Genomic DNA, 111,130 nt, shown 5'->3' with positions numbered 1-111,130 from the left:
GGCTCGCCAAACAGGGCAAGGTGGTGCTGCTGCCGCATATGGGCTCCGCCACCCACGAAGGCCGCGTGGCCATGGGCGAGAAGGTCATCGTCAACATCCGGGCCTTCGTCGACGGCCACAAGCCGCCGGACCGGGTCCTGCCCAGCATGCTCTGACGGGAGCCGGAAGGTTCTCCCGCGCGACCCAGGCGACGGTTCCAGCCTCTGTCCCGGATCGGATGATGTAGGCTCGGAACCGGTGCGACCAAAATCCACCGTGAGCATAAACATATGTGAGTGCGGCTGAGAAAGGAGATTGGCCAGAACAGGGATGTTCCTATCCGCATGGCCTTGATGACCAATCCCCTCATTCTGAAGCTCGAGACATACGACCGGCTCTCCGACGACGAGAAGAAAGTCCTCGAGAACGCCATTGCGCGCATTCGCGTGGTCGAGGCCGACGACGACGTCCTGCGGGAGGGCGACCGCCCGGCGGAAAGCTCGCTGCTCCTGGAGGGCTTCGCGGCCCGCTACAAGATCGTCTCGAACGGCCGCCGGCAGATTTCGGCGCTTCATGTCGCGGGCGACTTCATCGACCTGCACAGCTTCCTTCTGAAAACGATGGACCATGGGGTCGTGGCGCTCACCAATTGCCGCATCGCCCTCGTTCCTCATGCGACCCTCGAGAAAATCACCGACGAGCATCCGCATCTCACGAGGCTGCTCTGGCTCAATACGTTGATCGATGGCGCCATCCACCGGGAATGGCTGACCGCCATGGGGCGCCTCTCCGCCACCGCCCACATGGCGCATCTGATCTGCGAGCTGTACCTGCGCCTGAAGGTCATCGGCCGGGCCGACGGCGATACGATCCAGCTCCCCGTCACCCAGGCGGAACTCGGCGATACGCTCGGCCTTTCGACCGTTCACGTGAACCGCGTGCTGCAGGAATTGCGCAAGGAAGGCCTGATCCGTTTCCAGGGTGACGCGTTGACCATTCTCGATTGGGACCGGCTCAAGAAGGTCGGCGAGTTTACCTCGACCTATCTCAGCCTTCAGAACGAAGATCGATCATCCTGACCGGTGGGCGAACGATGAATGACATCACTCTCCAGCCGATGCCCGTCATGGCGGATGGCGGCAGTCACGAGGGACAGCTCGTCCTCGCGGACGGGCAACTGGTGGCGGTTTTCAGCTGGGTGACCCCGGAGGAGACCGTCGGCGGGAAGGAACGGGCCGGAGGTTGGTTTCTGGAGGCCGGCTTCGGCCCTTGCAGCGCTCTGCTCAGCGTGACGCCCCCGGTCCTGGCCTCTCTCGACGAGGCCGTGACCTGGGTGCGCACACGCCTGGATTCAGCATTGGCTGAGCCTTGACCCGGCTCAGCGCAGCTGCGCGATGACCTCCCCGGCCGCTCGCTCGCCCTCGTCCCAGGCTCCCCCGGCCGTGCCCCACTGGGCGCGCGAGAGCGCCTCGCCGGCGAACCAGATCCGGCCCCCGACGGGTGCCTTCAGGATGTCGCGGATGGCGTAGAGACCCGGCGGCACCACGGCCCAGGAGGCGCGCGACCAGGAATCGTGCCGCCAGGCCGTCACATGCACGGCGGCAAGATTCCGGATCGCCCGATGGCCGAAATGCTCGGCCAGCACCTCGCGCGCATAGCGGAACGGCCCATGGGGATCGCGCCGGTCGAAGGCGGCGGCCGTGGGCTGATCGAGCTCGAAGAAATGGAACGGCGTGCCGTCGATTCGGGTGAGGAGGCCCGGCGGCTGCCGACGGGTTCCCGTCAGGCTCGCCAGCCTGTCCGCACCGCGAAAGGGCGCATCGGGCCAATGCAGGATCACATGTTCGTAGACACCCTGCGTGAAGCCGTGGACGGCTTCCCGGACCCTGTCGGGAAGCGTCGGCGCGAACCGGATCGCGCCCTGCTGCAGCACCGCCATGGGTGCCGTGACGATGGCCGCCTTGGCCCGGAGCGTTCCCGCCGAACTGTCGATTCTCACTCCCTGTCCCGACCAGTCGATCGCATGGACGGCGGTGGCGAGCCGCACCGGGAGGTCGTGGCCGAGGCGGCGCAGATAGGCGCCCAGTCCGCCGGCAATGAACAGGTTGTCCGCATATTCCATGCTCGGGAAGTCGTGCAGGCTGACCTCGTCGAGGGGCCGGCCCGACACGAGGCCGTGGATGGCCGCCACTCGCCGGCCGTACGGTCCCAGGGGAGGCAGAGACATCGCCGCCGGCTGATCCTCGCGAGCTTTCGCCGCCTGGGTCATGGCCCGGTCGGCCCTGTCGAAGGCCCGGTCGAGAGCCGCGCGCTCGGCCCGGCCGCCCGGCCTGCCGCGCACGAAGACGTGCCCGTTGGCCGGCGCCCGGCGCAGGGGCTCTCCACGCAGGGATCCTAGCCGCACCAGCGGATTGATCGGTCCTGCGTGAAGCCAGTGGGCCCCGAGATCGACCGGGTGGCCCCTGAAGGGGCGCGTGACCGTGCGCCCGCCGGAGCGGTCGCGCGCCTCCAGGACCGTGACGGTCAGGCCCGCGGCCAGCAGGCGTCGGGCCGCGGCGATCCCGGCGCTACCCGCACCGACGATCGCCACATCCGGATCGGCCGGCATGCTCCCCGACGTTTCAGACGACACGATGGCCCCCACCTCTCGCTTTGCGGCGACGTCGTTCATAAGTAAGGTCCGCTGTCCCGATCAAGGGATGCCTTGTCAGGAGACGAACGACAGATGCTGATCCAATCGGTTTTCGCCGCGGCCCGCGAGGTTTTCTCGCCCGCGCTGCGCCGCATTCTCTGGAAGTCGATTGGATTGACGCTGGCGCTGCTCGTTCTGGTCTGGCTCGGTCTGACCAAGCTGTTCGACATCTTCCTCACGAACCACGACCTGAGCGCCAGCTATCCCATCATCGACAGCTTCGCATTCTTCCTGGCTGGATTCGGTCTCTTCGTCGCCCTGATCTATCTGCTGCCGGCGATCTCCGCCATCGTGGCGGGGTATTTCCTGGACGACGTGGCCGAGATCGTGGAGCGCAAGGATTATCCGGCCGATCCGCCCGGCCAGGCCCTGCCCTTCGGCACGTCCCTTCTCTACGGCATGCGCTTCGCCGGCCTGTCCCTGCTGGTGAACCTCGTCGCCCTGCTCCTGTTCTTCATCCCGGGCATCAATATCGGGGCGTTCTTCATCGCCAACGCCTATCTGCTGGGCCGGGAATATTTCGAGCTCGCCGCCGGCCGCTTCCGGCCGGCCGAGGACGTGGCGCGCCTGCGCACCGAGCACCGGGGCACCGTGCTGGCCGCCGGCGCCGTCGTGGCGGCCCTGGTGCTCGTGCCGGTGGTGAACCTGATCACGCCGATTTTCGGCGCGGTCCTGATGGTCCACCTGCACAAGAGGCTCACGCACGGGCGGGCGCTGTGGACTCAGGTCCGCCGGACGGACTCTGCCTCGATCGAGAACACCTGAAGGACCGGACCCCGTCCGATCCTTCGCTTCCTCGCATCGTTCGGCGCGGCTCCAGGAGGCTGCTCTAGCGCATCGTGTGGAAAAGTGGATCCGGTTTTCGCTGACGCGGCCCTTCGGGTCCACGGTGAACGATGCGCCGGCCAAGAGAGGGAGCATCGGATCCGATCCCGAAAGTGGGTCCACTCTTGGGTCCGATGCTTGTCTTATGATTTTCGCGTCCTGATCGAGCAAGATGAGGACACCGCCAGCGGGTCGCGAGCTCGCTGGCGGTGGGAGGGGACGGGTCGTTCCGACGCAGACCGGAGCGGGTCGAGCTAGAGTCAGACCGCCCCTCTCTTTTCCTCGTGGCCTGAACGGATACCCGGGCGTGATGGCCCGCATGACAAGCCAAGGACGCGGAAAAGATGGATCATCCTATACCACAGACCGCCGGCATCGACATTGCCAAAGATCAGCTCGATGTCTGTCTCTGCCCCGACGGGGCCACGCGCCACTTCCCCAACGACGCCAAAGGCCATCGCGCCCTCATCGCTTGGCTGGCCGCGTACGCCATTCAGCGCGTGGTCTTCGAGCCGACCGGCGCCTATCACCGCGGGCTGGAGCGCAGTCTTGCCAGTGCCGGCCTGCCGCTGGCGAAGATCAATCCCCGCCACGCCCGCCGCTTCGCGGAAGCCCTGGGACAGCTCGCCAAAACCGATCGGCTCGATGCGGCCCTGCTGGCGCGTTTTGGAGCCCTGCTCGAGCCTCCCACCCGGCCCGTGCTCAGTCCCACTCTGGATGCCATGAAGGAGCTGGTGGTGGCGCGGCAGGCGCTGATCAAGGACCGCACGGCCGCTCTCAACCGGCAGAAGGTGGTCCGCTCTCCCTTGTTGCGACGTCAGCTCGACCAGCGGCTGCGCCAGATAGTCCGCCACTTGGCTGCGGTCGACGCCCAACTTCTCAGCCTGTGTCAGGCGGATGCGGATCTCGCCCCGCGTCTGGCCATCCTCATGAGCATTCCCGGCATTGCTCAAGCCACGGCCGTGAGCCTGCTCGTCGAGATGCCTGAACTCGGCAGCCTCGATCAGAGCCAGGTGGCCAGCCTCGCCGGCTTGGCTCCGGTGGCGCGCGACAGCGGAACCTCGCGCGGTCGCCGCACGATCCGGGGCGGCCGCGCCCATCTGCGTCAGGCGCTGTACATGCCAGCGCTGGTGGCGGCCCGCTTCAATCCGGATCTGAAGGCCAAGTACCAGGCCCTGCTCGCGGCGGGCAAGCCGGCCAAGGTCGCCCTGACGGCCATCATGCGCAAGCTCATCATCCTGGCCAATGCGCTCTTGCGAGATCAGCGAAACTGGTCCCCAAAACCCGCTTGATCAATACGGATACTCTAGCGGCTCGACGCCTGGCCGACGGCCGGGCCCGAAGCCCGCTCCGGGTGGAAGTCGGACCCAGGCCCGCCCGAGCGGGGCGCGAGCAGGTCCGGGGTGGTCGTCGTGGCATTGCGCTTGAGGTCGAACTGGCCGGTCTTCCGGAAGCGCAGGAGATAGCTCGGCACGATCGCCTCGATGGTGGTGGGCGCAAGACCGAGGCCCTGGAGCGTGCGGCCCTCGCGGACGGCATCGTCCGAAACCACGTTGTCGGACTCGAGCAGGATCGCCTGGTCGCGGGTGGTCACGAGCTCGTTCGGGATCAGGCCGAGGGTCGCCCAGTCGAGCGTACCGAGGACGCTGCCCATAGTCCTGGCGAGGTTGCCCGGCAGGGCCACGATGGCGCGCTTGCGTTCGGTGACCTCGAAGACGAGTTCCATCATCTGGCGCATGGTGCGGATCTCGGGGCCGCCGAGCTCGTAGACGCGCCCGCCCGGCACGGCACCGTCCACGGCCCGCAGGACGGCCTCGGCCACGTCGCCGGCATAGACCGGCTGGAAGCGGGTCTCGGCCCCCGGCAGAGGCAGCACGGGGAGCATGCGGGCGAGCGTGGCGAAGCGGTTGAAGGAGCTGTCGCCGGGTCCGAACATCAGCGAGGGGCGCAGGATCACCGCATCCGGCCGCTCCGCCAGCAGGGCAGCCTCGCCCTCGGCCTTCGTGCGGGCATAGGCCGATTCGGAATTCGCCTCGGCTCCGATCGCCGACACATGGGTGAAGGACACGGCCTTGCGGGCGAGCCGCGCGATCATGGCGGGCGCCTGGGCCTGGAGCGCGTCGAAGCGCTGGCGGCCGGTTTCCTGCAGGATGCCCACCAGATTGACCACATGGTCCGCCCGCGCCACCGCGTGGGCCACCGAATTCTCGTTGCGCAGATTGGCGTGGATCGGATGGATCTGCCCTACCTTGCCCAGAGGCAGGAAGTTCGCGAGGTTCGGCTGGCGGGTCGGCACGAGGACGCGATAACCGCGCTCGGCCAGGCGGCTCACCACGTAGCGGCCGAGAAAGCCCGATCCGCCGAACACGGTGACGGTTTGCTGCTCAGGCGTGCGAAGGGCACCGATCATGAAACTCTCCTGCCCGGCGAAGGGCTTGCATGGAGCTTGGGTGTGGACGTCAGAATGTCTCTAGTCAAACGCCGCTTCCCTGTGAAGAGGTGCATGGGAAGAAAGCGCATCGGTCGCATTTTCAGTGATTGACGTGCCGCCAGAAGCACCGTAAACGAAGCCTCGCCGACGAGGCATGCCCAGGTGGCGGAATTGGTAGACGCACTGCTTTCAGGTAGCAGCGGGTAACACCGTGGAGGTTCGAGTCCTCTCCTGGGCACCATCCCTCTCTCGAGGGTTCGATCCGCGAAACGAGGCGGATTCATCTTCTCCGAAAAAGTAAATCGCCCCGACGGGCGCCCGCCGTGTCCAGGGCCCTTGTCTCTGTCCCGTCCGTCGGCTCACCTCACCGTTCCAGGATCGGCCGGATCTCCTGAAGGTTTTCGATCGTGTGCTCCAGGTGACGCCGGAGCATCTCCGAGGCGTCGGCGTTCCGGCCGCGTTCCAGGAGGTTGAGAATCTGAAGGTGCTCCTCGCATTGCCGGCGATAGCGCTTGCGGTCGATCATCGACCGGTAGGAGAGCAGGCGGCGGACGCGGTTGATGCGGCGCACGGCCTCCAGGAAGAACGGATTGCCGGAGGCTCCGATGATCGCCTCGTGAAACCTGACGCCGCGCTCGTGAAGGGCGTCCGCCGTGTCGGTCTCGATGGCGCCGTCGAGAAGCCGCAGCTCCGCCTCGCGGCAGCGGGCTGCGATCTCGGGATCGAGACGGTAGCCCGGCTCCAGCAGCGCGGCGGGTTCGAGGGCGAGGCGGACCCGGTAGGTCTGCTCCAGGCTCTCCGGCGTGGTCAGCATCGGCGAGAACGACCAGCCGTAGCCGGGGCGGCGCTCGGCCCAGCCTTCCTGGGCGATCCGGCTCAAGACCGCGTTCAGCTGCGCCTTCGTGGCCCCATAGGCGTCCTTGAGATAGGCCTCGGAGGCAGGATCGGGCAGGCGGCCGTGAAGGTGGTCCTCGGCGATCCTGAAATAGACGTCTGAGGCCTCGTCCCTGGGCGCCAGACCGAGGGTCTCCGGCGATGCATCCTTGGCGCTCGAGACGAAATATCCGCGGTTGCGTTCGTGGAGGAGGACCCCCTTCGCGGCCAGCAGCTGCAGGGCCTGGCCGACGGGGAAGCGGGAGACGTTGAACCGCTCCGCCAGCCCCTGGGCCGTGAGATGCGTCCCGACCGCCAGCCCGCCGTCCCGGATATGGTCGAGGATCTGAGCGGCGAGCCCCTCGGTCAATTCGCGCTTTCCGTTGACCGCACGCTCATCGGCTGCACTCATGACCACATCCTCGGACGCACTCGTTTCGATGGTTCGACCCTCGTTTACCCGAAGTGTCGCGGTCAGGGTACTCTCGCCATCGCTCCGTCATGCGCCGAAGGGCCGACTCTCGGCCGGGAAGGGGAGCCCTGCACGGGCTCCCCGGGGTCTTGGTGCTTACGACTTCACGAGACCGATCGACTTCAGGACGTCGCCGACGCGAGCCTGCTCTTCCTTGAGGAAAGTCTCGAAAGGCGCCCCCGCCAGGTAGAAATCCTCCCAGCCGCGGGCTTTCAGGATCTCGGCCCATTCCTTCGACTTGACGAGCTTGTCGATCCTCTCCGCATGGGCCTTCTTCTGGTCGGCCGTGATGGCGGGCGGCGCCATGATGGCGCGCCAGTTCACGACCTCCACGTCCATGCCCTGCTCCTTCAGGGTGGGAACGTCGGCGCCGGCGAGCCGCTTGCCGGACGAGATCGCGAGCGCCCGCAGCTTGCCGGCCTTGATCTGGCTCTCGAACTCGCCGTAGCCGGACACGCCGGCCGTCACCCGGCCGCCGAGCATGGCGGCCAGCGCCTCGCCGCCGCCCGAGAAGGCGATGTAGTTGACCTTCGAGGGCTCCGAGCCTGCCGCCTTCGTGAACAGCGCTGCGAGAATATGGTCCGCGCCGCCCGCCGATCCGCCGGCCCAGGTCACCTTGGCCGGATCCGCCTTCACGGCCTCGGCCAGCTCCTTGACCGACTTGATGGGCGAATTCGCCGGCACCACGATCACCAGCGGATCGCCCGTGAGGCGCGCGATCGGCGTGACCTGGTCCAGGTTCACCGGCGCCTTGTTGCTCAGGATCGCCCCGATCATGGTGATGCCGTTGACCATGAGCTGGCTCGGATCGCCCTTGGCGGTGTTGACGAACTGGGCAAGCCCGATGGTGCCGCCGGCGCCCGTCACGTTCGTGACCTGGACACTCTTGGCGAGGCCCGTCTGGGTGAGCACCTGCTGGATCGAGCGCGCGGCCGAGTCCCAGCCGCCGCCGGGTCCGGCCGGGGCCATGATCTTGAGTTCCTGCTGGGCGAAGGCCGATGACGCGACGAGCGTCAGGGCGGCGAATGCAACGCCGCGGATCGTCTTGGTGAAGTGGCTCACGAGTTCCTCCCTTTAAGGTTGCGTGAGGGGTGACCGCGAAGCGGGGTTGCCGCTCAGGGTCTGGTGGTCGGCGAAGCCTCTCGCCGGGTGTTTTCACCGGTGTCGGTGAAGTCGGGGGCGGGCGTCTCGCGGCTTGTGGCCTCCGCGTTGACGACCCGCTGCAGGATGAGCGGGATGATGCCGCCGCCGCGCAGGATCTCGACCTCGAGACCGGTCTCGATGGCGGCCGTGGCGATGAAGGTCTCGCTCGCGCCCGACGCGCGCCGGATCGTGACCGCCACGGAGCCGCGCGGGCTGAGCGTTGCTGCGTCGGCTTCGATGAGGATCCGGTCGTTCGGGCGCAGATGCAGGGTATTCGGATGCCGGTCCTCCGGGAGCCGCAGAGGGAGGACGCCCATGCCGATCAGGTTCGACCGGTGGATGCGCTCGAAGCTTGAGGCCAGCACCGCGCGGGCGCCGAGCAGCGCCACGCCCTTCGCTGCCCAGTCGCGGGACGAGCCCATGCCGTAACGCTCGCCGGCCACCACCACCACGGAGTCGCCCTCCCGAGCATAGCGCTCGGCCGCCCGATAGAGCGGCAGGTGATCGCCGGATCCGGCGTGGATCGTGAAGCCCGGGGCGATCTGTTCATCGAGCAGATTGCGCACGTTCTTGTTGGTGAACAGGCCGCGCACCATGGCTTCCCAATTGCCGCGGCGGGAGGCGAAGACGTTCAGGTCGCGGCGGTTCTCACCGCGCTCGACGAGATATTCCGCAGTCTCGCCCGTTGGTGGAATCTGACCGGCCGGGGAGATGTGGTCCGTGGTGATGTCATCGCCGAGCACGAGCAGCGGATGGGCCGCATAGGTGCCGAGCAGCGTGCCCTTGCCGAAGCCTGCGAAGGGCGGACGGCGGATATAGGTCGAGCCCTCGTTCCACGGGAAGAGGGGCGTGGCGGGCGCGTCGAGCACCCGCCACGCCTCGCTCGCCTCCGCCTCATCGTACGACATCTCGTAATCGGCGGCATCGATGGCTTTGCTGAGCGCCACATCGATCTCGTCGCCCGTCGGCCAGAGATCGGCGAGACGAATGTCCTCGCCCGCTGGCGAGCGGCCGATGGGATCGTTGAGGATGTCGCGGTTGACGTCGCCCGCGAGAGCGAAAGCGACGACCAATGGTGGCGAGGCCAGGAATCCGGCGTCGAGCTGAGGATGTACGCGGCCCGGGAAGTTGCGGTTGCCCGACAGAACCGCGACGGGGAGGATGCCGCGCTCCGCCATCGCCTGTTCGATGACCGCCGGCAGGGGACCGGAATTGCCGATGCAGGTGGTGCAGCCATAGCCGACGATGCCGAAGCCGATCGCCGCCAAATCGTCCAGGAGACCGGCGCGGCGCAGATAGCGCTCGGCGGTCGGCGAGCCCGGCGCCAGCGAAGTCTTCACCCAGGCCGGCGGCATGAGGCCGAAGGCGCGTGCCTTGCGGGCCACGAGGCCTGCGGCCACCAGGAGGCGCGGATCGGACGTGTTGGTGCAACTCGTGATCGCCGCAATCGCCAGGGAGCCGTCTCCAAGCTCGCCCTCCGCGACCGGACGGCCAGCAAGCATCGGGGCGAGGGCCCCGACCGTCGCGCCGGCCGGAATGCGGTCCTGGGGCCGGCGCGGTCCGGCGAGGCTGACCTCGACCTCGCCGAGATCGATATCGATGGTGTCGGTGAAGCGCGGCGACGCGTCGGGATCGAACCACAATCCCTGCCGCTTGGCATATTGCTCCACGAGGTGAACATGATCGGCGCTGCGGCCCGTCTCGCTCAGGTAGCGCAGCGTCTGGGCGTCGATGGGAAAGAAGCCGGAATTGGCGCCGAACTCCGGGGTCATGTTGGCCACGACCGCGCGGTCGCCGGCGGACAAGGTCGACACGCCCGGCCCGTAGAATTCGACGAAGCGGTCGGCCAGATCGATGCGCCGCAGGCGCTCGGTGACGGTCAGCGCGAGGTCGGTCGCGAGCACGCCCTGCTTGAGGCGGCCGGTGAGGCGCACGCCGACGATGTCCGGCACGCGGATCATCACGGGCATGCCGAAGAACACGCTCTCCGCCTCCAGGCCGCCCACGCCCCAGCCGAGCACGCCGATGCCGTTGATCATGGGCGTGTGGCTGTCGGTGCCGATCAGGGTGTCGGGGATGGCCCAGGCCACGCCGTCGCGCTCGGCCGTCGTGACCACGTTCGCCAGTCGCTCCAGGTTGAGCGTGTGCATGATGCCGGTGCCCGGCGGATGGACGCGGAAGCCGGTCAGGGTGCGGGCGGCCCATTTCATGAAGCGGTAGCGCTCGGCATTGCGCCCGTATTCGCGCTCCATGTTGCGCCGGAGGGCGTCGGGTGAGCCGAACACGTCGACGCCCAGCGAATGGTCGGTCGACACGTCCACCGGCAGCACGGGATTGAGCCGGCCCGGATCATGCCCGGCCTCGGCGAGCGAGGCGCGCATGCCGGCGATGTCCACGAGGGCCGGGCCGCAGGTGGTGTCGTGCATCATGACCCGGCCGGGCAGGAACGGGATCTCCGCCTCGCTGCGTCCGGTCCGGAGCCAGGTCAGGATCGCGTCCCTGGCCCGCGGAGCGTCCTCGCCCGCGTTGCGCAGGACGTTCTCCAGCAGGATGCGAAGTATGTGCGGCAGCCGTTCGAGTTGGCCTCCGGCGGCCTCGGGAAGGCCGACGATCCGATGCGGCCGTCCGTCGACGGCGAAGCTCGTGACGAGGGGTCCAAAGGGTCTTGGTGTCGGCTCATGGGACATGAACCGACAATTGCATAATGAATCCGATAAATGCAAATAAAATCTGCATTTCAAGACGCGATTATGCTATTGTCAAAAAGGCTCCTCAAGTGTCTGACATCCCGCTGCCCTATCGGAAGGGACAGCCGCATGAAGGCGCTTCTGCCATCCACCCGCGGCCATTCCGGCGTCCTGCCCGGCCTGTCATGGGCCATTCAAACGAAAGCCGCGGATCGCAGCGCGACCGCGGCTTTTGGAATTTCCTCACGAGCCTGGGTTCAGGTCCGCCGGCCGAGCACCATGTAGGCCGCCGCCGTCCACGAGAAGGTGTCGCCGCCCAGGCCTTCGCCCGTCGTCGGATCGAAATACTCGCAGAAACCCGCATTCTCGATCGCCCGGACGGTCGTCCGCTCGATCCGGCGGGCGAGATCCTCGGCCCCGTTCAGGCGCAGGCCGTCGCAGATGAGCCAGTTGACGACCGCCCAGACCGGACCGCGCCAGTAGCGCTTCGGTTCGAAGGCGGGCGAGAAGGCGGGCGTCGAGGGCACGCCGACCACCATGCCGTCGAGCCAGCGTTCGATCTCCGCCGTAGCGGCGTCCCGCTGAGCCGCATCGAGCTCGAGGGCCACGAGCGGGATGAAAGCGGCCTGGGTCGGCTCCTCGATGTCCCGCCCCGCAATCAGGTCGAGATCGACGAAGCGTGACAGTGCCGGACGCCACCGGCCGGCGAGGCCGTCGCACAGCCTGGCGTGCATGCGCGCGAGTTCCGCCTTCTCGTCGTCCGTTCCGAGGCTCTCGGCGAGATAGATCAGGTCGGCGGTCGCCCGCGCCAGGATCGCGGTCATCTGCACGTCCGCCACCTTGAAGGGAGCGGCCGCCCATTGCCGCGCCGGGTCCCAGCCGCAATCGCGGTAGGTGTCGACCAAGTGGATGAAGCGCTGATAATCCTCGTCGCGTGGCCGCATGGAGGCGTCCACATGGCCCGTGTCCTTGCGGCGGATCGCCGTCGTGGTGGTGGTCGGCACGCGGGCCAGCGCCTGATCCCAGGCCGGCGAGTTGTCGCTGCCGCTCTCCCAGGGATGCAGGATCGACACGAGGCCGAGGCCGTCCGGATCGCGCGCGGACAACCACCAGCGGTGCGAGCGCAGGGCGGCCTGGAACAGCACCGTCGTGCGCTCCGCCGCGCCGGCCGTGCCGCTCGCGAGAGCGGCCTCGTGCACATGGCGCAGGGCCATGCCGAAGACCGGCGGCTGCGTGATGCCCGACGTCGGGACGCGATGCCGCGTGCCCCACACGTCGGGGCCCGGGAAATAGGTGTCGCTCGGCGCATGGAAAACGATATGCGGGATCATGCCGTCGTCCCACTGGCCTTCGACCAGGCGCTCCAGCTCGCGATAGGCGCGGGCGACGTCGAAGACCGCAAATCCCATGGCGACGAAAGCGGAGTCCCAGTTCCACTGGAACGGATAGAGCCGGTCGGTCGGCACCGTGTAGCCGCCGCGATCGTTGCGCGCGAGAATGGCGCGCGCCGCCTCTTCCTTCGGAAGCGTGTTCATCTCAAATGTCCTTCAGGTCGGAAAGTCAGGTCCGGGCGAGGGCGCGTCCGGTGGTGCTGTCGATCCAGGTCACGCGGGCCGGATCGACGGTGAGGCCGACGCGCTCGCCCGCGTTCACTTTGGCCGTCGGCGGCGCGACGATGCGGGCGAGCTGGCCGTCGATGGCGCCGGTCAGGAGCAGGTGCGAGCCCATCGGCTCCACGACGCGCACGTCGAAGGGAAGGCCGGAACCGTTGGGGCTCAGGCTCGCATCCTCGCCGCGCAGGCCGAGCTCCAGGTTCTCGGCCGTGGTCGGGCAGGGCAGGGCCGCATCGCCGATCCGCGCCGTGCCCTGGCTGCACCGGACCTTGATGAAGTTCATGGGCGGCGAACCGATGAAGCCGCCGACGAAGCGAGTGGCCGGCGTGGCGTAGATCTCGAGCGGCGCGCCGATCTGGTCGATCTTGCCGCCGTACATCACGGCGATGCGGTCGGCGAGACCCATGGCCTCGGTTTGATCGTGCGTCACGTAGATCGTCGTGGTGCCGGCCTCGCGCAGGACCGCCTTCAATTCCGTGCGCATCTCGAGGCGCAGGAGCGCGTCGAGATTGGAGAGCGGCTCGTCCATGAGCAGCACGGCGGGCTCGACGGCGAGCGCCCGGGCCACCGCCACGCGCTGGCGCTGGCCGCCCGAGAGTTTTGCCGGATAGCGGTCGAGATAGTTCTCGATGTGGAGCAGGGCCGCCGCGCGCTCGACCTTGCGCTTCACGTCCGCCTGCGAGGCCTTCTGCGTGCGCAGCCCGAAGGCGACGTTCTCGAACACGGTCATGTGCGGGAAGACCGCGTAGTTCTGGAACACCATCGCGAGACCACGCTTGCGGGGGCTCAGGTTGCTCACGTCCTGGCCGCCGATGACGACGCGGCCGGAGGTCTGGGTCTCGAGACCGGCGATGATGCGGAGCAACGTGGTCTTGCCGCAGCCCGAGGGGCCGAGGAGCGCCACGAACTCGCCGTCGTTGACGGTGAGCGAGACCTCCTGCAGGGCGCGGAAGGAGCCGAATTCCTTGACGACGCGGTCGATGACGATGTCAGCCATGATGGGATCCGTTATTTGCTCGCAATGCCCCACACCGCGAAGAGGTATCGTCTCACGGCGAAGATGAAGAGCACGGAGGGGATGATGAGGATGAAGCCGCCGGCGAAGCGGTAGTGAAGCGGGCTCTCGGCGAGGATTCGCAGCAGATAGGCGGTCAGCGTCCGCTCGCGCACGGTGAGGATCGAGGCCGCGAACACCTCGTTCCACGAGATCACGAAGGCGAAGATCGCGGTCGCGGCGAGGCCCGGCAGGGCGAGCGGCAGCACCACCTTCATGAAGGCCTGGAAGCGCGTGCAACCGAACACCCAAGCGGCTTCCTCGTATTCGCGTGGAATGCCCATGAACAGGCTCTGCGTGACGAGCGCCGCGAAGGGCAGGGCCAGAACCGTGTGGATCAGCGACACGCCAAAGGGCGTGTCGTAGAGCCCGATCCGGATGAACGAGACGGTGAGCGGCAGCGCCAGGATGGCGAGCGGGAAGGCGCGGGTGAGGAGGACGAGCAGGCGATAGGCGTTCTGCCCGCGGAAGGTGTAGCGCGCCAGCGCGTAGCCGGCCGGGGCGCCGAGCGCGATGGAGAACACCACCGTCAGGCCGGCCGCGATGAGCGAGTTGACAAGGGCGTTGAACACGCCCTCGATGGCGAGAAACTGGCTCATGGCCGCGAAGGACAGGTCCGAGGGCCAGATCGATTTCGGCCAGCGGAACACGCCGAGCCGCCCCCCGAAGGCGCCGAGCGCCACCAGATAGATCGGCACCAGCACCCAGGCGATGAGCACCGCGAGGCCGGTCCACAGCAGCAGGCGCCGGGCGGAGGGAAGGGCCATGCCGCGGCTCGTCGCGGCGGGTTTCGTTTCGACGGCGCTGGCTGTCATGGGAGCTGCTCCGGACGCGTTCTCAGGGCGCGCAGGTAGACGGCGGTCGCGGCGAGCGAGATCGCCATGATGAGCACCGCATAGGCGGCCGCGACGCCGTAATTCTGGTTGTCGTTCTGCCAGACATAGGCTTCGCCGGCGAGAACCGGGAAATTGCGCCCGCCGAGCGCATAGACGACGGCGAAGACCTCGAAGGCGAGCACCGTGCGCAGGATCAGGGCCGATTGCAGGCTGGGCTTCAGGAGCGGCAGGGTGATCCGGGTGAAGCGCGTCCACGGCTTGGCGCCGAAGATCTCGGCGGCTTCCGCGAATTCTTTTGGGATCAGCTGCAGGCCGGCGATTAGAATCACCAGCACGATGGCGGTGGCGCGCCAGAGCTCCGCCAGCACGATGGCGAAGAACAGGGCGACCGGCGTCTCCTGCGAAAGCCATCCGGTGGGTCCCTGGATGAGGCCAAGCGCGTAGAGCGCGGAGTTCAGGTAGCCGGTGTTCTGCAGCAGGGCGAGCCAGGCAAGGCCCGCCGCGAGATCCGAGATGCCGAGCGGAATGGTGAGCACCCACAGGACCAGGTCGCGGCCCTTGTCGAGCTTCGTCACCATGGTGGCCATGCCGAGCGCCAGCACCACCTGGAGCGGCACGACCACGAGGGTGAGCAGGAAGGTGTTCTTGACGGCGAGCGCGAAGTTCAGGTCGCCCGCCATGCGCCGGTAGTTCTCCAGCGACAGGCCTTCGCCGGCGGAGAACGACAGCCAGATCGTCTGCACGAGCGGCACCAGGAACAGCGCCGCGAGAAAGACGACCGAGGGCGCGATCAGCGCATAGGGAATCCAGGATGGGCGCGCAGGCATGAAGCCGCTCCACGGGCAGAAGATGGGGCCCGGCGAAGCGTGCTCCGCCGGGCTCGATCGATGGGGTTACTGAACCGAGCAGGCACCCTGGCTCGGCTTGTCCGGGGCCCAGCACGGTGCGCCGGTGTCCTTCATGAGCGCGTCAAGCACTTTCGCCTGGGCTTCGAGCACATCCTTGACAGGCTCGTTGCGCAGCACGATGCGCTGGAAGGAATCCATGTAGACCTTGTTGAACTCCCCGCCCTTGGCGCCGAGGCCGACGGGCAGGAGCGACACGAGCGCGTCCTTCGCGTTCTGCGTGGCCGCGACCGCGCCGGCGAGCGCCTTGATGCCCGGCGCGAGATCGGTCGGAAGCTCCGCCTTCACGACCGGGAAGAAGCCCACTTCGGCGGCGGTCGCCAACTGGGTCTGCGGCTTGGTCAGATGCTCGATCACCGCTACGGCGCCGGCCCGGTTCGGGGCGTCCTTGGGGATGGCGAGGCCGGCGATCACCGGCATGTAGCCGCGCCCCTTCGGACCGGCCGGCGCCGGGAAGGCGACGAACTGGTCGGGCTGCAGGGTGAGGGCTTCCTTCACGCGGGCGATGTGATCCCAGGCGATCCATACCTCGCCGGAGAGCAGCGGCTCCTGCATGAAGTTGTAGTTGGTGGAATTGGGGTTCGACACCGCCCACAACTCCTTCAGGGCGTTCCAGCCGGCTTCGGCGTCGGCCGACTTGAAGGTCGTGACCACGCCGCCGGTGAAGGACGGGTAGAAATAGCCCTGGAAGAACCGCGGCAGCAGGCCGGTCGGGCCGGCCGGGAAGCCGAGGCGGCGCTGGCCGGTCTTGTCGGCGATGGTCTTGCCCCATTGCTGCAGCTGCGCATAGGTGAGGCTGTTCACGTCCGCGCCTGCTGGCAGGTATTGCAGCGCCTGCTTGTTGGCCACCATCACGTAGGTGGCCTGCATCCACGGGATGTATTGCTGCTGGCCGGTGCCGAGCTTGCCGAGATCCATCAGGCTTGCCGGAATGCCGCGGTCGGTCAGCTTCGCCGCGACGTCGTCGACGGGCTGGAGATCGGCCGGCACGTGCGGCTGCAATTCGCCGTGCAGCGCCCCGACGACGCTCGCGGTGCGCTTGCCGGCCTGCGTTTCCGCCTTCATGCGCACCGCGAAGGCCGGCGGCTCGTCGACCACGTAGGTGACCTTGCCGGGAATGCCCTTCAGCAGGACCTCGCGGACCTTCGTCGCCTCCTCGATGGGACGAAGCTGGGTCGAGTAAAAGATCGTTTCCTGCGCGTGAGCGACGGTCAGCCCTCCAAACAGGGCCGCCGCGGCGGCAATGGCGCGCAGCGATACCGGATGCGTCATGTCCTTCCTCCATCGGTCCCTTCTCGGTGCCGCTCGATCCGGGTCCGGAAGATCGAGGGCATCAAACTCAGTTCGCCGGTCCGTGGGTGGCCCTCGGAACCTGCCGAACCGGCAGAATGGTCTGCAACTCGCGGGCCTCGCGGCCGCCGAGCCTTGCAAGCAGCATCTCGGCCAGCTGCCGGCCCACGTCGGGCGCGGCGATCTCCATGCTCGAGAGCGGCGGATCGGTGAATGCCGCCGACGGCAGATTGTCGTGCCCGATCACGGCGATCTCGCGCCCGGCCGCGAGCCCGCGCTCCTTGAGAGCGCTCAGGGCGCCGATCGCCATGCTGTCGGTAGCGCACAGAAGCGCGGTGGGCGGCGCGCTCTGCTGGAGCAGCCATTGCGCGGCCTCGTAGCCGCCGGCCTCTGTCGGCTGGGCGGTGTATTCGAGCCGGTCCGCTGAGCCGATATCGGCGAGGACCGCGAGCCAACCCTGGCGGCGCAGATGGGCGAAGGTCAGATCCTGCGGGGCCGCGAGATGGGCGATCCGGCGATGACCCAGGGCGGCGAGCGCGCGGGCTGCGTCCCGGAAGCCGGCCTCGCCGTCGCCGTCGATGAAGGCATGCTCGTCGGGGCGGGCCGTGCGGCCATGGGTCACGAACGGGATGCCGCGTTCCTTCAGAAAGGCCACGCGCTCGTCCTCGAGCCGCGTACGCACCACGATCACCGCGTCGGCGCGGCGTCCGTCGAGAAGCCGCCGGTAGGTGTCCATCTCACCGGCGCGGCCGGCGGTCGGCAGCAGCATCAGGTCGAGCCCCTCCTCGGCGAGCCGCTGCCCGCAGGCCGCCAGCATGTTGAGGAAGATCGGAGGTCCGAACCGGCCCGGCTCCGTCGGCAGGGTCACGGCCACTGCCTCGGCCTTGCGGCGCCGCAGGCTGCGGGCGGCCGGATTCGGCCGGTAGTTCATCGCTCGCGCGGCCGCCTGGACGCGCTCGCGCGTCGCCGGCGCCACGTCGGCATAACCGTCGAGGGCTCGCGACACCGTCGTGATCGACAGGCCGAGCGATTGCGCGAGAAGCTTCAGATTGGACACGGGGTTCACAATCTCCTGATGCCTCTAACTAGATCTCCAAAACGTTTTGGGAAGTCAATAATCCCGGTCTCAGCCCTTGGTATAATGTTCGGAACGTAAGGGCAGCGTCCCGTCCGAAACTCCGGACGGGGCTGCTTCAACATCCATGGCGACAGCCCGATCGGCGGGCATCTCAGGCGGAATCGCCGCTTTCGTCGACCGGCCGTTCTTCGGCAAGGGCTCCTGCTCGGTGCAGTTCGTCAATGAGGACGGCGGCGCGATGTTCAAGGTCTTCGTCGGACGTAACGAGGATCGCAGCCTGAAGGGAGACCAATCCGCCCGATTCACAGGGCTTCGCGAGCGACATCGCCAGGGCGTCGGACCCCCTCAACCGGAGACGACGCCGAGCATCGGGATCGGACGTGGTGTTCACTTTTGGTTCCGATGCGCTAGGGTATGACCGGGATAGCGAGAACTGGAGGATGCGGGATGGCGAAGGATCCGATTCTGCCTGTCGACGACGAGGCCCGCACCCTCGCCAAGAAGCTCATGCGGACCGCCCGCTCCGGCGCGCTCGCCACCAACGATCCCGACACCGGCATGCCGTTCGCCAGCCTCGCCCAGGTGGGAACGGATCTGGACGGCGCGCCCGTCATTCTCACCTCGCAGCTCTCGCTGCATACGAGGCTGATGGAGGCCGATCCGCGCTGCTCCCTGCTCCTGTCCTCCATCGGCAAGGGTGACCCGCTGGCACATCCGCGCCTGACCCTGCAGGCGACGGCCGAGCGGCTCGACCGGGAGACGGACGAGGCGAAAAGCATCCGCCGCCGCTATCTGCTGCAGCATCCGAAGGCCGAACTCTACGTCGACTTCCCGGATTTCAGCTTCTGGCGCCTCAAGGTGGCGTCCGGCAGCCTCAATGGCGGCTTCGGCCGGGCCTACCGCATGACGGCCGAGGATCTCCTCACCGACATGGCCGAGTTCTTCGATTTCTACGACTTCGAAGCCGAGGCGGTCGCGCACATGAACGGGGAGCACGGCGATGCGGTCGCGCTCTACGCCACGCAGCTCTGCGGCGCCCGCGAGGGGGCCTGGCACCTGATCGGGATCGACCCGGAGGGCCTCCAGCTGGCCCTGGGCGACGAGATCCTGCGCCTGTCCTTCCCAAGGCCCCTGACGGGCCCGCACGAGGTCCGCCCCATGCTCATCCGCCTCGCGAACGAGGCCCGCAGCCGCATCGCCTAGGCCGCCTCGGCCCGGACCGGTGAGACACCGTGGGGCTTGCCATGCCCTGCCCGGGCCCGCATCAAGGAACGGGACCACGCATCATCGCCCGCACGGTCCACCGATCCACGATGCCCAGGCCGACGATGCGACCGATCCCCCTTCCGTCCCGCGCTCGATCCATCTTCGCCGCCACGGCCGATGCGGGGTCGCGCTTCGCGCGCAACGACGGCCTCGCCATGGCGAGCCATGTGGCGCTCTCCCTGGTCATAGCGCTGTTTCCGTTCCTGATTTGCGTCGCCGCGCTGGCAGCCTTCCTCGGGGCCGGGAGGATCTCGACCCACATCGTTCATCTGCTTTTCGACTTCTGGCCCGAAGGGGTCGCCGGACCCCTGGCCCGGGAGGCCGACAAGGTTCTGATCCCGCGCCGGAACGTCCTGACAATCAGCATCGTCCTGACCCTGCTCGTCGCCACCAACGGGGTCGAGAGCCTGCGGGTCGCCCTGTGCCGGGCCTACGGGGTCGAGCGGTTCCGGCCGTGGTGGCAGGCGCGCCTCATCGGGATCGGCTTCATCCTGATCGGCGCGGGCGCGCTCGTCGCCTCTTCGGTCCTGGTCGTCCTGTGGCCGTCGATCTGGCGGTGGGCCTTGTCCTACATGCCGGATCTCAGAGGGCTCGGCCCGACCTACGACCTGGTGCGCTACGGCCTGGCGTCGTTCATCCTGGTGGCGGGCCTCGCCGCGACCCATCTCTGGCTGCCCGACACCCGGCCGCAGTCGCGGGACGTGGTGCCGGGCATTGCGGCCACCCTGGTCCTGTGGCTCGTCGGAGCGAGCCTGTACGGCGAGTTTCTCGCCACCATGACCCATCTGAAAGCCACTTATGCGGGTCTGGCGGGCATCCTGACCGCGCTGATCTTCCTCCAGATCTCGGCGGCAATCTTCATCTTCGGGGCCGAGCTCAACGCGGCGCTGCGCCGCCGGAGGACATGCGGTGAGGGGGCGCGCAAACCGGTGTCCGCATCCCAGGACGGAGAGCCGCTGTCCGTCGCGCCGCTCTAAAGCCTCGGACCCGAAAGTGGACTTGCGCTTTTGGGATCCACCCGATGCTTTCGTCTTGAATGAGAGCATCGGTCAGAACGGACCCGAAGGGCCGCGTCAGCGAAAACCGGATCCACTTTCCGCTGACGCGGCTCTCTGGGTCCGTCCGATGCTTGTCTTATGATTTTCGCGTCCTGATCGAGCAAGATGAGGACACCGCCAGCGGGTCGCGAGCTCGCTGGCGGTGGGAGGGGACGGGTCGTTCCGACGCAGACCGGAGCGGGTCGAGCTAGAGTCAGACCGCCCCTCTCTTTTCCTCGTGGCCTGAACGGATACCCGGGCGTGATGGCCCGCATGACAAGCCAAGGACGCGGAAAAGATGGATCATCCTATACCACAGACCGCCGGCATCGACATTGCCAAAGATCAGCTCGATGTCTGTCTCTGCCCCGACGGGGCCACGCGCCACTTCCCCAACGACGCCAAAGGCCATCGCGCCCTCATCGCTTGGCTGGCCGCGTACGCCATTCAGCGCGTGGTCTTCGAGCCGACCGGCGCCTATCACCGCGGGCTGGAGCGCAGTCTTGCCAGTGCCGGCCTGCCGCTGGCGAAGATCAATCCCCGCCACGCCCGCCGCTTCGCGGAAGCCCTGGGACAGCTCGCCAAAACCGATCGGCTCGATGCGGCCCTGCTGGCGCGTTTTGGAGCCCTGCTCGAGCCTCCCACCCGGCCCGTGCTCAGTCCCACTCTGGATGCCATGAAGGAGCTGGTGGTGGCGCGGCAGGCGCTGATCAAGGACCGCACGGCCGCTCTCAACCGGCAGAAGGTGGTCCGCTCTCCCTTGTTGCGACGTCAGCTCGACCAGCGGCTGCGCCAGATAGTCCGCCACTTGGCTGCGGTCGACGCCCAACTTCTCAGCCTGTGTCAGGCGGATGCGGATCTCGCCCCGCGTCTGGCCATCCTCATGAGCATTCCCGGCATTGCTCAAGCCACGGCCGTGAGCCTGCTCGTCGAGATGCCTGAACTCGGCAGCCTCGATCAGAGCCAGGTGGCCAGCCTCGCCGGCTTGGCTCCGGTGGCGCGCGACAGCGGAACCTCGCGCGGTCGCCGCACGATCCGGGGCGGCCGCGCCCATCTGCGTCAGGCGCTGTACATGCCAGCGCTGGTGGCGGCCCGCTTCAATCCGGATCTGAAGGCCAAGTACCAGGCCCTGCTCGCGGCGGGCAAGCCGGCCAAGGTCGCCCTGACGGCCATCATGCGCAAGCTCATCATCCTGGCCAATGCGCTCTTGCGAGATCAGCGAAACTGGTCCCCAAAACCCGCTTGATCAATACGGATACTCTAGGAGCTCACGCCTTCATCCCGCTTTCGCTCGCAGTCCCGCTTCGGGGTCTGCTGAGGAGCCTGCTGCTGCTGGGCGATGGTCGTCTCGTCGCGGGAGATATCCGCCGCCGGGGACGGGGTGGCGAAGGCTGTCAGGACGGTAAGGGAGAGAATGCGGAGCATGGTCGGTCTGTCCTTGGTCGAAGCGACCCGATGCTAAGGGGATACGGCCCCGATGGCCAGCGGGTTTCAGGAGACGATGCGAGCGATGCCGCTCGGGCGTTCGGAGCCCTCTTGAAATCAGAAAAAAGCGTTCCTACCATCAATATTGCCGAGGCCTTTCAGAGGCTTGGCATTACGGGCGCCGGCGGGTGTCCGGCGCTCTCACGTCCATGTTGCTCAATGGAGGATATGGTGATGAGAACAGCCTTCGACTTCTCTCCCCTGTACCGTTCGACGGTCGGCTTCGACCGCCTGTTCGACATGCTCGATCAATCGTCCCAGATCGAGCCCATGACCAACTGGCCGCCCTACAACATCGAGAAGGTGGGCGAGGACCAGTATGTGATCACGATGGCCATCGCGGGCTTCGCTCCGGACGAGATCGAACTCACCCAGAAGGAGAGCCAGCTCCTGGTGGCCGGTCAGAAGAAGGGCTCCGAAGAAGGTCGGCAATATCTGCATCGCGGCATCGCGACCCGCGCCTTCAAGCAGACCTTCAACCTCGCCGACCATGTGAAGGTCACGGATGCGCACCTCGAGAACGGCCTGCTCACGGTCGATCTGAAGCGCGAAGTGCCCGAAGCGCTCAAACCGCGCCGGATCGAGATCAATGCCGGCGCCGACGCGGCACCGGCTGGCCGGCCGCCGCAGCAGATCGAGCACGGCAAGGCCGCCTGACAGGGGCCGTGCCACAGGCAGCGCCGGTTCAGCACTGGCGCTGCCGCACCATCTGAGCGAAAGGAGGATGACACCATGAACATGCGCGATCTCATTCCCTGGGGTCGCAACCAGCAGACGACCCCGAGCCGCTATCGCGACGAGGCCGATCCCTTCATGACCCTGCATCGCGAGATGAACCGGCTCTTCGACGACGTTTTCCGCGGCTTCGACATGGCGCCGCTCGGCAGCATGAACCGGATGGCGACCTGGCCACATGTGGAAGTCGTCGACAACGACAAGGATGTCCGCATCTCGGCGGAGCTTCCGGGCCTTGAGGACAAGGATGTGGAGGTCCTGATGGGCGACGGCGTCCTCACCATCCGGGGCGAGAAGAAATCCGCGATCGACGACAAGGAGCGCGCGTTCAGCGAGCGGCACTACGGCCGCTTCGAGCGCCGCATCCCGCTGGCCTGGGAGGTCGAGGAGGACAAGATCGACGCCAGCTTCAGGAACGGCGTTCTCACCGTCACTCTGCCCAAGGCGGCCGAGACTCGCCCGGAGGTGAAACGCATCGCGATCAACCGCGCGGGCGACGAAACCAAGCATTGATCACGGATTGGGAGCGCCCGGACGGGCCGGGCGCTCCCTGGTTCCGTCATACCGATCCGTCGCTCGGGTCAGAGCGACGCATGCATGAACAGCGCCGCCTTCACGAGATCGTCGGGGCCGAGATCGTCCTCGGCGTCGAATTTCAGCATCTCCACGAGGCGGTTGCGGGCGCGGTTGATCCGGCTCTTGATGGTTCCGATGTTGGTGCCGCAGATCCGCGCCGCCTCCTCGTAGGACAAACCCTCCGCGCCGACGAGCAGAAGCGCCTCGCGCTGGTCGACCGGGAGCTTGCCCAAGGCTTTCAGCATGTCGGTGAAATCGAGCCGCGCGCCCTGCTCGGGCATCACGGCGACCTTCTCGGCCCAGGATCCCTCCGGATCCTCCACCTCGCGCTTGTTCCGACGGGTCTGAGTGAGAAAATCGTTGCGCAGGATCGTGAAGAGCCAAGCCTGCATGCTGGTGCCGGGCTGGAACTTGTCGAGATTGCTCAGGCCCTTGAGAAGCGTGCTCTGGACCAGATCATCGGCCCTGTCGACGCTGCCGGACAGGGATATTGCGAAGGCCCGCAGATGGGGAGTGGCATTGAGCATCTGCTGCTTCAGGGAGTTTTCGACCGACACTCTTCCAACTCCTCAAATTCGGACCTGTAAGAAGACCCTCCCCGGCGGGCTGCCGCATTAACCTATGCGAAGCCTGCCGCTCTTTGTGATGTCTGCCTTCAAGCTTGGCTTTAGCACGGGCCAACGGGCAAGGGAGAATATTCCCGTCCTGTCGGTCTTCACGAAAGTGTGCGCGCCGCAGCACCGGCGGCTCATGGCGGCTCTTTGGTATAAGCTTGTCCTTGGAAAGCCGGTTCTGCAGCCAAGATTCACATGCATCAATGAAGCGGACTCCGGGCCATCGTAGACAAGGCGCAAGAGGGATGCGCTGCCGATCATTCGTCGCCCGGCTCCTCTGCCCATGCGATCGACGGAGCCTGCTCCCCGGCCCGAAACGGACAATGGACGCCATGACTCAGACGCGCTGCATGATTGTCGAAGACCAGGCGTTGATCGGTATGTCGCTCGAGGCCTTTCTCGAGGATGCCGGCTTCGCGGTCGCCGGGGTGTTCATGAGCAATGTCGACGCCCTGAAATGGCTCGAGAGCGACGCGCCGGACATCGCCATCCTGGACATCATGATCAAGGACGGCACCTCGCTTGAGATCGCCCGTGCCCTGAGGAACCGGGGCGTGCCCTTCACGGTCTATTCCGGCCTGCCGGCGAAAGCCGACTGCCCGCCGGAGCTGCGGAACGTGCCCTGGCTCGAAAAGCCCGTCAGCCGGGAAACCCTTATAGGCGTGCTGGGTCAGCTGATCGGCCCCGGCGACAACGAGATCATCGTGTCCTAGAGCATCGGACCCAAAAGTGGGCCCACTTTTGGGTCCGATGCTCCCACCTCTTTGACGAGCGCATCGTTCATGCGGAAAACCGGATCCACTTTTCGCTGACGCGGCCCTCTGGGTCCGCACGATGCGCTAGGACCTGTTTCCGAAGCGCGACGGACAGGGGTTCGAGGCTCCGCCCGCCGGACATCCGTTGAAGCCATCGTCGAGACGGGTTAGACGGATGGTCTGCGCAATACGGATGTTCCATGACAGTACGCTTCCATCGCGGCGACCTGCCGGCCGGCTACAAGCCCGGTCCGGCCATCGCCATCGACACCGAGACGCTCGGTCTCAATCCGCATCGCGACCGGCTCTGCGTGGTGCAGATCTCCACCGGCGACGGCACGGCCGACGTGGTGCAGATCCTCAAGGACGGACCTTTGCCGGAGAACCTGATCCGCGTCCTGTCCGACGAGAGCGTGCTGAAGATCTTCCATTACGCCCGCTTCGACCTGGCGGTGATCTTCCATGCCTTCGGCGTCATGCCGCGGCCGATCTACTGCACCAAGGTCGCCTCGCGGCTCGTGCGCACCTACACCGACCGCCACGGCCTCAAGGAGCTGGCGCGCGAGCAGCTCGGGGTCGAGCTGTCGAAGCAGCAGCAATCCTCCGATTGGGGCGCCGAGACCCTCACCCCGGCCCAGCTCGACTACGCGGCGTCCGACGTTCTGCATCTGCATGCCCTCAAGGACAAGCTCGATCGTCTGCTGGAGCGCGAGAACAGGCTCGGCATCGCCCACCAGTGCTTCAGCTTCCTGCCGACCCGGGCCCAGCTCGACCTGCTCGGCTGGCCGGAGACGGATATTTTCGCCCATTCTTGACGCGCGCTTAAACTTTCCCGCATAAACCCCATATCCGTCATAACATCGCCATGCCGCTCCGGCATGGCGCCGTGCCGATGGCCACGCGCCAGGGATCAGGACGGAAGGGGTTGACGACAGTGGCGGGAATTCAGGGCTCCTCCATGCGGGACGGCCCGGCCTCGAGGCCGGCCGTGCGATCGCGCGCCTTCACCAAGGCCCGTCGCCATTCCCACTGGGTCCGCTTCGCCAAGATCGCCATTCCGCTCGGCTCCCTGCTGGGCATGGCGGGTGTCGGCGTCGTGGCCTATTACAACCCGTTCCGGCAGATCGAGAACCTGAGCTTCGGCTCCATCGGGGTGAGCGGCACCCACGTCACCATGGAGAGCCCGAAGCTGAACGGCTTCAAGAACGACAACCGCCCCTACGAGGTGACGGCCAGCGCCGCCACCCAGGATGTACGCAAGCCCGATCTCGTCCAGCTCAAGGACCTCAAAGCCCGCATCGTGACCGACGAGCGCGGCAGTGTCGCAAGGCTTCAGGCCGATTCCGGCGTCCTCGACACCAAGAAGGAGCAGATGAGGCTGCGCGACAACATCGTGGTCACCACGGATGGCGGTCACGAGGTCAAGCTCCGGACGGCGTTCGTGCGGTTCAAGGCCGGCGCGGTGGTGTCCAACGATCCGGTCACCGTGGCCTTCGGCAGCGGCACCATCGAGGCCGAAGGCCTCGATGTTTCGGACAACGGCAAGGTCATGAGCTTCAAGGGCCGCGTCCGCACCGTCATTCAGCCCTCCACTGGCTCCACTCCATCCTCCCCGGAAGCCGCCGGCACAGGCTCCGCGGCGCCTGCACCCCAACAGACAAGTATCCGTCCATGATGAGTTTCACACGCGCCGCCCTGGCTCTCGGGCTCCTCTTTCCGGCTCCCCTTGACGTGGCCTTTGCCCAGGCCAGCAAGGAGCGGGCCGTCGGCTTCGGCAATTTCGGCTCCAGCAAGGAGCCGATCAAGATCGACGCCAACAAGCTCGACGTCTTCGACAAGGAGGGCCGCGCGGTCTTCACCGGGGACGTGGTGGCGGTTCAGGGCGAGAGCACCATGAAGTGCACGATCATGACCGTATTCTACGAGCAGCGGGACCAGAACGGCGGGCAGGCGGCTCCGTCCACGCAGACGGCGGACGACAGCGCGATCAAGAAGATCGACTGCAAGGGCCCGGTCACCATCGTGTCGCGCACCCAGGTGGCGACCGGCGAGAACGCCACCTTCGACCGGGGCTCCAACAAGATCATGCTGACCGGCAACGCGACCCTGAGCGACGGACCCAACGTCACCAAGGGCGAGCGGGTGCTCTACGACATCAATACCGGCGTGGCGAACATCGAAACGACGCCCGGCGGCCGCGTGAGGGCGCTGTTCGTGCCCGGCCAGGGCGGACCGGCTCCGACCGGTGCCGGCGGCGGAGCCTCTCCCGCACCCAAGCCGAAGCCCCAGCAGCGGCCGGCCACGAACTAGAGCGGGAGTTCAACTCCCGCTTTTTCCCTTTTCACGATCGACGATTGAGCCAGTGAAACCGCTTTCCAACCGATCTCAAACCGGTCCCTCCGACGTGAGCCTCCTGGAACCCCATTCGGCCGGGACGAGCCCGCATGTCTTCCACCGCGCCGACAGCGACGCCGTGTTCGGCGGCCCCGGGATCCTGGCGGTCAAGGGCCTGCAGAAGAGCTATCGCGGCCGGACCGTGGTGCAGGATGCGGGCCTGAACGTGCGCGCCGGCGAGGCCGTGGGCCTGCTCGGTCCCAACGGGGCCGGCAAGACCACCATCTTCTACATGATCACCGGGCTGGTGAGCGCCGACCGCGGCGTCATCAGCCTGGACGGCCACGACGTGACGGGCCTGCCCATGTACCGCCGGGCCCGCCTCGGCATCGGCTATCTCCCGCAGGAGGCGTCGATCTTCCGCGGCCTCAACGTGGAGGACAATATCCGCGCCGTGCTGGAGATCGTCGAGCCGAGCCGCAAGGAGCGCGAGCGCAAGCTCGATGCTCTGCTCGACGAGTTCAACATCACGCGCCTGCGCAAGTCGCCCTCCATCGCGCTCTCGGGCGGCGAGCGGCGGCGCTGCGAGATCGCCCGGGCGCTGGCCGGCGAGCCGACCTTCATGCTCCTCGACGAGCCTTTCGCCGGCATCGACCCCATTGCGGTGGGCGACATCCAGAACCTGGTGCGCCATCTCACCCGGCGCGGCATCGGCGTGCTCATCACCGACCACAACGTGCGCGAAACCCTCGGCCTCATCGACCGGGCCTACATCATCCATTCCGGCCGCGTCCTGACCGAGGGCACGCCGGACGCCATCGTGTCGAACGAGGAGGTGCGCCGCCTCTATCTGGGCGAGGACTTCCGTCTCTAGCCCGTCAAAACCCTCTTCGGTCATTACCGGCCCTGTGCCGGTGATCCCGATCGTCTGAGACGCAGAGCCCCACCCTATCGGGACGGCCGGGACAGGCCCGGCCATGACGTGGTGACGGTTATGGATCGTCTCTTCGAGCCTCGGACGATTGATCTTTTGACCTTAAGGGATGGACCGGAGTAGAACCGTCGAGGCATGCAAGAAGCATGCCCATACGGCTTCGGGTGCGTTCATGACGGCGATGCAGCGGCTGGAGCTGCGCCAGGGCCAGTCCCTGACGATGACGCCCCAGCTGGTTCAATCGATCAAGCTGCTGCAGCTCTCCCATGCGGAGCTCGCCGCCTATGTGGAGGCGGAGCTCGAGCGCAATCCGCTCCTGCAGGAGGGCGAAACCCCGGCCGGGGCATCCCTGCCGAGCCTTGCGGATTTCCTGCATGCCAAGCAGAAGGCGGAGGCAGCCGGTCCGAGGATGATCCCCGGGCCGCTTCCGCCGCGGCGGGAGGCCCTGCCGGCCTCGTCCGGGCACGCGGCCAGCACGGGCCACAGCGAACTCAGGCCCGAGATGGAGGACATGCTCGCCCGAGCGACGAGCCTGAGCGAGCATCTGGAGGCGCAGCTCGATTGGGCGACCGCCGACCCGACGCTGCGCCTGATCGGCCGGCACCTGATCCACAACCTCGACGAGGCCGGCTACGTCACCGAGGATCTCGCTGATCTTGCGGCACGCCTCCGGGTCGCGCCCGCTGACGCCGAGGCGGCCCTGAGGCTGATCCAGGGGTTCGATCCGCCCGGGGTCGGCGCACGCAATCTGGCCGAATGCCTGAGTATCCAGCTGCGGGAGCGCGATCGGCTCGATCCGGCCATGGAGACCCTGCTCGCTCATCTCCCTCTCGTCGCCCGCCAGGACTTTGCCGCCTTGAGGAAGGTCTGCGGAGTCGACGAGGAGGATCTCGCCGAAATGCTGGCCGAGATCCGCCGCCTCGAGCCCAAGCCTGGCCTTGCCTTCGCGCCTGCTCTCATGGCTGTGCTCGTGCCGGACGTCCTGGTGCGGGCTGCCCCGGACGGTGGCCTGCAGGTCGAACTCAACCCGGACACCCTTCCCCGAATCCTGCTCAACCGAACCTATTATGCGGAGGTCGCCAAGGTGGTGCGCAAGGATGAGGACAAGAGTTTTCTGTCCGATTGCCTTCAAGCCGCAAGCTGGCTGACCCGCAGCCTGGACCAGCGCGCCAAGACGATCCTCAAGGTTGCCGCCGAGATCGCCCGCCAGCAGGAGGGTTTCTTCCGTGAGGGGGTCGCGGCCCTGCGCCCCATGACCCTCAGGAGCGTCGCGGAGGCGATCAGGATGCACGAATCCACCGTCTCCAGGGTTGCGGCGAACAAGGCGATCGGCACCGAGCGCGGCACGCACCCGATGAAGTTCTTCTTCAGCGCCGCCACCGGGGAGGGCGAGCATTCGGCCAAGGCGGTCCGCCACCGAATCAGGCAGCTGATCGAGGCCGAGAGCCCCGCCGCTGTGCTCTCGGATGAGGCAATTGCCCAGAAATTGAAGGCGGACGGGATCCGGGTCGCCCGGCGCACGGTCGCGAAATACCGGGAGTCCCTGCGCATTCCTTCCTCCGCGGACCGCCGCCGCACGGGCAGGATGAAACCCTGACCCGGCAGGCCCCGCCCATTTCATGGCTTGCATTGGCCTCCATTCGGATCATCATCGACCTCAAGCGCCACCCCGAAGGATCGCCACGAAGCGACGGCGCATGAGGAGGAGATCACGATGACGTTGAGGGTGTCGGGGAAGAATCTCGATATCGGCGAAGCCCTTCGATCCCAGGTGCGGGATCGGATGGCCGGCGCCCTGTCGAAATATTTCGACGGCGGCTATTCGGGTCACGTGACCGTCACCCGCGACGGCACAGGCTATCGCACCGATTGCGTGCTTCACCTGACTTCGGGCATGACCCTGGAAGCCTCCGGGGCGGCTCAGGACGCCTATGCCAGCTTCGACCAGACGGCGGGCCGGATCGAGAACCGCCTGCGCCGCTACAAGCAGCGGCTGAAGGATCGTTCCGGCGCCGGGAACGGGCGCGCAGGCGGCCTCGAGATGGCCTATTCCGTCCTCGAGGCCCCCAGCGACGAGGCGAGCGAGGACGAGGCCTACCATCCGATGGTGATCGCCGAGACCACCAAGCCCCTCCACAGGCTCTCCGTCAGCGACGCTGTGATGCAGCTCGATCTCACCGGAGCTCCAGCCCTTGTGTTCATCCACGCTAGCACCGGCCGCGTGAACGTCGTATACCGCCGCGGCGACGGAGCGATCGGTTGGGTCGACCCGCCGCTCGCACAGCCTTGACGGGGGAGCTACCTCTTCTTGGCCCGGTTCTTGCGTGGAACGGTGAGAGGCCTTCCAGGCTTCACATCAAAATGCAGCGTGATCGATGCCTTTGCTGGATTTCTTAGACCCCCGGGCCGTTCTGCCCGCCCTGCGCGTCAGCGGCAAGAAACAGGCCCTTCAGGAACTGGCCTCCCAGGCGGCCCGGCTCACGGGTCTCCCCGACAGCGCCATCTACGAGGCTCTCCTGCAGCGCGAGCGCCTCGGCTCGACCGGGATCGGCGAGGGCATCGCCATTCCTCACGGCAAGCTGCCGAACCTGACCCGGATCTTCGGCCTCATCGCAAGGCTCGACAGGCCGGTCGATTTCGAGGCTCTCGACGCTCAGCCGGTCGACGTGCTCTTCCTTCTGCTCGCCCCCGAAGGAGCCGGCGCCGACCATCTGAAAGCCCTGGCCCGGGTGGCTCGGGTGCTGCGCGAGCCCGGGCTGATCGAACGGGTCCGGGCCACGCGGGACGCCACGGCGCTCTATGCCATCATGACCGAACTGCCGAAAGCCGCCTGAGCGGCTTCGGGGCTTCTAACCTAGCGTCAATCACTCCTTAACCCGTCCGCCCCAATCTTGCCGCAAAGTCCTAAAAGGGGGATTCGGGGGAATGTCGTCTCTTGCTCGTGTGGGGCGGCCGTCGGTGCGGGTGCGGGTCGCCGCGTTGAGCGGCGTCATGGTGCTCGGCTTCGCGGTGATCGGCGCCGTGTTTCAGACCGGCCGCCATGAGGTCGAACAGGCGCTGTCAGTGCAGCAGACCTATTCCGCCCTGGCCGAGAAGGCCAACCAGGTCCGGAGCCGGGCCGACGCCCTGAAGGTGACCGCCGGCGAATGGACGGCAAGCCGCCTCGCCCATCACGGCCAGGCCTTCATCGATCAGCACAAGGCCCTGGCGGCCCAGCTCGACGAGATGGGCGCCGCCACCGGGGCCGGCCTGATCACGCCCGAGGTCGCGGCCCTGAAGCAGCATGCAACGGCCCTGATCAGCCAGGGGAATGCGCTCGGCAAGCTTTACGCCTCTGTCGGTAGCAAGCCGGACGAGGGCGCGCAGGGACGCCTCCTGAAGGCGGAGACCAATCTCGAAAAGCTCGTGCGGCCCCTGACCGGCAGCGGCGAGACCATCGCCTGGCGCCTCTGGGCGGCCATGCTCGGCATGTTCAACCAGGAGGCTCGTGCCCGCATCCTGCTCGAGGAGAGCATTCTCGGTGCCTTCGAGGTCGAGCAGGGACGCTTCACCCGGGCGCTGGCCCAGTTCTCCGGCGATCCCAAGGACAAGGCGGCGATCGACTCCGCGAGCGTCTCGTTCCAGGAGGCCTTCCACGCCTGGAGCGAACTGGAGCAGCAGGTCTCCGGCCAGGGCGAGAAGCTGATGGGGCAGTTCGACCTGCTCGTCCCGGTCCTCGACCAGCTGCTCGCCAAGGTGCGCGCCGAGGCGCACGAGACCGACGAGCAACTCACCGCCTCGCAGCATCGCACCTTCACGCTGATCCTCTGGACCATGGGCGCCACGCTGCTGTTCGGCCTCGTGCTCAACGTCCTCGTCGGACGGTCGATTTCGCTGCCCCTGACCCGCCTCCAGCAGGCCATGCGGCGGCTCGCGGACGGCGACGCGGCGAGCGAGGTCCCGTTCACCGGCAATACCGATGAGATCGGCGCGATGGCCCGCACGGTCCTGGTCTTCCGCGACAATGCCCGCGAACGCGAGCGCCTGACGCACGAGCGGGAGGGCATGGCGGCCGTCGATGCCCAGCGGGCCCACGCGATCTCCAACGCGATCATGGCCTTCGACGCCTCGGTCGAGCAGATCCTCGCGGAGGTCCGGGACGTCACGGGCGATCTCGCTAAGGCGTCCGGGCAGCTCGAAGGATCGGCCCACCACGTCACCCAGCAGGCCCAGATCGCGGGAGCCGCGTCCACCCGCACGGCGCACAACATGTCGGCCGTGGCGAGCGCCGCCGAGGAGCTCGACGCATCCCTCGCTGAGGTCGCGGCCCAGACCCAGGCCTCCGCCCAAGCGTCCGAACGGGCAGTGGCCGAGGCGCGCGGCGCCTCCGGCAGCATGTCGACGCTCTCGACGGCCACCTCCCAGATCGGCGAGGTGGCGAATCTCATCCGCTCGATCGCGGCTCAGACCAACCTGCTGGCGCTCAACGCCACCATCGAGGCGGCCCGGGCCGGCGAGGCCGGCAAGGGCTTCGCGGTCGTCGCCTCCGAGGTGAAGGATCTGGCGGGCCAGACCGCCAAGGCCACGGAGGAGATCGCCCGGCAGATCGAGGCCGTCCAGGCGGCCTCGCGCGAGACCCTGGTGGCGCTCGGCACCGTGCAGGCGTCCGTGGAGGATCTGGCCGGAGTCGTGTCCACGGTGGCCGGGACGGTCAGCCAGCAGACGGCGGCCGTGTCCGAGATCGCCCGCTCCGTGGCCCAGGTCTCGACGGAGGCGCAGTCCGGCACCTCCGCCATCGAGACGACGCAAGGGGTCGCCACCCAGTCCCTCGATGCCGCCCGCAATGTGGCGGATCTCTCCATCGCCCTGGAGAGCCAAGCCCAGCGCCTCGGGGCCGAGATCGGCCAGTTCCTTCAGAGCGTCAGGGCAGCTTGATCCGACGGGCCGGGGCGTCTCAGGGCTTCCCGGCCATCTCCCAGACAAGCTGGACGTTCGCCGTGTAGCGGATCGTCGCCGGCGGCACGATCGGGACCGATTCGGCCCCCTTGGCCATCGCCATCGACATGCGCATGTCGGGCTGCGGCTCGAAGGGCTGGGCCGACCCGTCCCGGATCTCCAGGAGACGGCCCAGGGACACGCCGGCAGCCCCGGCATAGATCTCCGCCTGACGGCGGGCATCGCGCACGGCCGCTTCCCGGGCCCGGTCGCCGCCCTCTTCCTGCCTGTCGAGCCCGAAGGCGACCGACTGGAAGGTCATGTCGCCGCTCGCCAGGATCTCGCCGGCGAGGCGCCCGACGCCGTCGAGGTCGCGGGTGGTGATCCGCAGCTGGTGGTTGGCGGAGAATTTCGGGGTCTTCAGCTCCTTGCCGTCCGGTCCGAGCTGCGGCGGCGTCTGGAAGACCTGGAAATTGACCGTCCGGATGTCCTCCCGCCTGACGCCGAGGCTCTGGATGCGGGCGAGCACCCGCTCCGTGGCCGTGTTGTTGGCGGCGCTCGCCTGCGCGACCGTGTCGGCCTGCGTGGCGACCGTCACATGGATGCGGGCGAAGTCCGGCTTCAGCTCCGCCTCGCCGGTTCCCATCACGCTGATCGTGGGCTGGCGCGGGGTGGGAGCCTGGGCGAGCGCCGGAGCGGCGAGGCTCAGGGCTGCGAGGGCGGCGGCAACGGCAAGGCGCATCGGGAACGGTCCTTCATCAAAAAAGCCTCGCCCATAGGCGAGGCTTCGGGGCCCGAGGACAATGCCCGGGCGAACCTGAGCGGCGGATTAACGCCCGGTCTTCACCCGGGTCCAGAGCCGCGTGACGGTGCGCTGGGAGCGCTCGTCATAGGCCGTGTTGGTGAACAGGCGCTTCATGGTCGCGTCATCCGGGTAGATGCCGGGATTGTCGAGGATCGCCTTGTCGATGAACTGCTTGGCCGCGAGATTGCCCGACGCGTAGGACACGAAGTTCGCGTTCCTGGCGGCGATCTCCGGCTTCATCATGAAGTTGATGAACTCGTGCGCCTCCGCGACGTTCTTGGAATCCGCCGGGATCACGAAGCTGTCGAACCACATCAGCGCGCCCTCGCGCGGGATGACGTAGCCGACCTCGACGCCGTTCTTGGCTTCCTCGGCGCGGTTCTTGGCCTGGATCATGTCGCCCGAATAACCCACCGCCACGCAGATGTCGCCGTTGGCAAGCGCGTTGATGTATTCGGAGGAATGGAACTTCTGGATGTTGCCGCGGATGCGGAACAGGGCGTCGCCCGCCTTGTTCAGATCCTCCAGGCGCTTCGAATCCGGATTGAGCCCGAGATAGGCCATGACGCCGGGGAAAAGGTCCTCGGGGCTGTCGAGCATGTAGATGCCGCAGGCCTTCAGCCTGGAGGAGATCTCCGGCTTCATCACCAGGTCCCAGGTGTTGAGCGGCATGTCGCCGAGTATTTCCTTCACCTTCTTCACGTTGATGCCGATGCCGGTGGTGCCCCACATGTAGTTGACGGCATATTGGTTGCCCGGATCGAACACGGCGAGACGCTGCGTCACCTCGGGCCATTGATTGGCGAGGTTCGGCAGCTTCGCCTTGTCGAGCTTCTGAAACACCTTGGCGCCGATCAGGCGCTGCACGAAGGGCCCCGAGGGCACGACGATGTCGTAGCCGGATTTGCCGGCGAGCAGCTTGGTCTCGACGATCTCGTTGTTGTCGTAGGTGTCGTAGACCACCTTGATGCCGGTCTGCTTCGTGAACTCGTCGAGCGCCTTCGGGTCCACGTAGTCGGACCAGTTATAGACGTTGACCACACGCTCCTGAGCGGCGGCGGCGGTGACGAGACCGAGGGTCAGAGCAACCGAGGCGAGAAGACGGAACATTTAGGGCGGCACTCCTCAAGACAGGTGACAACGGGGCAGGCTAGGAAATTCCGGGCCAAGAAACAATGTCCAAGGCGAGGCCGTGGCGGCGGGCGTCAGGCGGCCCGCCGGATCGCCTTCGCCAGCCGCTCCAGCCCGGCATCGAGGGTCGCGTCCTTCTTGGCGAAGCAGAAGCGCACCACGGTCTTCACCGCGCCCTCCGCATAGAAGGCCGAGACCGGAATCGCCGCGACGCCGTGCTCCGTGACCAGGCGGCGGCAGAAGGCGACGTCGTCGGGTTCGCCCAGGGCCGCGATGTCGATGTTGACGAAATAGGTGCCCTGGCTCGGGATCACGTCGAAGCCGAGGGTCCGCAGCCCGTCGGTGAAGCGGTCGCGGCTGCGGGCGAAGTTTTTCCGCATGCCGTCGAAATAGGCATCGTCCTTGGCGAGCCCGTAGGCCACGGCGGCCTGCAGGTTCGGGGCCGTCGTGAAGGCGAGGAACTGGTGGGATTTCGCCAGCACCTTCATGATGGGCGGGGCCGCGCAGACGAAGCCCACCTTCCAGCCCGTGAGGCTGAAGATCTTGCCCGCCGAGCCGATCTTCACCGAGCGCTCGCGCATGCCCTCGAGGCCCAGCACCGACCGGTGCTTCCGGCCGTCGAAGATCACATGCTCCCACACCTCGTCCGAGATCGCGATGGCGTCGAATTTCCGGCAGAACTCGGCGAGAAGCGCCAGATCCTCGTCCGGGAACACGGTGGCGGTCGGGTTGAGGGGGTTGTTGAACACCACCGCCTTGGTCTTGGGCGAGAAGGCCTTCGCCAGCGCCTCTTCCGTCAGGCGGAAATGGGGCGGCTGCAGGGTGACGAATTTCGGCACGCCGCCGGCGAGCCGCACGAGCGGCAGATAGGCGTCGTACATGGGCTCGAACAGCACCACCTCGTCGCCCGGCTCCACGATGCCGAGGATCGCGCCCGCGAGGGCTTCCGTGGCCCCGGAGGTCACCATCACCTCGGTGCCGGCATCGAGGTCGAGGCCCTGCCAGTGCTTGTAATGAGCCGCGATGCCCGAGCGCAACTCGGGGATGCCCATCATCGAGGGATACTGATTGTAGCCGTTGAGCACCGCGTCCGCCGCCGCCCGCCGCACGTCCTCGGGGCCGGGATCGTCCGGAAAGCCCTGGCCGAGATTGATCGCCCCGGTCTCGCGGGCGAGGCTCGACATGACTTCGAACACGGTAGTGGGCAGGTTGGCGAACAGTCGGTTCATGCCGCTCTCTCAGTCTGGATGGATCGTCGTGGCGTCGAGGTGCTTCCTATCACGGAGCGGGGGACAATCGAACCGGCATTCTCGCAGGACCTGCACCGTTCGGGAGCGACCTTGCCGCTCTCTCCCCGTCATCACCGGTCTTGTGCCGGTGATCGCGACACTCTTCAGCGCGACGCCTTCCTGATCGGGATGGCCGGGACAAGCCCGGCCATGACGAGGAGGGTACCAGGGCGGGCTGAGGGAACGCCGATTGCCTTGCAAGGGAGGGGAGGGGAAGAGAGGCGCGGCACCGGACAGGACCTAAAGGCCGCGCTGTGCCGCCGAGGAGGCATGCACGAGGCCTGTTCCTCACGCGTGCGTTTCGTGCTCTATCCGCAGGGAACAACGAAACGCCATCCATGTCCCTCTTCCGGTCATCCCTCGTCCCCGGCCTGACCGTCCTGGTCGGGGCGCTGAGCCTCGTCTCCCTGGCCACCGGGCCGGCGCCGATCACCGTGCCTACGGTGCTGAAGGCCCTCGTGTCGGACCAGGGTCCGGCCAGCATCGTGGTGCGGGAGATCCGCCTGCCGCGCACGGTCCTGGCCGGGCTGGTCGGCTGGATCCTCGGCCTGTCGGGAGCGGGCCTGCAGGGGCTGCTGCGCAACCCGCTCGCCGACACGGCGGTGTTCGGCGCCCCGCAGGCGGCGGCCTTCGGGGCCGTGCTGGTGATCTATTCCGGGCTCGTCGGCAGCCTGTCCTGGGCCCTCCCCTTCGCGGCGATCGCAGGCGCCCTCCTGTCCGTCGGCCTCGTCGTGGCGGTGGCCGGACGGGGCGCCACCATCGTGGTGCTGGTCCTGGCGGGGCTCGCCGTCGGGTCGCTCGCCGGAGCGGGCACGTCGCTCGCCATCAGCCTCTCGCCCAATCCCTTCGCCGTGACGGAGATCGTGTTCTGGCTCCTGGGCTCCTTCGAGGACCGGTCGATGGTCCACGTGCTCCTGGCCGCTCCTTTCATCGTTCTGGCCTCGGGCCTGATCCTCTCGGCGGCGCCCGGCCTGCGGGCGCTCGCGCTGGGCGAGGAGACGGCGCGCAGCCTCGGGATCGGCGTGCCGCTCCTGCGCGGCTTCATCGTCGCGGGCGCGGCCGTCGGCACGGGCGCCTCGGTGGCGGTGGCCGGCTCCATCGGCTTCGTCGGCCTGGTCGTGCCCCATCTCGTGCGTCCCTTCGTTGGCTACGATCCGGCCCGCACCCTCGTTCCGGCGGGCCTCGCAGGCGCAGCCCTGCTGCTCGCCGCCGACACCGCCGTGCGCCTCGTTCCCTCTGCGGCCGAGGTGAAGATCGGCGTGCTCACGGCCCTGCTCGGTGTGCCGTTCTTCCTCTGGGTCATCGCCCGGCGGAGGGCCGACCTAGTGGAGACGCCCGCATGAGGCGGCTCGAGGCCCGCTCCCTGTCGGTTGATCTGGCAGCCCGCCGGGCCCTCGACCGGATTGACCTGTCCCCGGCGCCGGGACGCCTCACGGTGATCGTCGGGCCCAACGGGGCCGGCAAGACGACCCTGCTGCGGGCCCTTGCCGGGCTGACCGGACCGGCCGAGGGCGATGTCGTGCTCGATGGCGTCTCCCTCAGGCGGATGCACGCCTCCGACCGGGCCCGCGCGATCGCCTATCTGCCCCAGGGCGGTTTCGTGGCCTGGCCTCTGCCGGTGGCCGGCGTCGTGGCGCTCGGCCGCCTGCCCCATGGGGAGAAACCCGACCGGTTGTCGCCGGCCGGCCGCGAAGCCGTCGCCTCGGCGCTTCGGGCGGTAGGCCTGCAGGGCTTCGCGGACAGGCCCGCCACGGCCCTGTCCGGTGGCGAGAGGGCCCGCGCGCTTCTGGCCCGCGCTCTCGCGACGCAGGCGCCGGTTCTGCTGGTCGACGAGCCCATTGCGGCGCTCGATCCGCGCCACCAGCTCGTGGTTCTCGAGATCCTGAAAGCGCATGCCCGAGCCGGCGCGACCGTGGTCGCCATCATGCACGACCTGACGCTCGCGGCCCGCTTCGCCGACGACATCCTGCTGCTCCATCAGGGGAAAACCGAAGCCTTCGGGCCGCCCGGAGCGGTTCTGACCGGCGAGCGGCTCGCGGCGGTCTTCTCCGTCCGGGCGCAGGTCCTGGCGCAGGCGGGCGGTCTCCTGGTGGTGGCGGAGAGCCCGCTTCCGGACACCTGAGGCCGGCCGATTTGCCCCTGCCGTCGGTGACTGTCTTACATTGACAAAGGGGTGAGCCCATCCGATACCCCGAGACGATCGCATCGTGCGGAACAGTGGATCCGGTTTTCACTCACGTGGCCCTTCGGGTCCGCATCGCCGATGCGCTGCTTCGAGAGAGGGGGCATCGGATGGATCCCGGACGGGCAAGTCCACTTTTGGGTCTGATGCTCGAGGGTATGGCAGGGCTATGAATCGGCAGGGTCTCAAGAAAGCGATTATCATCGTGCATGATCTCGTGATGACGGGTATCGCCGTCCTCGCGACCTTCTACGTGCGCTTCGAAGGCTCTCTCCTGTCCGACCGCCTGGTCCATCTGCCGCTCTTCCTGCCGCCCTTCATCGCCTTCGCGGGGGTGGTCTACGGGTTTTCCCAGCTCTATCGGTCCAAGTGGCGTTTCGCGTCCCTGCCGGATCTCTTCAACATCTTCCGGGCTGCGACCATCCTGGCCGTGACCCTGCTGATGGTCGACTACATTCTGGTCTCGCCGCAGCTGCGGGGCACCTTCTTCTTCGGCAAGGTCACGATCGCCCTCTACTGGCTGATCCAGATGTTCCTCCTGGGTGGCCCGCGGCTGGCCTTCCGCTATCTGAAATATGCCCGCTCGCGCCACACCATCGAGCGCGATGCCAGCACCCCGACCCTGCTGCTCGGGCGCGGCAGCGACGCCGAGGTGGTCCTGCGGGCCATCGAGGCCGGCACCGTCAAGAAGACCCAGCCGAAAGGCATTTTGTCCTGGCGCAGGGACGATCTCGGGCAATCCATGCGCGGCGTGCCCGTTCTGGGCACATTCGCGGATCTCGACCAGGTCATCCAGGATTTCCAAGAGCGGGGAACGCCCATCCGCCGCCTGCTGGCGACCCCGAGCGCCCTGACGCCCGAGGCCAACCCGGACATGCTGCTCGCCCGCGCCCGCCGCCTCGGCCTGCCGCTGGTGCGGGTCACGAGCCTGGGAGAGGGGATGCGCGATGCCGAGCTCGCCCCGCTCGAGATCGAGGATCTGCTCCTGCGTCCGACCGTGCAGATCGACCGCAATCGGCTCGAACATTTCATTCGCGGCAAGCGCGTGCTCGTGACCGGCGGCGGCGGCTCCATCGGGTCGGAGATCTGCACCCGCGTCGTCGCCTTCGGGGCGAGCGACCTCCTGGTCCTCGAAAGCTCCGAGCCCTCCCTGCACCACATCCTGGAAAACCCGACGCTGCTCTCGAGCGACACCCGTGTGGACGGTGTCATCGCCGACGTCCGCGACCGGTCCCGGGTGCGCGAGGTGATGAACGCGTTCAGTCCCGAGGTGGTCTTCCACGCGGCGGCCCTCAAGCACGTTCCCTATCTCGAGAAGAACTGGACGGAAGGCATCAAGACCAACGTGTTCGGCTCCGTGAACGTGGCCGACGCGGCCGTGGAGGCCGGGGCCGACACCATCGTGATGATCTCCACCGACAAGGCCATCGATCCGGTCTCGATGCTCGGCGCCACCAAGCGCTTCGCCGAGATGTACGGGCAGGCGCTGGATGCCGAGTTCATGGGCCGCAACGGCGCCACCCGGATCATCGCCGTCCGGTTCGGCAACGTGCTCGGCTCGGTCGGGTCGGTGGTGCCCAAGTTCAAGGCGCAGATCGCCCGCGGCGGGCCGATCACCGTCACCCATCCCGACATGGTGCGTTACTTCATGACAACCCGCGAGGCCGCCGACCTGGTGCTCACCTCGGCGTCCCACGCGGAGGAGAGCCGCGCGCTGACGGAGCGCACCAACGGGGACGAGCGCGCCTCGGTCTATGTGCTCAAGATGGGCCAGCCGGTGCGGATCTACGACCTGGCCGAGCGCATGATCCGGCTCGCCGGCTACGAGCCGGGCGAGGATATCGAGATCGCCGTCACGGGCACGCGCCCGGGCGAGCGGCTGCACGAGATCCTCTTCGCCCGCGAGGAGCCGCGCACGGAAATCGGCATCGACGGCGTCATGGCGGCCAAGCCCATCTTCGCCGACCGCGACCGGGTCGACCAATGGCTGCAGATCCTGAGCCGCGCCCTCGCAAGCGGCGACCGCGCCCTGGCCGAGCATGTGTTCGAGGAAGCGATTCCGGAGTTCAAGCGCCGGAAGCCGGCGCCCCCGCCCGCCGTGCCAGCTCCGCAAGCGCGTCTCGCGTCGAACTGACCGGCTGCCATCCCAGATCCCTCAGGGCTTGCGGGCTCGCGACCAGCGAGCCTGCCAGCCGCTCGTAGGCCTCGCGCCGGCCGGCCAGGGCGGCGGCTCCCCTGAGCAGAAACGACGGCACCGGGACCAATCCCGGCCCGCGGCCCAGTCCCTTGCGCAGAGCCGTGACCATCTCGGGGATCGTGACCGGGTCCGGATCGGCCACGATGAAGGGGCGCCTCAGGGGACCGGGCGCGCGCGCGACCGTGTCCACGGCGGCCGCCAGGTTGTCGAGGGACAGGAGTGAGCGCCGGGCGGTCAATCCGCCGAGCGGCAGGGGCCAGGGCGATTGCGCCAGGCTCAGGAGAGCCGCCATGTTGCCTTTCACGCCGGGGCCGTAGACGAGCACGGGACGAAGGGCCGTCCAATCGAGCCCGAGGGCGCCAAGGCCCCGCTCCGCCTCGAGCTTCGAACGGCCGTAAGGGTCGGTCGGCTGCGGCTCCCGGTCTTCGGTGACCACCCCGTCGGCCACGGGCCCGGTCTGGGCGCGGATCGACGACAGGAAGACAAATCGTTTCACGCCGGCCCGCTCGGCCGCTTGGGCGAGCCTGACGGTCGCGTCCGTGTTGATGGTCCGGTAATCGTCCTCCGGCCGCCCGGACATGGCATGTGCCAGGCCGGCCGAATGGATCACGATGTCCACGTCGCGCAGGGCGGCCGCCATGTTGTGCGGGGAGGCGATGTCGCCGATGACCGCGCTCGACGCCCCGGCCGGCACCTCGGACGGGCGGCGCAGCAGGACCCGCACCCGGTATCCCCGCCTGGGCAGCTCGTTCAGGAGATGTCGTCCGATGAAACCCGTGGCGCCGGTCAGGGCAATCAGGGGTGCATTCATCGGGAAACCTCCAATCCGGGTCGAGAGAAACGCCTGAGAACCAGGCCGACGAGAACGACCCCGAGGGCGAGCGCCGCAACCTGCACGGCGCCCGAGGGCCAGACAAGGGTCATAGCGGCGAGAGCGGCCAGGACAAGGTTGAGGACGAACACATGCGCATCGACTGCGAGCACCGAGACGCCGTTGTCGGTGGCCTTCTGGTAGAAATGGCTGCGATGCGCCTCCCAGACCTTCTCGCCCCGGGCGAGGCGGCGCAGCAGGGTGATGGTCGCATCCATCAGGTAGTAGAGCGGCAGCAGGATCGCGGCCGCGAGGGCGCCGGTTCCGGCGAGCTGCAGCAGCATCCAGCCGACGAGAAGCCCGATCGACAGGGACCCCACATCCCCCAGGAAGAGCCTGGCGACGGGCCTGTTGAAGGGGGCGAAGCCGAGAAGGGCGCCGCATAACGCTGCGGCGAGCACGGCGATCCACAGCGGCATGACGCCGACGAGACCCAGGCCCGCCACGAAGGCGGTGATCGGAACCATCTCGGCCACAGTAATCCAGTCCAGCCCGTCCATGAAGTTGACGAGATTGACGAACCATACGCCGGCGACGACGAGGAGGATCCGCTCCGCAGCCAGGGGAATGGAATCCGGCAGGAGTCTCGTCCCGGATGCAAGAACGACCGCGGTCACGACGACGAACTGCATGACGAGCCGGATCCAGGCGGGCAGCGGCCGGATGTCGTCGGCCGTGCCCAGGACCGCGAAGGCGACGGCGGCGGCCGCGACGATCAACAGGGACGGGACCGGCAGCACGAGCCAGACCGCCGAGAGCCCTGCAACGGCCAGAGTCGCGGCCAGAACCGCAAGGCCTCCCCCTTGCGGCGTCGGCGTCTTGTGGCTCGAGCGCGCATTCGGTCGCGCCAGCGCGTAGCGGATCAGCAGGGGCTTCAGGACGAGGATGAGAAGGGCCGAGAGAACCGCCGACGATACAAGAGCAAATACGACGATCATCTCAGGCCTTGTGATAGTCCCGATACCATCCGACGAAGCGCCTGATGCCCTCCTTCAGCGACGTCGAGGGTGCGAAGCCCACGTCGCGCCGCAGGTCCGTCACGTCGGCGCGGGTCTCCAGCACGTCGCCGGGGGGCAGCGGCACGTCGACCCGGTTGGCCTTCTTGCCCAGAGCGTCCTCGATCAGGGCCACGAGGTCGTTCACCTCTTCGGGATTGTCGTTGCCGATATTGTAGACCCGATGCGGGGCCGGGCTGATGGCCGGGTCGGGATGCTCGGCGTTCCAGGCGGGATCGGGCGCCGGGACCCGGTCCACCAGCCGGACGACCCCTTCCACGATGTCGTCCACGTAGGTGAAGTCGCGCCAGACCTTGCCGGCATTCGCCACCTCGATCCTACGGCCCTCGGCAATGGCATGGGTGAACTTGTAGACCGCCATGTCGGGTCGGCCCCAGGGACCGTAGACCGTGAAGAAGCGCAGGCCCGTCGCGGGCAGACCGAACAGGGACGCATAGGAATGCGCCATCATCTCGTTCGCCTTCTTGGTGGCCGCGTAGAGGCTGATCGGATGGTCGGTGCCGTCGTGCTCGGAGAAGGGCAGCTTGCGGTTGGCCCCGTAGACCGAACTCGACGACGCGTAGACGAGGTGCTCCACCTGCCCGTGCCGGCAGGCTTCCAGCATGTTCATGAAACCCATCAGGTTCGACGCGGCGTAGGGCTGGGGATCGACGAAGCGCACCCCCGGCTGCGCCGCGAGGTGGATCACTTTCTCGAAGCGGTGATGGTGAAACAGATCGCGGGTCGCCTGTGCGTCGGACAGGTCCAGGCGCTCGCCCAGAAAGGTGTTGTGCGGCGTCAGGTTCCCGAAGCGGGCCTCCTTCAGACTCACGTCGTAATAGGGCGTGAAGCTGTCGACGCCGACCACCTGATGGCCATCGGCCAGGAGCCGCTGCACCACGTGAAAACCGATGAAGCCGGCCGCACCGGTGACGAGGATGGGAGCTGACATGAAAGGCCTGTCTGATGAACGGGCAGGCACCTTAGCGCATCGTACGGAAAAGTGGACCCGGTTTTCCGGAGGATGCGCCGGCCGAGGGTGGGTCCCCGAAAGGGTCTCCCTTCGGGATCGCTGCTCAGGACCTCCGGTTGCCCAAGGGCAACCGTCACACGACAAAGAAATCCTTGTGGGTGAGGGCGAGACCCTTGCCGAGCCGGGCGAAGACCACAGCCGCCGTGGCTCCGGACCCGTCCGCATCGTAGCTGAGCACCCCGGTGGCCCGGTCGTAGATCAGGTAATCGTCTCCGTCGAGCGCCCGGGAGCCGACCACGAAGAACCCGCTCGAGAGCGCGCCTGGCTTGGTCAGGGTGCCGCTTCCCAGCTTGGTGAAGACCGCGTTGTCGAGCCAGAGGCTGTCGTTCGCAACATTGAAGTCCTTGATCGTATCGACGTTGCTGCTCCTGTTGAGACGGGTGTCGAACACGAACACGTCCCGGCCCGCATTGCCGTAGAGGGTGTCGTTGCCGGCGCCGCCGCTGACCGTATCGTTGCCCGTGCCGCCATAGACTGTGTCCCGACCGGAATCGCCATACACTCGGTCATGGCCCGAACCGCCATTGACCGTGTCGTTGCCCGAGCCGCCAGACACCCAATCCTGGCTTGAGCCGCCCGACATGGTGTCGTGTCCCGAGCCGCCATAGATCGAGTCGCTGCCATGATAGCCGTGGAGCGTGTCGTTGCCGTCCTTGCCACGCAGCACGTTCTCGCCCGCGCCGCTGCGCATGTCATTGTCGAGCCCGTTGCCCATGACGCTGGCGCTGCCCCGCAGGGTGATGTTCTCGATGTTGTCCGGCAGGACCACCGTGCCCGACCCGGCATAGAACACGTGATCCACCCCGCCCGTGCCGAGAGCCGCGGTGAGCTGGGACGGATCCGTGATCGCGATGTCGACGCCGCCGCCGGTGTTGGGCGTCACGACAGGATCCTTTTCGACCGTGCCGATCGTCGTGAAGTTGAAGGTCGCAGCATCGGCAATGCCTGCGAAGTCGTTCCCCGACGCATCCCTGAGTGCGCCGGCCGACAGGGTGAGGTAATAGCCGGCGCCGCTCTCGAGCGGACCGGTGGGATCGATCGTGAGCCGGTTGCCGGCCATGCTGATGCGGCTGCTCGTGGCCACGTCGAAGCTCTCGACGAGCGCGCCACTTCTCGCATGCAGCTCAATCGTGCCGGCGCCGATCACGATCGCTTCCGAGAAGGTCAGCACCAGGTCGTCCGACACCCCCACTTGAGCGGCATCGTCCGCGGGGTCGGAATGCACCAGGGTCGGGGCCGTGTCGTCGATGGTGACGGCCAGTCCTGCGGAGACGGCTGACAGATTGCCCGCGGCATCGACGGCTCTCGCGGTGAGCGCATGACGGCCCGCCGACAGCGGCGATGTGGTGATCGACCAGACGCCCCCGGTCACCGTTCCCGTTCCGATCACCGTAATCCCATCGCTGTCGTAGAGCCGGATGACCGTGCCGGTTTCCCCGCTGCCGGTCAGGATCAGCGCAGGGTGGTTTGTCAGGTTGTCGGAGCTGGAATGGCCGCTGTCGCTCCCGGAGGCCAGCACCGGTGCAGAGGGGGCGCCCGGCGCCACCGTGTCGTAGCCGAGCGGGGGTGTGGTGCCGGCCGTCCCGGCATTGCCGGCCGCATCATGGTACGAGCCCGCAGCGACGGTGATGCTGGCGCTGCCGCCGTCGACGTTCGCGCTCGGCGTGAAGACGGCGGTGCGGGTCAGGCCTGTACCGCTGATCGCCGACAGGGTGCCGCCGCTGACGGCGAGGCTGCCGGCGCTGCCGTCCCAGCTGAAGCTCGAGCCCGGGTCCTGGCTGAACGTGAAGGTGATCGTCGCGGTCTCGCCGGCCTTCAGCTGCGAGACGTCGCTGGTGATGGTCACGCCGGGCGCGACCGTGTCCAGCGTGTAGACCTGATCGCGGATTGGCCCGGAATTGTCGACCGCGTCGATCACCCTCACCCAAATCTCGTGTGTCCCCTCGGTGAGGGAGGCGATGTGCGACCAGACAGCACTCCCCGCGGTGCTGATCGCGTCCTGCCAGCTCTCACCCCCGTCGAGCGACACCTGGACGCGTTCGCCGACGGCCAGCAGGCTGCTCAGGGTGCCAGAGATAACCTGCGAACTCACATTGGTGATGAAGTCGCCGCCGAGACCGGAATCGGACGACAGCGCCATGCTGGAGACGGCCGTGGCCGGTCCGGCGGTGATGATCTGCACCGTCAGAGCCGTGGAGGCGGCGCTCGTGTTTCCGGCCAAGTCAGTCGCCCTGGCCGTGATGCTGTGGTTGCCTTGGGTCAGGGGCGTATCGAGCGCGATGCTCCACGTGCCGTTGGTCGCCGTCGCGCGGCCAATTTCCTCCAAGCCGTCGTAGAGGATGATCGTGGCGCCGGCTTCCGCCGTGCCGGTGAAGGTCGGTCGCGTCACGCCGGTGACGTTGTCGCTGTTCGAGCTGCCGTTGTCGCTGGCGGTGGCCAGATCCAGGGTGGCGGGGGGGCTCGGCGGCGTGAAGTCGACGGTCATGTTCAGCGGGCCGGAGGCGGTGCTCACGTTGCCGGCCGCATCCGTGGCCGTGACGGTGATCGTGTGGACGCCCTCCGGCAGGGCGACATTGCTGGCCGCCGACCAGCTGCCGTTGCCGGCGGCGCTGGTGGTCGCGATGAGGGTGCCGCCGTCATACACCTTGACGGTGGCGCCGGGCTCCGCGCTGCCCCTGAAGGTCGGCAGCGTGACGCTGGTGATGCTGTCGGTGAACGAGCTGCCGCTGTCGCTGGCAGCGGAGAGCTCCGGGGCGGAAGGCGCATCCGGCACCCTGGTGTCGAACGTGATCGCCGGAGTGACGCCGGCACCGCCGGCATTGCCGGCCGCGTCCGCGTACGATCCGGCCGCGACGGTGATCCTGGCCGTGCCGTTATCGGTGCCGAGGCTCGGCGTGAAGGTCGCGGTGCGCGTCACGCCGCTGCCGCTGATCGGCCCCAGGGTGCCGCCGCTGACTGCGACGTCCGCTGCGGTGAAGCTCGAACCCGGGTCCTCGCTGAAGGTGAAGGTGATCGTCGCGGACTCACCGCTGTGCAGGGTCGACTTGGAGCTGGTGATCGCCAGCGTGGGCGCCACGGCGTCGATGACAATGGCCTTGTTCGCACCGAGCGAGGCGAGGCTGCCCGGGGTGGGCAGAGCCACCGAGGCATCAAGGCCGTCGGCGACGGCCTTGATGGTGGCGCCGTTGAGGGTCAGGGCGGCGGTGCCGGCATAGTCGAGATCGGCGCTGCCGTCGCCGGCCTGGACCGTGTACGCGAAGGTCAGCGTGCTCGTGCCGCTGCCTCCGGTGTAGACGGCATACCGGTCGACCATGCCCGTCTCGAGCAGCAGTGTCGGGATGCCGCTTGCAACGTTGACCGCGCTGTCGAACTCGACGCTGATGGTGATGACCTCTCCGGCTTGATGGGAGCGGTTTGCGGAGGGCGACGTCACCGCGATCACCGCCGGCGGGACGGTAAGCTGGATGTTGTTGATCGCCGCCCATCCGCCGCCGTCCGCATAGGTGATCCGAACTTCGTCGACCCTGTCGAAGCTTGCGTCGAAGGTGAAGGTCACGATGAAGTCATCATCGTTCGACGTGAAGCTGGACGAAGCGACTTGCTGCCCGTCCTTGTAGCCGACCACATTGACGATTTCGCCGGTCCATCCACCCCAGTCGTACCATCGGAACTGATCGATCTGAAATTCCGATCCGTTGGCGCTCTTGATCACGAAGCCCGCCCATCCGGGATCCGTTTCCGTTCCGTATCCTGGATAGTAGAACGTGGTCAGACCCGTGAAACCCGTTCCGGTCGCCAGATTGGCACTGTCGTACCATTCGATCGGGACGCCCAGGGAGGTGCCGTAAGGATTTGCGAGCAGGCCGATTTGGATATTGGCCCCGAATAGATTGATCGCTCCTCCCTCGCCATCCTCGGCAACGCCATCGGACCAATGGGCAGGATCGTTGCTGCTGAAATTCAGGGTGCCGTTTGCCATCTCTCGCCCCACTTCCCCTCTGGCCTGTTCTGGCTTGTGCTTGCGGAAGCGAGCCGGGCAGGTCTGTTTTGCACGAACTTCCGTAAAGGAAGTTAACCGTGATTAACACTTTTTCCTACAATAGGAATGCCGGAGCGGCTCACACGGGGCGGCCCGGCGTCTCAGGGTGTCGGCAAGATGGCTCATTTCTGGGAGGTGTGGTCTTGCGGTGACGGTTTTTCTGTTGCGCGCTGACGCTTCCGTCGGCTCACGCTGCTCGCGTCAGGTGCGTTTCAGGCCTTGGGCCATCAACCTCCGCCGGCCTGCGCGAGGGCAGGCTCGGAACAGTTCATGTCCAGGTTGTCTTCCACGGGCTCGAAGATAAAGGACTGGCGCTCGCGGGCCATGAAGGCCGTGGGCATGACGACCTGCATCTCGGCTTCGGCGGCTTTCAGGAAGCCGTCGTCGTGGCCGGGATAGAGATGGAAGATCGCCAGGGCCTTCACGCCGGCGCTCTGCGCCAGTTCCACGCCCTTCTGCCACGTGGAATGGCCCCAGCCGCGGCAGTAGGAATACTCGGCGTCGGAGAACATGCCGTCGAAGATCATCAGGTCGGCGTCGCGCACGAAATGCTTGAGGCCCGGATCGGGCCAGGCGTCGCTGTGCTCCACGTCGCTGATGTAGCAGACGCTGCGGCCCCGATGGCTGATGCGAAAGCCCGTGGCGCCGCCGGGATGGTTGAGGAGATGGGTTTCGATCCGGGCGCCGTCGTCCAAGATGAGAGGCTCGCCCGCCTTGAAGCCGTGATGCTCGAAGCGGGCGGGCAGCTGGCCGAGGCGGACGGGGAACAGCGGCGGGGCGAAGATGCGATTCAGAGGCTCCATGGCGCTCTCGCCGTCCAGGTTCCCGCAATAGGTGCGGATCACCCGCTCCTTGGCGAGAAGAGCGGGCTTGAAGAAGGGCAGGCCGCTGATGTGATCGAGATGAAGGTGGCTGAGGAGGATGTCGATCTTGTCGGGCGCGGAGGCGCCGAGCTCGCTTCCGAAGGCGGATAGGCCGGTTCCCGCGTCGAGGATGAACAGGCGCTCGCCGCAGCGGACCTCGATGCAGGGGGTGTGCGAACCGAACTCGACGAATTGGGGACCGGAGGCGCAGGTGGAGCCGCGTATGCCCCAGAACCGGACCCGCAACGCGTCAGAGGATGCAACACGCCTTATCATTTCAGGATCATGGCCAATCGAAAACCCTGCTTATGTGCGCTGGCGCACATCGATAAGCTGCCCACGAGCGGGTCGGCAGGTCAAGGTAAATATTGTATCACGCACTCAGCGCCTCCAGGGATCTGGTGCGGCGATCCATCACCGGCTCGCCCCGTTCGAAATGGATAACCGCGTCGAAGGGCGGTTGATCCATGGCCGGTGAAATCGACGGCGTCACGAGGATTAGCCCCCGCCCCACGAGGGCGCGGCGCAGGGACGCGACGAGCCGGTCGGCGGCCGGTCCGGGCAGGCCGTCGAGCGCCCGCTGCACCACCAGGATGCTCGGCCGGCGCACGAGGCCGCGCACCAGGTCGATGGCCGCCGCCTCGCTCAGGCTGAGATCGTCGCCCTGGGGGTCGATCGGCGTGTCGAGCCCGATGCGCGAGACCTCCCCGTCGAGGCCCCGTTGCGTCAGGATGCGGCGCGTCACCTCCTGGACCGACGCGAGAGCGCCGGCCTGATCGGCCGCGATGCGTCCGAAGAGCAGGTTGTCCTGGATGCTGGCGGCCGCGCAGAAGCGCTCCTCGTCGTAGAACTCGATCGAGGATTTCAGGCTCACCGGCAGCATGCGGGCGAAATCGGTCCGGGCGACGAGGATCTGCGCCTCCAGGCCACCTTCGAGCAGTCCCAGGCGATGCCGGCTCTCGTTGTAGCGCAGGGCGAGACCGATCAGGCGCTCCCGGTCCCGGGAGGTCTGGTCGCTGCGCCGCTGCTCGTTCCTGCGGTCGACGAGATCCTGGAAGTACGGACGGTCCGCCGCCGAGAAGAACGAGAAGCGCTCGAAGAGCGGGGATCCATCCGGGATGTCGGAGAAGATCTCGATCATGCTCGTGGCGATGGAAAGCCCCATCCGGGCGAGCGGCTTGGTAAGCTCGTTGGCTTCCAGGATCGCCCGCACGAAAGGATGGCTCGCCAGGCGATCCTCCTGGAAGGAATCGCCGATCGGCTTTCCGAACAGGAGGTTCTCGCCGATCGTGGCATAGCGGTTGTAGCGGGTGGCGCTGAAGGGATCGACGAAGCGGTCGAGCTGCTCGGCGGCGAGCGCCGCCTGCACGGCGCGCCGGGCGTCCACGATGGCGGCGGCGAGTTTCGGCTCCCGGTCCGGATCGATGGTTCCGGACAGGCCGCGGGCATGGGTCAGACGGTCGAGGCCGGCGACCGCGATGGCCTCCGACAGGCGATGATCGAGTTCGCCCGCCGGCGCGGCGGCGCCGTAGAGCAGGTTGTCCTTGAGGCTGCCTTCGATCAGCACGGTGCTGCCCGCAAAGGCGATGCGCCGGCTGCGCTCCACCGGATCGGCCGCAGACAGGTCGATGCCCCCATAGGTCAGGCGGCCCATCGACGGAGGGATCTGGCCGCTCATGAGGGCCGCCAGGAGCCGCGGACCCGCATCCCCGTCGCCGACCAGGGCCACATGGGACGGGAAGGCGAGATTCAGGTTGACCGAGGTCACCCGCGCCCCGCTCGCCGGGTCGTAGGCCGAGACGCCCTGGGCCACGAGGGCGCCGCTGTCGGGCAGGCCGGCCTTGCCCTTCAGGGCGGCGCGCAGCTTCAGCGGCCCGAGCCCCCGGCCCAGATCGATGAGCAGCGCCCTCGCCCTCAGGGCGAGCCGGTGCCACTGGACCACTTCCCGGGTGCCGTAGGCGGCGAGCGCCGCCGCGAGCACGCAGGCCGCCACCGTCCCGGCCGACACGGGACGAACCTGCGAGAACCAGGCCCCCAGGGTCAGAACCGACAGGGGGGCGATCATGAGTACGGCCGCGGAGCCCGCTTCCGCGAGGGCCAGGCGGTATTCCCGCTTCATCACCGGCCGATGGCTCACGACCAGCGCCTCCCGCACCCGGTCGCGCTCGTAGGGGGCCGTGCCGTGCGCGCGCAGGGCCGGAATGCGGTGCTCCAGCTCCGCGAACACGCCCTCGGCCTCGTCGCCCTCCTGGTGGCGGGCGGCGGTGGCGTCGAACCGCAGGAGGGAGCGGCGGGCGCTCACCACGGCGCCCAGCACCAACACCAGCGCCAGGGCGGCGCCGAGACGCCAGTCCATGACGAACACGTACGCGCAGGCGAGCCCGATCATCCCGCCGAGCTTCACCGGCATGAGGAGGCTGGATCCCAGCACGCCGCTTTCGCGGGCGAGGCCTCGGCCGGCCAGGGCCGTCACCATGGCGATCTCGTCGTGGGAAGCCGTGGGCACCTTCAGGATGACGTCGAGAGCGGCCGACTGGGTCTTGGTCAGCATCCTGAGCCCGATGCCGACCACCAGCCATTCGAACCCGACCAGGATCAGGCCGAGGAGAAGGGGGACCAGGAGGATCCCGACAATCGACGCCAGGGCGAAGGCCTCTGGGCCCAGCACGACGCCCGGGACCAGCACGATCGGCTCGGGCCAGAGAGCCGCCGGCGGGCTCAAGGCGATTCGCAGGAAGGTGGCCGGCGCATGCCAGCCGCCCGCTCCCCCGGTGGCCCGGTCCACGACGAGGCGCACGAGATCGAAGCCGAGAAGGATCAGGAGGCCGGCCACCGCCAGAAGGCTCAGTCCGACCAGGTGGCGACCAGGAGATGTTTTCCACGCCAGGCGCAGCGGGTCGCGCTCCACGACAACTCCCAAGGACAACTCCAACAGGCGATCAGTTTCAGTGACGGTGGGAGACCCTAGAGCATTTTCTCGGCGAATGGGATCTGCCTTGCAGTCAAAAAGTGCGCTCCGGCACAAAACGCCGGAATCGCCCGTCCCGGCGGGTCCCGGGCCGGCCCGGGATGCGCTCAAACTCTGCCGCCACGACCCCTCGCCGCGCCGCGCTTCCACGCTATGTCACCCCCCTTGCTCCTCTGCCTTGCTGCCTTTCACGGAGGATCGGTGAGCCTGTCCATGACGTCCCTCCTGCCGCTCGATCCGGTGTTCCAGCTCGTCCTCGAGGTTCCGACCCGCACCCCGAGCCCGGACCTGCCGCGCCGCCTTACGGGGCTGTTCAAGGAGCTGGCCCTGCCGGAGCCGGCCCGTCCGGTCGAGGACATCGAGGATCAGATCTGGGCCCTGTGGGGATCCCACGAGGACCGTCTCGCCGAGGAGACCATGATGGCCGCCATCGAAGCCATGGGGTCGGGGTCGCTCAAGACCGCCCGGCCCCTGCTCGACCATCTGGTCGCCCAGCATCCGGGCTGGGCGGAGGCCTGGAACAAGCGGGCGACGCTCGCCTCCATCGAGAAGCGCGACGCCGACAGCCTGCTCGACATCGCCCAGACCCTGCGGCTCGAGCCGCGCCACTTCGGCGCCATCGCGGGCTTCGGCAACATCTGCCTGCGCAACGGGCATCTCAACGAGGCCCGGGCGGCGTTCCAGATCGCGCTCGCCATCAATCCGCACATGGACGACTTGCGCGACATGCTGGAGAACCTGTCGCCCCATCACCTGATGCTGCACTAGGGGTTGGGGGGCGCTGCGATTTGCATTGGGATGAACACCGCCACGGTCATGGCCGGGCTTGTCCCGGCCATCCCGACCCGGAAAGGCTCAACGCTTCAAGCAATCGGGATCACCGGCCCAAGGCCGGTGATGACGACGGAGACAAGTCTCGGTCCGTTCCTCGATGAACCCGGCCCGTCACCCCAATTCGAACGTGGAGATGCCGAAGATGCGCGACAGGGGCAGGTCCGGGGTTTCGCCGCGATACATCCGGGCCGTCTCGAACACGGGCGACAGGCCATGGCGCGTGGCGAGCCGAAGGGCGGCCGGGTTCGGCTCCGGCAGGTCGAGGAACACCGCATCGCCCTTCGCTTCCGATGCGAGCGCCTGAAACAGCAGGTCGGCCTCATGCTCGCCATTGGCGAAGAGGGGGCCGATCTTGAAGCCGTTGCGACAGGCCCGGATGACGCCGTAACCCGCGACGCCTCCGTCCCTCACGAGAGCGACGGCCTTGCGCGCATCCGGCCTGAGCCAGCAGCGCAGAAAGGTTTCGCGCGGCGCGGGAAAGAACGGCTGGTCGTACGCGAGGACGGAAGCGACGATCTCGAAGGTCACCGGCTGCAGGCCTGCGGCCCGGGGCGCCTCCAAAAGCGGGACGCCCCCGAAGCGGATGTTGCGGTGAGCCAGGGCGAAGCCGGACCGCCGGTAATTGTCCTGCTGGGCCACGACCCCGTCGAGGCCCACGATGCGGTCTCCGAGAGATTCCATGCCGGCCTGCCACAGGCGATAGCCGAACCCCCGTCCGCGCTGGTCGGGCCGGACGATATAGAGGCCGAGAAAGCCGAACGCGCCGCCGTAGCGGACCACCGAGACGGACGCGACCGGCTCGGTGCCGAGACAGCCGACCAGAAATCCCCCTGGGTCAGCCGCGTGAAAGCATTCGGCGTCCCCGAGCCCCGGATTCCAGCCCTCGGCGGCCGCCCACTCGATCGCCAGATCCAGGTCCTGGCGCGTCATCACGCGGATCGTCCAATCGTCCGGGTCGTCGCGTGTCATGTCCGGCCTCGTCGTTGGCGGGTGCGAGAGGGCTTCAGTCTACCCGACACGAGAGCTGTCGTTGAGATCTCTCGCCAAGATCCCTCGCAAGGTCCCTCGCAAGCGCGACAACGGGGCCGTTGCAGGCCGGCCGCGAGGGCGTACCCTGGGCCCCATGTCCGATTCGCCCGCCCTCGTTTCCCGTCCCATCGTTCTGCCCACGGACGGACGCCAATCCACCATCGCTCTCGGAGTCCAGCGCGGCGTGCGCCGCCTGTTCGCGCAGCTCGGCCACGTGAGCCTGCCGGAATTCACCCTCGCCAACGGCCGGCGCGCCGACCTCATCGCGCTCGCGCCCGACGGCGCGCTCACGATCGTCGAGATCAAGTCGAGCGTGGCCGATTTCCGGGCCGACCGGAAATGGCCCGACTACGAGGATTTCTGTGACCGGTTCTATTTCGCCGTGCCGGAAACCGTGCCCTTCGACATCCTGCCGGAGGACCGTGGGCTGATCGTCGCCGACAGCTTCGGGGCGGCGATCGTCCGGGCGGCGTCGCACCATCCGCTCGCCGGCGCCCGCCGCAAGGCCGTGACCCTGCGCTTCGCCCATTCGGCCGCCTCGTTGCTCCATGCCCTGGCCGATCCGGACCGGGTCGCGGACGGGCGTCTCTGACCCGCCCCGCGTTCGCTTCACGCGTTTCCTGTGCAAGTCCGTTTTGAGAGCGGTTGCATGCCCGGTCGCCGAGCGTCACAGTCCCGCCCGTGACCGAATCCTCCGGTCGTGGGGGCGATCATGGAACAGGCCATCCGGTTTCTGCTCAGCAACTTCACCCTCACGCTCTTCGCCGTGGGGCTGGCCGCATCGCTCATCGCCCTGCTGCGCGGCCCGTGTCCCTGGACCCGCGCCACGGTGGTCGAGGCGCTCCTGTCCTGGTTCCTGTTCTTCTCGCTCGGCGTGAGCTTCCTGTACAATTTCGTCATGCACGTCTTCTTCTCGGAGATGGCGGCCGCCTTCATCGGCTGGCAGGCCAGTCCATTCCAGAAGGAGGTGGGCTTTGCCAGCCTCGGCTTCTCCGTCGTGGGATTCATGGCGTTCAAGGGAGGGAGCGGCCTGCGCGTCGCCGCCCTCGTGGGTCCGGCCTGCTTCCTGTGGGGGGCGGCGGCCGGCCACGTGCAGCAGATGGTGGAGGCGCACAACTTCGCGCCCGGCAATGCGGGCGTGATCTTCTACACGGACGTTCTGCTGCCGGTCTTCGGGCTCGTTCTGCTCCGGACGCGGTACCGCGAGGATCCGCGCCCCGTCGCGCGGGAGCCGTCAGGCGCGTTCTCGCGCTGAACACCGGCACATGGTCGAGGGCCTGACGCTCCGGGACTCAGCGGGGCGCGCGCTTGGCGAGGATCCGCTGCAGGGTTCGGCGGTGCATGTTGAGGCGGCGCGCGGTTTCCGAGACGTTGCGGCCGCAGAGCTCGTAGACGCGCTGGATGTGCTCCCAGCGCACCCGGTCGGCCGACATGGGGTTTTCCGGCGGCAGGGCGCGTTCGCCCGGCTGGGCCATGAGCGCGGCGTGGATCTCGTCCGCATCGGCGGGCTTCGCCAGATAGTCGAAGGCGCCCATCTTCACCGCCGTGACGGCCGTCGCGATATTGCCGTAACCGGTGAGGATCACGCCGCGCGCGTCGGGGCGGCGGCTCTTCAGGCGCTCGATCACGTCGAGCCCGTTGCCGTCGCCCAGGCGCATGTCGATCACCGCGAAGGCCGGCGGTTCATTTTCGATCGCCGCGAGGCCGTCCGTCACGCTTTCGGCCACGCGAACCTGATAGCCGCGGCCTTCCATGGCGCGGGCGAGACGGGTCGAGAATGGCCGGTCGTCGTCGACGATCAAGAGGCTCTTGTCGGCGCGATCTTCGAACGCGGCAGGCGCATCGGCCATCAGAACATCTCCTTGCATGGTGGGCTGAAACTCCCTCATGAGCGAGCCTGTCCGGCTCCTCTCTCATATGGGAATTCTTCCCCTAACCTTTGAGGGACAGCGTGGACTCTCCCTGCGGCGAAATTGCCGCACCTCGTTCAAACGCATGACGGGGCCAAACGATCCGTGCGATGGCCCCGGAGGCCGGCGGCGCGGTGTTCGTCAGGGTCAGTTCCGCCCCCGAGCGCTCGATGAGGGTCTTGGCGATGAACAGGCCGAGCCCCAGGCCACCGCCCTCCTCGCTGTCCTCCGTCCGCTCGGCGGCGCTGCGGGTGGTCACGTAGGGCTCGCCCACCCTGAGCAGGATATCGGGAGCGTAACCCGGGCCGTCATCCCGGATCTCGATGAAAACCTCGTGAGGGGACCAGAACGCCTCGATCGTCACCCGGCTTTCCGCGAAGTCCGTGGCGTTGTCGAGAATGTTGGACAGGCCGTAGACGACCCCGGGATTCCGCCGTCCCATGGGCTCCGGCCCTTCGCCCCGCGTCTCGACCTGCACGTCGAAGCCGACGGCGCGCTGCGGCTCGACGATCTCCTCCACCAGATGGCTCAGGGAGATGGTCTCCAGAAATTCCGATTCCTCCTCCTGACCCATGGAGGTGAGCTTGGTCAGGATGGTGCGGCAGCGCTCCACCTGCTCCTGCAGGAGCCGCAGGTCCTCGCCCACCGGGCCGTCCTTGGGCATGGCATGGCTCAGCTCCTTGGTCACCAGGGCGATGGTGGCCAGCGGGGTGCCGAGCTCGTGGGCCGCCGCGGCCGCGAGGCCGTCGAGCTGGGACAGGTGCTGCTCGCGGGCGAGGACAAGCTCCGTGGCGGCGAGCGCCTGGGCGAGCTGCCGGGCCTCCTCGGCGACGCGCCAGGCATAGATGCCCGTGAAGGCCGTGCCGAGCACGATCGCCGCCCAGATCCCCGTGACATAGAGGAAGGGAAGCGTGAAGCTCTGTGCGGGAGACCAGGGCAGGGGCTTGTGGGCGAGCACCAGAAGCGTCGCGCAGCCGATGGCGAGAAGGCCGAGCCCCAGGGTCCGCTCCGGGGTCAGGGCCGTGGCCGAGATGAGCACGGGCGCCAGGAACAGCATGGCGAAGGGATTCTCGAGCCCGCCCGTCAGATAGAGAAGCCCCGCCAGCTGCAGGATGTCGAAGGCGAGGAGCGCCGTGGCGATGTTGTCGCTGAGCCGGTGGCTCGCCGGGTACTGGATCCGCAGGAGCAGGTTGACCCAGACCGACGCGCTGATGACCAGGAAGCAGAGGGCGAAGGGCAGGGGGAAGCCGAGCCCGAACCGGACCCCGGCGACGGCGGCCGCCTGACCCGCGATGGCGAGCCAGCGCAGGCGAACGAGGGTGTCGAGGCGCAGGTGCCGGGCGTGGTGGGTCAGACTCTTCTGGTCGATCTTGGACATCCCCGAACAGAATAGGGTCCCCTGATCGTTCGCCAAGCATCCGCCTTTGGCCTATTTTCCTATCGAGGACTTCGGCAGTGGTCTGAAACCAAAGTATGTAGTTCGTTTTCGCAGAGGCAGAGCTAGTCTGTTGCAAGAATCTGAAGGAACTTTAATCTTAAAATTACGGTTGAGGATAAAGCCTACCGCATGATGCGAGAACCAGGCACCCGGCCTTTGGGGACACTTAGATGAATTTTTCCTATGTATGGTACGATACCGCGCATTGGCTTTTGAGTCCGGCTCGCGCAGCTTCCGATATCACCAAGCACTTTTTCGAGAACCCCGACAATCCCCTCACGAACACGCCCTACGGCCGGACCGTTTCGGCAGCCTGCGAATTGTTCGAGCGCACCACCCGGCGCTACGGGAAGCCCGCCTTCGACCTGCCCACCACGGTGATCGGCAACGAGGAGGTGGCGGTCACCGAACGGATCGTCTGGGAACACCCCTTCTGCCGCGTCATCTCCTTCGAGCGGGATCACGACCGGGCCGAGGACCAGCCGAAACTCCTGATCGTGGCGCCCATGTCGGGCCACTACGCCACGCTGCTGCGCGGCACGGTCGAAACCTTCCTGCCGACCCACCAGGTGATGATCACCGACTGGGCCGACGCCAGCATGGTGCCCCTGGCCGAGGGCCGGTTCGATCTCGACGATTACATCGACTATCTCAAGACCATGTTCCGGGACCTCGGCCCGAACTTGAGCGTGATGGCCGTGTGCCAGCCGGCCGTGCCCGTCATCGCGGCGGTCGCCCGCCTCGAGGCCGAGCACGATCCCCTCGTCCCGCGGGCCATGATCCTCATGGGCGGGCCCATCGACACCCGCCGCTCGCCCACCGCCGTGAACCGGCTGGCCGAGGAGCGCGGCATCGACTGGTTCCGCCAGCACTGCATCACCAAGGTGCCCCCGTCCCACCCGGGCTTCTGGCGCGACGTCTACCCGGGCTTCCTGCAGCTGTCCGGCTTCATGGCCATGAACATCGACCGGCATCTCACGGCCCATTACGAGATGTTCAACCATCTCGTGGAGGGCGACGGTGATTCGGCCGAGAAGCACCGGGACTTCTATGACGAGTACCTCGCCGTCATGGACCTGACCGCCGAGTTCTACCTGCAGACGGTCGAGACGGTGTTCGTGAACCACGATCTGCCCAAGGGCGAGATGATGCACCGGGGCCAGCCGGTGGACCTCATGGCCATCCGGCGCTGCGCCATCATGGCGGTCGAGGGCGAGCGGGACGACATCTCGGGCGTGGGCCAGACGCTCGCGGCCCTGGACTTGACCCCCAACCTTCCCTCCGACAAGAAGCTCTATCACCTCCAGGCCGGGGTCGGTCACTATGGCGTCTTCAACGGTTCTCGTTTCAGGGCTCAGATCGCTCCTCGAATCGTTGAATTCATTGAGAATCACAGCCGAGAACCAGCCCGGACGAAGCCGTCAAGGGCATCAGTCCGTTCTTGATACGTTCTTAGGAGCGGCAAACGGCTGCGCTGACAGAATCAGCCTGACAGGGCAGATTGCGGATATGAAATCCGCCCTGTTCCGCCGCGTTCCTGCGGACCCGCCCCATCTCAAAGTCGTCCACGAGGGCCAGACCTTCAAGGTGGCCCTCAAACGCCGTCCGACCGCCAAGCGGATCACGCTGCGCGTCTCCAACGCGACCGGCGAGGTCGTGCTCAGCATCCCCGAGCGCACGGATGTGGGGCTCGCCCAGAAATTCGCCGACAGCCACAGCCAGTGGATCGCCACGCGGCTCGCCAAGGTGCCGGAGCGGGTGCTCTTCGAGCCGGGCGCCCTCGTGCCTTTTCGCGGTGTTCCCCACCGGATCGTTCACTGGTCGGCGATACGCGGGGTGACCCAGGCCGCCCGAAGCGCCACCGGCGAGCCCGTCATCGCGGTCGCCTGCGAGGCCGCCCATGTGGCCCGGCGGGTGCGGGACTTTCTCGAGGCTGAGGCCAGGAAGGACTTCGCCGCCGCCGTGAAGAAGCATACGGCCCAGCTCGGGCAGCCGGCCAAGCGCATCACCGTGCGCGACACCAAGAGCCGCTGGGGCTCCTGCTCGGCCAACGGAGCGCTCAACTTCTCCTGGCGGCTGATCATGGCTCCGCCCTTCGTGCTCGACTACCTGGCCGCCCACGAGGTGGCGCACCTGCGCGAGCTCAACCATTCCAGCCGGTTCTGGAAGCTCACGCACCAGCTCTGCCCGCGCACGGACGAGGCGGAGGAATGGCTCAAGACCTATGGCAGCGCCCTGCACCGGATCGGGTGAGGGCTGCCGCTGGATCATCCCGCTTCCCGCAAGGACAAGAACTTTACGCACTCGACGTCATCACCGCCTTGTGCCGGTGATCCCGATCCGAGAGGCGTCGCGCTCAAAGCAATCGGGATGGCCGGGACAAGCCCGGCCATGACGGGCGGACGTCATTCCGGTCGGATAAGGCGGGGAAGGGGCGCGCCTGCCCAATCTCACTTGTTTCCATTGGACAATTTATCGGTTTCTTAACCGCTGCCCCGCAGACATGCCGTTAGGGCAATAGACCTGACCTTCGTCGATCCGGCCGCTTCCTCGAGAGCCGGACACGCGGCCGGTCTGCAGGGGCAAGATTCCAATGGCACTGAAAAATTTCTCGATCCCGCAGAAGGTGATTGCGGTCGTCTCCCTCATGGGCCTCGTCGCGGCGGTGATCGCCGTGGTCGGCTGGCGCGAGACCTCCAGGCTCAAGGACGCGATGGAGATCGTCGGCCTGCGCGAGGAGGCGGCGCGCGAAGCCATGGACCTGCGCGTCGACATCATCGCCATCAGTCGCATGACCTACCAGGTCGCCCAGCAGCCGACCAAGGCCTCCGACTTCGGCACCGAAGCCGAGCGCCGCACGAAGGAGATGCTGGGGCGGTTCAAGACGCTCGAGGCCGTGGCGGATTCCCAGGAGAAGGTCCTGCTCGACCAGATGCGGGGCTCCCTGAACGCCTATTTCGACGTCATCAGGGCCATGATCACGGTGGCGGCCTCCGGCAAGGGCGCCGATGCGGCCGTCATGAACGCCGAGGTGGACAAGGGGCTCGCGTCGCAGCGCAGCGTCACCGACACGGTGAAGGCCTACAGCACCTACACGGCCAAGAAGCTCGCCGACATGCGCGCGGCCGCCGAGGACAGCGCCAATCGCGCGATCCGGCTCCAGATCGGCGTCGCGGCCGCCGGCATCGCGCTCGGCGTGCTGATCAGCCTGCTGATGACGAAGGTCAGCATCGTGGCGCCCCTGCGCAGCCTGACCTCGGTCATGCGCCGTCTGGCCGACGACGACCTCGCGGTCGAGCTGCCTGCCGGCAATCGCAGCCGCGACATCGGCCAGATGATCGAGACCGTGCAGGTCTTCAAGGACCGCATGGTCCGCAACAAGGCCCTGGAGCTCGAAGCCATCCAGGCCCGCGAAGCCTCCGAGGTCCAGCGCAAGCGGATGATGACCGAACTCGCCGAAACCTTCGACGGCGCCGTCGGCGAGATCATCACGTCGGTGTCCATGGCGGCCAGCCGCATGCAGGCCACGGCCGAGCAGCTGACGAATTCCGCCCAGGCCACGTCCTCGCGCTCCACGGCCGTGGCGGCCGCCGCCGAACAGACCTCGGCCAACGTGCTCGCCATGTCGAGCGCCACCGAAGAGCTCGGCGCCTCCGTGGGAGAGATCAGCCGCCAGGTCGAGCAATCGGCCGTCATGTCGCGCGAGGCCGTGCAGGCCGCGACTCTGACGACCGAGATCGTCTCGCAGCTGAGCGCCGCCGCCGACCGGGTCGGGGCGGTCATCGACATGATCTCGGCCATCGCGGGCCAGACCAACCTGCTGGCATTGAACGCCACCATCGAGGCGGCGCGGGCCGGCGAGGCCGGCCGCGGCTTCGCCGTGGTGGCCACCGAGGTGAAGTCGCTCGCCGACCAGACCTCGAAGGCCACGGCCGACATCTCGAGCCAGATCGCCGCGATCCAGACCTCGACCTCCAAGGCCGTGGAGGCGATCGGCGGCATCACCCAGCGCATCCAGGCCATGAGCGACGTGTCCAGCAGCATCGCCGTGGCGGTGGACCAGCAGGGCGCCGCCACCCGGGAGATCGTCGCCTCGGTCAACCAGGCTTCGGCGGGGACGGGCGAGGTGACGGCCAATATCGGCCGGGTGGCCCAGGTGGCCGAGGAAACCGAGGTTGCCGCTCATCAGGTGCTGACATCCTCCTCGGCCCTCGTGGGCCAGGCCGAGCACCTGCGCAATCAGGTCAACGGCTTCCTGGCGACCGTCCGGGCGGCCTAGAGCACCGGACGGCCCCTCGGGTCCGTTCTGACCGATGCTCTCATTCAAGACGAAAGCATCCGATGGATCCCAAAAGTGCAACGCCACTGTCGGGTCCGAGGCTTCAGGGCCGCCAAATCAGATGACAGGCACGCCGATTCGGGCTTAACCGGGCGTGCCTGTCACCGACGAAACCGTTTCATGCTCAAACCCGATACGCTGGCCCTCACCGTCGTCCTGGCCCTGCTCACCGCACTCGGCCCCCTGTCGACGGACATGTATCTGCCGTCGCTCCCCGCGATCGCCGCGGGCCTTCACGCCACGACCGGGCAGACGCAGCTCACCCTGTCGGCCTTCCTCCTCGGCTTCGCGGCCGGGCAGTTCTTCTACGGGCCGGTGTCCGACCGCATCGGACGCAAGCCCGTGCTGCTCTTCGGGCTCGGGCTCTTCACCCTGGCGAGCCTGATCTGCGCGCTCTCGCCCAACATCGAGACCCTGATCGCCGCGCGCTTCCTGCAGGCGCTCGGCGCCTCGGGTCCCATCGTGCTCGGGCGCGCCATCGTGCGCGATTTCTACGAGGGCCCGCGCGCGGGCCGCGAATTGTCGCGCATGGGCACGATCATGGGCGTGGTGCCGGCGGCGGCGCCCGTTCTCGGCGGCGTCATCGAACGCTTCACCGGCTGGCGCGTGACCTTCGGCACCATGATCCTGTGCGGCATCGCGCTCGCGGCCATCATCCTCTGGCGCATGCCCGAAAGCATCCGCCGGAAATCCGATGTGCCGATCTCGTTTCCGGCGATCCTGCGCGGCTTCAGGCTCCTGCTCGGCCATGCCGGTTACCGGACCTATGTGGGCCTGTCCATGCTCACCTATGGCGGGCTCTTTGCGTTCATCTCCGGCTCGTCCTTCGTGCTGCAGAAAATCTACGGGCTCGACGAATTGTCCTTCGCGTTCTCGTTCACCTTCGTGGTGGCGGGCTTCATGACCGGCACCTCCCTGGCGCAACATCTCGTCGGACGGTACGGGCTCGACGGCACCATCCGGATCGGGGTGACGTGCCTCGCGCTCGGCGGCCTCACTATGCTGGCCCTGGTGCTGGCGGGAGTGCCGTCATCGCTGGGCATCAGCGCCCCCATGGCGATCTATGGGGTGGGCGTCGGCCTCACCATGCCGCAATCCATGGCCTCGGCGCTGATGCCCTTTCCGGATCGGGCCGGCGCGGCCTCGTCCCTGCTCGGCATCTGCCAGATGACCTTCGCGGCCGTCGTGGGCATTCTCCTCGGCCGCAATCTCGACGCCTCCGCGCTTCCCCTGCCGGCCACCATCGCCACCACGGGCGTGCTGGCCCTCGCCCTGTTCCTGGCCTCGGGACGGGCCCGTCGGGACAAGCCCGCCTGATGGTCCTTTCGCCGCCGGGGCGCCGCCGCTGGGAAGCCGCCCCGGATTCCTACGGGTGAGAGCCTCTCTCAGACAATGAAGAAGCTGGCATAAGTGAGAGCCGGCTTGGTGCCCGCATTGGTGAAGGTGGCGATGTGGATCTGACCGGCGCCGCCCGTACCATCGGAGTCGTAATAGAGCTCGCCTTTGGCTTGGTCGTAGATGATCCGGTCCTCTTTCCCCAGGGCCTTTGTGCCCAGGACGAAGTCGCTCGCCTTCAGGCGGCCGAGATCGGACGACTTGAACCCCGTGAAGCTGCTCAGGGACAGATAGACGCGATCGTACTCCGCGACCTTGAAGTCCTGGATCAGGTCCGGTCCAGCCGTGCCCGGCGTGCTGCGCTCGAACAGGAAGATGTCGGCTCCCTTGCCGCCCATGAGGACGTCCTTCCCGGCGCCGCCGCTTAAGGTGTCGTTCCCAGCTCCGCCCGAGATCGTGTCGGCGCCACTGCCGCCCCTGATCAGGTCGGAGCCGTCGGTCCCGTTCACCGTCTCGGGATTGACGTCCACGATCTTGATCGTGAAGTCCTTGACCTTCCTGACGGATCCGTCGGTGACCGAGACGGTGACCTTGAAGGAGGTGAGCTGCTCGTAATCGATCTTGGTGTTGTTCTTGACGCGCAGCTGGTTGTCGACCAGCTCCACGCGACCGCCACCGTCGTTGAGCAGGGTGTACGTGCGCTGGCCCTGGCCCGGAAGGGTCGACGACAGGGTGCCGATGGTCTGGCCGATGGCGCTGTGTTCGACGACCGCGGTGCCGGACAAAAGGATGTCGGCAGGAGCCGGGTTCGCATCCGTCACCTTGATGGCGATGGCGCTCGAAACCTTTCCGCCATAGCCGTCCGACGCGACGATGCCGTAGCTGAAGGTGGTGTCGCCGCTCACCTGGATGAGCGCCGGATCCCTGACCTGAATGGTGCCGTTCACGATTTCGAAGCGGCCGTCGGCGCTGACGCGCCCATCCGTTCCGCTGAGCGGATTCGTGAAGGCGTAGGCGATCGGATCGTTGTCGGCATCGGTCGAGGAGAGCGTGCCGGCGACCGTGTGGGCGGCCGACGTCTCGGAGATCGTGCCGCCGGCGAGAACGGGCGCCGTCGGGCCGTGGTTCACGTCCGCCACATGGATCGCGATCGTGCTCGAGGTGGTGCCGCCGTGCCCGTCCGTGGCCGTGACCGCGTAGGTGAAGGTCTGGTTGCCATCGACCTGAACGAGCGACGGATTGTTGACCACCACGGTGCCGTCGACGATCTTGAAGCAGCCGTCGGCGCTGATGAGGCCCGACGAATAGGGCTGGGCCCAGTCGAACGTGATGGTCAGGGCATCGCCGTCCTGATCGGTCGCCGTGAGGGATCCGACGGTCAGGTCGGTGGTCAGCCTGTCGGAGATGTCGCCGTTCGACAGAACCGGCGCGGTCGGAGCATGGTTGACATACCCGATCGCGACGGAATTCACCGTGGCGACGCTGGCCGCCGAGGCCGTCGCGCCGCGTGCATCGGTGACCGTGATCGAGAACGTGGTCGTCTCGACGGAGCCGCTCTCCGCCAGGGGACGGTCGGTCGGATTGAACAGGAGCGCGGTAACGGCCGCCCGCACCTGCGCGAGGGAGCCGATGACCGTGAACGTGCCCGTGGCGGCATCGTAGGCGCCGCCCTGGACCGGGACCAGCGCGCCCTTCCCGGCGTCGTCGAGCCGGATGCTCACGGTCAGCACGTCGCCGGCATTCGGTTCGTTCACGGCGAGAAGCGTGAACGGCGCCACGAGGTCCGTGTTCTCCGTGTCGGCCATCGTGAAGGTCTGCGGCATGAACGAAATCGTCGGAGCCCGGTTGGCCGTCACGCTCGTCACGGAGACGTTTGCGTTGGGGGTGGCGGATGCGCCTTCCACGTCGGTGAGCGTGATGGTGAAGGTCGTCGTCAGGCCGTTTCCGGCAGAATCGCTCGGTCGGTCGAAGGGATCGTAGACGAGGCCACGCAGGGCGTTCTGGACCTGCTCGGCCGTGCCGGTGACCGTGTAGCGCCGCTCCTGGGCATCATAGGTGCCGATGCCGAAATTCGTCAGCGCGCCGTAACTGTTGTTCAGGCTCACGACGGCCGTGACGCTGGCGCTGTCCGAATCCGTGATCGTGACGGACGTGAAGGGGCTGACGGTCTCGTTGTCGGCGATGGTCAGGCTCAACGGGGAGGCAAGCCCGCCGATCACGGGCGCCGTGTTGGTGCCCGCGATGCTGCCCTCGCCCACGAACCGGATGTGCTCGATATTGGCGAGCTTGGTGCCGTCGTAGTTGCGAACCGAGATGATGACCGTGTCGTCGCCGCCCGTCGTGCCGTTGAGCTCGACCGCCAGATCGCCGAGATCGCGGATGTAATAGACGTCGTTGCCGGCGCCGCCCGTCATGGTGTCGCTGCCGGCGCCGCCGTCGAGCGTATCGTTTCCGCCGCCGCTGGTCAGCTTGTTGTCGGCCGCGTTGCCGACCAGGGTTCCGGCGCTCGAGGCCGTATTGATCAGGTTTTCGAAACCGGCTTGGAGCGTGTAGCTGGAGAGATAGGTTTCGATCGTGTCGATGCCGCCGGCATCGACGAGCACGTCGTCGCTGTCGCCGGTCACGTAATGATCGTTGCCAAGTCCACCGACGAGCGTGTCGCGGTAGCTGTTGCTCCCCGAGAGCGTATCGTTTCCGTCGCCGCCCACAAGGGAGTCATTTCCGCCGAAACCGAGGATATAATCGTTGCCGTCGCCTCCGACGATCGTGTTGTTGGAAGCGCTGCCGAAGATCGTGTCGTTCCCGCTCGACCCGATGAACTTTCTCAAGCTTCCGAACAGCTTGTCCGTCGCGTACCGGACGCTGCCGTCATATTCGTCGACCCAGCCGTTCCCCAGATCAGCCTTGACCGCCGCGGCCGGGCGCGTGAGATCCTCGTAGGTGAGCACGGTGCTTGCGTTGACCTTGATCCTGTCGTTTGACGCGCGCGCGACCGTCGTGGACGCGATGGCTCCATGGACCGTGTCGGCGCCCAAGCTCGCGTCGATATAGGTCGACCCACCCGTGTAGAGGATGTCGTCGCCGAAGCCGCCGTCGATGGTGGAGGCGAGCGTAGCGCCGCGGATGGTGTCGTTGCCTTCGCCGCCCATCAGAAACGTCACCCCGGACAAGATGTCCTGGCCCTGGCCGCTGGCGCGACCCGCGGTGAGATCGGCATTGATGGCATCGGTGCCGACATAGATGACGCTTCCGTTGACGAGCGTGTCGTTGCCCGCGCCGCCGATGAGCGTGTCGTCGTTGCCGCCGCCGGTCAGCGTATCGTCGCCCTCGTTGCCATCGAGGTACCAGCCCTGCAGGGAATTGCCGGCGTAGATCACGTCGCCGGCGGTCGATCCGTAGACCTCCTCGAAATTCAGCAGGGTGTCGAGATCGCCCCACATGTCCCTGCCGGTGAGCGACGCGTAGGTCGTGCCCCCATACGTCCAGGCCGAATCGCTCAGATTGAGAACGATGCCCGCGCCGCCCGTCTCCTCCCGGTAGGAGAGGGTATCCCAGTCGATGCCGCCGTCGAGAGTGTCGTTCCCGGCCCCGCCGATCAGCAGATCGTTGTCGACATCGCCATGGAGCTCGTCGCCGGCCATTCCGCCCCAGAGCGTATCGTAGCCCTCGGCGCCGTTGATCGTGACCGATGTCGGGGTGTCCGGGCTGCCGAGCTCGTTGTCGTCGGCATTCCCTTGAATGACTGAGTTGGCCGCTAGGTTGCTCGGGGCTGCGTCCGGCACCAGAGCGGCAGGCAGGATCCCGGTGCTTTGGATGGATGTCGTCATGATCCGTTCCTCTCGTCGATGGTGCCGTCGATCCGCTTCAAGCGATGCGGATTATGACCGATGCAACGATGGATCATATCTAAACCATCCGGTGTGCTAGCTCCTTGGACAAAGAGGGAAGGTGCGGCAAAAACACACGATGCCCTTGCAACAATGCCAATTTCTTCAACCGCAGATAAAACTTTCCTCAAATTCTGCAACCCGAGGCTGCGACACGGCGGTCCCGCACCTGTCGCAAGGACAGGACCCGGACGGAATCCAGCTCACAGCCCGAACAGCTTCTCGAAGAAGTTCTTCTCGCGGCTGGCGCGTCGCTGCGGGGCGGGCTGGATCCAGGCATTGTCGCCGGTTCCCGCATTGGCGTAGCGCGAATCGGACCCGCCATTCGCCACCGGCACGTCGTCCCGGAACCGCTCGCTGCCCGGAAGCGGCACGGGCTGCTTGTCCTTCAGGGCGACCTTCATGAAATTGTGCCAGACCTCGCTCGGCAGGTTGCCGCCGCTGACCCGCTTGGTGAGCGTGCCGTCGTCGTTGCCGAGCCAGACCCCTGCCACGAGGTTGCCCGTGAAGCCCACGAACCAGGCATCCTTGTAGTCGTCGGTGGTCCCGGTCTTGCCCGCCATGGGCCAGCCGGGAACCTGCGCCGACCGGGCGGTGCCGACCACGAAGGTGTTGTGCATCATCTCGTTCATCATCGCGACCGCGCTGGCGTCGATGACGCGGCCCAGGCCGCCCGCGCCCGGGCGCTTGTAGATCAGCTTGCCGTCCGTCGTCTTCACCTGCGAGATCACGTAGGGCAGGACCCCGGTGCCGCCGTTGGCGAAGGCCGCATAGGCGCTCACCAGCTCGAGCGGCGTCACCTCCGAGGTGCCGAGCGCCAGGGAGCCGTTGGCCTGCAGGGGCGACGAGATCCCGAGCCGCTGGGCGGTCTGCACCACGTTCTTCGGCCCGACCTCCATGTTGAGCTTCACCGCGATGGTATTGAGGGACAGGGCCAGCGCGTCGCGCAGGGCGATCGGCCCGCGATACTTGCGGTCGTAGTTCTTGGGCGCCCAGCCGCCCAAATTGACCGGTCCGTCCTCGAGAACCATGTCGGGCGTATAGCCCCGCTCCACGGCGGTCAGGTAGACGAAGGGCTTGAAGGACGAGCCCGGCTGCCGGCGCGCGGTGGTGGCCCGGTTGAACTGGCTCGTCTCGTAATTGCGGCCGCCCACCAGGGCCTTGACTGCGCCGTCCGGCTGCAGGGCCACGAAGGCGCCCTGGCTCACGTTGAATTTCTGGCCCTTGGCGTCGAGTTCCTCCACCAGGACGCGCTCGGCGGTCGCCTGCAGGGAGGGTTCGATGGTGGTCGAGACCACGATGTCGGATTCCACGTTGCCGACGAAGTCGTCGAGCACGTCCATCACGTAGTCGGCCGCGTAATTGGCCGAGCCAGCCCCGTTCGCATGAACCGGCTCGGCGGGTGCGCCGAGGGCCGTCTTGGTCATGCCCGGCGTGATGAAGCCGAGCTCGTTCATGGCCGCGATCACCAGCTCCGCGCGGGCCTGAGCGCGCTCGGGATTGCGGTTGGGAGCGAGACGCGATGGCGACTGCACGAGGCCCGCCAGAACGGCCGCCTCCGAGAGCGACACGTTGCGGGCCGACTTGCCGTAATAGCGCTGGGCGGCCGCCTCGACCCCATAGGCGCCGGCGCCGAAATAGACCCGGTTGAGGTAGAGTTCGAGGATCTGGTCCTTCGAGTAGTTGCGCTCCAGCCAGAGCGCCAGGATGGCTTCCTGGATCTTGCGCGAGGCGGTGCGCTCCTGGGTCAGGAAGAGGTTCTTGGCAAGCTGCTGCGTGAGGGTCGAGCCTCCCTGCAGGCCGCCCTTGTGAGCCAGGTTGCGGTAGACCGCCCGGGCGATGCCGGTCGGATCGATGCCGAAATGGTCGTAGAAGCGCCGGTCCTCGATGGCCACGAAGGCCTTGGGCAGGTAGGGCGGCAGCTCCTTCAGCGTGACGGTCCGGCCTCCGGTCTCGCCGCGATTGGCGAGAAGCGAGCCGTCGCTGGCCATGATGGCGATGTTCGGCGGGCGCTTGGGCACCGTGAGCTGATCGATGGGCGGCAGCTGGGATGCGTAATAGGCCACCACGCCGCCGACGCCGATCACCCCCCAGAGGCACAGCACGAGCCCGGCATAGACGAGCTTGCTGAAGAAGGAGCGGCCGCTCTTGCGCTTCGCCTTCCTGGGCCTGGGGGGACGGCGCGGCCCGTCGCCGCCGTTCGAAGAAGCCCGCCTGCGCGCCATCGTTCCCCCTGCCCGATCCTCGGGCGAAAGGCGAAAGTCCAGCCCACCCGCTTCGCCGGCGGGCGCATCGAAGACCGGCTCCCGCCGGTCACGTCCGTTCGCCACCTCTAAAAACCCCGCATCGACATGACCGGTATATCGTCCGGCCTTTCATGCTCTGGAGCACCTTAAATGTGGCGGTTTAAGGGGCGGTTAACGGGGATTAACGCTTCCGCAGCGGAACTGCCGAGTTCGGGCGGCGTTCGCTGGCTGATGAATGCTTACGTCGTCGTGCTGGCAGGGTTCGGGGTGGTGGTGCTGCTCACCGCCTGGCTCCCCATGGTTCTCAAGGAGCTGCCCCTGTCGCTGCCGATCTTCTGCGTCGCACTGGGAGCGCTGATCTTCGCCTTTCCCGAGCTCCCGGGCGTCATGCCGCACCCCGGCGAGGAGCTCGCCATCGTGGAGCATCTCAGCGAATTCGTGGTCATCATCTCGCTCATGGGGGCCGGCCTGAAGATCGACCGTCCGTTCGGCTGGACGCGGTGGCGGCTGACCTGGCGGCTCCTCGGCATCGCCATGCCGCTGACGATCCTGGGCCTCGCCTGGATGGGGCAGCAGATGCTGGGCCTGAGCCTGGCCGCGGCCCTGCTGCTGGCCGGGGCGCTGGCGCCCACCGATCCGGTGCTGGCGAGCGACGTGCAGGTCGGCCCGCCGATGGACCGGGAGGAGGACGAGGTGCGCTTCACCCTCACGTCCGAGGCCGGGCTCAACGACGGCCTCGCCTTTCCGTTCGTGCTGCTCGCCATCGCGCTCACGCAGGAGGCAGGCCCGACGGTCATCGCGGAGTGGTTCGCGTACGCGGTGGTGTGGAAGATCGCGGCCGGCATCGGCATGGGATACGGGGTCGGACGGGCGCTGGGCTGGCTCACCTTTCACCTGCCGAACCGGGCCAAGCTCTCGCGGACCGGAGCCGGCTTCGTGGCGCTCGGCATCACCTGCGTGGCCTATGGCCTGACCGAGATGGTGCGGGGCTACGGGTTTCTCGCGGTGTTCGTGGCGGCGCTGGCCCTGCGCGCCACGGAGCCGGAGCACGACTATCATCAGAAGCTGCACGACTTCGCCGAGGAGCTCGAGCGTCTCATGATGATGGTGCTGCTCGTCCTGTTCGGCGGGGCGATGACGGGAGGCGATCTGTTCGACGCGCTCACATGGGAGGCCGCCGCCTTCGGCCTTCTGGCGCTGTTCGTCGTCCGTCCTCTCGCCGGCTGGATCGGACTCGTCGGCACCGATCCACCGGCGGGCGAAAGGGCTGCCATCAGCTTCTTCGGCATCCGCGGGATCGGCTCGGTCTATTACCTCGCCTACGCCATGGGCCATGCGCGGTTCGATGACGGTCACCTTCTGTGGAGCACGGCCGGGTTCATCATCCTGGTCTCCATCGTGCTCCACGGCATCACCGTCACGCCGACCATGCGGCGGCTCGATCTGCGGCGCAAGCTCGCGCAGCGAACGGCCGCGAGAGCCTAAGGCAGGCCCTGATCGCCGCGAGGGCTATTCGGCCGCCAGCGGCAGCTCGCCGGTCTCCGGATCGGCCCGGGCGAGATCGTGGATGCGGCGCAGATCGTTCAGGAACGCCTCATAGGCCTCCCGCTTCGTCGCCTCGTCGGGGAGGCGCAGCAGGTACGAGGGATGCACGGTGACATAGCCCTCGTAGGGCCCGAGCCGCGCCCGTCCGCGCGAGCGGGTGATCGGGGTCGCCTTCCCGGTGAGCGCCAGCAGGGCGGTCGCGCCGAGCGCCACCACGAGCTTCGGCTTCACCAGCTCAAGCTCCTTCATCAGCCAGGGCCGGTAATGCTTGACCTCGCCGGCCGTGGGCTTGGCGTGGATGCGCCGGTGGCCTCGCTGCTCGAATTTGAAGTGCTTCACCGCGTTGGTGAGATAGGCCTGCTCGCGGTCGATCCCGGCCTCCGTCATAGCCTTGCCCAGGAGCTTGCCTGCGGGTCCCACGAAGGGACGTCCCTGCAGGTCCTCCTGATCGCCCGGCTGCTCGCCGACGAAGACGATCTCCGCATGGGCCGGTCCTTCGCCGAACACGGCCTGGGTGGCGCCGGGCACGAGCGGCCCCGCCTTGGCGATGATGGCGTTGAGCTCCGCCAGGGTCTTCGGCTCCTGATCCCACATGGCCTCAAGAGCGCGCTCGGGGGTGCGTTTAGTGGGCATCGTGGCCTCCTGTTCGATCATCCGTTCAACGCGCCGCGAGGCGGTTTGGATCAGGCCGGGAATCGCCGCGGTCTCGGGCATGTTGCGCCAGTACTTCTTCGGCATCTCGGCCCGCATGGCGGTCGGGTTGACCCGGGCCGGGTTGAACACGCTCTCGTAATAGCCGCGCCAGCCCTCCTCGAAGCTGTCCTCGGCCGGCGCGTCCTCGCGCTGCCCCAGCGGGCCGAAGGTCAGCGCGGCGCGATCCCACCGCACGGACCCGATGGGCGTGAGAATCGTCCAGTCCATGGAGCGGAAGCGGTCGACGAAGAAGGGCGCGGCCGCCTCCAGAATGAAGTGCTCGGGTTCGAACCAGGCGGCGAAGCGCTCTACAGCATCGGACCCAAAAGTGGGTTCCATTTTTGGGATCAATCCGATGCTTCTTTCCTCAAGCTGCGCATCGTTGGGCGCGGAGAACCGGGACCACTTCTCCGCACGATGCGCAGGATCCCCGCCGTCCATCCGCCGGAAGCGCACGAAGGCGTGCATCTTGTGCAGGTCGCGCCGCACGGAGCGCGCCATCAGGTCGATCCGGTGGACCAGGGGGTCGCTGGCGATCTCCAGCAGGTCGCGCTCGCCGTTGAGCACCCGCCAGACGAGCTGGTAGAGCAGGGCGTAACGTTCCGGATCCGTGTGGCAGACCACGGGTTCGATGAGCCGCGCCACGCCCTTGGGGATCGAGATCGCCGGCGCATCGCCCGCGACGTCCTGGCCGAACAGGGCCGGGGCCTCGTCGGCCCCGAAGACGACGTGCTGCGGCGCCAGCTCCTCGGCGACGAGCCAGCGAACCGCGCGGCGGAAGCCGTCGAGGTCGGCGCCAGCCTTGAGGGTGATGCGGTGCAGGCTCATCCGAACAGGCTCAGCTGCTCCGGCTTCTCGATCAGCCGCTCGCGCAGGTCGAGGGTATCGAGTCTGGCTTTCGGATGATGGTCGGCCGTGATGAGGAACGGCTTGGCGCGCTTGAGACCCGAGGTAAGGCGGGCGACATCCTCCAGGCGCAGGGTCGTGTGCTTGCGGGCCACCACGATCTTGTCGACCGCCCGGGCGCCGAGGCCCGGCACGCGCAGCAGCATCTCGCGGTCGGCCCGGTTCACGTCGACGGGAAAGCGATGGCGGTTCTTCAGCGCCCAGGCGAGCTTCGGATCCACGTCGAGGTCGAGCATGCCCTTCTCGCCCCCGGACGCGATCTCGTCCACGTCGAAGCCGTAATAGCGCAGCAGCCAATCGGCCTGGTACAGCCTGCTCTCGCGCATGAGCGGCGGCGATTTCAGCGGCAGGATGGCGCTCGAATCCGGAATCGGGCTGAAGGCGGAATAATAGACGCGCTTCATGTCGTAATGGCCGTAGAGCTTGGCCGAGGTGCGCAGCACGTCCGCGTCCGTGGTCTCGTCCGCGCCGACGATCATCTGGGTGGTCTGGCCCGCCGGCGAGAAGTGTCGGCGCTCCTCGCGGGCCTCCTCGATGCGCTCGAACATCTGCGCCATGGCGGTCTCGATGGAGGCGCCGTCCTTCTCGGGCGCGAGGCGCTCCAGGCTCCTTTCCGTCGGCAGCTCGAGGTTGATCGACAGGCGGTCGGCCCACAGGCCCGCCTCCTCGATGAGCCAGGGGCTCGCCTCGGGGATGGTCTTCAGGTGGATGTAGCCGCGAAAGCCGTGGTCGCGCCGCAGCTTCTTGGCCACGAGCAGCATCTGCTCCATGGTGTAGTCGGGCGAGCGGATGATGCCCGACGACAGGAACAGGCCCTCGATATAGTTGCGCTTGTAGAACTCGATGGTGAGCGTCACCACCTCGTCGACGGAGAATTTCGCCCGCTTCACGTTCGACGAGCGCCTGTTCACGCAATAGGCGCAGTCGAACAGGCAGTAATTGGTGAGCAGGATCTTGAGCAGCGACACGCAGCGCCCGTCCGGCGTGTAGGCGTGGCAGATGCCGCTCCCCTCGGTCGAGCCGAGACCTCCCGCGTCCGCCTTGCGCTTGGGCGCACCGGAGGAGGAGCAGGAGGCGTCGTATTTGGCCGCGTCCGCCAGGATGCGCAGCTTCTTCGAAAGCTTCTCGTCCATGGTCTTCCAGCAGAATTGTTCGTGTTTTGTTCTAGCACGGTCGCGGCGGGAAGGCGAGACCCAGGAGAGGGGCGGGAGGTCGCATCGCCGGAGGGCCCGTGCGCCGAAACTCGGCCTGGAGCGGTGGACGGGAACGGACCGCCACGGGCCCGTCAGGACCATGAACCCCAGAAAACGGATCGTTCAGGCGCCGGTCCGCGTTGATTGTGTAGGTTGATGAAGCCGGACCGAACGTCTTCAGAAAGGATCCGGCCAGAGGAGGTTACGATGCGTCTGTCCCATCTCGGAGCGCTGGTCGCTCTCGGATCCCTGCTTGCCTCTCCGGTTCTCGCGCAGACGGCCGCCCCCGGGGCCGCCTCTCCCGGCCCGGCGGCAAAGCCGCCGGTGACCGCCCCCGCGCCGGCCGCGGCGAAACCGATGCCCAATACGACAGCCGCCACGAGCGCCCTGATCGACATCAATACGGCGCCCAAGGATCAGCTCGACAAGCTGCCCCAGATCGGCGAGGCCCGGGCGGAGGCCATCATCAAGGGACGTCCCTACCGGGCCAAGAACGAGCTCGTGGACAAGAAGATCATCCCGCAGAACGCCTATGATGCGATCAAGGATCGGATCATCGCGCACCAGAAATCGTAAGCAGCCGAAAAAAGGGGCCCGCCGGGCCCCTTTCTCGTTCTGTGGCCGAACTTAGCGGCTGTACTTGAACTCCGGCGCAGCCTTCAGCTGGTCCTTGGTCATGTCCAGCATGGCATGATCGGGAGCCGACCGGTTCGCGTTGGCATTGGCCGCATTGGCGTTCGACGCGGTGGAGCTCGCGGTCGAACCGGTGGTGGCCGGCGCGGTCGTGGTCGTGCCGGCCGTTGTACCGGCGTTGTTGCCGCTCATGCCGGCCGTTCTGGTCGTGGTGTTCGAGGCCGTCGCATTGGCGCGCGGCTCGTTGACGAACTTGATCTGGTCGAAGGGGACGGCCACGTCGTGTTCGCCCATGCCGAGGAACCCGCCGACGCCGACGACGACAGCCTGGATCTTGCCGCTCTGATCCACGAGAATCTCGCTGATGTCGCCGACCTTCTCGTTGTTGTTGTTGTAGACGTCCAAGCCCTCAAGCTTGGAGGCGCGCCATTGTCCCGGCTGTTCCTGAGTCATCCAGTTGCCCGAGGACATGGACGATGCCGCGGCGCTCGGGCTTGCCGATGAGCTGGACGGCTGGGTCTGGGCAAGGGCCGGGGCCGATGCCAGGGCCGTTCCGAGGAGCGCCAGCACAAGATGCTTCGAAGCCATGAATTCCTCCTGATTTATCCGTGACGCACAGTCACTTCTCCCCTCTCAACGGCGAAGTTGATGATTGGTTCTGTCCGGACAATGGGCAGTCTCTCAGGTTCTGCTCAACGCCTGTGCAAGTGGCATCAAGGAAGCACTTGCGCCTGTCGTGAATGCCCCTAGACTTGGCCGCGCCTCCCTGCCGAACGCCCGAAACGGACTGCATGATCCGCACTTTTCTCGACGGTCTCTACCGCGTCTCAGGTTACCTCGCGGGCCTGTTCCTCCTCGTCATCTTTCTGCTGATGATGGGCCTCTCTCTGGGGCGGGGTATCGGCGTCAACATCCCGGCCGGCGACGATCTCGCCTCCTGGTCCATGGCCGCGATGGCGTTCCTGGGCCTCGCCCATACCTTCCGCTCCGGCGAGATGATCCGGGTCGGTCTTCTCACGGACCGCGTGCGCGGCCCGGCCCGCTGGTGGCTCGAGATGTTCTCGCTGGTGATCGGCCTCGGCTTCGTGGGCTTCTTCGCCTGGCACGCGGTCGTGCTCACCTATGACAGCTGGCGCTTCAACGACATGGCGCAGGGCGTGCTGGCGATCCCGCTCTGGATCCCGCAGGTCGGCTATGCGGCCGGTCTCGTGATCCTGTTCATCGCCTTCCTCGACGAGTTCGTCCACGTGCTGCGCGGCGGCGATCCGCGCTACGAGAAGCCACCCGCCACCACGGCCGAAGAAGTGGTCGAGCGCGCGATCCAGAGCGGAGTGTAAGGCGTCATGGAACTCATCGAGATCTCGGGGCTGCTGCTCCTGCTGCTCGCCGTGCTGCTCGCCGGCGGCGTCTGGATCGCCATCGCGCTGATGGCCTGCGGCTGGGTCGGGATGCAGTTCGTAGGCGGGGGCATTCCGGCGGGCTCGGTGCTCGCCACCACGATCTGGGGCAATTCCGCCTCATGGACGCTGGCGGCGCTTCCGCTCTTCATCTGGATGGGCGAGATCCTGTTCCGGACGAAACTGTCCGAGGAGATGTTCCGCGGTCTCGCGCCCTGGCTCAACTGGCTGCCGGGACGGCTCATGCACGTGAACGTGCTCGCCTGCGGGATCTTCGGGTCGGTCTCCGGCTCGTCCGCCGCCACCTGCGCGACGGTGGCCAAGATCGCCCTGCCCGAGCTGAAGAAGCGCGGCTATGACGACATGGTGAGCCTCGGGAGCCTGGCCGGCGCCGGGACGCTCGGGATCCTCATCCCGCCTTCGATCACCATGGTGGTCTATGCGGTGGCGGCCAACGTGTCGATCATCCAGATCTTCCTCGCGGGCTTCCTGCCGGGATTGCTCGTGATGGCGCTCTATTCCGGCTATATCGCCGTGTGGTCGCTCGCCAACCCGCAGAAGTCTCCGCCGCCCGAGCCCAGGATGAGCTTTCGCGAGAAGCTGAAGGAATCGACCAATCTCATCCCGGTCGCGCTCCTGATTGCCCTCGTCTTCCTCACCCTGCTGCTCGGCTGGGCGACCGCGACGGAATGCGCCGCCTGGGGCGTGCTCGGCTCGCTGGCGATCGCCTGGTGGTCGGGCTCCCTGTCCTGGGACTCGTTCTGGGCCAGCGTGATGGGAACGACGCGCATCACCTGCATGATCATGCTGATCCTGGCCGGCGCCTCCTTCATGTCGACGTCCATGGCCTATACGGGCATTCCCCAGGCGCTCGCCTCCTGGGTCGACGGCCTGCACCTCTCGCCCTACGCGCTCATCGCGGCCCTCACAGTCATGTACATCCTGCTCGGCACGGCGCTCGACGGCATCTCGATGATCGTGCTCACCACCGCGGTGGTGATCCCGATGGTAAAGACCGCGGGCTTCGACCTGATCTGGTTCGGCATCTTCCTCATTCTCGTGGTCGAGATGGCCGAGGTCTCGCCGCCGGTCGGCTTCAACCTCTTCGTGCTGCAGACCATGTCGGGCAAGGATTCGAACACGGTGGCGCTGGCCTCGCTGCCGTTCTTCTTCCTGCTCGTCGCGGCGGTCGCGATCATCACGGTGTTTCCGAGCATCGTGATGGTGCTGCCGCAGATGGCTTTCCCGGATTAAACCCGTTCACACAAAACCAGAGGGAGACGAACGATGAGACACATGACGCGCTTCGGCTTGAGCCTCGCGGGAGCCCTGCTCATGGCAGCGCCCGCCCTGGCCCAGACCAAGTGGAACCTGCCGGCCGCCTATCCGCCGGACAATTTCCACACCGAAAACCTCAACGCCTTCGCCAAGGACGTGGCCGACGCGACCGGCGGCAAGCTGCAGGTCACCGTCCATGCGAACGCCTCGCTCTTCAAGGCGCCGGAGATCAAGCGCGCGGTGCAGACCGGACAGGCCCAGGCCGGCGAGGTGCTGATGTCCCTGCACGAGAACGAGGATCCGGTCTACGGTCTCGACGTGGTGCCGTTCCTCGCCACCTCGTTCGACCAGGCAAAGAAGCTCTGGGACGTGCAGAAGCCGGCCATCGAGAAGAAGTTCGCGAGCCAGGGCCTGATGCTGCTGTTCGCGGTGCCGTGGCCCCCGCAGGGGATCTTCGCCAAGAAGGACATCAACACCGTCGAGGATCTCAAAGGGGTGAAGTGGCGCTCCTACAATCCCGGCACCGCGCGCATCGCCGAGCTCGTCGGCGCGCAGCCGGTCACCGTCCAGGCGGCGGACCTGCCGCAGGCGCTCGCCACCGGGGTGGTCAACACCTTCATGACCTCCGGCGCCACGGGCTACGATTCAAAGGTGTGGGAATCGCTCTCGCACTTCTACGACACGCAGGCCTGGATCCCGAAGAACCTGACCTTCGTCAACAAGGCGGCCTTCGACGCCCTCGACAAGCCGACCCAGGAGGCCGTTCTGAAGGCCGCCAGGACCGCCGAGGAGCGCGGCTGGAAGACCGCTCAGGAAAAGACCAAGTGGTATGTCGACCAGATGACCGCGAAGGGCATGAAGGTGCAGCCCCCAAGCCCCGAGCTCAAGGCGGGCCTGCAGAAGGTCGGCGAGCAGCTGACGCAGGACTGGCTGAAGAAGGCCGGCCCCGACGGGCAGGCCGTCATCGACAGCTACAAGAAGGCCGCCATGTAGGCTTGGTTTTCCTGTCACGTCATCCCCGGGCTTGTCCCGGGGATCCCAATACAGAAAAGCGCAGCGCCTCATTCGATCGAGATCACCGGCACGGGGCCGGTGATGACGGTCGGAGGACTCAGGCCAGCGTGAATTCCATGGTGATTTCGGCGTTGAGCACCTTGGAGACCGGGCAGTTCTTCTCCGCCGCGCGGGCGAGCTCCTCGAACTTGGCCCGGTCGATACCCGGCACGTTGGCGTTGAGCGTCAGGGCCGATTTCCTGATCGCGAAGCCGCTGCCCTCCTGCTCGAGGGAGACAACCGCCTCCGTGGCAAGCTCGGTCGGCGTGAAGCCGGCGCCCTGGAGCTGGAAGGCGAGCGCCATGGTGAAGCAGCCGGCATGGGCGGCGGCGATCAGCTCCTCCGGGTTCGTGCCCTTCTCGTTCTCGAACCGGGTCTTGAAGGAATACGGCGTCGAGGACAGAACGCCGGAATCGGACGTGAGATGGCCGCTGCCCTCCTTGCCCGTACCCTGCCAAACAGCTCTTGCCTTGCGGTTCATCGCGATCTCCTTTTGTGGATAGGCTTGGTGATCTAGGACAGGTCGTGCCAGGCTCCAGAGGCTCCATCCCGTTCGGATCGCAGGTGTGTGATGTCGATTCCCTTGCAGGCCCGCCTGCGTCCGAGGCTGCTCGGCTCCGCCCTCGCGACGCTCCTGGTCTTCATGCTCCTGCCATCGTCCTGGCCGGTGAATTCCCGGATGCTCGTGGCCTGGGACATCGGGGTGGCGTGCTATCTCCTTCTCGCCTGGACCATGGCCCTGCGCTCCTCCACGACCCAGATGCAGGAGCGCGCCGCCCAGGAGGACGAGAGCGCCGTCGTCGTGCTCGTCCTGACGCTCGCCGCGTCCGTGGCGAGCCTCGCGGCCATCGCGGTCGAACTGACCAACATCCAGGCGACCCCGGCCGATCGGCAGGGCTTCCACCTGACCATCGCGGGCCTCACCATTCTGTGCTCGTGGTTTTTCGTGCACACGATCTACGCCATCCACTACGCGCATGAATATTACGGCGACAAGGGCGAGAGGCGGGGCTTGGCCTTTCCCCACGAGGACCGGCCCGATTACTGGGACTGCCTGTATTTCTCGTTCAACCTGGGCGCGGCTGCGCAGACCTCCGACGTGGTCATCGTGTCCCGGCGCATGCGCCGCCTGGTGCTGGCCCATACGATCCTGTCGTTCCTGTTCAACACGACCATCCTGGCCCTGGCGGTGAACGTGGGGGCCGGCTTGCTGTAGGCCATGCCCGCTTCCGGGCCGGGCCCGGCGTGCCGAACGCGCGGGGCCTTGCGGGACCGGGGCCGTTATGCAGAGATCGCAGGAAGGGTCCCGACACGATCGAACCGATGCACACTGCCTCCTCAGCGTCCCCCTCCATCCCGACCCTTGAGACAGAGCGCCTCGTGCTGCGCGGCCACAGGGTCGACGACCTCGCCGATTGCCTCGCCCTCTGGAGCGATCCGGAGATCACGCGCTTCATCGGCGGCAAGCCATCGACGCAGGAGGAGGTCTGGTCCCGGCTGGTGCGCTATGTCGGCCATTGGGCCCTGTTGGGCTTCGGCTACTGGGCCGTGACCGAGAAGGCAGGCGGCCGTTTCATGGGCGAGGTCGGCTTCGCGGATTTCCGGCGCGTGATCGAGCCGTCCCTGGAGGGCGTTCCGGAGATCGGCTGGGTGATCGCGCCGCACGGCCACGGCAAGGGCTACGCGACCGAGGCCGCACGCGCCGCGATCGCCTGGGGCGAGGGGCATTTCGGTCCCGTGCGCACGGCCTGCATCATCGCACCGGAGAACGAGCCGTCGATCCGGGTGGCGGAGAAATGCGGCTACCGGGAATTTCGCCGCACGACCTACAAGGACAAGCCGACCATCATGTTCGTGCGCTAGAGCGCCGGATCCAGAAACGGACCCCCTTTTGGAATCAGGTCCAATGCTCCTGCCTCTTGGAGGAGCGCATCGTTCGAGCAGCCCTCCGGGTCCGCGCGATGCGCCAGGGCAGGGCGCCTCGCCTCACGGTTTAGACCGCCTCGCCCGCGAAGGCGGGGCCCGACAGCCTCTCCGCATGGGCCCGGATATCCTTTGGCCACAGCCGGATCAGGGCCATGAACAGGGCCCGGTCGCCGGCGAAGAGGGCGCGCGAGGCTTCCTCGAAAGCGGCTTCGTTGCCCGCCAGGGTCGCCATGAAGCGGTAGAGCGCCTCCCGGGCCTGCCGAACGCGGTCCTGGCCTTCGCTGCCCCGCCGCGCTTCCTCGACCAGCTTGCGCAGGGCGACCGATGCACCGCCCGGCTGGCCGTTGAGCCAGTCCCAGTGCCGCGGCAGCAGGGTCACCTCCCGGGCGACGACCCCGAGCCTGGGCCGGCCCGGACCGCGGGGCTCGGACGGGCCCGGACCGGTGCCGGATTCGGCGCTCAGCCGGTCTCGCACATCCTCGGGGGTGCCCCGGAAATCCACCTCCACGACCCGGCAGGTCTCATCGTCGAGAATGATGACGGGCTCCGTCTCGCCGCTGTCCAGCGCCGTCTTGGTCGCTTCGGCGACGGCGAGGAGCGGGCCTGACCGGATCAGGCGCGGGCCGGCAAAGGCCGTATAGGTCTTGAGGGATTCACCCATGATGTCCTCGTCTGTCGCAGAGCCGAGGTTTTACCCGGATGAAATCCACCCGTCAATATACCCGGGTAAAATCTTGGGTGCTATGATTCACCGGGATCGTCCCGGTCTCCATCGACGATGCCGCGCGCCACGTCGAAGCGGAACCCGGCCCGCGCCATGGCGGCGAGATCCTTGTCGCGATAGGGCGCCCGCTCTCCCGGCCGGAACGGCCCGAGCCTGCGGCGGCGGGCGAAGGCGCGGGCCGCCTGCTCCTCGTCGCCCTCCTCGCCCTCCAGGGCCGCCGCGATGGCGGTGCGGTCGACGCCCTTGGCGGAGAGCTTGGCCTGGATCGCCCGGGCCGAGCCGCCCCGGCGGCGCAGGGAGGCGACGCGGGCCTCGGCGTAGCGGGTATCGTCGATGAGGCCGCTCCTCAGGCTCTTGGCCACCACCTCGTCGATCATGTCGTGAAACTCGGCCGGGTCCTCGCCGCGCAGGCGGCAGCGCTTGTCGACCTTGCGCCGCAGGACGCGGCGCAGGTTCTCGGCCGAGGAGGCATAGCGCTCGAGATAGGCCAGCGCCGCGCGCTGGAGATAGGCCGGCGTCACCTTCCGGGGCGGCTTGCGGACCGGTTTCGGATCGTCGGTCATTCCGGCTTGGCATCCGCGGGGGGCGAGGCCTCGCCGGGCTTCTCCACCTGGCCGCGCCGCTGCAATTGCAGGGCCACGAACCAGCACAGGGACGCCCAGGCGGCGCCGACCGCCCATCCGGCCAGGACGTCGCTCGGCCAGTGCACGCCGAGATAGACGCGGCTCATCCCCACGAGCAGGGTCGTCAGGATCGCCAGCCCCATGATGAACGCGCTGACGCGCCGGCTCTTCTCGATCCGGGCGAGCAGGGCGCCCAAGGTCAGATAGGTGATCGCCGACATCATCGCGTGGCCACTCGGGAAGCTCGCCGTGTAGACCCGCGTCGCGTGGGGCACCAGATCCGGCCGGGGCCGCTCGAACCCGAGCTTGAGGCCCGTGGAGAGGAGCGTGCCCCCGACGATGGCGGCCAGGACCAGGAGGGCCGCGCCGCGCTTGCCCGCCATGAGCAGATACGCGACCGCCGCCAGGGTGAGGAGCGTCAGGATCGCGTAGCCGCCGAGGCCGGTGATGTCCCGGGCCGATTCCTCCAGCCAGGAGGGTCCGAGCGGGTTGGCCGGGTTCTGCGGATCGCGCAGGGCCAGCAGGAGCCGGCTGTCGAGGGCATGGGTTTCCCCCTCGCGCACCTCGTCCGCCAGCGCGATGAAGGCCCAGGCGAAGAACCCGCAGGCGGACATGGACAGCAGAGGACCGACCTCGTTCAGGCGCAGGCGAAGCCAAAGGCGGGTGGCGGGAGCAAGAAGCGTGTGCATGGCCTCCTGAAATAGGCTTCTGGCGGGCATCTGGCGAGGGGCGAGGATGCGACGGACCGGATCGGCGTCCGGCCGAGGCCAGGGCGGCCACCCGTCGCGTCGCGGCCGGTGCCTCCGGGTCACGGCATCCATCGTCAGGGCCGGCCCGTCCCGACCAGCCCGCTCCCGCACCCTCCGCTCGTCTCGCCACCCTCCGTCCTTCCTGACACCCACCCCGTCATGGCCGGGCTTGTCCCGGCCATCCCGATGCGGTGAAGCGCGGCGCTCTTCCTCGCCACCTTCCGTCCGTCCTGACACCCTCACGTCATGGCCGGGCTTGTCCCGGCCATCCCGATTGGAAGAGCAGAGCGCCTTACGGGTCGGGATCACCGGCACAGGGCCGGTGATGACGGGCCGAGGGTCGGAGTGGTGGACAGGTGTAGGTGCGATGATGTTCCACCTTTGTTCTTGACAGCGGGTGCAAGCTAAGCTATATCATGGCGTAGATCGGTTCCGACGAGGGGCGCGCTCGCGAGGCGTCGCAAGTGTGGGAGCCGGCACGGTCCTGCGACAGGCTTCGCAAACCTGGGCGCGCAGGAGGCCGACCTTGGGCTCCGTCCAGCTGGTCCGCCTGAAAAGAACCGTGCGCGACGAGCAGCTTGGCTCTCGCTTATCACCTCAGACATCGAGCCGGGCTGCCACTCGCGCCACCCTCGATCCATCTGACAGGCTCGCAGCCCCACGGCTGCGGGCCCACAGGTGCTGCTCTTTGACAGCGCACAGATCACGAACCCGCACCGCAGCGTGACGCTCCTCCGTCCCGCCACCCTGCGCCCGTCATGGCCGGCCCTGTGCCGGCCATCCCGATCGGAACGGCGCGGCGCTTCAAGCAAGCGAGATCACCGGGACACGCCCGGTGATGACCGGGAGAGGATCAAGGCGGGCCCATCCCAATCCGGACCGGCGCCGCGCCTCCCATCATCGCGATCACCGGCACATGCGGTGCTGCCGGCGAGGGTGAGCGCTCACACCGCCAGCGACGTCCGCCACGCCTTCGGGGCGGTGATGCTGCCGAGGTTGAGCCATGTAGCCATGAGGCGAAGCTCGTCCCCGAGCGCCGGCGCGATCTCCTCGGGGGACACGCCGGCTTCCGGATGGATCGAATGCACGATGAGGTTGCCGGCCGCCCGGTCCGCCTTGAGGTCGACCCGGGCGACGATCCGTTCGCCGAGCACGAAGGGCAGGCAGTAATAGCCGAATTCGCGCTTCTCGACCGGGGTGTAGATCTCGATCCGGTAGCGGAAATCGAACAGGCGCTCGGTCCGGGTGCGCTCCCAGACGATCGGATCGAAGGGCGACACGAGGGCCCGGGCCTCGACCCGGCGCGGGTGCCTGGCCTGCGGGTCGAGATAGACCGGCCCGCTCCAGCCCTCCACCGCGACGGGGACGAGATCGCCGGCCTCGACGAGTTCGGGGATGCGGGCCTTCGCGTCCTGCGGGTCCAGGCGGAAATAGTCGCGCAGGCACCGCTCCGACGCGATGCCGAGCGACCGGATGGAGAGCCGAAGCAGCTCGCGCTGCGCCTCCTCGGGCGAGGGCGTCGGGGCGTTCAGGATGTGGGCGGGCAGAACCCGCTCCGGCAGGTCGTAGAGGCGCTCGAAGCCGCGCCGCGTGGCCGTGGTGACCAGGCCGGCCCAGAACAGCCATTCGAGCGCCCGCTTGCCGTCGCTCCAGCCCCACCAAGAGCCCTGACCCTTACCGCCGATCGAGAGCTCGCCCGCCCCGATCGGACCGCGGGTTTCGATCTCGCGGCGAACCTCCTCGATGAAGGCGCGCCTCTCGCGCCCGAACCGGGCGAGGCCGCCATAGATGCCCTCGCCGCGCCGGGCTCGCTCCATGCGCCAGCGGAAGTGAGGGTGCAGATCGAGGCGGATCAGGGAGGCCTCGTGACCCCAGTACTCGAAGGCCTCGCGCCGCCTCGGGTGATAGGCGGTCGTCTCGAGAAGACTGCGGTCATAGGCGCCGATCCGCGAGAAGAGCGGCATGTAATGAGCCCGGACCAGCACATTGACCGAATCGATCTGGAGCAGGTGCGAGCGCTGCAGCACGCGGCTCAGATGGCGCTTGGCCGCCGCCGCGGGGCGGCCTTCATGGAAGCCTTGCGCGGCGAGCGCGATGCGCCGGGCCTGGGCGAGGGAGAATCGGGTGCGGGATGCCATGAAAGGAACAATAGAGAAACGTCGCAGGTCAACGCCAGACCCGCGGCCCTGGAGCCATGCCGGTGACCGATGGAACCTGTGGACCAACCCGGGGCTTAGCCCAATCGCGAACGCAGACGCATACCAGCCTTGCAATCTTAAGTTCGACACGGCCGTGGTCGTCCCTTAGATGAGCCTGCCGGAACACGATGGATACCATGGACCAATCCCCCACAGCGCAGCCTCACGGCGGTCAGGGCACGGCTCTGAGCCATGCCGAAATCCGCACCATCATCGCCGGCGTCATCCTGGCCATGTTCCTGGCGGCCCTCGACCAGACCATCATCGCGACGGCGCTTCCCACCATCGGCCGCGAGCTGGGCGACCTGGAGCATCTGTCCTGGATCGTGACGGTCTATCTCCTGACCTCGACGGCGGTCACGCCGCTCTACGGCAAGCTCAGCGATTCCTACGGCCGGCGCGGCATCATGCTGACGGGCATCGTGATCTTCGTCATCGGGTCCATCGCCTGCGCGCTCGCCCCCACCATGACGATTCTCATCCTGGCCCGAGGCCTGCAGGGCATCGGCGGCGGCGGGCTCATCGCGCTGGCGCAGACCATCATCGCCGACATCGTGCCCCCCAAGGAGCGCGGGCGCTACCAGGTCTATTTCGCCAGCGTCTTCATGAGTTCGAGCCTCCTGGGACCCGTGCTCGGCGGCTTCATCGCGGAGAAGCTGCATTGGTCGATGATCTTCTGGATCAACCTGCCCCTGGGGCTCATCGCCTTCGCGATCGCCTATCGCAGCCTGAGGCGGCTGCCCCGGTTCGAGCGCCCGCACCAGCTCGATCTGCTCGGCGCCTTCCTCCTCGTGGCGGCCACGGTCGTGCTGCTCCTGGCCCTGAGCTGGGGCGGGATCCGCTATCCCTGGGGCTCCCTGCCGATCGTGGGGCTCATCGCGGGCTCCGTCGTGCTCTGGATCCTGTTCGCCCTCCGCATGCGGCTCGCGCCCGAGCCCCTGATCCCGCCGGGCGTGCTGCACAACCCGGTGGTGCGCATGGCGGTGCTCGCCGCCTGCTTCGGCATGGGCACCTATATCGGCCTCACGATCTATCTGCCGGTCTATTTCGAGGCCGTGCGCGGCATCTCGGCGAGCCAGTCGGGCCTCGCGCTGATTCCCCTCATGGCCGGAACGGTGGTGGGCGCCACCCTGTCCGGACGCACCATGGCCAAGGTGAAGCACTACAAGCGGCTTCCCACGGCGGGCCTCCTGGTCGCCATGGCGACGACCGGAATCCTCGCGGCCTATGGCCAGTCCCTGTCGATCCTCATGGTCGAGATCATCCTGGCCGTCATCAGCATCGGGCTGGGCACGGTTCTGCCGGTCACCATGGTGACGACCCAGAACGCGGTCGCTCCGCACCAGATGGGAACCGCGACGGGCACGGCCAATTTCTTCCGGTCGCTCGGCGGCGCCTTCATCGTGGCGATCTTCGGCGCCATCGTGCTCGGCGGGGCCGGCCTGAGCGGGGCCACGAGCTTCGAGAGCCTGAGCACGGTCGCGGCCCAGAGCGGGGTCGATCTGGCGGATGTGTTCAGCTGGGTCTTCATCGCGGCCATCGTGGGCTTCGGTCTGTCGCTGGCCTTCCTCCTCGCGCTGGAGGAGCGGCCCCTGCGCGGCGCTGCCGTCAAGGCCGCGGAGGCGGCGGTGGCCGACTGATCCTCAATCGAGAGTCTGGCGGAAGCGCGCCACCGCCACGCCCATGGCGAACAGGGTGAAGACCGCGAGGGCCAGCACGTCGGTCTGCAGATCCGTGAAGGTCGCGCCCTTGAGCATGATCCCGCGCACGATGCGCAGGTAATGGGTCAGCGGCAGGATCTCGCCGACCGCCTGAGCCCAGCCGGGCATGCCCTTGAACGGGAACATGAAGCCGGACAGGAGGATGTTCGGCAGGAAGAAGAAGAACGACATCTGCATCGCCTGGAGCTGGTTCTGGGCGATGGTCGAGAACGTGTAGCCGATCGAGAGATTGGCCAGGATGAAGAGCAGCGTCAGGCCGACGAGGAGCCACAGGCTGCCGATCACCGGGATGTCGAACAGGAGCCTCGCGGCGACCAGGATGATCGTCATCTGCACGCCGCCGACCAGCAGATAGGGGGCGATCTTGCCGAGCATGATCTCGACCGGGCGGATCGGCATGGCGAGCAGGCTCTCCATGGTGCCGCGCTCGATCTCGCGGGTCACCGAGAGCGCCGTGAAGATCAGCATGGTGAGGGTCAGAATCAGCCCCATGAGGCCCGGCACGATGTTGAGGCGCGTCTCGCCCGCCGGGTTGTAGCGCTGGTGCACGCGCAGCTCGTAGGGCAGCGGCCGCGGCGCGAGGCTGGCTGCGGGCCCAGTGAGCTCGCGGGAGAACACCTGGGACGAGAGCCCCTGCAGGGCCGCGATGGCGCTGCCGGTCGCCGTCGGGTCGGCGGCATCCGCCACGACGAGAAGCGCGGGCCGCTCGCCGCGCATGAGATCGCGCCCGAAATGCGCCGGGATCTGCACGCCGAACAGGACCTTGCCGGACAGGATCAGGCGGTCGAGATCCTCCTCGGTCGCGGCCGCGACGGAGATGTCGAAATAATTGGTCGCGCGCATCGCCGCGACGAACGACCGGGCGAAGGCGCTGTCGTCCTGCACGAGAACGGCGGTGGGCAGATGCCGGGGGCTGGTGTTGATCGCGTAGCCGAACAGGGTGAGCTGCAGGAGCGGGATCATGATCATCATGGCGAAGGTGATGCGGTCGCGCCGCAGCTGGATCAGCTCCTTGATGAAGGCGGCGCCGAAGCGCATCAGCGAGGCCTTGAAACCCCGCGTGCGCCGGTCGACGTCGCTGATCCCGGCGCTCATCCGAAATTGTCCTTCGATCGGCTCATCAGATCGATGAACACATCCTCGAGCGTCGCCTCGCCCGGCTCCCAGTGCTGCGGCCCATGCTCGCGCATCGCCCGCGTCGCCGCATCGAGCTTCCCGCCGTCGCGGCCGCTCACATGCAGGGCCATGCCGAAGGGCGCCACCATGTCGACTCCGTCGAGAATCCTGAGCCGCTCGGCGAGGCCGGCGAGATCGGGCCCGGTGACCGTGTAGGTCGCCAGATGCGCGTTCGCGATGACCTCGGCGACGGTGCCTTGCGCCAGCAATTCCCCGTACGCGATATAGGCGATCTCGTGGCAGCGTTCGGCCTCGTCCATGTAATGTGTCGAGACGAGCACCGTCATGCCCTCGTGGGCGAGCGCGTGGATCTCGTCCCAGAAATCCCGCCGCGCCTTCGGGTCGACGCCGGCGGTCGGTTCGTCGAGGAGGAGAAGCTGCGGCTCGGGCAGGATGCAGGCCCCGAGCGCAAGGCGCTGCTTCCAGCCACCGGACAACTCGCCCGCGAGCTGCTCGGCGCGGTTCTCGAGGCCGAGCCGCCGGATGGCGTCGCGTGCCGCCTGTCGCGGATCGGCCAGGTTGTAGACCCTGGCGACGAATTCGAGGTTCTCGCGGATCGACAGGTCCGCATAGAGCGAGAACTTCTGCGTCATGTAGCCCACGTGACGCTTGATCTCGGCCGATTGCGTGAGAATGTCGTAGCCCAGGCAGGTGCCGTGTCCGCTGTCGGGGGTCAGGAGCCCGCACAGCATGCGGATCGTCGTGGTCTTGCCGCTGCCGTTGGGGCCGAGAAAGCCGTAGATCAGACCCCGCCGGACCTGCATGGAGAGGTTCTTCACGACGGGTCGGCCGCCGAAGGATTTCGTGAGCCCCTCCACGTCGATGACGATCTCGGGTTCCGCCGCGACCGGAGGGGACCCCGCGACATCCGGGGTCATGATCGTGGCTCTGCGGCGGTGGGCGTGACGGTGACCGGCAGGCCGATGGGCAGGTCGGCGCCATCGAGCGGGCGCGCCTCGACACGGAACACGAGCTTCGCCCGCTCCTGCTCGCTGAAGATCACCGGCGGCGTGAACTCGGCCTCGCCGGAGATGAAGCTGACACGGGCCTCAAGCCCCTCCCGGCAGCTGTCGCAGGAGAGACCGACGATCTGCCCGAGAGCCACCGTCGCGAGCAGGGGTTCCGGCACGTAGAAGCGGATGCGCCGGTTGGCGGGCGGCAGGAGGGCGAGCACCGGCTGGCCCGCGTTCACCGTTTCACCCGCGCGGAAATAGACGTCCTGCACCTGGGCGTCGGACGGCGCCTTCACCTGGCGTTTGGCGAGTCGGGTCTCGGTCTGCATCAGGGCCGCCTCGTTCGCCTGCACGGCCGCCTCCGCGGCGGCGATCTCCGCCGAGCGTCCGGCGATCTGCCCGGCCTGGATCTGCCGCTGAACCTCGGCGAGGGCCGCCTTGTCGCGCTCGAAGGCCGTTCGCGCCTGATCGTACTGCGCCTTTGCGGCGATGCCGCGCTCGAACAGGGTCCTCTGTCGGTCGAGCTCGGCCTGCGACAGGTCGAGCTGCGCCTGCGCGCGCGCTTCCTGGGCTTCGAGAACGGCGATCTCCTCGGGGCGCTGGAGCGCGGCCCGCAGGTTGGCGAGCTGCGCACGCGCCTGCTGCAGCTTCGCATCGGCCTCGTTGCGCTGCGCGGTTTGCACCGACGCGTCGAGGCTGAAGAGAAGCCTGCCTTCGGTCACCCGGTCGCCGGAATCGACATCAAGCTCCTCGATGCGCCCGCCCTCCTCGGGAGCCATGAAGACCAGATAACCCTCCACGTAGCCCTGGAAGCGGGTTGTGCCGTCCGGCCGTGGCCAGAAGAACCACGCGGCGGTCCCCCCGGCGAGAAGCAGCGCGGCCAGAGCGACGAGCCGCGAGGTCTTCATGACAGATGCCCTTTCAGCGCTTTCATCAGCAGGGTCAGATGCGCCTCCAGCATCGCCTCGATGTCGATGGGATCGAAGCGCTGGAAGAGGCTCGTCCAGAGCAGGGCGACGAGTGCCGGCGCGATGGCCAGCTGGGGGAACCGCGCGATCTCGTCCGAGCGGAACTCGCCCCGGGCAACACCCCGGTCGGCGATGCCGCGCAGGATTCGCAGGCCTCTGACGATCACCTCCCGATGGTAGACCTCCGCCAGCTCGGGAAAGCGGCTCGCCTCCATCAGGAGGAGGCGGACGATGTCGCGGCGGCGCGTGCCGAGGATCTCCGTCCTCAGGACATGGAACAATGCCCTGAGCTGATCCTCGGCCGAGACATCGGGATCCGGGATTCTCTGCTCGATGGCCCCAACGGGGCCGCCGATGCCGGAGCGTACCAGCGCCTCGAACAGGGCCTGCTTGGAAGGCACGTAGAGATACAAGGTCCCCTTGGCGACCCCTGCTCTGGCGGCAACGTCGTCAAGGCGGGCGTCGGCGAAACCGTTCTCGAGAAACACATCCAAGGCCGCATCCAGGATCGTCTGGAGCTTGGCCTGGCGCTCGCTTTCGTTCCTGGCCGGAGCCTGCCGTTTCGTCCCTCGCCGAGCGCTCACAACATCCTCACGAATAGAATGACTGACTGGACAGTCACGATAATGGGAAAATGCCTGGATGTCGAATCATGATCCGTGCGGCGCAATCTGCGTGGCGGAGGGGAATGCAGGCCGAGCAGGCGCCGGGCAATCCCGCCGGCACCGCGCCAGAGGATCAGCGGCGCCGCTGGCCGAACAGGGTCCAGATGAACGCGACGGCCAGGATCAGCAGCAGGATGGTTCCGACCGTCGCAAAGACCGTATCGGCCCGCGAGGCGCCAGCCGGCGGGAGCATGGGGGCGCTGGAATCGTCCTCCTGGATCACGGACCGACCGGCCGCCGCCTCAAGGATCTCCGGCCGGCTTCCCTTTTCTTTGACGACAGCCGGAGCGGCATGAAGGACGGGATTGGCGGGAGGCGCGACGGGCATCGATCCTCTTCTGCATCGAGGTCCACGGACATCGTGCAAGTCAATCGTCCGGAGGCGCACATGTTTCGCGCAAACCTGCGGCGTCATGCCTGGGGACAGCCTATTTCGCCTGTGGAGGAATGATCTCGGCCCGGCACTTCCTTAAGCCTTGCCGTGTTAGGACCGAACCGGATCGTTTTTAGACGGCAAGAGGGAGGCTGATGAAGGTCGGCATCGACATGGGCGTGGCGTCTTCCGCACCGGGAGGACAATCGGCATTGCTCGATCTGGAGGAGCTTCTGGCGACGCGTCTGCTCGTCCAGGGCAATTCCGGGTCCGGCAAATCGCATCTCCTGCGCCGCCTCCTCGAGCAGAGCGCCAATCTCGTCCAGCAGGCCATCATCGATCCGGAGGGCGACTTCGTCACGCTCGCGGACAGGTTCGGCCACGTGGTGGTCGATGCCTCCCGCAGCGAGGGCGACCTGCAGCGCATCGCCGCCCGCGTGCGCCAGCACCGGGTCTCCGTGGTGCTGAGCCTGGAGGGCCTCGACGCCGAGGCGCAGATGCGCTGCGCGGCGGCCTTCCTCGGCGGCCTTTTCGATGCGGAGCGCGACTACTGGTACCCGATGCTCGTGGTGGTGGACGAGGCGCAGCTCTTCGCGCCTGCGGCCGCCGGCGACGTGTCGGACGAAGCCAGGAAGGTGTCGCTCGGGGCCATGACCAACCTCATGTGCCGCGGCCGCAAGCGCGGGCTGGCCGGCATCATCGCCACTCAGCGCCTCGCCAAGCTGGCGAAGAACGTCGCGGCGGAGGCCTCGAACTTCCTCATGGGCCGCACCTTCCTCGACATCGACATGGCCCGCGCGGCCGATCTCCTGGGCATGGAGCGCCGCCAGGCCGAGATGTTCCGTGACCTCGAGCGCGGCCATTTCGTGGCTCTCGGCCCGGCCTTGTCGCGCCGCCCCCTGCCGATCCGCATCGGTACGGTCGAGACCTCGACCCGCAGCGGCAGCTTCAAGCTCATGCCGCTCCCGGAGCAGCCCAAGGAAGAAGCCCGCGACCTCATTTTCAAGGCCGGCGAGGATGAGGTGATCGCCCGTCCGGTCATGCCCCGCCGGGCGCCTCCAGCGCCTCCGGCACCCTCCACCAACGATCTCCTGGCCCAGCTCGCCCGCACCCGGCCTGCCGCCGCGCCCGAGCCTCAGGCCCAGGAGACCGAGCAGTCCAAGGCCGAGCGCGAGGCCGCCCTCGATGCGATCCTGCGCGAGATCCTCGACGATCCGGAGGCCGCCTTCCGGTCGGTCGCCGTGCTTTACCAGGATTTCCTCGTCCGCTGCCGCATCCGCCGGGTCTCCGGCGAGCCGCTGAACCTCAACGCCTTCCGGCGCCGCCTGGCGGTCGCCCGCGCGGGCGTCGACACGGCGACGGCCGAGGGGTCCGAATGGGACAGGGCGGTCGCCTTCGCGGCGGATCTCGCCGAGGACATCCAGGGCGTCTTCCTGCTCATCGCGCGGGCCGCCATGGAGGGCTCGGCCTGCCCGCCGGACGGCGAGATCGCCCGCGCCTGCGGCAGCCGCTCGCCCGGTCGCGCCCGGCGCCTCATCGCCTATATGGAAAGCCGCAACATCGTCGTGACCCGCAACGACCCGCGGGGGCTGCGCATCATCGCGCTCCCCGACCTCGGCTGGGAGACCGGCCCGGGCGACCCGAACGCCTTCGAGGAGCCGCAGGCACCGGAGACGCGAGATCTGTTCGCGGTGGGATAGCTCTTGTCATCGCCGATGCCGATGAGCCGCAGACGTCTCACCCGTTCATGGCCTCAGGGGTCCAAGGGCGCCTGAATCAAGTCCGTGCGCTGCTCAGGCATCCAGCCCAGCTGACCGGCGACGTGCGCGTAGAGTTGGGTTGCGAGAAAGCGGTTCTTGACGGCCACAACAAGATCGCGCCGTCCCGAGTATCTCCAGAGGGGCTCATCCGCTCCAGCAGCCGGCGTCAGGACCTCGGTGTCATGGGACACGAGGCCGTGATGTCTGTTCAGCTCGAAGTTGATGCGATACTCGTCGAAGCCTTTTCGTCCGCTCGTCTGGACCTTCACCCGGGCCACGACCAGGATATCGCAGCGCCCTCGCAACGGCTCGGCCGACAGCTTGAGGGTATCCCACAGAATGACTGAGCTCGGTGCAAGCTCCACCATGGCGGTTCTCCAGCGCCAAGAATACAGCCACAGCGGCTTCTTGGAAACGACTTCATGATCCGATCGCCGAGACGGCTGCCACCGCCTGACGGATCGATCACGGGATACCGCTCATCCGGCCTTCAACAAGACCGGTGGTCGAGTGTCTCGGCCGCCGGACAGGTCATCAACTTCGCGCGATTGTCACCTCAGGGACAAAGAGTGTTGCATCATTTCGCTCCTCGCTCGGCTGATTCGGGTCGGAGACCATGAGACGCGACGATGTTCCGCTACTTTGAGACCCGGATCGACTTCACTAAAAGGCCCCCGGAGGAATCGCCTCCGGACAATCTCTGGGGCTTCTACTGGCATTTCATCGCACAGGCGAAGGGGCTGTTCATCGCGCTGTTCGCGCTGGGGTTCGTGCTGGCCGTCGTCGAAGCGCTGATCCCCTGGCTCATCGGCCGTCTGGTCAATGCCCTCTCGCACACATCGCCAGAGGGCATCTTCCGTGAGGCCGGGCCGCTGCTGGTTGCCATGGGGGCCATCATCCTCGTGGTGCGTCCGCTCGGGACGATCCTGTTCCGGCTGCTCGTCAACCACTCGCTGGCGGTCTCCTTCACCACCATGGTGCACTGGCAGAACTACTGGCATGTGGTGCGCCAGCCCTTAGGGTTCTTCCAGGAGGATTTCGCGGGCCGCATCGCCAACCGGGTGCTGCAGACCGGGCGCCCCCTGCGCGAGACCGTTCTGTCCGTCGCCCGGGCCGTCTGGCAGATCCTGATCTTCGGGGCCGCCTCCATCGGGCTCCTCGCCACGCAGGACTGGCGCCTCGCCCTGCCGATGACCGGATGGTTCCTCCTCTACACGACCCTGCTCGCCGTGTCGCTGCCGCGGATCCAGAAGCGCTCCCGCGCGTCGAGCGAAGCGCGCTCGGCCGTCACCGGCAAGGTAGTGGACAGCTTCACCAACATCATGACGGTGAAGCTGTTCGGGCGCCGCAAGGACGAGGACGACTACATCAGCGAGGGCTACAGGCGGCTCAACGACTCCTTCATGAGCCAGCAGCGCATCAACACCCTCTACGTGGCCGGGCTCACCGTGCTGAACGCGGTCTTCCTGGTCTCGACCGGCGCCGTGGCCGTGTGGCTCTTCAGCGGCAGCCGCATCGACGCGGGCACCATGACCACGGCCCTGCTGCTCTCCACCCAGATCGTCTCCATGTCCGGCTGGGTCGCCTTCGAGGTCATGGGCATCTTCGAGAATGTCGGCACGGTGCAGGAGGGCATGAAGACGATCTCGCGCCCGCTCACCATGCAGGACAGGCCCGCCGCCAGACCCCTGGTGGTGACCCGCGGCGAGATCCGCTTCGATCACGTGAGCTTTTCCTACGGCGACGGCGACAAGGTGATCGATCGGTTGCGGCTCACGATCCGTCCCGGCGAGAAGATCGGGCTCGTCGGGCGCTCAGGCGTCGGCAAGACGACGCTGGTCAACCTGCTCCTGCGCTTCTTCGAACCGCAGGAGGGACGCATCCTGATCGATGCCCAGGACATCGCCGACATCCAGGAGGAAAGCCTGCGCGGCCAAATCTCGGTGGTCACGCAGGACACGTCCCTGCTTCATCGCTCCATCCGGGAGAACATTCTCTACGGGCGGCCTCAAGCCAGCGACGAGGCCATGCATGAAGCGGCCCGTCAGGCCCATGCGGTCGAGTTCATCGAGCGTCTCGTCGATGGGCGCGGCCGGCGCGGCTTCGACGCGCATGTGGGCGAGCGCGGCGTCAAGCTATCCGGCGGCCAGCGCCAGCGCATCGCCATCGCCCGCGTGATCCTCAAGGACGCGCCGATCCTGATCCTGGACGAGGCGACCTCGGCCCTGGACTCGGAGGTGGAGGCGGCGATCCAGGAATCGCTGTCCACCCTCATGGAGGGCAAGACGGTGATCGCGATTGCGCACCGCCTCTCGACCCTGCAGCTGATGGATCGCCTGATCGTGATGGACGATACCCGGATCGTCGAAGAGGGGACGCACGCGGAGCTCCTGGAAAACGGCGGCCTCTATGCGGGCCTCTGGTCGCGCCAGTCCGGCGGATTCCTCGCGCCGCGGCGGGGCGTGCCGGACGAGGCGGTCTGAACCAGGTGACCGCACCCCATCTCCGACAGGGACGAGCCTCCGCGTCCCGCGCCTCGACCGATCGTCGGGACACATGCGGATTTGTCCCTCCTGCAATGCGGAGCCCCGCTCTTTCGCCTCGGGGCGATCGACAATAGTGTTTGCCCACTCCTCATCGATGAGACATCATAACGTTATGCACAACGACCGACTGAGCCTCGAGGCGATCGCCCGTCACGTCGACGCCAAGGCCGAAGACTACTGCGATCTGAGCGACCGCATCTGGGCCGCCCCCGAACTCGCTTTCGAGGAGCACCGCGCCGTCCGTGAGCAGATCGCCCTACTGGAGCGCGAGGGTTTCCGCATCACGACGAATGTCGGCGGCATGGCGACCGCCTTCATGGCCGAATTCGGAAACGGCGGACCGGTCGTCGGGATCCTGGGCGAGTTCGATGCCCTGCCGGATCTCGCGCAGGAATCCGGGCGCGTCGACCATGCCCCGACGGCGGCCGGGATGCCGGGCCATGGCTGCGGCCACAACCTGCTGGGGGCTGGTTCCGCGCTCGCTGCGGTCGCTCTCAAGGATGCGCTTCACGCGGAAGGAATCGCCGGGACCGTGCGCTATTACGGCTGTCCCGCGGAGGAGAGCGGCTCCGGCAAAACCTTCATGGCCCGCGCGGGCCTGTTCGACGATCTCGACGCCGCCTTCTGCTGGCACCCGAGCGTGGTGAACGAGGTGCAGACCGCATCGTCGCTCGCCTGCATCCAGGCCTATTTCCGCTTCAGGGGCCGCGCCGCGCACGCGGCCGCTGCACCCCATGTGGGCCGGTCGGCGCTCGACGCGGTCGAGCTGATGAACGTGGGCGTGAACTACATGCGCGAGCACATGCCGTCCGACGCCCGCGTGCATTACGCCACCACCAACACGGGCGGCAACGCGCCGAACGTGGTGCAGGCCTTCGCGGAAACGCTCTACCTCGTGCGCTCGCCCCATCTTCCCGATACCGAGCGGCTGTTCGAGCGCGTGAAGAAGATCGCGGAAGGCGCCTCCCTGATGACGGAAACCTCCGTTTCGGTGCAGATCACGGACGCCACCTCGAATGTCGTGCCCAACAAGGCGCTACAGGGGGCCATGTACGAGAACATGCGCCGCCTCGGGCCACCCGGCTTCGACGAGGCCGACTTCGCGTTCGCCGAGAGACTCCAGAAGGAGGCGCTCACGGACGAGGACATCCTGGCGAGCGTCAAGCCGCACGATCTCTCGCTCAGGACCAAGATCCTGCACGACGGCGTGCTCGCCATGCCGGTTCGCGAAGACGTCATGATGGGCACGACCGACGTGGGCGACGTGAGCTGGATCGTCCCGACGGTTCAATGCCATACAGCCTGCTTTGCCATCGGCACCCCGTTCCACACATGGCAGCTCGTCACCCAGGGCAACCTCCCGGCAGCCCACAAGGGCATGGTGCTGGCCGCCAAGGCCATGGCGGCCACGGCGGCGGACTGCCTGCGCAATCCGGACCTCGTTCTTCGCGCCAAGGCGGAGCTGAAGGAGCGCACCGGCGGCCGGGATTATCGCTGTCCGATCCCGGAGGACGTCACTCCGGACGATCTGCGGGCGAAGGCCGCCTGACGGACCGATATCGTCAATTGTGCAAACACCCCGGCCGTCCGCCGGGGTGTTCTTGCATTCCGGCAAGAAAGCCTTGGCGTCCCGCGGGGTCGCAAGGCCATCACCGCAGGTCTATCTTCATCGCAACTTCGATGGAGAAACCACCATGCAACTGACGGGAATTCACCATTTGACGGCCGTCACCGCGGACGCGCCCCGCAACCACGCCTTCTATACGCAGGCTCTGGGAATGCGCCTCGTGAAGAAGACGGTGAACCAGGACGACGTGAGCGCCTATCATCTGTTCTACGCAGACGGAAAGGCCTCGCCCGGCACGGACATCACGTTCTTCGACTGGCCCGTCGAGCGCGAGCGGCGCGGCACGCACAGCATCTCGCAGACCGCCCTGCGCGTGAACGGCGAGAAGGCGCTGCAATGGTGGCAGGATCGCTTCAAGAGCCTCGACATCCGCAGCGAGGCGATTGCGGAGCGTGACGGACGGCTCACCGTCGATTTCGAAGATTTCGAAGGTCAGCGCCTCAGCCTCGTCGACGACGGCGGGCAGGGCGAGGTCCATCCCTGGGAGCAGAGCCCGGTGCCGGTCGAGTATCAGATCCGCGGCCTCGGCCCCATCCGAATCAGCGTGCCGAAGCTCGACCGGACAGCCCGCGTGCTGACCGAGGCCATGGACATGCGCGTTGCGCGCGAATACCGGGTCGGCGACACCCCGGTCCACGTGTTCGAGATGGGCCAGGGCGGTCCGGCCGCGGAGCTGCACGTTGCGGTGGAGCCCGGTCTGTCCCCGGCCCGCCCGGGAGCGGGAGGCGTGCATCACGTGGCCTTCAGGACGCCCAACGAGCAGACCTATCAGGAATGCTGGGAGCGGCTGCAATCCCTCAGGGCGCCCTCCAGCGGTCCGGTCGATCGCTATTACTTCCGGAGCCTCTACTTCCGGGAGCCGAACGGGATCCTGTTCGAGATCGCCACGGACGGACCGGGCTTCGCCACGGACGAGCCCATGGACAAGCTCGGCGAGAGCTTGGCCCTGCCGCCCTTCCTGGAGCCGCGCCGGGCGCAGATCGAGGCCGGCCTGAAGCCGCTCTAGGCGGACGCTGCTCTCACGACGAAAAGGACTGCTGTCCTGACGCCGCCTCGCACGCCGTGCGGGGCGGTTTTTCTTTGTCGGCACAGTCGAGCATTTCACACCGATACGTTCAGATAACCATTACAAAATAACACCGGCGCATTCGCCGCTTTTACTTCCGAGGTCGAGTTGTGTAACACTTCGATCAATTTTATGTGTTTCTATCGCTTACATTAATTTCCGTAGGGGATCTGCATGCTTGGCGCCAAGATGAGAACGGGCCTGCTGGGGACGCTCATTGCGTTCCTAGGAATAATCGGCGCGGCGTATGCCGCATCGCTCGCGGTCCCCAAGGAGCGGCCGATCCTCACGATCACGGGCAAGATCGGCGTCACCAACAAGGACAACACGGCGCAGTTCGACCGGGCCATGCTGGAATCCCTCGGCCTCGTCACCATCGAGACGACGACGCCCTGGTACGACGGCAAGGTCAAGTTCGAAGGCGTGTCGCTCGACAAGCTGATGAAGCAGGTCGAGGCCAAGGGCGAGCGCGTCTCGGTTATCGCGCTCAATGATTACGCCACCGAGATCCCGATGGCGGATTTCGCCAAATTCAACGTCATCCTCGCTCTCAAGCGGGACGGAGAGTACATGCCCGTGCGCGACAAAGGTCCGCTCTTCATCGTCTATCCGTACGACAGCAATCCCGAGCTCAAGACTCAGACCTACTACGCCCGCTCGGCTTGGCAGGTCGCCAAGATCGAAGTGAAGTAGCGCCCGTCGGCAGGCCTCGGAGGCCCCAGCACTTGTCCCTGCGCACCTTCAAAACGGTCATTGCGATCGTCATCGGCGGCTTTCTGATTGCCGGCATCTACATCTCGGTGCTGGTGGTTCAGCGCCAGGGTGCATTGCAGCAGATCTCCGTCTACAACCCGGCCTGGGAAGCCGGGCAAGCCGCCTCCGAGTTCATCCGTCTCGAGCAACGCCTGGCCGAGTTCGGAGGGCCGGGAAGCGATGTCGACAAGGATGAGGTCGACCTGCGCTATGACATCCTGCTTGGCAGGGCTCGGATCTTGAACGAGGGGAGCTTCCAGGATCTTCTTCAGCGAAATCCCGAGCATCACGCCACCCTCCGCGAGTTCCAGGAGAGGCTCGCCGCCGCCCAGCCCTTGATCGCTCAAATCGAGCAGGATCCAACGGCAGCCAAACACGCGCTCGACCTTCTGCGCCCCCTGGAAGGCAGGCTTTCGCAGCTTGCATCCGTGGCCCATAACCACGGAGCCGCACTGGTCCAGAAGGATCAGCAGGAACTGATCCGGCTGCATTGGGCCTTCTCCGGCATCGCGGCAAGCCTGATTCTCGTCGGCGTCGTCCTGATCTTCCTGCTCGACAAGCACAACCGGCTGCTGGGTCGGGCTCATGAGGAGCTGCACGTCCTGGCGCACCAGGATTCGCTCACGGGTCTGCCCAACCGCGTGGTGCTCCGCAACGAGCTCGAGCACGCCCTCGTGCGCCTGAAGGCGAATGGGCGCACAGTCTCCGTTTCCTATCTCGATCTGGACCATTTCAAGGACGTGAACGACTCCTTCGGACATGAAACCGGCGACGATCTTCTCAAGGCCGTGGCCGATCGCCTTCGCGCCTGCATTCCGGCCAGCGAAGGCCATGTGCGAAATCTGATCTCCCGGTTCGGCGGCGACGAGTTCGCCATCCTCCAGACGGGAATCCGCCGGTCAGAGGAGAGCGCCGCCCTCGCGGCGCGCATCGTCGAGGCTCTGCGCGCGCCCTTCCGGGTAAACGGCCAGGAACTGTTCATCGGCACCAGCATCGGCATTGCGCTGGCGCAGAAGAACATGACGCCGAGCCAGATTCTGAAGCACGCGGACATGGCGCTCTACCACGCCAAGGCCGATGGCCGGGGTACGTTCCGCTTTTTCGAGCCGGACATGGACGAGCAGCTTCAGGCCCGCCGCGCCCTGGAAGTCGATCTGCGCAAGGCCATCGGCAATGGCGAGTTCGAGCTGTTCTACCAGCCGCAGATCAACATCCAGAAGAACGAGATCGGCGGCTTCGAAGCGCTCCTGCGCTGGCACCATCCGGAGCGCGGTCTCGTTCCGCCGGCGGAGTTCATCCCGGTGATCGAGGAGACCGGCCTCATCCTGCCCCTCGGCGACTGGATCATCGAGGAAGCCTGCAAGGAAGCGGCGAGCTGGCCGGGCGACGTTCATGTCGCGGTCAATCTCTCGCCGATCCAGTTCAGGAACCGGGGACTCGTGCAGAGCGTCAGCCGGGCCCTGGCCGTGTCCGGACTGGCTCCGAATCGGCTGGAGCTGGAGATCACCGAGTCGGTGCTGCTCCAGGACAACGAGATGACTATCTCCACGCTCCATCAGCTGCGCCGGCTCGGCGTGCGCATCGCAATGGACGATTTCGGCACCGGCTACTCGTCCCTGAGCTATCTGCGCAGCTTCCCCTTCGACAAAATCAAGATCGACCAGTCCTTCGTGCGGGAGATGTCTCAGCGGGCGGACTGCCTGGCGATCGTGCAGTCCATCGCCAATCTGGGCGCAAGCCTGGGCATGCCCACCGTGGCCGAAGGGATCGAGACGGAGGATCAACTGCGGCAGATCCAAGCGGCCGGATGCACCGATGCACAAGGCTACTTCTTCGGGCGTCCGAAGCCGGCTCGGGAACTGGTTCATACGATGGCGGCGCTCAAGCACAAGGTCCAAGTCGCTTAGTCGGCAAACACCCGGCGCTCGTCGCGATGAGCGCTCGATGGCTGAAACGTATCCTCGGGTTTTATCGGCAAGGCGAAATATGCTAGGCACATTTTCCATTGCCTGAACGCGGACATGCGAAGAAGCGGAACGGCTGCTCAGCAGGCCGCGCCTTTGGGACAGCAATCAGCAAACAACCGGCGACGGGAGCAGGGTGAATGAAGACATATTGCGAGTTTACGTTCGAGGCCGCGCATTCGGTGGCGCCCTATTCCGGGCTGCACGGGCATACCTTCATCGTCAAGCTCACCTTCGGCGGTCCGGTCGACGAGGTCTATGGCTGGCCGGTCAATCTCTACGACGTCGAGAACTACATCAAGGAGATCAAGGGCGAGCACGGATCGGGCCTCGATCACGGCAACCTCGATCTCAACACCGAGATTGGCATCGCGTCCCTGGAGAACGTCACCACGTATATCTGGAGGCTGGTCAAGGCGCGCTTCCCGAACCTCGAAGAAGTCGAGCTCCGGCGCGGCATGCCCGGCTCCACGGAGGGCTGCATCTACCGCGGCGAGACGGCGGGCGCGGTCGGCCTCGCGGCCTGAGCGACACACTCCCTCACAGGACAGGAGCCGCCGTTGAGAGGCGGCTCTTTCGTTTTGGGACAGGCGCCGTGGTTAAGGCGTGTAGCTGAACGAATAGGACGCGGTCAGGCCGAAGCCCCACTGATTCTCCGAGCCGAAGCTCTTGACGATCGGGCTGTCGGCGGCGTCGCCGACGAGACGCTTGTAGGTGACGAACGCGGTCGTCGACCATTGCTGCGACCAGTCGTAGCTGATCGCGCCGGTCGCGCCGACCGACGTGACGCCGCCGGACGGCCGATACGGCGTAACCTGGCCGTTCAGCGCCGCCTCGACGGGCGTCACGCCGAAATAGGTGCGGGTGAATTCGGAGTCGCCGAGAGCAAGGCGGGGTCCGATCGAGACCGTGAACGCTCCGAAGCGCTGCACCGCGTCGAGGCCGAAATCGGCCACGAAGCCCTCGTGGCCGCCGAAGCCGCGCCGGATCTCGGCGCGGGCGCGCAGGAACTCGAGCGGCCAGTATTCCACAAAGACGCCGGGCTCCACCGCCCAGTCGATCTTCTCCAGGCCGAAAAGCTCCCGGTTGTCCTGCAGATAGCGTCCGCCCACGAAGCGGCCTACGACGCCGATCCGGAAGGCCGATTCCTCCAGGAACGAGAAGCTCAGGCCGTCGTCGGGAGCACTGAAGCGCTCGACCGTACCAGGCCGGCGGAAGCTCAGGGACGGATAGCCGATGAAGCTGAACTCGTCCGAACCGGGATAGGAAGGGCCGACCCGCAGATTGCCCTTCACGGTGACGATCCAGCCCGTGGAGGCCTGAATGGGTTCCTGCGAGAAGAACGGATCGGCTGCCTGAGCCATGCTCGAACCCGCCACGAGGGCCGTCAGTAAGGCGAGGGAGGGGGCTACGCGCATGGCTTTTCCAATTCGAGATTCCACCCTGCCGTGGTGGCCTCAAACGGACGTAAGGTCAAGCCTGGGATTGCGCCTATGGTTTCGCCTTGATGACGATGGGTCCCGGCGCCCGGGCTTCGGCAGCCGGAGAACTTTCGCGCAGCTGGGCGGTTGAACACGAGCCAGAATGTTGCAAGGGAGATCCTTTTGACCGCGATCAGCGCCAGCTCTCGTCCGCAGCCGGATGAATTCTATCCCAAGCCGCCTCCGACCGAGCCGGTGCCGAGCATGCCGATCCCGCCCGAGACGCCAGTGCCGCCCATGCCCCCCAGCACTCCGTCCCCTCTGCCCGAGCAGCCGCCGGAATCGGACAGGCCGGTCACTCATCCCATGCCGCCGCCCGAGGTTCCGTGACGATCCGGACGGCAGGTTGTGTCCTGGAGGCTTCAGGCCCCTTGCACGCGCAGATTGTTCTGGACGTGGAGAGCCCCTGAGGCCAGTTCCGCCAGATCCTCGGCGCGCCGCTTGAGGCCGCGGCTGGAGACGGTGCCGTTGAGGGTGATCTCGCCGTCCTTCACCAGGACCTCGATGTCCGAGGCGTCGATGAAGGGATCCTCTGTCAGCCGTTCGCAGACATCTTCGTGAATGCGCTCGTCGGAGCGCTTGTACCCCTTGGGGCCGCGACCGCGATGGGCTCCGGACGGACGAGCCTCGTCCCGGCCCGATTGCACCTCGGCGTCGTTCGGATCGCGTGAGCCGAAGGCGCCAAGTCCGGAGCGGTCGCGGCTGTAGCCAGGGTCGAACCCCTCGTCGTCCGGAGGTCCGCCCCGCCCGTCGTCGATCACGCCGCCGGCGAACTCGTTGGCATCGCTGCCGTAGCCGCCCGGATATTCACGACCTTCGCCGCGGAAGCCGACGGCACCGCGCGGCGGCACGTCGCCGTAGCCGTTGTCGTCATTGAAAGGGTTCCGATTCCGGCGGCGGGTATCTACCATGGGGTCTTCTCCTTCGATTGCAGGAGCAACCACCCCGCTTCCCGTCCGGTTCCACACGAAAGGCCCGTCCGAAAGGAACGCAGATTCCAGCACCATGAAGACAGCGCAGCGCATCAGGCTTTTCAATGACGTCTTCGCCCGCGACGCGGGCCGCTGCGTGTATTGCGGCATCCCCGCGCGGCGTCCGGGCCCGGGTGTGAAGCGTGCGCCCGATCTCGCGACCCTCGACCACGTGATGCCCAAATCCTTCGGCGGTCCGCTCGACCGGGACAACCTCGTGCTGGCCTGCTCGGCCTGCAACAACGAGCGCGGCACCATGGACGCACAGGCGTTCAAGGCCCTGAAGGCCCGCCAGGAGAAGCCGTGAGCATCGGAGAGAAGCCGTGAGCATCGGATGCTGTGCCGGTGTGGAACAGCCCTGTCCGTGCCGACGTTCGTCAGCAGGCAACGCCGCGATGAGAGGACGGTCAGGATGAACATCGAGGATCAGGTGCGTGAGGCCATCGTGGCCGAGCTGAAGCGCCAATCGGAAGCGGGCGAGCAGGGGCTGCGCGTCAAGGCGGGTGAGGCCGAGATGATCACCATCGAAGGTCGCGTCAATCTTGACGAGCTCACCATGGCGGTCGTGGGATCCCTGGCCGGAGGCCCCTGATCCGTCAGGCGGCGGGCGCCCTCCCGTGCATCCTCAAGGAACGCCCGGCTCTCGCTCCCGTCGCGTATTCGGGCCGCACGGTCGGCATCCTCGTTGCTCCCAGCATGACAGGCTCGATGCGGAAAGCAGCCCTTCCGGGCGTTTCGGAGGACCGTCATGACGGTCCGCATTTGAAAGGGCGCGCCTCTGCCGTCATAGGAGAGGCCGGGAAACGCCCGCTCTCGGCGAGGGTTCCGACGGGCCGCGCAGACACGAGGAGACGACCTTGGCCAAGCAGGAGATTTCGATTCGAACGGAGGACGGAACCGCCCGGGCAGGGCTGTTCCGCCCGGATCATCAGACCGCCGCGGGGGTCATTCTCTACATGGATGCCTTCGGGCTACGCCCCGCGCTCGACGCCATGGCCGAGCGCCTCGCCGCCGAGGGCTATGCGGTTCTCGTTCCCGATCTCTTCTATCGCTTCGGCGATTACGGACCCTTCGACGCCAGGACGGCCTTTTCCGAAGAGCCCTCCCGCAGCGCCCTGAGGAGCATGATCGAGGGCACGAGCCAGGACATGACCCGGCGCGATTCGGCGGCGTTCATCGAGGCCCTGACTGAGGCCGGTGCGACCAACCGGATCGGCACCGTCGGCTATTGCATGGGCGGGAGCCGCGCGCTTCATGCGGCGGCCGCCTATCCCGACCGCATCGCTGCCGCGGCGAGCTTCCATGGCGGACGGCTGGCCAGCGATGCGCCCGACAGCCCGCATCGCCACGTCTCCACCATCAGGGGGCGGGTCTATGTGGGCAGCGCGGGCGTCGACGGCAGCTTTCCGCCGGAACAATCGGGCCTGCTGGCGGAGGCTTTGCGCCGGGCCGAGGTCGACCACATCATCGAGAATTACGTCGGCATGGCCCATGGCTGGGCGGTATCCGACCACAGCGTCTATGACGCAGGCGGGGCCGAGCGCCACTGGAAGCGGCTCACGACCTTGTTCCACGAGACGCTGCGATGAGCCTGCCCTTGCGCGCGGGACGTCTCAGGCAGGCACCGAAGCCTTCGGCGGCAGTGGGAACAGGCTCACGAAACGGCCCGCGAGGACGCGGTCGCCTTCGATCTGAAGCGCGCCGGCCTGTTCCAGCGCCTCCAGCGGCTGGCCGCCATAGATCGCGCCGGCCAGGACCTGCGGAGCTCCCGACAGGATCACGTCGGCCGGATCGAGCGGGCTACGCGCGATCTCGATGCGGCCCTCGGCCAGGCGGGCGAGGAAGGTCTCCTCGCCGATACGAAAGCCGATTCGGGCGTCAAGGCCGCCGGCCCGCCCCGCGTCGAACATAGTTCGCATGGACAGCACCAGCGAGGCCGTGCTGAACGGCAGGGTGGGATCGTGCGACGGGGAGCGGGCGGCCCAGCGGCCGAGCGCCTGAAAGATCGGCTCACTCTCATAGCCCCATTCCGTCAGCTCATAGACCTGCACGGCCGCCGGCGGGGGCAGCCTGCGCCGCACGAGGATGCCGGCGGCCTCCAACCCGTCCAAACGTTGTGTGAGGACATTGGCGCTGATACCGGGCAGGCTCTCGCGCAGGTCGCCGAAGCGCTTCGGCCCCAGCATGAGCTCCCGCATCACCAGAAGGGCCCAGCGTTCGCCCACGAGATCGAGAGCATGAGCGGTCGCGCAGGCATCCTCGTAATGCCGCTTAGATCGACTGGGCGATTGCTCAGTTACATTTTCTAACTTCATAGTTGCTATAAATAACTTTTCATGGAATCAATGTCAAACCGCAAGCTTGAGGGAGAGACCGATGTCCAAGCTGATCTTTGTGAACCTGCCCGTTGCCGACCTGCCCAAGTCGATCGCGTTCTACGAGGCTCTGGGCGCCGTCAAGAACGAGCAGTTCACCGATCACACCGCCGCCTGCATGGTCTTCTCCGAAACCATCCACGCGATGCTCCTGACGCACGACAAGTTCCGCCAGTTCACGCCGAAGAAGATCGCCGACGCCCGCGATACAACCGAGGTGCTGATCTGCCTGTCCGCCGAGAGCCGGGACGACGTCGACGCGACGCTCGCCAGCGCGGCGGCGGCCGGCGGCCGGGCCGATCCAGGACCCAAGCAGGATTACGGCTTCATGTATGGCCGCAGCTTCGAGGATCCGGACGGTCATATCTGGGAAGTGATGTGGATGGATCTTGCGGCGGCCCAGGAGGCCATGAGCGCGCCCGCATCAGCCTGAGGCATCGACAGGGAGAGAACGTATGACTGCGATGTCCGACACGCCGGTGGCATCCGCCGGCACCGGAAACGGTGCAGCGATCTGGACCGGACGAGCCTTGAGCGGGCTCGTCGTCCTGTTCCTGCTCTTCGACGGAGCGATCAAGCTGGTGCCGCTCCAGGTGGTGATCGACACGGTGACCCCGCTCGGATGGCCGGCCGATCCCGCCCTGTGGCGTGCGCTCGGCGTCGTGCTCGTCGCCTCCGCGCTGCTCCATGCCTATCCGCGCACCTCCGTCCTGGGTGCGATCCTGGTCACCGCCTATCTCGGCGGCGCCGTCGCCACTCATCTGCGCATCGGCAGCCCGCTCTTGAGCCATACGCTGTTCGGCGTCTATCTCGGGATCGCCCTCTGGGCGGGTCTCTGGCTGCGCGATCCCCGCGTGAGGGCGCTTCTGCCGCTCGCCCGCTGACCTGCCGGGCAGCCGCGGACCGGGCTCTGCCTGGCGCCGGCGCGTTGCGCACGGGATTGAAAAACGCACCATCCCCAGGCAAGCTTGAGCAAAGTGCAGGGGACAGCGATGGTCGTTTACGTGTTGGCGCTCCTGATCGGCGTGATCGCCGGTCTGCGGGCCATGACGGCTCCCGCGGCCGTCAGCTGGGCGGCCTTTCTCGGCCTCCTCAATCTCGAAGGAACCTGGCTCGCCTTCCTGGGCTATCGCTTCACGCCGTGGATCATGACGGTTCTCGCCGTCGGCGAGCTGATCGGCGACCAGCTTCCCACCACGCCGAGCCGCAAGACCCCGCTGCCCTTCGCAACCCGGATCATCGTCGGCGGCCTGTGCGGCGCGGCAATTGCCGCGCAGAGCGGATCGTTCATCGGCGGATTCGCGGCGGGAGCCGTGGGCGGGATCATCGGGACACTCGGAGGAGCGGAAGGCCGGGCGCGGCTCGCGGCCGCCTTCGGCAAGGATCGTCCCGCCGCCCTGGTCGAGGATGCCGTCGCGATCCTCGGAGCGGCCCTGATCGTAGGAGCGATACCATGACCGAATCGTTCGATGCCATCGTGGTCGGCGCCGGCCAGGCCGGGCCGTCGCTTGCGGGACGATTGACCAAAGCGGGCATGCAGGTCGCCATCATCGAGCGCAAGCTGTTCGGCGGCACCTGCGTCAATACCGGCTGCATGCCGACCAAGACCCTGGTGGCCAGCGCCTATGCGGCGCATCTCGCCCGTCGGAGCGCGGATTTCGGCGTGTCCATCGAAAGTCCCATCGCCATCGACATGAAGCGCGTCAGGGCCCGGGCTGATACCGTCTCGACGAATGCCCGCACGAATGTCGAAACCTGGCTGCGCGGCATGGACGGCCTTACCGTGATCGAAGGTCACGCCCGTTTCGAGAGCCCCGACACGATCCGAGTGGACGACCGGGTGCTGCAGGCGCCGCGCATCTTCCTCAACGTGGGCGGCCGCGCGAGCATTCCCGACATGCCGGGCGTCGGCACGGTCTCCTACCTCACCAACACGTCGATCCTGCAGCTCGACATGCTGCCGCGCCATCTCGTCGTGGTGGGCGGCAGCTATATCGGGCTCGAATTCGCCCAAATGTACCGGCGCTTCGGCGCGCAGGTGACCATTGTCGAGAGGGGACCACGGCTGATCGCCCGCGAGGACGAGGACGTATCGGAAGCCATCCGGGACATCCTGGCCGGCGAAGGAATCGCGGTGCGCACCAACGCCACCTGCATCGGCTTCAAGCCCCATGCGGACGGCGTGGCCGTCGATGTCGACTGCACCTCCGGCGATCCGTTCGTGGTCGGCTCGCACGTGCTGCTCGCCGTCGGGCGCCGGCCGAACACGGACGATCTCGATCTCGACCGCGCGGGCGTTGCGGTCGACGCGCGCGGCACGATCATCGTCGACGACACGCTGGCGACCAGCGTTCCCGGCATCTGGGCACTGGGCGACTGCAACGGCCGCGGTGCGTTCACCCACACGGCCTATAACGATTACGAGATCGTCGCGGCCAATCTGCTCGACGGGGCGTCGCGGCGGGTGAGCGACCGGCTCCCGGGCTACGCGCTCTACATCGACCCGCCGCTCGGCCGCGTCGGCATGACGGAGATGGAGGCGCGCAGGACCGGCCGCCCGCTCCTCGTGTCCAAGCGCCCGATGACCCGGGTCGGCCGCGCGATCGAGAAGGACGAGACCAAGGGCTTCATGAAGATCGTCGCCGACGCCGACACGAAAAAGATCCTCGGGGCGGCCATTCTCGGAACAGGCGGCGACGAGGCGATCCACGGCATCCTCGACATGATGAATGCCGGCGCCGATTACCCGACCCTGCAATGGGCGGTGCCGATCCATCCGACAGTCTCGGAACTGATCCCGACGGTGCTCGGCGATCTGACGCCTGCCGCCTGAGGCGAGCGTCGATCGGGATTTGGTTCCCGCACGATGCGGCCGGCTGCATTACGGATTTGTAATTCTCGCGCAATGCGACGGGAAAACGGCCACGCCTACGCTGATCTCCGCAAGCGCGCCCTTTCACTGCCGTGTCAGCCCTGACGGAGAATCATCCATGACGTCGAATCAGGAGTTCAAGGGGCCAGGACAGGCGAGGCTGTCGCCCCTGGATCTGAAGCAGATCCGAGAGGCTGTCAGTGAAGTGCGAGCCTCGACTCCGAGAAGCGTCCTGGCCGACCTGGTCGAGGAGAAGATCCGGACGCTCGCGAGCGACGCTCCGGATCCGCCCTTCGACGTGGCGCCCGCGCAGGACTGGCGGCTCTTCGGCTGAAATCTTGTCCTCCCCACGGATCGTCAACCTCATGAACGGCTAATCCCTGCCGCTCTCCTGTTCGAGAATCCGTCTCCACAGTTCGTCCGCGGCGTGGTTGCGGCAATCGGGCGACCGGAACAGGCGGATCTCGACCGGGATGTCGAACCTGTCGGGTCCGGCCCGCACCAGTCGCTGACGCGCCAGATCCTCCTCGGCGAGCCCGAGCGGGAGCCAGGCGACGCCGTGTCCCTCGCGGGCCATGGTCATCAAGGTGGCGGCGAGATGCGACGTGAAGGCGCTTTCCAGGTGGCCCGCCTCGGTGCTCCCGACCGGGTGGGCCGCCAGGATGCGGCCGAGCCCGGATGCGGAGCTGTAGGCGAGGAGCCGCGACGGCCTCCCGGACGTGCCGGGCAGTGGCCAGAGGGGCTCACCATCCGCATCGGGAGCGCAGACCGGGACCAGGAGATCCTCGCCTGCCCGGATGCTCTCGAAGCGGCTGCCATCGAAACGCGTCGGCGCGTCGGCGTGGGCGTGGCAGAGCAGGAAATGCACCTCGCCGCCGAGCATGATCTGCTCGCAGGCCTCCATGCTGTCCGAGATCAGGTTGAGCGTGCCGAGCGCCTCGACCTGCATGTGCCGGCGGATCCAGCCGGGAAAGAACGTGAAGGACAGGGCGTGCGTCGCGGCGATCGCCAACGATCCCGTCTCGCGCTCGCCCGCGGAACGCGTCTCGCGGCGCGCGCGATGCAGATTGCGCATCAGGTCCTCGGCCAGGGGCCGGAAGTGGAGCCCGGCCCGCGTCAGACTCGCCCCCTGGGTTCCCCGCACGAACAGGGGTGTGCCGACCCAATCCTCGAGCGCACGAATGCGACGGCTGAAGGCAGGCTGGGAGACATGGCGGGCCTCCGCCGCTCTGGAGAAGTTGCTCTGCTCTGCCAGAGCCAGGAAGTCCTCAAGCCAGGTCAGGTCCATGTCGATGCCGATCATGCATAACGCGAACCGATCTTGGCATTGGCCCTCCGGCGCTGTCCAGGCGTATGAAGACCTTCAATCCGCATCCTGCAAGCGCGAGAAGGTTGTCCATGCGCATCATCGACGTCCGCGAAATCACCCAGCCGATCGCCTCGCCGATCCGCAACGCCTATATCGACTTCACCAAGATGACGACGAGCCTCGTCGCCGTGGTGACCGACGTGGTGCGCGACGGCCGCCGCGTCGTCGGCTACGGCTTCAACTCGAACGGCCGTTACGGCCAGGGAGGCCTCATCCGCGAGCGTTTCCGCGACCGGATCCTCGAGGCTGCTCCCGACAGCCTGCTCGACGAGAGCGGCGACAACCTGGATCCGCACAAGATCTGGGCCACGATGATGAAGAACGAGAAGCCCGGCGGGCACGGCGAGCGCTCGGTGGCGGTCGGCACCCTCGACATGGCGATCTGGGATGCCACCGCCAAGATCGCGGGCAAGCCGCTCTTCCGCCTGCTGGCCGAGCGCAAGGGCCGCGAGGCCGATCCGCGCGTCTTCGTCTATGCGGCCGGCGGCTACTATTATCCGGGCAAGGACGACGGCGCCCTGCGGGCCGAGATGCGCAGCTATCTCGACCGCGGCTACACCGTCGTGAAGATGAAGATCGGCGGCGCCTCGATCGCCGAGGACCAGCGCCGGATCGAGGCCGTGCTTGCCGAGATCGGATCCCAGGCGCAGCTTGCCGTCGATGCCAACGGGCGCTTCGATCTCGAGACCGCGATCGCTTATGCCAAGATGCTGCGCCAGTATCCGCTGTTCTGGTACGAGGAGGCGGGGGATCCGCTCGACTACGCGCTCCAGGCGGCGCTGTCCGAGTTCTATCCCGGCCCGATGGCGACCGGCGAGAACCTCTTCTCGCATCAGGATGCCCGCAATCTCCTGCGTTACGGCGGCATGCGGCCGGACCGCGACTGGCTGCAGTTCGACTGCGCCCTGTCCTACGGGCTGGTGGAGTACCTGCGCACCCTCGACGCGCTCGAGCAGTGCGGCTGGTCGCCCTCGCGGTGCATCCCACACGGGGGGCACCAGATGTCGCTCAACATCGCGGCCGGCCTCGGGCTCGGAGGCAACGAGAGCTATCCGGACCTGTTCCAGCCCTATGGGGGATTCCCGGACAGCGTGCGGGTGGAGAATGGCCACATCGTCATGCCGGAACTGCCCGGCATCGGGTTCGAGGGCAAGTCGGACCTGATCAAGGTGATGCGCGAACTGGCCGAGTGACCCTCGCTGAGGCTCTCAGGTCACCGGTGGGACGCGGTACTGCTCGTCCGTGACGTGTTCCAGCCACGTCACATGCGTGCCGTCGAGGGCCTCCTGCATGGCGATATGGACCATGCCGGCATGGGGTGCCGCCCCATGCCAATGCTTCTCGCCCGGTGGGATCCAGACGCTGTCGCCGGCCTTGATCTCCCGGACCGGGCCATCCCAGGTCTGCACGCGCCCGACGCCCAGGATCACATGAAGGGTCTGGCCGAGCGGATGCGTGTGCCAGGCCGTCCGGGCGCCGGGCTCGAACGTGACACGGTTGGCGCGGATGCGCGCCGGAGGCGGGGCATCGACGATCGGATCATGCCAGACGGTTCCCGTGAAGGCATCGGCCGGGGCCTGCTTCGTCGGAAACGCTCCTGCAGCGTGGATTTCCATGAATTCTTCCTCTCGATGGTGTCATGGCGCCAAAGCAGGCACATCACAGATGCTTGATGCCGACGCTCGCGATCAGCGGGAGAAGCTCGTCCCGGGCATCGATGCGGTGCTGGCGGGCGCGGTGATGGGCGTCTGCCACCTGCCCGGTCCGGATCGCCTCGGCTACCGCCCTGTGGGCGGCGGCCGATCCGGTCGGTTTCGACCGGAGCCTGAGGGTGAGCATCCGGGCCCGATGGGCCTGGTCGGTGATGGTCTGGGCGATCCGGAGGATCCGGCTGTTGCCGCACCGCTCCACGAGGAGGCGGTGGAACTGGTCATCGGCCGTCGCCCAGGCGTGGAGATCGTCCCTGCGAAGGGCCTGTTCCATGCGGGCGGTCGCCTCCTCGAGTTCCTGGGCCACTTGGCTTCGAGCCTCCAGAGGCATGGCGGCCAGAAGCTCCGCCGCGCGCGCCTCGATGGCGATCACGACGTCGTAGATCTCCCGAATGTCCTCCGGGGAGAGCGGACAGACCTGCACGCCCCGCTTGGAGAGCACCCGGACCAACCCGTCCTCCTGCAGGCGGATGATGGCCTCGTGCACCGGCGTTCGGCTCATGCCGAGCCGCAGCGCGATCTCCTGCTCGGAGCCCTGGTATCCGGGCGGGAAGACGTTGTCGCGGATCGCGTCCTTGAGGGCCCTGTAGGCGTCCTCCACCAGGGACGGCTTCTTCGCGGTCTCGACCGTCCGCACCTGCTTCAACTTGCTCGCCATGCGTCCTCCGGCCTCATCATGCCCCGGTCGGATCTTCCATACAAGATTGAATGGATCCTTGACAAACCACCGGGTCGACGCTCAGAGTGCTTGCATGCCAACTTCCATGGAAGCTGCTACGCAACAGGTGGCGGTAACCGGGCCGCTCGTGAAAGCGGGGGCATTCAGGGGCAGATGGACCAGGCCACACGGTGCATAAACCGCGGGCCGCCGGACGCGACGGGCAAGAGATGCCGATCCCGTCGCCAAAACCCTCAAGGGAAGGAAACGCCTATGAAGAAAACTCTCTTGACCCTCGCGGCGGCCCTGGGCCTCGTCGCGACAGCCGCACAGGCGCAGGGAACCTACCCGACGCGGCCCATCACCCTGGTGGTGCCGTTCTCCGCCGGCGGCACGACGGACGTGGTGGCTCGCCTCATGGCCGATCACATGGGCCGCACGCTCGGTCAGCAACTCGTGGTCGAGAACGTCACCGGAGCGGGAGGCACCGTCGGCGTGACCCGCGTGTCGAAGGCCGAGCCGGACGGCTACACGATCCTCATGGGCAATCTGGGCACGCAGGCGGCGAGCGTCGGCCTTTATCCCAAGCTGGCCTATGATCCGCGCGTCGATTTCGAGCCGATCATGAACTCGGCCGCCACACCGATGCTCGTGGTCGCCAAGAAGGACCTGCCGGTCAAGGACTTCAAGGAATTCGTCGCCTATCTGAAAGCCAATGCGCCCAAGATGAACTATGGCTCGGGCGGCGTCGGCTCGACCTCGCACCTGACCTGCCTGTTCCTGGAATCCCTGCTCGGCGTCAAGCCGCAGCATGTGCCGTTCCGCGGCTCGGGCCCGGCCTTGAACGCGCTGCTCGGCGGGCAGGTCGACTATGTGTGCGATCAGACGGTCGCTATCGTGCCGACCGTGCAGGCGAAGGAGGCGAACGGACTGGTGGTCGCGGTGCAGAACCGCCTCCCGGTCATTCCGGATGTGCCGACATCGGCCGAACAGGGGCTGCCGCAGTTCCAGGCGACTGGCTGGAACGCGCTCTTCGCCCCGAAGGGAACGCCCAAGGACATCATCACGAAGCTCAATGCCGCCGCCAAGGCCGCCCTCAAGGACGAGACCACCCGCAAGCGCCTTCTCGATCTCGGCGCCGAGCTTCCGGACGAGGCGGGCCAGACCCCAGAGGCGCTCGCCAAGCTCGTGAGCTCCGAGATTGACAAATGGGTGCCCGTCATCAAGGCCTCGGGGGTTACGGGACAGTAACGACCCGGAGCGGATGCGGGCGCTTCCGGCCCTCG

Annotated in this window: 103 protein-coding genes and 1 tRNA gene (1 of these 104 running past the window's edge); 56 read left to right on the top strand and 48 right to left on the bottom strand. The window is 67.0% G+C overall.

The features are described from left to right. The 3 genes from HPT29_RS00755 to HPT29_RS00745 all read left to right on the top strand — a co-directional run. On the top strand, window positions 1–155 hold the end of the coding sequence (locus HPT29_RS00755; RefSeq protein WP_173948794.1) for a 2-hydroxyacid dehydrogenase. The gene continues 838 nt to the left of window position 1, outside the view; only the last 155 of its 993 coding nucleotides appear in the window; its start codon lies beyond the left edge, outside the window; it ends in the stop codon at window positions 153–155. A gap of 177 nt (window positions 156–332) precedes the next feature. After that, window positions 333–1,058 carry a Crp/Fnr family transcriptional regulator gene (locus HPT29_RS00750; protein ID WP_173948795.1) on the top strand — a complete coding sequence of 242 codons (726 nt, stop codon included), beginning with the start codon at window positions 333–335 and terminating at the stop codon, window positions 1,056–1,058. 14 nt (window positions 1,059–1,072) lie between these two features. Continuing rightward, on the top strand, window positions 1,073–1,351 hold the full coding sequence (locus tag HPT29_RS00745; protein WP_247654659.1) for a hypothetical protein: 279 nt from the start codon (window positions 1,073–1,075) through the stop codon (window positions 1,349–1,351). A gap of 6 nt (window positions 1,352–1,357) precedes the next feature. Here the strand turns inward: HPT29_RS00745 and HPT29_RS00740 are convergent, their stop codons facing one another. Then, window positions 1,358–2,587, bottom strand: a complete 1,230-nt coding sequence (locus HPT29_RS00740) for a flavin monoamine oxidase family protein (protein ID WP_247654667.1) — start codon at window positions 2,585–2,587, stop codon at window positions 1,358–1,360. Between the two features lie 117 nt (window positions 2,588–2,704). Here HPT29_RS00740 and HPT29_RS00735 point away from each other — a divergent pair, with 117 nt between their 5' ends. Next, window positions 2,705–3,436: a sulfate transporter family protein gene (locus tag HPT29_RS00735; RefSeq protein ID WP_173948797.1), complete on the top strand. Its 732-nt coding sequence runs from the start codon at window positions 2,705–2,707 to the stop codon at window positions 3,434–3,436. A 404-nt stretch (window positions 3,437–3,840) separates the two neighbouring features. After that, window positions 3,841–4,788, top strand: a complete 948-nt coding sequence (locus HPT29_RS00730; protein WP_173944981.1) for an IS110 family RNA-guided transposase — start codon at window positions 3,841–3,843, stop codon at window positions 4,786–4,788. Window positions 4,789–4,802: 14 nt separating this feature from the next. Here the strand turns inward: HPT29_RS00730 and HPT29_RS00725 are convergent, their stop codons facing one another. After that, complete coding sequence (locus HPT29_RS00725; protein ID WP_173945271.1) at window positions 4,803–5,906, bottom strand: complex I NDUFA9 subunit family protein; 1,104 nt, start codon at window positions 5,904–5,906, stop codon at window positions 4,803–4,805. Window positions 5,907–6,083: 177 nt separating this feature from the next. Here HPT29_RS00725 and HPT29_RS00720 point away from each other — a divergent pair. Continuing rightward, a tRNA-Leu gene (locus HPT29_RS00720) sits at window positions 6,084–6,168 on the top strand. Window positions 6,169–6,291: 123 nt separating this feature from the next. Here HPT29_RS00720 and HPT29_RS00715 read toward each other — a convergent pair. The 9 genes from HPT29_RS00715 to HPT29_RS00675 all read right to left on the bottom strand — a co-directional run bounded on the left by HPT29_RS00715 (window position 6,292) and on the right by HPT29_RS00675 (window position 17,857). Next, a complete protein-coding gene (locus HPT29_RS00715) occupies window positions 6,292–7,212 on the bottom strand; it encodes a GntR family transcriptional regulator (protein WP_173945270.1) in 921 nt (306 codons plus the stop codon). Window positions 7,213–7,368: 156 nt separating this feature from the next. Continuing rightward, the gene (locus HPT29_RS00710; RefSeq protein ID WP_259060387.1) at window positions 7,369–8,334 is read right to left on the bottom strand and encodes a Bug family tripartite tricarboxylate transporter substrate binding protein; all 966 of its coding nucleotides are present in this window, start codon (window positions 8,332–8,334) and stop codon (window positions 7,369–7,371) included. A 53-nt stretch (window positions 8,335–8,387) separates the two neighbouring features. Next, a complete protein-coding gene (gene acnA, locus HPT29_RS00705; RefSeq protein ID WP_173945269.1) occupies window positions 8,388–11,102 on the bottom strand; it encodes an aconitate hydratase AcnA in 2,715 nt (904 codons plus the stop codon). A 257-nt stretch (window positions 11,103–11,359) separates the two neighbouring features. Continuing rightward, entirely contained in the window at window positions 11,360–12,637 is a 1,278-nt protein-coding gene (locus tag HPT29_RS00700) for an MGH1-like glycoside hydrolase domain-containing protein (RefSeq protein ID WP_173945268.1), read from the bottom strand. A gap of 25 nt (window positions 12,638–12,662) precedes the next feature. Further along, complete coding sequence (locus HPT29_RS00695; RefSeq protein ID WP_173945267.1) at window positions 12,663–13,712, bottom strand: ABC transporter ATP-binding protein; 1,050 nt, start codon at window positions 13,710–13,712, stop codon at window positions 12,663–12,665. Window positions 13,713–13,723: 11 nt separating this feature from the next. Then, the gene (locus HPT29_RS00690; protein WP_173945272.1) at window positions 13,724–14,536 is read right to left on the bottom strand and encodes a carbohydrate ABC transporter permease; all 813 of its coding nucleotides are present in this window, start codon (window positions 14,534–14,536) and stop codon (window positions 13,724–13,726) included. 44 nt (window positions 14,537–14,580) lie between these two features. Further along, entirely contained in the window at window positions 14,581–15,432 is an 852-nt protein-coding gene (locus tag HPT29_RS00685) for a carbohydrate ABC transporter permease (RefSeq protein WP_173945266.1), read from the bottom strand. Between the two features lie 66 nt (window positions 15,433–15,498). Then, window positions 15,499–16,782: an ABC transporter substrate-binding protein gene (locus tag HPT29_RS00680; protein WP_173945265.1), complete on the bottom strand. Its 1,284-nt coding sequence runs from the start codon at window positions 16,780–16,782 to the stop codon at window positions 15,499–15,501. Between the two features lie 67 nt (window positions 16,783–16,849). After that, a complete protein-coding gene (locus tag HPT29_RS00675) occupies window positions 16,850–17,857 on the bottom strand; it encodes a LacI family DNA-binding transcriptional regulator (protein ID WP_173945264.1) in 1,008 nt (335 codons plus the stop codon). A gap of 145 nt (window positions 17,858–18,002) precedes the next feature. Here HPT29_RS00675 and HPT29_RS00670 point away from each other — a divergent pair, with 145 nt between their 5' ends. From HPT29_RS00670 to HPT29_RS00655, 4 genes are all read left to right on the top strand, one after another. Then, entirely contained in the window at window positions 18,003–18,296 is a 294-nt protein-coding gene (locus HPT29_RS00670; RefSeq protein ID WP_173945263.1) for a ChuX/HutX family heme-like substrate-binding protein, read from the top strand. A gap of 29 nt (window positions 18,297–18,325) precedes the next feature. Continuing rightward, complete coding sequence (locus HPT29_RS00665) at window positions 18,326–19,081, top strand: HugZ family pyridoxamine 5'-phosphate oxidase (protein ID WP_173945262.1); 756 nt, start codon at window positions 18,326–18,328, stop codon at window positions 19,079–19,081. Between the two features lie 125 nt (window positions 19,082–19,206). Further along, entirely contained in the window at window positions 19,207–20,121 is a 915-nt protein-coding gene (locus HPT29_RS00660) for a YihY/virulence factor BrkB family protein (RefSeq protein WP_173945261.1), read from the top strand. A 358-nt stretch (window positions 20,122–20,479) separates the two neighbouring features. Beyond that, entirely contained in the window at window positions 20,480–21,427 is a 948-nt protein-coding gene (locus HPT29_RS00655; protein ID WP_173944981.1) for an IS110 family RNA-guided transposase, read from the top strand. Window positions 21,428–21,441: 14 nt separating this feature from the next. Here HPT29_RS00655 and HPT29_RS00650 read toward each other — a convergent pair whose 3' ends face one another. Then, window positions 21,442–21,606, bottom strand: a complete 165-nt coding sequence (locus HPT29_RS00650; RefSeq protein ID WP_173947038.1) for a hypothetical protein — start codon at window positions 21,604–21,606, stop codon at window positions 21,442–21,444. Between the two features lie 234 nt (window positions 21,607–21,840). Between HPT29_RS00650 and HPT29_RS00645 the strand changes: the two genes are divergently transcribed. Both HPT29_RS00645 and HPT29_RS00640 read left to right on the top strand, forming a co-directional pair. Then, on the top strand, window positions 21,841–22,323 hold the full coding sequence (locus HPT29_RS00645; protein WP_173947039.1) for an Hsp20 family protein: 483 nt from the start codon (window positions 21,841–21,843) through the stop codon (window positions 22,321–22,323). 75 nt (window positions 22,324–22,398) lie between these two features. Beyond that, window positions 22,399–22,914, top strand: coding sequence for an Hsp20/alpha crystallin family protein (locus tag HPT29_RS00640; protein WP_173947040.1), 516 nt, complete (start codon window positions 22,399–22,401; stop codon window positions 22,912–22,914). Window positions 22,915–22,982: 68 nt separating this feature from the next. Here the strand turns inward: HPT29_RS00640 and HPT29_RS00635 are convergent, their stop codons facing one another. Then, a complete protein-coding gene (locus HPT29_RS00635; protein WP_173947041.1) occupies window positions 22,983–23,534 on the bottom strand; it encodes a sigma-70 family RNA polymerase sigma factor in 552 nt (183 codons plus the stop codon). A 389-nt stretch (window positions 23,535–23,923) separates the two neighbouring features. Here HPT29_RS00635 and HPT29_RS00630 point away from each other — a divergent pair, with 389 nt between their 5' ends. From HPT29_RS00630 to HPT29_RS00590, 9 genes are all read left to right on the top strand, one after another. Beyond that, complete coding sequence (locus tag HPT29_RS00630; RefSeq protein WP_173947042.1) at window positions 23,924–24,304, top strand: response regulator; 381 nt, start codon at window positions 23,924–23,926, stop codon at window positions 24,302–24,304. A 242-nt stretch (window positions 24,305–24,546) separates the two neighbouring features. After that, entirely contained in the window at window positions 24,547–25,161 is a 615-nt protein-coding gene (locus HPT29_RS00625) for a ribonuclease D (protein WP_173947043.1), read from the top strand. A gap of 119 nt (window positions 25,162–25,280) precedes the next feature. Further along, complete coding sequence (gene lptC / locus HPT29_RS00620; protein WP_259060803.1) at window positions 25,281–26,021, top strand: LPS export ABC transporter periplasmic protein LptC; 741 nt, start codon at window positions 25,281–25,283, stop codon at window positions 26,019–26,021. After that, a complete protein-coding gene (locus HPT29_RS00615; RefSeq protein ID WP_173947045.1) occupies window positions 26,018–26,656 on the top strand; it encodes an LptA/OstA family protein in 639 nt (212 codons plus the stop codon). The genes lptC and HPT29_RS00615 overlap by 4 nt, the downstream gene beginning before the upstream one ends. A gap of 103 nt (window positions 26,657–26,759) precedes the next feature. Then, entirely contained in the window at window positions 26,760–27,554 is a 795-nt protein-coding gene (gene lptB, locus HPT29_RS00610; RefSeq protein ID WP_247654147.1) for an LPS export ABC transporter ATP-binding protein, read from the top strand. 232 nt (window positions 27,555–27,786) lie between these two features. After that, window positions 27,787–29,211, top strand: a complete 1,425-nt coding sequence (gene rpoN, locus HPT29_RS00605) for an RNA polymerase factor sigma-54 (protein ID WP_173947046.1) — start codon at window positions 27,787–27,789, stop codon at window positions 29,209–29,211. A 117-nt stretch (window positions 29,212–29,328) separates the two neighbouring features. After that, complete coding sequence (hpf, locus tag HPT29_RS00600; protein WP_173947047.1) at window positions 29,329–29,904, top strand: ribosome hibernation-promoting factor, HPF/YfiA family; 576 nt, start codon at window positions 29,329–29,331, stop codon at window positions 29,902–29,904. A gap of 85 nt (window positions 29,905–29,989) precedes the next feature. Then, entirely contained in the window at window positions 29,990–30,448 is a 459-nt protein-coding gene (gene ptsN, locus HPT29_RS00595) for a PTS IIA-like nitrogen regulatory protein PtsN (RefSeq protein WP_173947048.1), read from the top strand. A 91-nt stretch (window positions 30,449–30,539) separates the two neighbouring features. Next, window positions 30,540–32,528, top strand: a complete 1,989-nt coding sequence (locus HPT29_RS00590; protein WP_173947049.1) for a methyl-accepting chemotaxis protein — start codon at window positions 30,540–30,542, stop codon at window positions 32,526–32,528. A 19-nt stretch (window positions 32,529–32,547) separates the two neighbouring features. On the opposite strand, the gene HPT29_RS00585 is transcribed toward HPT29_RS00590, so the two are convergent. The 3 genes from HPT29_RS00585 to HPT29_RS00575 all read right to left on the bottom strand — a co-directional run bounded on the left by HPT29_RS00585 (window position 32,548) and on the right by HPT29_RS00575 (window position 35,693). Further along, window positions 32,548–33,270, bottom strand: a complete 723-nt coding sequence (locus tag HPT29_RS00585; protein ID WP_173947050.1) for an SIMPL domain-containing protein — start codon at window positions 33,268–33,270, stop codon at window positions 32,548–32,550. Window positions 33,271–33,357: 87 nt separating this feature from the next. Beyond that, complete coding sequence (locus HPT29_RS00580; protein ID WP_173947051.1) at window positions 33,358–34,443, bottom strand: polyamine ABC transporter substrate-binding protein; 1,086 nt, start codon at window positions 34,441–34,443, stop codon at window positions 33,358–33,360. 95 nt (window positions 34,444–34,538) lie between these two features. After that, window positions 34,539–35,693, bottom strand: coding sequence for an aminotransferase (locus HPT29_RS00575; protein ID WP_173947052.1), 1,155 nt, complete (start codon window positions 35,691–35,693; stop codon window positions 34,539–34,541). Window positions 35,694–36,091: 398 nt separating this feature from the next. Here HPT29_RS00575 and HPT29_RS00570 point away from each other — a divergent pair, with 398 nt between their 5' ends. The 3 genes from HPT29_RS00570 (at window position 36,092) to HPT29_RS00560 (ending at window position 40,069) form a co-directional block, all read left to right on the top strand. After that, window positions 36,092–37,096, top strand: coding sequence for a FecCD family ABC transporter permease (locus HPT29_RS00570; protein WP_173947053.1), 1,005 nt, complete (start codon window positions 36,092–36,094; stop codon window positions 37,094–37,096). Then, a complete protein-coding gene (locus tag HPT29_RS00565) occupies window positions 37,093–37,875 on the top strand; it encodes an ABC transporter ATP-binding protein (protein ID WP_173947054.1) in 783 nt (260 codons plus the stop codon). Before HPT29_RS00570 ends, HPT29_RS00565 begins: the two co-directional genes overlap by 4 nt. A gap of 229 nt (window positions 37,876–38,104) precedes the next feature. Continuing rightward, window positions 38,105–40,069 carry a nucleoside-diphosphate sugar epimerase/dehydratase gene (locus tag HPT29_RS00560; RefSeq protein WP_173947055.1) on the top strand — a complete coding sequence of 655 codons (1,965 nt, stop codon included), beginning with the start codon at window positions 38,105–38,107 and terminating at the stop codon, window positions 40,067–40,069. Here HPT29_RS00560 and HPT29_RS00555 read toward each other — a convergent pair. The 6 genes from HPT29_RS00555 to HPT29_RS00530 form a co-directional block, all read right to left on the bottom strand. Next, window positions 40,002–40,943 carry an NAD-dependent epimerase/dehydratase family protein gene (locus HPT29_RS00555; protein ID WP_173947056.1) on the bottom strand — a complete coding sequence of 314 codons (942 nt, stop codon included), beginning with the start codon at window positions 40,941–40,943 and terminating at the stop codon, window positions 40,002–40,004. The two genes, HPT29_RS00560 and HPT29_RS00555, sit on opposite strands and share 68 nt — an antisense overlap. Beyond that, window positions 40,940–41,941 carry an MraY family glycosyltransferase gene (locus HPT29_RS00550; protein ID WP_173947057.1) on the bottom strand — a complete coding sequence of 334 codons (1,002 nt, stop codon included), beginning with the start codon at window positions 41,939–41,941 and terminating at the stop codon, window positions 40,940–40,942. Before HPT29_RS00550 ends, HPT29_RS00555 begins: the two co-directional genes overlap by 4 nt. Window position 41,942: 1 nt before the next feature. Further along, entirely contained in the window at window positions 41,943–42,950 is a 1,008-nt protein-coding gene (locus tag HPT29_RS00545) for an NAD-dependent epimerase/dehydratase family protein (RefSeq protein WP_173947058.1), read from the bottom strand. A 154-nt stretch (window positions 42,951–43,104) separates the two neighbouring features. Then, a complete protein-coding gene (locus tag HPT29_RS00540; RefSeq protein ID WP_173947059.1) occupies window positions 43,105–47,010 on the bottom strand; it encodes an Ig-like domain-containing protein in 3,906 nt (1,301 codons plus the stop codon). A gap of 287 nt (window positions 47,011–47,297) precedes the next feature. Continuing rightward, a complete protein-coding gene (locus HPT29_RS00535; protein WP_173947060.1) occupies window positions 47,298–48,209 on the bottom strand; it encodes an MBL fold metallo-hydrolase in 912 nt (303 codons plus the stop codon). A gap of 97 nt (window positions 48,210–48,306) precedes the next feature. Continuing rightward, on the bottom strand, window positions 48,307–50,853 hold the full coding sequence (locus HPT29_RS00530; protein WP_173947061.1) for an ABC transporter ATP-binding protein: 2,547 nt from the start codon (window positions 50,851–50,853) through the stop codon (window positions 48,307–48,309). A 261-nt stretch (window positions 50,854–51,114) separates the two neighbouring features. Here HPT29_RS00530 and HPT29_RS00525 point away from each other — a divergent pair, with 261 nt between their 5' ends. Further along, window positions 51,115–51,669: a hypothetical protein gene (locus tag HPT29_RS00525; RefSeq protein ID WP_173947062.1), complete on the top strand. Its 555-nt coding sequence runs from the start codon at window positions 51,115–51,117 to the stop codon at window positions 51,667–51,669. A gap of 177 nt (window positions 51,670–51,846) precedes the next feature. Here the strand turns inward: HPT29_RS00525 and HPT29_RS00520 are convergent, their stop codons facing one another. Next, the gene (locus HPT29_RS00520; protein ID WP_173947063.1) at window positions 51,847–52,704 is read right to left on the bottom strand and encodes a GNAT family N-acetyltransferase; all 858 of its coding nucleotides are present in this window, start codon (window positions 52,702–52,704) and stop codon (window positions 51,847–51,849) included. Between the two features lie 154 nt (window positions 52,705–52,858). Here HPT29_RS00520 and HPT29_RS00515 point away from each other — a divergent pair, with 154 nt between their 5' ends. Then, on the top strand, window positions 52,859–53,356 hold the full coding sequence (locus tag HPT29_RS00515; protein ID WP_173947088.1) for an MmcB family DNA repair protein: 498 nt from the start codon (window positions 52,859–52,861) through the stop codon (window positions 53,354–53,356). A gap of 120 nt (window positions 53,357–53,476) precedes the next feature. Further along, complete coding sequence (locus HPT29_RS00510; protein WP_173947064.1) at window positions 53,477–54,019, top strand: DUF6790 family protein; 543 nt, start codon at window positions 53,477–53,479, stop codon at window positions 54,017–54,019. 37 nt (window positions 54,020–54,056) lie between these two features. On the opposite strand, the gene HPT29_RS00505 is transcribed toward HPT29_RS00510, so the two are convergent. Further along, window positions 54,057–54,614, bottom strand: a complete 558-nt coding sequence (locus HPT29_RS00505; RefSeq protein WP_173947065.1) for an ActR/PrrA/RegA family redox response regulator transcription factor — start codon at window positions 54,612–54,614, stop codon at window positions 54,057–54,059. 82 nt (window positions 54,615–54,696) lie between these two features. Beyond that, window positions 54,697–56,052 carry an ActS/PrrB/RegB family redox-sensitive histidine kinase gene (locus tag HPT29_RS00500; protein WP_173947066.1) on the bottom strand — a complete coding sequence of 452 codons (1,356 nt, stop codon included), beginning with the start codon at window positions 56,050–56,052 and terminating at the stop codon, window positions 54,697–54,699. 230 nt (window positions 56,053–56,282) lie between these two features. Between HPT29_RS00500 and HPT29_RS00495 the strand changes: the two genes are divergently transcribed. The 4 genes from HPT29_RS00495 (at window position 56,283) to HPT29_RS00480 (ending at window position 61,768) form a co-directional block, all read left to right on the top strand. Then, window positions 56,283–57,557, top strand: a complete 1,275-nt coding sequence (locus HPT29_RS00495) for a polyhydroxyalkanoate depolymerase (protein WP_173947067.1) — start codon at window positions 56,283–56,285, stop codon at window positions 57,555–57,557. Window positions 57,558–57,621: 64 nt separating this feature from the next. Beyond that, window positions 57,622–58,365: a M48 family metallopeptidase gene (locus HPT29_RS00490; RefSeq protein WP_173947068.1), complete on the top strand. Its 744-nt coding sequence runs from the start codon at window positions 57,622–57,624 to the stop codon at window positions 58,363–58,365. A 340-nt stretch (window positions 58,366–58,705) separates the two neighbouring features. Continuing rightward, entirely contained in the window at window positions 58,706–60,391 is a 1,686-nt protein-coding gene (locus tag HPT29_RS00485; RefSeq protein ID WP_173947069.1) for a methyl-accepting chemotaxis protein, read from the top strand. A gap of 180 nt (window positions 60,392–60,571) precedes the next feature. Then, window positions 60,572–61,768, top strand: coding sequence for a multidrug effflux MFS transporter (locus HPT29_RS00480; RefSeq protein ID WP_173947070.1), 1,197 nt, complete (start codon window positions 60,572–60,574; stop codon window positions 61,766–61,768). A 68-nt stretch (window positions 61,769–61,836) separates the two neighbouring features. On the opposite strand, the gene HPT29_RS00475 is transcribed toward HPT29_RS00480, so the two are convergent. Next, a complete protein-coding gene (locus HPT29_RS00475) occupies window positions 61,837–65,613 on the bottom strand; it encodes a beta strand repeat-containing protein (RefSeq protein ID WP_173947071.1) in 3,777 nt (1,258 codons plus the stop codon). Window positions 65,614–65,876: 263 nt separating this feature from the next. Further along, window positions 65,877–68,003: a transglycosylase domain-containing protein gene (locus HPT29_RS00470; RefSeq protein ID WP_173947072.1), complete on the bottom strand. Its 2,127-nt coding sequence runs from the start codon at window positions 68,001–68,003 to the stop codon at window positions 65,877–65,879. 147 nt (window positions 68,004–68,150) lie between these two features. On the opposite strand from HPT29_RS00470, the gene HPT29_RS00465 reads away from it, so the two are divergent. Next, window positions 68,151–69,404: a cation:proton antiporter gene (locus tag HPT29_RS00465; RefSeq protein WP_173947073.1), complete on the top strand. Its 1,254-nt coding sequence runs from the start codon at window positions 68,151–68,153 to the stop codon at window positions 69,402–69,404. A 24-nt stretch (window positions 69,405–69,428) separates the two neighbouring features. Here HPT29_RS00465 and HPT29_RS00460 read toward each other — a convergent pair whose 3' ends face one another. After that, a complete protein-coding gene (locus tag HPT29_RS00460; RefSeq protein ID WP_173947074.1) occupies window positions 69,429–70,985 on the bottom strand; it encodes a UdgX family uracil-DNA binding protein in 1,557 nt (518 codons plus the stop codon). After that, window positions 70,982–72,196, bottom strand: coding sequence for a putative DNA modification/repair radical SAM protein (locus tag HPT29_RS00455; RefSeq protein WP_173947075.1), 1,215 nt, complete (start codon window positions 72,194–72,196; stop codon window positions 70,982–70,984). Before HPT29_RS00455 ends, HPT29_RS00460 begins: the two co-directional genes overlap by 4 nt. A 267-nt stretch (window positions 72,197–72,463) precedes the next feature. Here HPT29_RS00455 and HPT29_RS00450 point away from each other — a divergent pair, with 267 nt between their 5' ends. After that, window positions 72,464–72,832 carry a ComEA family DNA-binding protein gene (locus tag HPT29_RS00450; protein ID WP_173947076.1) on the top strand — a complete coding sequence of 123 codons (369 nt, stop codon included), beginning with the start codon at window positions 72,464–72,466 and terminating at the stop codon, window positions 72,830–72,832. Between the two features lie 51 nt (window positions 72,833–72,883). On the opposite strand, the gene HPT29_RS00445 is transcribed toward HPT29_RS00450, so the two are convergent. Beyond that, window positions 72,884–73,477, bottom strand: coding sequence for a PRC-barrel domain-containing protein (locus HPT29_RS00445; RefSeq protein ID WP_173947077.1), 594 nt, complete (start codon window positions 73,475–73,477; stop codon window positions 72,884–72,886). Window positions 73,478–73,680: 203 nt separating this feature from the next. Here HPT29_RS00445 and HPT29_RS00440 point away from each other — a divergent pair, with 203 nt between their 5' ends. The 3 genes from HPT29_RS00440 to HPT29_RS00430 are packed head-to-tail and all read left to right on the top strand — an operon-like array spanning window position 73,681 to window position 76,557. Then, entirely contained in the window at window positions 73,681–74,226 is a 546-nt protein-coding gene (locus HPT29_RS00440) for a TRAP transporter small permease (protein ID WP_173947078.1), read from the top strand. A 6-nt stretch (window positions 74,227–74,232) separates the two neighbouring features. Beyond that, window positions 74,233–75,540, top strand: coding sequence for a TRAP transporter large permease (locus HPT29_RS00435; protein ID WP_173947079.1), 1,308 nt, complete (start codon window positions 74,233–74,235; stop codon window positions 75,538–75,540). A gap of 33 nt (window positions 75,541–75,573) precedes the next feature. Continuing rightward, on the top strand, window positions 75,574–76,557 hold the full coding sequence (locus HPT29_RS00430) for a TRAP transporter substrate-binding protein (RefSeq protein WP_173947080.1): 984 nt from the start codon (window positions 75,574–75,576) through the stop codon (window positions 76,555–76,557). Between the two features lie 118 nt (window positions 76,558–76,675). Here HPT29_RS00430 and HPT29_RS00425 read toward each other — a convergent pair whose 3' ends face one another. Beyond that, window positions 76,676–77,098, bottom strand: a complete 423-nt coding sequence (locus tag HPT29_RS00425; RefSeq protein WP_173947081.1) for an OsmC family protein — start codon at window positions 77,096–77,098, stop codon at window positions 76,676–76,678. Window positions 77,099–77,188: 90 nt separating this feature from the next. On the opposite strand from HPT29_RS00425, the gene HPT29_RS00420 reads away from it, so the two are divergent. Together HPT29_RS00420 and HPT29_RS00415 are read left to right on the top strand one after the other, a co-directional pair. Next, entirely contained in the window at window positions 77,189–77,833 is a 645-nt protein-coding gene (locus HPT29_RS00420; RefSeq protein ID WP_173947082.1) for a DUF1345 domain-containing protein, read from the top strand. Window positions 77,834–77,940: 107 nt separating this feature from the next. Next, the gene (locus HPT29_RS00415; protein WP_173947083.1) at window positions 77,941–78,480 is read left to right on the top strand and encodes a GNAT family N-acetyltransferase; all 540 of its coding nucleotides are present in this window, start codon (window positions 77,941–77,943) and stop codon (window positions 78,478–78,480) included. A 130-nt stretch (window positions 78,481–78,610) separates the two neighbouring features. On the opposite strand, the gene HPT29_RS00410 is transcribed toward HPT29_RS00415, so the two are convergent. The 4 genes from HPT29_RS00410 to HPT29_RS00395 form a co-directional block, all read right to left on the bottom strand. Next, complete coding sequence (locus HPT29_RS00410; protein ID WP_173947084.1) at window positions 78,611–79,204, bottom strand: DUF2239 family protein; 594 nt, start codon at window positions 79,202–79,204, stop codon at window positions 78,611–78,613. 80 nt (window positions 79,205–79,284) lie between these two features. Further along, window positions 79,285–79,830 carry a regulatory protein RecX gene (locus HPT29_RS00405; protein ID WP_173947085.1) on the bottom strand — a complete coding sequence of 182 codons (546 nt, stop codon included), beginning with the start codon at window positions 79,828–79,830 and terminating at the stop codon, window positions 79,285–79,287. Beyond that, window positions 79,827–80,579 carry a phosphatase PAP2 family protein gene (locus HPT29_RS00400; protein WP_173947086.1) on the bottom strand — a complete coding sequence of 251 codons (753 nt, stop codon included), beginning with the start codon at window positions 80,577–80,579 and terminating at the stop codon, window positions 79,827–79,829. Before HPT29_RS00400 ends, HPT29_RS00405 begins: the two co-directional genes overlap by 4 nt. A gap of 1,004 nt (window positions 80,580–81,583) precedes the next feature. Further along, complete coding sequence (locus HPT29_RS00395; protein ID WP_173945979.1) at window positions 81,584–82,777, bottom strand: winged helix-turn-helix domain-containing protein; 1,194 nt, start codon at window positions 82,775–82,777, stop codon at window positions 81,584–81,586. Window positions 82,778–82,965: 188 nt separating this feature from the next. Here HPT29_RS00395 and HPT29_RS00390 point away from each other — a divergent pair, with 188 nt between their 5' ends. Beyond that, window positions 82,966–84,477, top strand: coding sequence for an MDR family MFS transporter (locus HPT29_RS00390; RefSeq protein ID WP_371823160.1), 1,512 nt, complete (start codon window positions 82,966–82,968; stop codon window positions 84,475–84,477). Window positions 84,478–84,480: 3 nt separating this feature from the next. On the opposite strand, the gene HPT29_RS00385 is transcribed toward HPT29_RS00390, so the two are convergent. The 5 genes from HPT29_RS00385 to HPT29_RS00365 all read right to left on the bottom strand — a co-directional run bounded on the left by HPT29_RS00385 (window position 84,481) and on the right by HPT29_RS00365 (window position 88,648). After that, the gene (locus tag HPT29_RS00385; protein ID WP_173945981.1) at window positions 84,481–85,653 is read right to left on the bottom strand and encodes an ABC transporter permease; all 1,173 of its coding nucleotides are present in this window, start codon (window positions 85,651–85,653) and stop codon (window positions 84,481–84,483) included. Continuing rightward, complete coding sequence (locus tag HPT29_RS00380; protein ID WP_173945982.1) at window positions 85,650–86,612, bottom strand: ABC transporter ATP-binding protein; 963 nt, start codon at window positions 86,610–86,612, stop codon at window positions 85,650–85,652. Before HPT29_RS00380 ends, HPT29_RS00385 begins: the two co-directional genes overlap by 4 nt. After that, window positions 86,609–87,595: an HlyD family secretion protein gene (locus HPT29_RS00375; RefSeq protein ID WP_173945983.1), complete on the bottom strand. Its 987-nt coding sequence runs from the start codon at window positions 87,593–87,595 to the stop codon at window positions 86,609–86,611. Before HPT29_RS00375 ends, HPT29_RS00380 begins: the two co-directional genes overlap by 4 nt. Continuing rightward, the gene (locus tag HPT29_RS00370) at window positions 87,592–88,239 is read right to left on the bottom strand and encodes a TetR/AcrR family transcriptional regulator (protein WP_173945984.1); all 648 of its coding nucleotides are present in this window, start codon (window positions 88,237–88,239) and stop codon (window positions 87,592–87,594) included. Before HPT29_RS00370 ends, HPT29_RS00375 begins: the two co-directional genes overlap by 4 nt. A gap of 154 nt (window positions 88,240–88,393) precedes the next feature. Then, a complete protein-coding gene (locus HPT29_RS00365; protein WP_173945985.1) occupies window positions 88,394–88,648 on the bottom strand; it encodes a hypothetical protein in 255 nt (84 codons plus the stop codon). 200 nt (window positions 88,649–88,848) lie between these two features. On the opposite strand from HPT29_RS00365, the gene HPT29_RS00360 reads away from it, so the two are divergent. After that, entirely contained in the window at window positions 88,849–90,393 is a 1,545-nt protein-coding gene (locus tag HPT29_RS00360) for a helicase HerA domain-containing protein (protein WP_173945986.1), read from the top strand. Between the two features lie 53 nt (window positions 90,394–90,446). Here the strand turns inward: HPT29_RS00360 and HPT29_RS00355 are convergent, their stop codons facing one another. Beyond that, window positions 90,447–90,821, bottom strand: coding sequence for a hypothetical protein (locus tag HPT29_RS00355; RefSeq protein WP_173945987.1), 375 nt, complete (start codon window positions 90,819–90,821; stop codon window positions 90,447–90,449). 261 nt (window positions 90,822–91,082) lie between these two features. On the opposite strand from HPT29_RS00355, the gene HPT29_RS00350 reads away from it, so the two are divergent. From HPT29_RS00350 to HPT29_RS00325, 6 genes are all read left to right on the top strand, one after another. Next, window positions 91,083–92,936, top strand: coding sequence for an ABC transporter ATP-binding protein (locus HPT29_RS00350; RefSeq protein WP_173945988.1), 1,854 nt, complete (start codon window positions 91,083–91,085; stop codon window positions 92,934–92,936). Window positions 92,937–93,111: 175 nt separating this feature from the next. Further along, the gene (locus HPT29_RS00345; protein WP_173945989.1) at window positions 93,112–94,548 is read left to right on the top strand and encodes a M20 family metallopeptidase; all 1,437 of its coding nucleotides are present in this window, start codon (window positions 93,112–93,114) and stop codon (window positions 94,546–94,548) included. 145 nt (window positions 94,549–94,693) lie between these two features. After that, on the top strand, window positions 94,694–95,632 hold the full coding sequence (locus HPT29_RS00340; protein ID WP_173945990.1) for a ring-cleaving dioxygenase: 939 nt from the start codon (window positions 94,694–94,696) through the stop codon (window positions 95,630–95,632). A gap of 249 nt (window positions 95,633–95,881) precedes the next feature. After that, a complete protein-coding gene (locus tag HPT29_RS00335) occupies window positions 95,882–96,385 on the top strand; it encodes a putative pterin-binding protein (RefSeq protein ID WP_371823161.1) in 504 nt (167 codons plus the stop codon). Window positions 96,386–96,417: 32 nt separating this feature from the next. Then, on the top strand, window positions 96,418–98,352 hold the full coding sequence (locus tag HPT29_RS00330; RefSeq protein ID WP_173945992.1) for a putative bifunctional diguanylate cyclase/phosphodiesterase: 1,935 nt from the start codon (window positions 96,418–96,420) through the stop codon (window positions 98,350–98,352). 197 nt (window positions 98,353–98,549) lie between these two features. Next, entirely contained in the window at window positions 98,550–98,936 is a 387-nt protein-coding gene (locus HPT29_RS00325; RefSeq protein ID WP_173945993.1) for a 6-carboxytetrahydropterin synthase, read from the top strand. 72 nt (window positions 98,937–99,008) lie between these two features. Here the strand turns inward: HPT29_RS00325 and HPT29_RS00320 are convergent, their stop codons facing one another. The 3 genes from HPT29_RS00320 to HPT29_RS00310 form a co-directional block, all read right to left on the bottom strand. Continuing rightward, entirely contained in the window at window positions 99,009–99,827 is an 819-nt protein-coding gene (locus HPT29_RS00320) for a MipA/OmpV family protein (protein WP_173945994.1), read from the bottom strand. A gap of 230 nt (window positions 99,828–100,057) precedes the next feature. After that, window positions 100,058–100,189: a hypothetical protein gene (locus HPT29_RS00315; RefSeq protein WP_256439487.1), complete on the bottom strand. Its 132-nt coding sequence runs from the start codon at window positions 100,187–100,189 to the stop codon at window positions 100,058–100,060. Between the two features lie 63 nt (window positions 100,190–100,252). Next, a complete protein-coding gene (locus HPT29_RS00310; RefSeq protein ID WP_210271968.1) occupies window positions 100,253–100,801 on the bottom strand; it encodes a BON domain-containing protein in 549 nt (182 codons plus the stop codon). Window positions 100,802–100,895: 94 nt separating this feature from the next. Between HPT29_RS00310 and HPT29_RS00305 the strand changes: the two genes are divergently transcribed. From HPT29_RS00305 to HPT29_RS00295, 3 genes are all read left to right on the top strand, one after another. Further along, window positions 100,896–101,168: an HNH endonuclease gene (locus tag HPT29_RS00305; RefSeq protein ID WP_210271969.1), complete on the top strand. Its 273-nt coding sequence runs from the start codon at window positions 100,896–100,898 to the stop codon at window positions 101,166–101,168. A gap of 105 nt (window positions 101,169–101,273) precedes the next feature. Continuing rightward, the gene (locus HPT29_RS00300) at window positions 101,274–101,453 is read left to right on the top strand and encodes a hypothetical protein (RefSeq protein ID WP_173945997.1); all 180 of its coding nucleotides are present in this window, start codon (window positions 101,274–101,276) and stop codon (window positions 101,451–101,453) included. A 265-nt stretch (window positions 101,454–101,718) separates the two neighbouring features. Beyond that, window positions 101,719–102,450, top strand: a complete 732-nt coding sequence (locus HPT29_RS00295) for a dienelactone hydrolase family protein (protein ID WP_173945998.1) — start codon at window positions 101,719–101,721, stop codon at window positions 102,448–102,450. Between the two features lie 24 nt (window positions 102,451–102,474). Here HPT29_RS00295 and HPT29_RS00290 read toward each other — a convergent pair whose 3' ends face one another. Further along, the gene (locus HPT29_RS00290) at window positions 102,475–103,176 is read right to left on the bottom strand and encodes a winged helix-turn-helix transcriptional regulator (RefSeq protein ID WP_173945999.1); all 702 of its coding nucleotides are present in this window, start codon (window positions 103,174–103,176) and stop codon (window positions 102,475–102,477) included. A gap of 61 nt (window positions 103,177–103,237) precedes the next feature. Between HPT29_RS00290 and HPT29_RS00285 the strand changes: the two genes are divergently transcribed. The 5 genes from HPT29_RS00285 (at window position 103,238) to HPT29_RS00265 (ending at window position 106,442) form a co-directional block, all read left to right on the top strand. Then, window positions 103,238–103,669 (top strand): VOC family protein, encoded by a 432-nt coding sequence (locus tag HPT29_RS00285; RefSeq protein ID WP_173946000.1) that lies wholly within the window; start codon window positions 103,238–103,240, stop codon window positions 103,667–103,669. Between the two features lie 22 nt (window positions 103,670–103,691). Next, entirely contained in the window at window positions 103,692–104,120 is a 429-nt protein-coding gene (locus HPT29_RS00280; RefSeq protein ID WP_173946001.1) for a DoxX family protein, read from the top strand. 108 nt (window positions 104,121–104,228) lie between these two features. Further along, window positions 104,229–104,693, top strand: a complete 465-nt coding sequence (locus tag HPT29_RS00275) for a DUF4126 domain-containing protein (RefSeq protein ID WP_173946002.1) — start codon at window positions 104,229–104,231, stop codon at window positions 104,691–104,693. Then, window positions 104,690–106,069 (top strand): FAD-containing oxidoreductase, encoded by a 1,380-nt coding sequence (locus HPT29_RS00270; RefSeq protein ID WP_173946003.1) that lies wholly within the window; start codon window positions 104,690–104,692, stop codon window positions 106,067–106,069. Before HPT29_RS00275 ends, HPT29_RS00270 begins: the two co-directional genes overlap by 4 nt. A 157-nt stretch (window positions 106,070–106,226) precedes the next feature. After that, window positions 106,227–106,442 (top strand): hypothetical protein, encoded by a 216-nt coding sequence (locus tag HPT29_RS00265; protein ID WP_173946004.1) that lies wholly within the window; start codon window positions 106,227–106,229, stop codon window positions 106,440–106,442. A 39-nt stretch (window positions 106,443–106,481) separates the two neighbouring features. Here the strand turns inward: HPT29_RS00265 and HPT29_RS00260 are convergent, their stop codons facing one another. Continuing rightward, window positions 106,482–107,396 (bottom strand): LysR family transcriptional regulator, encoded by a 915-nt coding sequence (locus HPT29_RS00260; RefSeq protein WP_173946013.1) that lies wholly within the window; start codon window positions 107,394–107,396, stop codon window positions 106,482–106,484. 104 nt (window positions 107,397–107,500) lie between these two features. On the opposite strand from HPT29_RS00260, the gene HPT29_RS00255 reads away from it, so the two are divergent. Further along, window positions 107,501–108,670 carry a mandelate racemase/muconate lactonizing enzyme family protein gene (locus HPT29_RS00255; protein WP_210271970.1) on the top strand — a complete coding sequence of 390 codons (1,170 nt, stop codon included), beginning with the start codon at window positions 107,501–107,503 and terminating at the stop codon, window positions 108,668–108,670. A gap of 15 nt (window positions 108,671–108,685) precedes the next feature. On the opposite strand, the gene HPT29_RS00250 is transcribed toward HPT29_RS00255, so the two are convergent. Further along, a complete protein-coding gene (locus HPT29_RS00250) occupies window positions 108,686–109,093 on the bottom strand; it encodes a (R)-mandelonitrile lyase (RefSeq protein WP_173946006.1) in 408 nt (135 codons plus the stop codon). Window positions 109,094–109,136: 43 nt separating this feature from the next. Beyond that, on the bottom strand, window positions 109,137–109,844 hold the full coding sequence (locus tag HPT29_RS00245; RefSeq protein WP_173946007.1) for a GntR family transcriptional regulator: 708 nt from the start codon (window positions 109,842–109,844) through the stop codon (window positions 109,137–109,139). A 273-nt stretch (window positions 109,845–110,117) separates the two neighbouring features. Between HPT29_RS00245 and HPT29_RS00240 the strand changes: the two genes are divergently transcribed. Beyond that, window positions 110,118–111,095: a tripartite tricarboxylate transporter substrate-binding protein gene (locus HPT29_RS00240; protein ID WP_173946008.1), complete on the top strand. Its 978-nt coding sequence runs from the start codon at window positions 110,118–110,120 to the stop codon at window positions 111,093–111,095. Window positions 111,096–111,130: the final 35 nt, after the last annotated feature.

It is taken from the genome of Microvirga terrae (genome assembly GCF_013307435.2).
Classification (GTDB): Bacteria; Pseudomonadota; Alphaproteobacteria; order Rhizobiales; family Beijerinckiaceae; genus Microvirga; species Microvirga terrae.
This window is presented reverse-complemented; position numbering and strand designations above follow the sequence as displayed.

What these genes read in the sequence shown, in the direction of transcription:
- HPT29_RS00495 (WP_173947067.1), top strand. Translation starts at nt 56,283, where the DNA reads ATGAATTTTTCCTATGTATGGTACGATACCGCGCATTGGCTTTTGAGT.
- HPT29_RS00350 (WP_173945988.1), top strand. Translation starts at nt 91,083, where the DNA reads ATGTTCCGCTACTTTGAGACCCGGATCGACTTCACTAAAAGGCCCCCG.
- HPT29_RS00560 (WP_173947055.1), top strand. Translation starts at nt 38,105, where the DNA reads ATGAATCGGCAGGGTCTCAAGAAAGCGATTATCATCGTGCATGATCTC.
- HPT29_RS00275 (WP_173946002.1), top strand. Translation starts at nt 104,229, where the DNA reads ATGGTCGTTTACGTGTTGGCGCTCCTGATCGGCGTGATCGCCGGTCTG.
- HPT29_RS00685 (WP_173945266.1), bottom strand. Translation starts at nt 15,432, where the DNA reads ATGCCTGCGCGCCCATCCTGGATTCCCTATGCGCTGATCGCGCCCTCG.
- HPT29_RS00435 (WP_173947079.1), top strand. Translation starts at nt 74,233, where the DNA reads ATGGAACTCATCGAGATCTCGGGGCTGCTGCTCCTGCTGCTCGCCGTG.
- HPT29_RS00430 (WP_173947080.1), top strand. Translation starts at nt 75,574, where the DNA reads ATGAGACACATGACGCGCTTCGGCTTGAGCCTCGCGGGAGCCCTGCTC.
- acnA (WP_173945269.1), bottom strand. Translation starts at nt 11,102, where the DNA reads ATGTCCCATGAGCCGACACCAAGACCCTTTGGACCCCTCGTCACGAGC.
- HPT29_RS00405 (WP_173947085.1), bottom strand. Translation starts at nt 79,830, where the DNA reads ATGACCGACGATCCGAAACCGGTCCGCAAGCCGCCCCGGAAGGTGACG.
- HPT29_RS00340 (WP_173945990.1), top strand. Translation starts at nt 94,694, where the DNA reads ATGCAACTGACGGGAATTCACCATTTGACGGCCGTCACCGCGGACGCG.
- HPT29_RS00475 (WP_173947071.1), bottom strand. Translation starts at nt 65,613, where the DNA reads ATGACGACATCCATCCAAAGCACCGGGATCCTGCCTGCCGCTCTGGTG.
- HPT29_RS00750 (WP_173948795.1), top strand. Translation starts at nt 333, where the DNA reads ATGACCAATCCCCTCATTCTGAAGCTCGAGACATACGACCGGCTCTCC.
- HPT29_RS00280 (WP_173946001.1), top strand. Translation starts at nt 103,692, where the DNA reads ATGACTGCGATGTCCGACACGCCGGTGGCATCCGCCGGCACCGGAAAC.
- HPT29_RS00245 (WP_173946007.1), bottom strand. Translation starts at nt 109,844, where the DNA reads ATGGCGAGCAAGTTGAAGCAGGTGCGGACGGTCGAGACCGCGAAGAAG.
- HPT29_RS00550 (WP_173947057.1), bottom strand. Translation starts at nt 41,941, where the DNA reads ATGATCGTCGTATTTGCTCTTGTATCGTCGGCGGTTCTCTCGGCCCTT.
- HPT29_RS00395 (WP_173945979.1), bottom strand. Translation starts at nt 82,777, where the DNA reads ATGGCATCCCGCACCCGATTCTCCCTCGCCCAGGCCCGGCGCATCGCG.
- HPT29_RS00505 (WP_173947065.1), bottom strand. Translation starts at nt 54,614, where the DNA reads ATGGCCGATGCGCCTGCCGCGTTCGAAGATCGCGCCGACAAGAGCCTC.
- HPT29_RS00590 (WP_173947049.1), top strand. Translation starts at nt 30,540, where the DNA reads ATGTCGTCTCTTGCTCGTGTGGGGCGGCCGTCGGTGCGGGTGCGGGTC.
- HPT29_RS00285 (WP_173946000.1), top strand. Translation starts at nt 103,238, where the DNA reads ATGTCCAAGCTGATCTTTGTGAACCTGCCCGTTGCCGACCTGCCCAAG.
- HPT29_RS00575 (WP_173947052.1), bottom strand. Translation starts at nt 35,693, where the DNA reads ATGAACCGACTGTTCGCCAACCTGCCCACTACCGTGTTCGAAGTCATG.
- HPT29_RS00690 (WP_173945272.1), bottom strand. Translation starts at nt 14,536, where the DNA reads ATGGCCCTTCCCTCCGCCCGGCGCCTGCTGCTGTGGACCGGCCTCGCG.
- HPT29_RS00650 (WP_173947038.1), bottom strand. Translation starts at nt 21,606, where the DNA reads ATGCTCCGCATTCTCTCCCTTACCGTCCTGACAGCCTTCGCCACCCCG.
- HPT29_RS00535 (WP_173947060.1), bottom strand. Translation starts at nt 48,209, where the DNA reads ATGATAAGGCGTGTTGCATCCTCTGACGCGTTGCGGGTCCGGTTCTGG.
- HPT29_RS00410 (WP_173947084.1), bottom strand. Translation starts at nt 79,204, where the DNA reads ATGGGTGAATCCCTCAAGACCTATACGGCCTTTGCCGGCCCGCGCCTG.
- HPT29_RS00260 (WP_173946013.1), bottom strand. Translation starts at nt 107,396, where the DNA reads ATGGACCTGACCTGGCTTGAGGACTTCCTGGCTCTGGCAGAGCAGAGC.
- HPT29_RS00715 (WP_173945270.1), bottom strand. Translation starts at nt 7,212, where the DNA reads ATGAGTGCAGCCGATGAGCGTGCGGTCAACGGAAAGCGCGAATTGACC.
- HPT29_RS00325 (WP_173945993.1), top strand. Translation starts at nt 98,550, where the DNA reads ATGAAGACATATTGCGAGTTTACGTTCGAGGCCGCGCATTCGGTGGCG.
- HPT29_RS00670 (WP_173945263.1), top strand. Translation starts at nt 18,003, where the DNA reads ATGGCGACAGCCCGATCGGCGGGCATCTCAGGCGGAATCGCCGCTTTC.
- HPT29_RS00500 (WP_173947066.1), bottom strand. Translation starts at nt 56,052, where the DNA reads ATGTCCAAGATCGACCAGAAGAGTCTGACCCACCACGCCCGGCACCTG.
- HPT29_RS00375 (WP_173945983.1), bottom strand. Translation starts at nt 87,595, where the DNA reads ATGAAGACCTCGCGGCTCGTCGCTCTGGCCGCGCTGCTTCTCGCCGGG.
- HPT29_RS00335 (WP_371823161.1), top strand. Translation starts at nt 95,882, where the DNA reads ATGAGAACGGGCCTGCTGGGGACGCTCATTGCGTTCCTAGGAATAATC.
- HPT29_RS00520 (WP_173947063.1), bottom strand. Translation starts at nt 52,704, where the DNA reads ATGACACGCGACGACCCGGACGATTGGACGATCCGCGTGATGACGCGC.
- HPT29_RS00445 (WP_173947077.1), bottom strand. Translation starts at nt 73,477, where the DNA reads ATGGCTTCGAAGCATCTTGTGCTGGCGCTCCTCGGAACGGCCCTGGCA.
- HPT29_RS00625 (WP_173947043.1), top strand. Translation starts at nt 24,547, where the DNA reads ATGACAGTACGCTTCCATCGCGGCGACCTGCCGGCCGGCTACAAGCCC.
- HPT29_RS00355 (WP_173945987.1), bottom strand. Translation starts at nt 90,821, where the DNA reads ATGGTGGAGCTTGCACCGAGCTCAGTCATTCTGTGGGATACCCTCAAG.
- HPT29_RS00585 (WP_173947050.1), bottom strand. Translation starts at nt 33,270, where the DNA reads ATGCGCCTTGCCGTTGCCGCCGCCCTCGCAGCCCTGAGCCTCGCCGCT.
- HPT29_RS00660 (WP_173945261.1), top strand. Translation starts at nt 19,207, where the DNA reads ATGCGACCGATCCCCCTTCCGTCCCGCGCTCGATCCATCTTCGCCGCC.
- HPT29_RS00545 (WP_173947058.1), bottom strand. Translation starts at nt 42,950, where the DNA reads ATGTCAGCTCCCATCCTCGTCACCGGTGCGGCCGGCTTCATCGGTTTT.
- HPT29_RS00485 (WP_173947069.1), top strand. Translation starts at nt 58,706, where the DNA reads ATGGCACTGAAAAATTTCTCGATCCCGCAGAAGGTGATTGCGGTCGTC.
- HPT29_RS00425 (WP_173947081.1), bottom strand. Translation starts at nt 77,098, where the DNA reads ATGAACCGCAAGGCAAGAGCTGTTTGGCAGGGTACGGGCAAGGAGGGC.
- HPT29_RS00665 (WP_173945262.1), top strand. Translation starts at nt 18,326, where the DNA reads ATGGCGAAGGATCCGATTCTGCCTGTCGACGACGAGGCCCGCACCCTC.
- rpoN (WP_173947046.1), top strand. Translation starts at nt 27,787, where the DNA reads ATGACGGCGATGCAGCGGCTGGAGCTGCGCCAGGGCCAGTCCCTGACG.
- HPT29_RS00515 (WP_173947088.1), top strand. Translation starts at nt 52,859, where the DNA reads ATGTCCGATTCGCCCGCCCTCGTTTCCCGTCCCATCGTTCTGCCCACG.
- HPT29_RS00510 (WP_173947064.1), top strand. Translation starts at nt 53,477, where the DNA reads ATGGAACAGGCCATCCGGTTTCTGCTCAGCAACTTCACCCTCACGCTC.
- HPT29_RS00745 (WP_247654659.1), top strand. Translation starts at nt 1,073, where the DNA reads ATGAATGACATCACTCTCCAGCCGATGCCCGTCATGGCGGATGGCGGC.
- HPT29_RS00400 (WP_173947086.1), bottom strand. Translation starts at nt 80,579, where the DNA reads ATGCACACGCTTCTTGCTCCCGCCACCCGCCTTTGGCTTCGCCTGCGC.
- HPT29_RS00680 (WP_173945265.1), bottom strand. Translation starts at nt 16,782, where the DNA reads ATGACGCATCCGGTATCGCTGCGCGCCATTGCCGCCGCGGCGGCCCTG.
- HPT29_RS00240 (WP_173946008.1), top strand. Translation starts at nt 110,118, where the DNA reads ATGAAGAAAACTCTCTTGACCCTCGCGGCGGCCCTGGGCCTCGTCGCG.
- HPT29_RS00450 (WP_173947076.1), top strand. Translation starts at nt 72,464, where the DNA reads ATGCGTCTGTCCCATCTCGGAGCGCTGGTCGCTCTCGGATCCCTGCTT.
- HPT29_RS00290 (WP_173945999.1), bottom strand. Translation starts at nt 103,176, where the DNA reads ATGAAGTTAGAAAATGTAACTGAGCAATCGCCCAGTCGATCTAAGCGG.
- HPT29_RS00740 (WP_247654667.1), bottom strand. Translation starts at nt 2,587, where the DNA reads ATGCCGGCCGATCCGGATGTGGCGATCGTCGGTGCGGGTAGCGCCGGG.
- HPT29_RS00655 (WP_173944981.1), top strand. Translation starts at nt 20,480, where the DNA reads ATGGATCATCCTATACCACAGACCGCCGGCATCGACATTGCCAAAGAT.
- HPT29_RS00310 (WP_210271968.1), bottom strand. Translation starts at nt 100,801, where the DNA reads ATGGTAGATACCCGCCGCCGGAATCGGAACCCTTTCAATGACGACAAC.
- HPT29_RS00305 (WP_210271969.1), top strand. Translation starts at nt 100,896, where the DNA reads ATGAAGACAGCGCAGCGCATCAGGCTTTTCAATGACGTCTTCGCCCGC.
- HPT29_RS00735 (WP_173948797.1), top strand. Translation starts at nt 2,705, where the DNA reads ATGCTGATCCAATCGGTTTTCGCCGCGGCCCGCGAGGTTTTCTCGCCC.
- HPT29_RS00385 (WP_173945981.1), bottom strand. Translation starts at nt 85,653, where the DNA reads ATGAGCGCCGGGATCAGCGACGTCGACCGGCGCACGCGGGGTTTCAAG.
- HPT29_RS00420 (WP_173947082.1), top strand. Translation starts at nt 77,189, where the DNA reads ATGTCGATTCCCTTGCAGGCCCGCCTGCGTCCGAGGCTGCTCGGCTCC.
- ptsN (WP_173947048.1), top strand. Translation starts at nt 29,990, where the DNA reads ATGCCTTTGCTGGATTTCTTAGACCCCCGGGCCGTTCTGCCCGCCCTG.
- HPT29_RS00615 (WP_173947045.1), top strand. Translation starts at nt 26,018, where the DNA reads ATGATGAGTTTCACACGCGCCGCCCTGGCTCTCGGGCTCCTCTTTCCG.
- HPT29_RS00570 (WP_173947053.1), top strand. Translation starts at nt 36,092, where the DNA reads ATGTCCCTCTTCCGGTCATCCCTCGTCCCCGGCCTGACCGTCCTGGTC.
- HPT29_RS00645 (WP_173947039.1), top strand. Translation starts at nt 21,841, where the DNA reads ATGAGAACAGCCTTCGACTTCTCTCCCCTGTACCGTTCGACGGTCGGC.
- HPT29_RS00540 (WP_173947059.1), bottom strand. Translation starts at nt 47,010, where the DNA reads ATGGCAAACGGCACCCTGAATTTCAGCAGCAACGATCCTGCCCATTGG.
- HPT29_RS00465 (WP_173947073.1), top strand. Translation starts at nt 68,151, where the DNA reads ATGAATGCTTACGTCGTCGTGCTGGCAGGGTTCGGGGTGGTGGTGCTG.
- HPT29_RS00640 (WP_173947040.1), top strand. Translation starts at nt 22,399, where the DNA reads ATGAACATGCGCGATCTCATTCCCTGGGGTCGCAACCAGCAGACGACC.
- HPT29_RS00480 (WP_173947070.1), top strand. Translation starts at nt 60,572, where the DNA reads ATGCTCAAACCCGATACGCTGGCCCTCACCGTCGTCCTGGCCCTGCTC.
- HPT29_RS00630 (WP_173947042.1), top strand. Translation starts at nt 23,924, where the DNA reads ATGACTCAGACGCGCTGCATGATTGTCGAAGACCAGGCGTTGATCGGT.
- HPT29_RS00460 (WP_173947074.1), bottom strand. Translation starts at nt 70,985, where the DNA reads ATGAGCCTGCACCGCATCACCCTCAAGGCTGGCGCCGACCTCGACGGC.
- HPT29_RS00270 (WP_173946003.1), top strand. Translation starts at nt 104,690, where the DNA reads ATGACCGAATCGTTCGATGCCATCGTGGTCGGCGCCGGCCAGGCCGGG.
- HPT29_RS00700 (WP_173945268.1), bottom strand. Translation starts at nt 12,637, where the DNA reads ATGAACACGCTTCCGAAGGAAGAGGCGGCGCGCGCCATTCTCGCGCGC.
- HPT29_RS00725 (WP_173945271.1), bottom strand. Translation starts at nt 5,906, where the DNA reads ATGATCGGTGCCCTTCGCACGCCTGAGCAGCAAACCGTCACCGTGTTC.
- HPT29_RS00440 (WP_173947078.1), top strand. Translation starts at nt 73,681, where the DNA reads ATGATCCGCACTTTTCTCGACGGTCTCTACCGCGTCTCAGGTTACCTC.
- HPT29_RS00250 (WP_173946006.1), bottom strand. Translation starts at nt 109,093, where the DNA reads ATGGAAATCCACGCTGCAGGAGCGTTTCCGACGAAGCAGGCCCCGGCC.
- HPT29_RS00415 (WP_173947083.1), top strand. Translation starts at nt 77,941, where the DNA reads ATGCACACTGCCTCCTCAGCGTCCCCCTCCATCCCGACCCTTGAGACA.
- HPT29_RS00265 (WP_173946004.1), top strand. Translation starts at nt 106,227, where the DNA reads ATGACGTCGAATCAGGAGTTCAAGGGGCCAGGACAGGCGAGGCTGTCG.
- HPT29_RS00695 (WP_173945267.1), bottom strand. Translation starts at nt 13,712, where the DNA reads ATGGCTGACATCGTCATCGACCGCGTCGTCAAGGAATTCGGCTCCTTC.
- HPT29_RS00730 (WP_173944981.1), top strand. Translation starts at nt 3,841, where the DNA reads ATGGATCATCCTATACCACAGACCGCCGGCATCGACATTGCCAAAGAT.
- HPT29_RS00525 (WP_173947062.1), top strand. Translation starts at nt 51,115, where the DNA reads ATGACGTCCCTCCTGCCGCTCGATCCGGTGTTCCAGCTCGTCCTCGAG.
- HPT29_RS00320 (WP_173945994.1), bottom strand. Translation starts at nt 99,827, where the DNA reads ATGCGCGTAGCCCCCTCCCTCGCCTTACTGACGGCCCTCGTGGCGGGT.
- HPT29_RS00380 (WP_173945982.1), bottom strand. Translation starts at nt 86,612, where the DNA reads ATGACCCCGGATGTCGCGGGGTCCCCTCCGGTCGCGGCGGAACCCGAG.
- HPT29_RS00345 (WP_173945989.1), top strand. Translation starts at nt 93,112, where the DNA reads ATGCACAACGACCGACTGAGCCTCGAGGCGATCGCCCGTCACGTCGAC.
- HPT29_RS00490 (WP_173947068.1), top strand. Translation starts at nt 57,622, where the DNA reads ATGAAATCCGCCCTGTTCCGCCGCGTTCCTGCGGACCCGCCCCATCTC.
- HPT29_RS00555 (WP_173947056.1), bottom strand. Translation starts at nt 40,943, where the DNA reads ATGAATGCACCCCTGATTGCCCTGACCGGCGCCACGGGTTTCATCGGA.
- HPT29_RS00455 (WP_173947075.1), bottom strand. Translation starts at nt 72,196, where the DNA reads ATGGACGAGAAGCTTTCGAAGAAGCTGCGCATCCTGGCGGACGCGGCC.
- hpf (WP_173947047.1), top strand. Translation starts at nt 29,329, where the DNA reads ATGACGTTGAGGGTGTCGGGGAAGAATCTCGATATCGGCGAAGCCCTT.
- HPT29_RS00565 (WP_173947054.1), top strand. Translation starts at nt 37,093, where the DNA reads ATGAGGCGGCTCGAGGCCCGCTCCCTGTCGGTTGATCTGGCAGCCCGC.
- HPT29_RS00365 (WP_173945985.1), bottom strand. Translation starts at nt 88,648, where the DNA reads ATGCCCGTCGCGCCTCCCGCCAATCCCGTCCTTCATGCCGCTCCGGCT.
- HPT29_RS00580 (WP_173947051.1), bottom strand. Translation starts at nt 34,443, where the DNA reads ATGTTCCGTCTTCTCGCCTCGGTTGCTCTGACCCTCGGTCTCGTCACC.
- HPT29_RS00360 (WP_173945986.1), top strand. Translation starts at nt 88,849, where the DNA reads ATGAAGGTCGGCATCGACATGGGCGTGGCGTCTTCCGCACCGGGAGGA.
- HPT29_RS00300 (WP_173945997.1), top strand. Translation starts at nt 101,274, where the DNA reads ATGAACATCGAGGATCAGGTGCGTGAGGCCATCGTGGCCGAGCTGAAG.
- HPT29_RS00390 (WP_371823160.1), top strand. Translation starts at nt 82,966, where the DNA reads ATGGATACCATGGACCAATCCCCCACAGCGCAGCCTCACGGCGGTCAG.